Source organism: Streptomyces sp. CMB-StM0423, assembly GCF_002847285.1.
GTDB lineage: Bacteria > Actinomycetota > Actinomycetes > Streptomycetales > Streptomycetaceae > Streptomyces.
Genome location: NZ_CP025407.1, coordinates 2,263,301 through 2,377,978, shown reverse-complemented (window position 1 = coordinate 2,377,978; position 114,678 = coordinate 2,263,301). Strand labels below are relative to the sequence as shown.

118 protein-coding genes, 1 tRNA gene and 5 pseudogenes (2 of these 124 only partly in view) are annotated in these 114,678 nt (G+C 70.6%); 67 read left to right on the top strand and 57 right to left on the bottom strand.

Going from position 1 to position 114,678, the window contains the following annotated elements; translation table 11 throughout:
• The 25 genes and pseudogenes from CXR04_RS10050 to CXR04_RS09940 all read right to left on the bottom strand — a co-directional run.
• Window positions 1–247, bottom strand: the 5' portion of a protein-coding gene (locus CXR04_RS10050) for a hypothetical protein (protein WP_159072295.1). It extends 353 nt beyond the left edge of the window; the window shows 247 of its 600 coding nt (coding positions 1–247); it begins with the start codon at window positions 245–247; its stop codon lies beyond the left edge, outside the window.
• Window positions 248–394: 147 nt separating this feature from the next.
• The gene (locus tag CXR04_RS10045) at window positions 395–955 is read right to left on the bottom strand and encodes a hypothetical protein (protein WP_101421503.1); all 561 of its coding nucleotides are present in this window, start codon (window positions 953–955) and stop codon (window positions 395–397) included.
• A 21-nt stretch (window positions 956–976) separates the two neighbouring features.
• On the bottom strand, window positions 977–1,732 hold the full coding sequence (locus tag CXR04_RS10040; protein ID WP_101421502.1) for a hypothetical protein: 756 nt from the start codon (window positions 1,730–1,732) through the stop codon (window positions 977–979).
• Complete coding sequence (locus tag CXR04_RS10035) at window positions 1,729–2,967, bottom strand: hypothetical protein (RefSeq protein WP_101421501.1); 1,239 nt, start codon at window positions 2,965–2,967, stop codon at window positions 1,729–1,731. Before CXR04_RS10035 ends, CXR04_RS10040 begins: the two co-directional genes overlap by 4 nt.
• A gap of 186 nt (window positions 2,968–3,153) precedes the next feature.
• Window positions 3,154–3,666: a hypothetical protein gene (locus tag CXR04_RS10030; protein ID WP_101421500.1), complete on the bottom strand. Its 513-nt coding sequence runs from the start codon at window positions 3,664–3,666 to the stop codon at window positions 3,154–3,156.
• An 80-nt stretch (window positions 3,667–3,746) separates the two neighbouring features.
• Window positions 3,747–4,667, bottom strand: a complete 921-nt coding sequence (locus CXR04_RS10025; RefSeq protein WP_101421499.1) for a hypothetical protein — start codon at window positions 4,665–4,667, stop codon at window positions 3,747–3,749.
• On the bottom strand, window positions 4,664–5,485 hold the full coding sequence (locus tag CXR04_RS10020) for a hypothetical protein (protein WP_234380144.1): 822 nt from the start codon (window positions 5,483–5,485) through the stop codon (window positions 4,664–4,666). Before CXR04_RS10020 ends, CXR04_RS10025 begins: the two co-directional genes overlap by 4 nt.
• Window positions 5,486–5,597: 112 nt before the next feature.
• Window positions 5,598–5,822, bottom strand: a pseudogene (locus tag CXR04_RS36645) (XF1762 family protein); the annotation flags it as partial.
• A gap of 121 nt (window positions 5,823–5,943) precedes the next feature.
• Window positions 5,944–6,033, bottom strand: a pseudogene (locus CXR04_RS36640) (XF1762 family protein); the annotation flags it as partial.
• 20 nt (window positions 6,034–6,053) lie between these two features.
• A complete protein-coding gene (locus CXR04_RS10010) occupies window positions 6,054–7,850 on the bottom strand; it encodes a type IV secretory system conjugative DNA transfer family protein (RefSeq protein WP_101421498.1) in 1,797 nt (598 codons plus the stop codon).
• A 26-nt stretch (window positions 7,851–7,876) separates the two neighbouring features.
• Window positions 7,877–8,407 (bottom strand): annotated as a pseudogene (locus CXR04_RS35710) (DUF317 domain-containing protein); the annotation flags it as partial.
• A gap of 173 nt (window positions 8,408–8,580) precedes the next feature.
• Window positions 8,581–9,189 carry a hypothetical protein gene (locus CXR04_RS10000; protein ID WP_234380143.1) on the bottom strand — a complete coding sequence of 203 codons (609 nt, stop codon included), beginning with the start codon at window positions 9,187–9,189 and terminating at the stop codon, window positions 8,581–8,583.
• A complete protein-coding gene (locus CXR04_RS09995; protein ID WP_101426289.1) occupies window positions 9,170–10,003 on the bottom strand; it encodes a DUF317 domain-containing protein in 834 nt (277 codons plus the stop codon). The genes CXR04_RS10000 and CXR04_RS09995 overlap by 20 nt, the downstream gene beginning before the upstream one ends.
• Window positions 9,994–10,350: a hypothetical protein gene (locus CXR04_RS09990; protein WP_101421497.1), complete on the bottom strand. Its 357-nt coding sequence runs from the start codon at window positions 10,348–10,350 to the stop codon at window positions 9,994–9,996. The genes CXR04_RS09995 and CXR04_RS09990 overlap by 10 nt, the downstream gene beginning before the upstream one ends.
• Window positions 10,351–10,376: 26 nt before the next feature.
• Window positions 10,377–11,201 carry a DUF317 domain-containing protein gene (locus CXR04_RS09985; protein ID WP_101421496.1) on the bottom strand — a complete coding sequence of 275 codons (825 nt, stop codon included), beginning with the start codon at window positions 11,199–11,201 and terminating at the stop codon, window positions 10,377–10,379.
• Entirely contained in the window at window positions 11,198–11,587 is a 390-nt protein-coding gene (locus CXR04_RS09980) for a hypothetical protein (protein ID WP_101421495.1), read from the bottom strand. The genes CXR04_RS09985 and CXR04_RS09980 overlap by 4 nt, the downstream gene beginning before the upstream one ends.
• Window positions 11,588–11,816: 229 nt before the next feature.
• Window positions 11,817–11,972 carry a hypothetical protein gene (locus tag CXR04_RS34780; RefSeq protein WP_159072294.1) on the bottom strand — a complete coding sequence of 52 codons (156 nt, stop codon included), beginning with the start codon at window positions 11,970–11,972 and terminating at the stop codon, window positions 11,817–11,819.
• A complete protein-coding gene (locus tag CXR04_RS09975; RefSeq protein ID WP_101421494.1) occupies window positions 11,969–12,745 on the bottom strand; it encodes a hypothetical protein in 777 nt (258 codons plus the stop codon). The genes CXR04_RS34780 and CXR04_RS09975 overlap by 4 nt, the downstream gene beginning before the upstream one ends.
• Before the next feature lie 30 nt (window positions 12,746–12,775).
• Window positions 12,776–13,468, bottom strand: a complete 693-nt coding sequence (locus CXR04_RS09970; protein WP_199850431.1) for a hypothetical protein — start codon at window positions 13,466–13,468, stop codon at window positions 12,776–12,778.
• A 13-nt stretch (window positions 13,469–13,481) separates the two neighbouring features.
• Entirely contained in the window at window positions 13,482–14,333 is an 852-nt protein-coding gene (locus CXR04_RS09965; protein ID WP_101421493.1) for a relaxase/mobilization nuclease, read from the bottom strand.
• On the bottom strand, window positions 14,330–14,758 hold the full coding sequence (locus CXR04_RS09960) for a hypothetical protein (RefSeq protein WP_101421492.1): 429 nt from the start codon (window positions 14,756–14,758) through the stop codon (window positions 14,330–14,332). The genes CXR04_RS09965 and CXR04_RS09960 overlap by 4 nt, the downstream gene beginning before the upstream one ends.
• A gap of 99 nt (window positions 14,759–14,857) precedes the next feature.
• The gene (locus tag CXR04_RS09955) at window positions 14,858–15,412 is read right to left on the bottom strand and encodes a hypothetical protein (RefSeq protein ID WP_234380142.1); all 555 of its coding nucleotides are present in this window, start codon (window positions 15,410–15,412) and stop codon (window positions 14,858–14,860) included.
• A gap of 146 nt (window positions 15,413–15,558) precedes the next feature.
• A complete protein-coding gene (locus CXR04_RS09950) occupies window positions 15,559–17,358 on the bottom strand; it encodes a hypothetical protein (protein ID WP_101421490.1) in 1,800 nt (599 codons plus the stop codon).
• Complete coding sequence (locus tag CXR04_RS09945; protein WP_199850618.1) at window positions 17,355–18,497, bottom strand: AAA family ATPase; 1,143 nt, start codon at window positions 18,495–18,497, stop codon at window positions 17,355–17,357. Before CXR04_RS09945 ends, CXR04_RS09950 begins: the two co-directional genes overlap by 4 nt.
• Window positions 18,498–18,682: 185 nt before the next feature.
• The gene (locus CXR04_RS09940; protein WP_101421488.1) at window positions 18,683–18,904 is read right to left on the bottom strand and encodes a hypothetical protein; all 222 of its coding nucleotides are present in this window, start codon (window positions 18,902–18,904) and stop codon (window positions 18,683–18,685) included.
• An 801-nt stretch (window positions 18,905–19,705) separates the two neighbouring features.
• Between CXR04_RS09940 and CXR04_RS09935 the strand changes: the two genes are divergently transcribed.
• The 4 genes from CXR04_RS09935 (at window position 19,706) to CXR04_RS09930 (ending at window position 22,453) form a co-directional block, all read left to right on the top strand.
• On the top strand, window positions 19,706–20,662 hold the full coding sequence (locus CXR04_RS09935) for a NucA/NucB deoxyribonuclease domain-containing protein (RefSeq protein ID WP_101421487.1): 957 nt from the start codon (window positions 19,706–19,708) through the stop codon (window positions 20,660–20,662).
• 9 nt (window positions 20,663–20,671) lie between these two features.
• Complete coding sequence (locus CXR04_RS34775; RefSeq protein ID WP_159072293.1) at window positions 20,672–21,271, top strand: hypothetical protein; 600 nt, start codon at window positions 20,672–20,674, stop codon at window positions 21,269–21,271.
• A 208-nt stretch (window positions 21,272–21,479) separates the two neighbouring features.
• Window positions 21,480–21,887 carry a hypothetical protein gene (locus CXR04_RS34770; RefSeq protein WP_159072292.1) on the top strand — a complete coding sequence of 136 codons (408 nt, stop codon included), beginning with the start codon at window positions 21,480–21,482 and terminating at the stop codon, window positions 21,885–21,887.
• A 104-nt stretch (window positions 21,888–21,991) separates the two neighbouring features.
• Window positions 21,992–22,453, top strand: a complete 462-nt coding sequence (locus tag CXR04_RS09930) for an IPT/TIG domain-containing protein (protein WP_101421486.1) — start codon at window positions 21,992–21,994, stop codon at window positions 22,451–22,453.
• 251 nt (window positions 22,454–22,704) lie between these two features.
• Here CXR04_RS09930 and CXR04_RS09925 read toward each other — a convergent pair whose 3' ends face one another.
• The 16 genes from CXR04_RS09925 to CXR04_RS09850 form a co-directional block, all read right to left on the bottom strand.
• Complete coding sequence (locus CXR04_RS09925) at window positions 22,705–23,961, bottom strand: MFS transporter (protein WP_234380141.1); 1,257 nt, start codon at window positions 23,959–23,961, stop codon at window positions 22,705–22,707.
• 29 nt (window positions 23,962–23,990) lie between these two features.
• The gene (locus tag CXR04_RS09920; RefSeq protein WP_101421484.1) at window positions 23,991–24,317 is read right to left on the bottom strand and encodes a hypothetical protein; all 327 of its coding nucleotides are present in this window, start codon (window positions 24,315–24,317) and stop codon (window positions 23,991–23,993) included.
• A gap of 73 nt (window positions 24,318–24,390) precedes the next feature.
• Window positions 24,391–25,347, bottom strand: a complete 957-nt coding sequence (locus tag CXR04_RS09915) for a hypothetical protein (protein WP_234380140.1) — start codon at window positions 25,345–25,347, stop codon at window positions 24,391–24,393.
• 104 nt (window positions 25,348–25,451) lie between these two features.
• On the bottom strand, window positions 25,452–26,288 hold the full coding sequence (locus tag CXR04_RS09910; RefSeq protein WP_101426287.1) for a glycosyltransferase family 2 protein: 837 nt from the start codon (window positions 26,286–26,288) through the stop codon (window positions 25,452–25,454).
• Between the two features lie 44 nt (window positions 26,289–26,332).
• Window positions 26,333–26,920, bottom strand: a complete 588-nt coding sequence (locus CXR04_RS35155) for a hypothetical protein (protein ID WP_234380138.1) — start codon at window positions 26,918–26,920, stop codon at window positions 26,333–26,335.
• 6 nt (window positions 26,921–26,926) lie between these two features.
• Window positions 26,927–27,472: a hypothetical protein gene (locus CXR04_RS09900; RefSeq protein ID WP_101421482.1), complete on the bottom strand. Its 546-nt coding sequence runs from the start codon at window positions 27,470–27,472 to the stop codon at window positions 26,927–26,929.
• 24 nt (window positions 27,473–27,496) lie between these two features.
• Window positions 27,497–28,048, bottom strand: coding sequence for a hypothetical protein (locus tag CXR04_RS09895; protein WP_101421481.1), 552 nt, complete (start codon window positions 28,046–28,048; stop codon window positions 27,497–27,499).
• On the bottom strand, window positions 28,038–28,811 hold the full coding sequence (locus CXR04_RS09890) for a hypothetical protein (RefSeq protein ID WP_101421480.1): 774 nt from the start codon (window positions 28,809–28,811) through the stop codon (window positions 28,038–28,040). Before CXR04_RS09890 ends, CXR04_RS09895 begins: the two co-directional genes overlap by 11 nt.
• Before the next feature lie 719 nt (window positions 28,812–29,530).
• Complete coding sequence (locus CXR04_RS09885; RefSeq protein WP_234380137.1) at window positions 29,531–30,982, bottom strand: sulfatase family protein; 1,452 nt, start codon at window positions 30,980–30,982, stop codon at window positions 29,531–29,533.
• Between the two features lie 199 nt (window positions 30,983–31,181).
• On the bottom strand, window positions 31,182–32,693 hold the full coding sequence (locus tag CXR04_RS09880; RefSeq protein WP_101421478.1) for an ATP-binding protein: 1,512 nt from the start codon (window positions 32,691–32,693) through the stop codon (window positions 31,182–31,184).
• The gene (locus CXR04_RS09875) at window positions 32,690–33,151 is read right to left on the bottom strand and encodes a DUF6238 family protein (protein ID WP_101421477.1); all 462 of its coding nucleotides are present in this window, start codon (window positions 33,149–33,151) and stop codon (window positions 32,690–32,692) included. Before CXR04_RS09875 ends, CXR04_RS09880 begins: the two co-directional genes overlap by 4 nt.
• A 118-nt stretch (window positions 33,152–33,269) precedes the next feature.
• Window positions 33,270–34,742, bottom strand: coding sequence for an SCO6880 family protein (locus CXR04_RS09870; RefSeq protein ID WP_199850430.1), 1,473 nt, complete (start codon window positions 34,740–34,742; stop codon window positions 33,270–33,272).
• A gap of 82 nt (window positions 34,743–34,824) precedes the next feature.
• Entirely contained in the window at window positions 34,825–36,195 is a 1,371-nt protein-coding gene (locus CXR04_RS09865) for an SCO6881 family protein (RefSeq protein WP_101421476.1), read from the bottom strand.
• Window positions 36,196–36,228: 33 nt separating this feature from the next.
• Window positions 36,229–36,930 (bottom strand): hypothetical protein, encoded by a 702-nt coding sequence (locus tag CXR04_RS09860; protein WP_101421475.1) that lies wholly within the window; start codon window positions 36,928–36,930, stop codon window positions 36,229–36,231.
• Window positions 36,927–37,241, bottom strand: coding sequence for a DUF6112 family protein (locus CXR04_RS09855; protein WP_101421474.1), 315 nt, complete (start codon window positions 37,239–37,241; stop codon window positions 36,927–36,929). Before CXR04_RS09855 ends, CXR04_RS09860 begins: the two co-directional genes overlap by 4 nt.
• A gap of 140 nt (window positions 37,242–37,381) precedes the next feature.
• Entirely contained in the window at window positions 37,382–38,509 is a 1,128-nt protein-coding gene (locus tag CXR04_RS09850) for a C40 family peptidase (protein ID WP_101421473.1), read from the bottom strand.
• A gap of 500 nt (window positions 38,510–39,009) precedes the next feature.
• Between CXR04_RS09850 and CXR04_RS09845 the strand changes: the two genes are divergently transcribed.
• The 16 genes from CXR04_RS09845 to CXR04_RS09770 all read left to right on the top strand — a co-directional run bounded on the left by CXR04_RS09845 (window position 39,010) and on the right by CXR04_RS09770 (window position 50,788).
• Entirely contained in the window at window positions 39,010–39,765 is a 756-nt protein-coding gene (locus tag CXR04_RS09845) for a DNA-methyltransferase (RefSeq protein ID WP_101421472.1), read from the top strand.
• Window positions 39,766–39,927: 162 nt separating this feature from the next.
• Entirely contained in the window at window positions 39,928–40,473 is a 546-nt protein-coding gene (locus CXR04_RS09840; RefSeq protein WP_199850616.1) for a DUF4913 domain-containing protein, read from the top strand.
• Complete coding sequence (locus CXR04_RS09835; protein WP_101421470.1) at window positions 40,470–40,946, top strand: hypothetical protein; 477 nt, start codon at window positions 40,470–40,472, stop codon at window positions 40,944–40,946. The genes CXR04_RS09840 and CXR04_RS09835 overlap by 4 nt, the downstream gene beginning before the upstream one ends.
• Window positions 40,947–40,963: 17 nt before the next feature.
• Window positions 40,964–41,644: a hypothetical protein gene (locus CXR04_RS09830; RefSeq protein ID WP_101421469.1), complete on the top strand. Its 681-nt coding sequence runs from the start codon at window positions 40,964–40,966 to the stop codon at window positions 41,642–41,644.
• Window positions 41,645–41,663: 19 nt separating this feature from the next.
• Window positions 41,664–42,407 (top strand): hypothetical protein, encoded by a 744-nt coding sequence (locus CXR04_RS09825; RefSeq protein ID WP_101421468.1) that lies wholly within the window; start codon window positions 41,664–41,666, stop codon window positions 42,405–42,407.
• Window positions 42,408–42,691: 284 nt separating this feature from the next.
• The gene (locus CXR04_RS09820; RefSeq protein WP_101421467.1) at window positions 42,692–43,150 is read left to right on the top strand and encodes a hypothetical protein; all 459 of its coding nucleotides are present in this window, start codon (window positions 42,692–42,694) and stop codon (window positions 43,148–43,150) included.
• On the top strand, window positions 43,147–43,590 hold the full coding sequence (locus CXR04_RS09815) for a hypothetical protein (protein ID WP_101421466.1): 444 nt from the start codon (window positions 43,147–43,149) through the stop codon (window positions 43,588–43,590). The genes CXR04_RS09820 and CXR04_RS09815 overlap by 4 nt, the downstream gene beginning before the upstream one ends.
• A 10-nt stretch (window positions 43,591–43,600) precedes the next feature.
• On the top strand, window positions 43,601–43,999 hold the full coding sequence (locus CXR04_RS09810; RefSeq protein WP_101421465.1) for a hypothetical protein: 399 nt from the start codon (window positions 43,601–43,603) through the stop codon (window positions 43,997–43,999).
• A gap of 98 nt (window positions 44,000–44,097) precedes the next feature.
• Window positions 44,098–44,868 (top strand): winged helix-turn-helix transcriptional regulator, encoded by a 771-nt coding sequence (locus CXR04_RS09805; protein ID WP_101426285.1) that lies wholly within the window; start codon window positions 44,098–44,100, stop codon window positions 44,866–44,868.
• On the top strand, window positions 44,865–45,368 hold the full coding sequence (locus CXR04_RS09800; RefSeq protein ID WP_101421464.1) for a regulator: 504 nt from the start codon (window positions 44,865–44,867) through the stop codon (window positions 45,366–45,368). The genes CXR04_RS09805 and CXR04_RS09800 overlap by 4 nt, the downstream gene beginning before the upstream one ends.
• Window positions 45,365–46,600: an MFS transporter gene (locus CXR04_RS09795; protein WP_101421463.1), complete on the top strand. Its 1,236-nt coding sequence runs from the start codon at window positions 45,365–45,367 to the stop codon at window positions 46,598–46,600. Before CXR04_RS09800 ends, CXR04_RS09795 begins: the two co-directional genes overlap by 4 nt.
• Before the next feature lie 36 nt (window positions 46,601–46,636).
• Window positions 46,637–46,939 (top strand): hypothetical protein, encoded by a 303-nt coding sequence (locus tag CXR04_RS09790; protein ID WP_101421462.1) that lies wholly within the window; start codon window positions 46,637–46,639, stop codon window positions 46,937–46,939.
• A 60-nt stretch (window positions 46,940–46,999) separates the two neighbouring features.
• Complete coding sequence (locus CXR04_RS09785) at window positions 47,000–48,235, top strand: ATP-grasp domain-containing protein (protein ID WP_234380136.1); 1,236 nt, start codon at window positions 47,000–47,002, stop codon at window positions 48,233–48,235.
• A gap of 42 nt (window positions 48,236–48,277) precedes the next feature.
• Window positions 48,278–49,138: a DUF317 domain-containing protein gene (locus CXR04_RS09780; RefSeq protein ID WP_101421461.1), complete on the top strand. Its 861-nt coding sequence runs from the start codon at window positions 48,278–48,280 to the stop codon at window positions 49,136–49,138.
• 388 nt (window positions 49,139–49,526) lie between these two features.
• On the top strand, window positions 49,527–49,775 hold the full coding sequence (locus tag CXR04_RS09775; protein ID WP_159072291.1) for a hypothetical protein: 249 nt from the start codon (window positions 49,527–49,529) through the stop codon (window positions 49,773–49,775).
• 383 nt (window positions 49,776–50,158) lie between these two features.
• Window positions 50,159–50,788, top strand: coding sequence for an HNH endonuclease family protein (locus tag CXR04_RS09770; RefSeq protein ID WP_234380135.1), 630 nt, complete (start codon window positions 50,159–50,161; stop codon window positions 50,786–50,788).
• A gap of 1,135 nt (window positions 50,789–51,923) precedes the next feature.
• Here the strand turns inward: CXR04_RS09770 and CXR04_RS09765 are convergent.
• On the bottom strand, window positions 51,924–52,739 hold the full coding sequence (locus tag CXR04_RS09765) for an SAM-dependent methyltransferase (RefSeq protein WP_101421459.1): 816 nt from the start codon (window positions 52,737–52,739) through the stop codon (window positions 51,924–51,926).
• Between the two features lie 38 nt (window positions 52,740–52,777).
• Complete coding sequence (gene ltrA, locus CXR04_RS09760) at window positions 52,778–54,217, bottom strand: group II intron reverse transcriptase/maturase (RefSeq protein ID WP_101421458.1); 1,440 nt, start codon at window positions 54,215–54,217, stop codon at window positions 52,778–52,780.
• Window positions 54,218–55,368: 1,151 nt separating this feature from the next.
• Between ltrA and CXR04_RS09755 the strand changes: the two are divergent.
• The 3 genes and pseudogenes from CXR04_RS09755 to CXR04_RS09745 form a co-directional block, all read left to right on the top strand.
• A pseudogene (locus CXR04_RS09755) lies at window positions 55,369–55,620 on the top strand (hypothetical protein); the annotation flags it as partial.
• A 29-nt stretch (window positions 55,621–55,649) separates the two neighbouring features.
• On the top strand, window positions 55,650–56,465 hold the full coding sequence (locus CXR04_RS09750; RefSeq protein WP_101421457.1) for a DUF317 domain-containing protein: 816 nt from the start codon (window positions 55,650–55,652) through the stop codon (window positions 56,463–56,465).
• 148 nt (window positions 56,466–56,613) lie between these two features.
• Window positions 56,614–57,414 carry a DUF6884 domain-containing protein gene (locus CXR04_RS09745; RefSeq protein ID WP_199850429.1) on the top strand — a complete coding sequence of 267 codons (801 nt, stop codon included), beginning with the start codon at window positions 56,614–56,616 and terminating at the stop codon, window positions 57,412–57,414.
• Between the two features lie 108 nt (window positions 57,415–57,522).
• Here CXR04_RS09745 and CXR04_RS09740 read toward each other — a convergent pair whose 3' ends face one another.
• Together CXR04_RS09740 and CXR04_RS09735 are read right to left on the bottom strand one after the other, a co-directional pair.
• Entirely contained in the window at window positions 57,523–61,794 is a 4,272-nt protein-coding gene (locus CXR04_RS09740) for an nSTAND1 domain-containing NTPase (RefSeq protein ID WP_101421456.1), read from the bottom strand.
• A 27-nt stretch (window positions 61,795–61,821) separates the two neighbouring features.
• The gene (locus CXR04_RS09735; protein WP_101421455.1) at window positions 61,822–62,193 is read right to left on the bottom strand and encodes a CU044_2847 family protein; all 372 of its coding nucleotides are present in this window, start codon (window positions 62,191–62,193) and stop codon (window positions 61,822–61,824) included.
• 192 nt (window positions 62,194–62,385) lie between these two features.
• Between CXR04_RS09735 and CXR04_RS09725 the strand changes: the two are divergent.
• Window positions 62,386–63,136: pseudogene (locus tag CXR04_RS09725) on the top strand (transposase family protein).
• A 29-nt stretch (window positions 63,137–63,165) separates the two neighbouring features.
• The gene (locus CXR04_RS09720; protein ID WP_101421454.1) at window positions 63,166–63,387 is read left to right on the top strand and encodes a hypothetical protein; all 222 of its coding nucleotides are present in this window, start codon (window positions 63,166–63,168) and stop codon (window positions 63,385–63,387) included.
• A gap of 85 nt (window positions 63,388–63,472) precedes the next feature.
• On the opposite strand, the gene CXR04_RS09715 is transcribed toward CXR04_RS09720, so the two are convergent.
• The 7 genes from CXR04_RS09715 to CXR04_RS09685 all read right to left on the bottom strand — a co-directional run bounded on the left by CXR04_RS09715 (window position 63,473) and on the right by CXR04_RS09685 (window position 70,124).
• A complete protein-coding gene (locus tag CXR04_RS09715; protein ID WP_101421453.1) occupies window positions 63,473–65,191 on the bottom strand; it encodes a relaxase/mobilization nuclease domain-containing protein in 1,719 nt (572 codons plus the stop codon).
• A complete protein-coding gene (locus CXR04_RS35700; protein ID WP_234380134.1) occupies window positions 65,188–65,814 on the bottom strand; it encodes a hypothetical protein in 627 nt (208 codons plus the stop codon). The genes CXR04_RS09715 and CXR04_RS35700 overlap by 4 nt, the downstream gene beginning before the upstream one ends.
• The gene (locus tag CXR04_RS09705; RefSeq protein WP_442802367.1) at window positions 65,814–66,008 is read right to left on the bottom strand and encodes a hypothetical protein; all 195 of its coding nucleotides are present in this window, start codon (window positions 66,006–66,008) and stop codon (window positions 65,814–65,816) included. The genes CXR04_RS35700 and CXR04_RS09705 overlap by 1 nt, the downstream gene beginning before the upstream one ends.
• Window positions 66,005–67,756: a hypothetical protein gene (locus CXR04_RS09700; protein ID WP_101421452.1), complete on the bottom strand. Its 1,752-nt coding sequence runs from the start codon at window positions 67,754–67,756 to the stop codon at window positions 66,005–66,007. The genes CXR04_RS09705 and CXR04_RS09700 overlap by 4 nt, the downstream gene beginning before the upstream one ends.
• A complete protein-coding gene (locus CXR04_RS09695) occupies window positions 67,753–68,394 on the bottom strand; it encodes a WhiB family transcriptional regulator (protein ID WP_101421451.1) in 642 nt (213 codons plus the stop codon). Before CXR04_RS09695 ends, CXR04_RS09700 begins: the two co-directional genes overlap by 4 nt.
• 132 nt (window positions 68,395–68,526) lie before the next feature.
• On the bottom strand, window positions 68,527–69,225 hold the full coding sequence (locus CXR04_RS09690; protein ID WP_101421450.1) for a zinc finger domain-containing protein: 699 nt from the start codon (window positions 69,223–69,225) through the stop codon (window positions 68,527–68,529).
• A gap of 2 nt (window positions 69,226–69,227) precedes the next feature.
• The gene (locus CXR04_RS09685) at window positions 69,228–70,124 is read right to left on the bottom strand and encodes a helix-turn-helix domain-containing protein (RefSeq protein ID WP_101421449.1); all 897 of its coding nucleotides are present in this window, start codon (window positions 70,122–70,124) and stop codon (window positions 69,228–69,230) included.
• 1,381 nt (window positions 70,125–71,505) lie between these two features.
• On the opposite strand from CXR04_RS09685, the gene CXR04_RS09680 reads away from it, so the two are divergent.
• Both CXR04_RS09680 and CXR04_RS09675 read left to right on the top strand, forming a co-directional pair.
• Window positions 71,506–72,294 (top strand): helix-turn-helix transcriptional regulator, encoded by a 789-nt coding sequence (locus CXR04_RS09680; protein WP_159072290.1) that lies wholly within the window; start codon window positions 71,506–71,508, stop codon window positions 72,292–72,294.
• Window positions 72,295–72,537: 243 nt separating this feature from the next.
• Window positions 72,538–73,332 (top strand): MmyB family transcriptional regulator, encoded by a 795-nt coding sequence (locus tag CXR04_RS09675; protein WP_159072289.1) that lies wholly within the window; start codon window positions 72,538–72,540, stop codon window positions 73,330–73,332.
• Window positions 73,333–73,442: 110 nt separating this feature from the next.
• On the opposite strand, the gene CXR04_RS09670 is transcribed toward CXR04_RS09675, so the two are convergent.
• A complete protein-coding gene (locus tag CXR04_RS09670; protein ID WP_159072288.1) occupies window positions 73,443–73,661 on the bottom strand; it encodes a hypothetical protein in 219 nt (72 codons plus the stop codon).
• A gap of 644 nt (window positions 73,662–74,305) precedes the next feature.
• On the opposite strand from CXR04_RS09670, the gene CXR04_RS09665 reads away from it, so the two are divergent.
• Complete coding sequence (locus CXR04_RS09665; RefSeq protein WP_101421445.1) at window positions 74,306–74,863, top strand: dihydrofolate reductase family protein; 558 nt, start codon at window positions 74,306–74,308, stop codon at window positions 74,861–74,863.
• 104 nt (window positions 74,864–74,967) lie between these two features.
• Here the strand turns inward: CXR04_RS09665 and CXR04_RS09660 are convergent, their stop codons facing one another.
• Window positions 74,968–75,261 (bottom strand): hypothetical protein, encoded by a 294-nt coding sequence (locus CXR04_RS09660; RefSeq protein WP_159072287.1) that lies wholly within the window; start codon window positions 75,259–75,261, stop codon window positions 74,968–74,970.
• A gap of 342 nt (window positions 75,262–75,603) precedes the next feature.
• Here CXR04_RS09660 and CXR04_RS35695 point away from each other — a divergent pair, with 342 nt between their 5' ends.
• The 8 genes from CXR04_RS35695 (at window position 75,604) to CXR04_RS09615 (ending at window position 83,013) form a co-directional block, all read left to right on the top strand.
• Window positions 75,604–76,773: a hypothetical protein gene (locus tag CXR04_RS35695; protein WP_234380133.1), complete on the top strand. Its 1,170-nt coding sequence runs from the start codon at window positions 75,604–75,606 to the stop codon at window positions 76,771–76,773.
• Window positions 76,774–77,399: 626 nt separating this feature from the next.
• On the top strand, window positions 77,400–78,116 hold the full coding sequence (locus CXR04_RS09645; RefSeq protein WP_234380132.1) for an XRE family transcriptional regulator: 717 nt from the start codon (window positions 77,400–77,402) through the stop codon (window positions 78,114–78,116).
• 24 nt (window positions 78,117–78,140) lie between these two features.
• Entirely contained in the window at window positions 78,141–79,313 is a 1,173-nt protein-coding gene (locus CXR04_RS09640) for a M20 family metallopeptidase (RefSeq protein WP_234380131.1), read from the top strand.
• 307 nt (window positions 79,314–79,620) lie between these two features.
• On the top strand, window positions 79,621–80,637 hold the full coding sequence (locus CXR04_RS09635) for a radical SAM protein (RefSeq protein ID WP_101421443.1): 1,017 nt from the start codon (window positions 79,621–79,623) through the stop codon (window positions 80,635–80,637).
• Window positions 80,634–81,269 (top strand): dTMP kinase, encoded by a 636-nt coding sequence (locus tag CXR04_RS09630; protein ID WP_101421442.1) that lies wholly within the window; start codon window positions 80,634–80,636, stop codon window positions 81,267–81,269. Before CXR04_RS09635 ends, CXR04_RS09630 begins: the two co-directional genes overlap by 4 nt.
• The gene (locus CXR04_RS09625; protein WP_101421441.1) at window positions 81,262–81,759 is read left to right on the top strand and encodes a hypothetical protein; all 498 of its coding nucleotides are present in this window, start codon (window positions 81,262–81,264) and stop codon (window positions 81,757–81,759) included. The genes CXR04_RS09630 and CXR04_RS09625 overlap by 8 nt, the downstream gene beginning before the upstream one ends.
• A complete protein-coding gene (locus CXR04_RS09620) occupies window positions 81,756–82,550 on the top strand; it encodes an STM4013/SEN3800 family hydrolase (RefSeq protein WP_101421440.1) in 795 nt (264 codons plus the stop codon). Before CXR04_RS09625 ends, CXR04_RS09620 begins: the two co-directional genes overlap by 4 nt.
• A gap of 19 nt (window positions 82,551–82,569) precedes the next feature.
• On the top strand, window positions 82,570–83,013 hold the full coding sequence (locus tag CXR04_RS09615; protein ID WP_101421439.1) for an NUDIX hydrolase: 444 nt from the start codon (window positions 82,570–82,572) through the stop codon (window positions 83,011–83,013).
• 111 nt (window positions 83,014–83,124) lie between these two features.
• On the opposite strand, the gene CXR04_RS09610 is transcribed toward CXR04_RS09615, so the two are convergent.
• A complete protein-coding gene (locus CXR04_RS09610; protein ID WP_159072286.1) occupies window positions 83,125–83,439 on the bottom strand; it encodes a hypothetical protein in 315 nt (104 codons plus the stop codon).
• A gap of 136 nt (window positions 83,440–83,575) precedes the next feature.
• Entirely contained in the window at window positions 83,576–84,097 is a 522-nt protein-coding gene (locus CXR04_RS09605; RefSeq protein ID WP_159072285.1) for a hypothetical protein, read from the bottom strand.
• Window positions 84,098–84,281: 184 nt separating this feature from the next.
• Here CXR04_RS09605 and CXR04_RS09600 point away from each other — a divergent pair, with 184 nt between their 5' ends.
• The 15 genes from CXR04_RS09600 to CXR04_RS09525 all read left to right on the top strand — a co-directional run bounded on the left by CXR04_RS09600 (window position 84,282) and on the right by CXR04_RS09525 (window position 96,795).
• Complete coding sequence (locus tag CXR04_RS09600) at window positions 84,282–84,923, top strand: HAD family hydrolase (protein ID WP_199850428.1); 642 nt, start codon at window positions 84,282–84,284, stop codon at window positions 84,921–84,923.
• A gap of 100 nt (window positions 84,924–85,023) precedes the next feature.
• Entirely contained in the window at window positions 85,024–86,223 is a 1,200-nt protein-coding gene (locus tag CXR04_RS09595; protein WP_101421436.1) for a helix-turn-helix domain-containing protein, read from the top strand.
• Window positions 86,224–86,315: 92 nt separating this feature from the next.
• Window positions 86,316–86,519 carry a hypothetical protein gene (locus CXR04_RS09590; RefSeq protein WP_101421435.1) on the top strand — a complete coding sequence of 68 codons (204 nt, stop codon included), beginning with the start codon at window positions 86,316–86,318 and terminating at the stop codon, window positions 86,517–86,519.
• Entirely contained in the window at window positions 86,516–86,962 is a 447-nt protein-coding gene (locus CXR04_RS09585) for a hypothetical protein (RefSeq protein WP_159072284.1), read from the top strand. The genes CXR04_RS09590 and CXR04_RS09585 overlap by 4 nt, the downstream gene beginning before the upstream one ends.
• Complete coding sequence (locus CXR04_RS09580) at window positions 86,946–87,368, top strand: recombinase family protein (protein ID WP_101421433.1); 423 nt, start codon at window positions 86,946–86,948, stop codon at window positions 87,366–87,368. Before CXR04_RS09585 ends, CXR04_RS09580 begins: the two co-directional genes overlap by 17 nt.
• A gap of 323 nt (window positions 87,369–87,691) precedes the next feature.
• On the top strand, window positions 87,692–88,309 hold the full coding sequence (locus CXR04_RS09575; RefSeq protein ID WP_101421432.1) for a hypothetical protein: 618 nt from the start codon (window positions 87,692–87,694) through the stop codon (window positions 88,307–88,309).
• Window positions 88,310–88,627: 318 nt separating this feature from the next.
• A complete protein-coding gene (locus CXR04_RS09570) occupies window positions 88,628–89,431 on the top strand; it encodes a class I SAM-dependent methyltransferase (RefSeq protein ID WP_159072283.1) in 804 nt (267 codons plus the stop codon).
• A 791-nt stretch (window positions 89,432–90,222) separates the two neighbouring features.
• A complete protein-coding gene (locus CXR04_RS09560) occupies window positions 90,223–90,462 on the top strand; it encodes a hypothetical protein (RefSeq protein WP_101421429.1) in 240 nt (79 codons plus the stop codon).
• A 46-nt stretch (window positions 90,463–90,508) separates the two neighbouring features.
• On the top strand, window positions 90,509–91,048 hold the full coding sequence (locus CXR04_RS09555; RefSeq protein ID WP_159072282.1) for an MvdC/MvdD family ATP grasp protein: 540 nt from the start codon (window positions 90,509–90,511) through the stop codon (window positions 91,046–91,048).
• Complete coding sequence (locus CXR04_RS09550; protein WP_101421427.1) at window positions 91,045–91,539, top strand: hypothetical protein; 495 nt, start codon at window positions 91,045–91,047, stop codon at window positions 91,537–91,539. The genes CXR04_RS09555 and CXR04_RS09550 overlap by 4 nt, the downstream gene beginning before the upstream one ends.
• 552 nt (window positions 91,540–92,091) lie before the next feature.
• Window positions 92,092–92,781 carry an NUDIX domain-containing protein gene (locus CXR04_RS34765; protein WP_101421426.1) on the top strand — a complete coding sequence of 230 codons (690 nt, stop codon included), beginning with the start codon at window positions 92,092–92,094 and terminating at the stop codon, window positions 92,779–92,781.
• A 410-nt stretch (window positions 92,782–93,191) separates the two neighbouring features.
• Window positions 93,192–93,650, top strand: coding sequence for a LexA family protein (locus CXR04_RS09540; protein ID WP_101421425.1), 459 nt, complete (start codon window positions 93,192–93,194; stop codon window positions 93,648–93,650).
• 88 nt (window positions 93,651–93,738) lie between these two features.
• Window positions 93,739–94,479, top strand: coding sequence for a Crp/Fnr family transcriptional regulator (locus CXR04_RS09535; RefSeq protein ID WP_101421424.1), 741 nt, complete (start codon window positions 93,739–93,741; stop codon window positions 94,477–94,479).
• A gap of 769 nt (window positions 94,480–95,248) precedes the next feature.
• Complete coding sequence (locus tag CXR04_RS35690) at window positions 95,249–95,422, top strand: helix-turn-helix transcriptional regulator (RefSeq protein WP_101426277.1); 174 nt, start codon at window positions 95,249–95,251, stop codon at window positions 95,420–95,422.
• Complete coding sequence (locus tag CXR04_RS09525) at window positions 95,419–96,795, top strand: tyrosine-type recombinase/integrase (RefSeq protein ID WP_101421423.1); 1,377 nt, start codon at window positions 95,419–95,421, stop codon at window positions 96,793–96,795. Before CXR04_RS35690 ends, CXR04_RS09525 begins: the two co-directional genes overlap by 4 nt.
• 212 nt (window positions 96,796–97,007) lie before the next feature.
• Here CXR04_RS09525 and CXR04_RS09520 read toward each other — a convergent pair.
• A tRNA-Arg gene (locus CXR04_RS09520) sits at window positions 97,008–97,079 on the bottom strand.
• A 164-nt stretch (window positions 97,080–97,243) separates the two neighbouring features.
• Here CXR04_RS09520 and CXR04_RS09515 point away from each other — a divergent pair.
• The 16 genes from CXR04_RS09515 to atpB form a co-directional block, all read left to right on the top strand.
• Window positions 97,244–97,696, top strand: coding sequence for a response regulator (locus CXR04_RS09515; protein WP_199850427.1), 453 nt, complete (start codon window positions 97,244–97,246; stop codon window positions 97,694–97,696).
• Between the two features lie 63 nt (window positions 97,697–97,759).
• The gene (locus tag CXR04_RS09510) at window positions 97,760–98,785 is read left to right on the top strand and encodes a DALR anticodon-binding domain-containing protein (RefSeq protein WP_101421422.1); all 1,026 of its coding nucleotides are present in this window, start codon (window positions 97,760–97,762) and stop codon (window positions 98,783–98,785) included.
• 42 nt (window positions 98,786–98,827) lie between these two features.
• The gene (lysA, locus tag CXR04_RS09505) at window positions 98,828–100,216 is read left to right on the top strand and encodes a diaminopimelate decarboxylase (RefSeq protein WP_101421421.1); all 1,389 of its coding nucleotides are present in this window, start codon (window positions 98,828–98,830) and stop codon (window positions 100,214–100,216) included.
• A 145-nt stretch (window positions 100,217–100,361) separates the two neighbouring features.
• Window positions 100,362–101,654, top strand: coding sequence for a homoserine dehydrogenase (locus CXR04_RS09500; RefSeq protein WP_101421420.1), 1,293 nt, complete (start codon window positions 100,362–100,364; stop codon window positions 101,652–101,654).
• 36 nt (window positions 101,655–101,690) lie between these two features.
• Entirely contained in the window at window positions 101,691–102,755 is a 1,065-nt protein-coding gene (gene thrC / locus CXR04_RS09495) for a threonine synthase (RefSeq protein WP_101421419.1), read from the top strand.
• A gap of 409 nt (window positions 102,756–103,164) precedes the next feature.
• Window positions 103,165–104,136 (top strand): homoserine kinase, encoded by a 972-nt coding sequence (thrB, locus tag CXR04_RS09490; RefSeq protein WP_101421418.1) that lies wholly within the window; start codon window positions 103,165–103,167, stop codon window positions 104,134–104,136.
• A gap of 546 nt (window positions 104,137–104,682) precedes the next feature.
• Entirely contained in the window at window positions 104,683–106,665 is a 1,983-nt protein-coding gene (gene rho / locus CXR04_RS09485) for a transcription termination factor Rho (RefSeq protein ID WP_101421417.1), read from the top strand.
• 207 nt (window positions 106,666–106,872) lie between these two features.
• A complete protein-coding gene (locus CXR04_RS09480) occupies window positions 106,873–108,018 on the top strand; it encodes an LCP family protein (RefSeq protein WP_101421416.1) in 1,146 nt (381 codons plus the stop codon).
• Between the two features lie 209 nt (window positions 108,019–108,227).
• The gene (gene rpmE / locus CXR04_RS09475; protein WP_018840095.1) at window positions 108,228–108,449 is read left to right on the top strand and encodes a 50S ribosomal protein L31; all 222 of its coding nucleotides are present in this window, start codon (window positions 108,228–108,230) and stop codon (window positions 108,447–108,449) included.
• Between the two features lie 121 nt (window positions 108,450–108,570).
• On the top strand, window positions 108,571–109,659 hold the full coding sequence (gene prfA, locus CXR04_RS09470; protein WP_101421415.1) for a peptide chain release factor 1: 1,089 nt from the start codon (window positions 108,571–108,573) through the stop codon (window positions 109,657–109,659).
• Between the two features lie 37 nt (window positions 109,660–109,696).
• Complete coding sequence (gene prmC / locus CXR04_RS09465; RefSeq protein WP_101421414.1) at window positions 109,697–110,554, top strand: peptide chain release factor N(5)-glutamine methyltransferase; 858 nt, start codon at window positions 109,697–109,699, stop codon at window positions 110,552–110,554.
• 13 nt (window positions 110,555–110,567) lie between these two features.
• Complete coding sequence (locus tag CXR04_RS09460) at window positions 110,568–111,215, top strand: L-threonylcarbamoyladenylate synthase (RefSeq protein WP_101421413.1); 648 nt, start codon at window positions 110,568–110,570, stop codon at window positions 111,213–111,215.
• Window positions 111,212–111,844: an arsenate reductase/protein-tyrosine-phosphatase family protein gene (locus tag CXR04_RS09455; protein WP_018840091.1), complete on the top strand. Its 633-nt coding sequence runs from the start codon at window positions 111,212–111,214 to the stop codon at window positions 111,842–111,844. Before CXR04_RS09460 ends, CXR04_RS09455 begins: the two co-directional genes overlap by 4 nt.
• Window positions 111,845–111,992: 148 nt before the next feature.
• Complete coding sequence (locus CXR04_RS09450; RefSeq protein WP_101421412.1) at window positions 111,993–113,366, top strand: MraY family glycosyltransferase; 1,374 nt, start codon at window positions 111,993–111,995, stop codon at window positions 113,364–113,366.
• Window positions 113,367–113,623: 257 nt separating this feature from the next.
• Window positions 113,624–114,073 carry a hypothetical protein gene (locus CXR04_RS09445; protein ID WP_101421411.1) on the top strand — a complete coding sequence of 150 codons (450 nt, stop codon included), beginning with the start codon at window positions 113,624–113,626 and terminating at the stop codon, window positions 114,071–114,073.
• 304 nt (window positions 114,074–114,377) lie between these two features.
• On the top strand, window positions 114,378–114,678 hold the 5' portion of the coding sequence (gene atpB, locus CXR04_RS09440; RefSeq protein WP_101421410.1) for a F0F1 ATP synthase subunit A. 410 nt of this gene lie beyond the right edge of the window; only the first 301 of its 711 coding nucleotides appear in the window; its start codon is at window positions 114,378–114,380; its stop codon lies beyond the right edge, outside the window.

Sequence of the window (114,678 nt, the reverse complement as noted above, 5' to 3'; positions counted from 1 at the left end):
AGGAGAAATCGATCAGGTCGTGAGTGTGGGCCAGAAGCCCGTACATGATGGCTCCGGCGCGTTCGTGCGAACTCTGAGCCGTGGCCGGCGGCAGGACATAGAGGGTGCGACCGTGGTGCTCGCGTGCCTGGAACCCGGCCTCGGCCAGCATCCGGTCGGCGTCGGGGATGCGGCGGTTGATGACGACGAAGGTGTGCGCGTCGTCGGTGGATCCGATGAACACGTCGGGGACATACAGAAAAGACACCGTGCTCCAGTGGAATTTTCAGTTTGGGGATGAGAACCAACCCCGGCGGGCGCGTGACCCGCCGGGGTTGGTGCCGAACCGTCGGCGCTGCGGGACGGAGTATCCGGAACCGAGGCGGAGGGTCCCGCTACGGCTGGCGTGTGCGGTTCAGCGCCGCCCCGGGCTGGAGGCACGTTTCTCGGCCGGGATTTGCGGTGTGGGTGTCGCGGTCGGGGCCTGCGCCTCGGCGAGGTGCGATTTCATGGTGCCCGCCACGTACATGCACAGGATTCCGGTCAGGTCCAGCTGGTGTGCGGCGTCGGTCATATGGCCGGACAACTCCTTCGCCGCGGTGGAACGGCGGTGCGCGCGTATGGAGTCCGTCGGTTCCGGGACTCCCGGGGATTCCTGGCCGGTGAAGTCGTTGGCGGCCAGGGCGCTGGTCAGGTCCTGGACGGCGACGGCGGCGGAGGACACGACCGTGGCGATGCCGTGCAGAGCGTCGCGGCTGCCGGCGACCTTGGTGATGGACCCGGCGTCGAGGGCGTTCAGGTGGGTGAGGACGGCGTCGGCGAGCTGGTGGCCCTTGATCACCAGCGGGCTGATGGCGCGCAGCGCATCGGTGCCGGGAGCGCATTCGACTTCCCGGACTTGCGTGCCGAGTTCCGCGAAGTCCCGGGACATAGTGTGCAGTTGGGCCATGTGGTGAGTGAGGTCGGAGGTGGTCACGGAAGCGGTGTTCCTTCCGGGTCAGTGGCTTCGGACGGGAGGTGGGCGCGCGGGCGCGGGTCGCAGAGCCGCCCCCGGTGAAGTCCGCCGTGGAGGTGGGGGTAGTGCGATGACGGAGGCCAGCGCGGTGATGCCTGCGGGGGTGAGGCGGAAACGGTCCTGGGGCGGGCCGCCGATGTAAGTGGCAGGCGCGGAGCCGGGGTCGCGGCCGGTGAGGTGGTGTTTTTCGAGGGCTCGCAGGGTGCTCAGCCGGACACGGTTGTGCCGGCGGGACTGGGCGCGCTCGCGGTCGAAGAGGATGCTGACCGTGACGTGTCCGCGGGCGATCTCCGCAAGTGCGGTGCGCCGCTCGGCGCTCAGCCGGTCATCCGGGGCGGTCGCCATCGCCCCGCGGCGGCGCATCTCGACGGCCAGCGCCGCCGCGCAGCCCACCGAGGCGTCGGCCGCCAGGGCGGTCAGGTCACGTGCGGTGCGGACGTCGTGGCCGGCCGATGCGTGGCTGAGGTAGGCAAGCTGGCCCAGCCGCGCCAGGATCTCGGTCATCTCTGTGCTCGCGTAGAGCCGCTCTGCCCGGATCGCGGTGATCGCGGTACGGGTGTCGTACGCGAGCTGCTGCGCGGAACCTGCGAGCGCGTCGTCGCCGGGCGCGGCGCCCGGGTCCGGCTCGGCCGCCAGGAGGTCGAGCATGTCGTTGTGCCGGGTGTACTGGCCGGCGAGGTGAAGCAGCCGCTCGACCGGCGTCGGCACGTCGAACAGCCGGGTGTCGGCGGCGGTCATGAACGGCGGCGCGTACCCGGGGCGGGCCCTGCGTCCGAGACGGGCCCGGGGGGCGCCGCCGGAGCCGACAGGTGCTGGGCGTTGACGGGGCCGGGATGCTGCCGGTCATCGGCTCGTTGTGGTGGCAGATGCCGGGGCAGGGGGGTGCGGTGCGGGGGCAGCACTGCGTTCGTGTTCATCATCTCGTGGCCGACCTCGTGGAGTTCGCGGTCGAGCGCGTGCAGGCGGCTGCTGAGTCCTTCGAGTCGGGCGGCCAGGTGAGCGCCCTGGCGGGTCTGCGTGGCCGCCGCGTACTCGCCCGCGGTATCCAGCAGCGTGCGCACCGCGGGCAGTGCGGCGTCGTGCGCATCGGTGACCGCGAGCAGTGCGATGCCCGCATCGACCCCGCCTCTGGCCTCGATGACCCACCGCGTCAGATCCGGCACAGTGGTCTGGATCGGCGGGATGGTGTCGGTGCTGGAGACGTCGGGGCGCAGGACGCCTGCCGGCGCTGCCGGTGGGCAGGCGCCGATGGCCTCGTCTTCGTCCTCGAATCGTCCCAGGATCTTCAGCTCAGGGCTGTCGAGGTCCCCGGCCAGTGCGAGGAGCGGATTTCGCCCCTCGATGCGGACCAGGGAGATCAGTCGGCCGGCGGTGTCCCACCAGGTGCGGACGATGTCCAGGCGGCCGTGACTGCGGGCGGCATGCACTTGTTGGGTGAGCTGGCGCTGTTCGGTATCGGACGGCACCGGGGCCGGGGCCACGGGGTGGAGCTGCTTGATCAGGCTGTCCACGAGGTAGCCGTGCTCGGCCCAGGTGGTCACATACGGCCACAGGGCCGCATCCTGAGCACGGTGGGCCTTCTCGTCGCCGGTGACGGGCTCGATGTCCAGGATGCGGCGGCACTCGGTGGCGGCGTGCTCCAGATCGTCGAGCAGCAGGCGCCAGTCGTCCAGGTGGTTGGCCGGGGGCATCATGTCGAGGGCTGTACGGGCCTGGTCGATGAACCCGGCCGTGTGCGGGAGCATCAGCACGCGGAACTCCTCGGCGGCTGCGCGGTTGCGCGAGGCCGTGGCGTCCTGGTGGGCGACCGGGTCGATGGTGACGCCGAACTCGTTGCGCGCCTCGTGAAGGGCCGCGTTGCAGTCCAGACGAAGGTGGTAGTGGAGCTGCCGGAACCGGGCAAGGGTGTCCGTGTTGGCAGGAGGGTGGGGAATCGGTGCCTCCGGGAAGGGGGGTGTTGCAGGGCTCGCCAACCTGGCCACGCGGCGGGGCCGTGCCTCCTGGCGGGCGGCTTCAGTGTCGAAGCGGAGCCAGCCGAATGCTCTGGCACGAGCAGCTCGGTGTACCGGGGCGGGAAGTAGCCCTCCATTTCGAGCAGGGTGGTGGCCAGACCAGGGGGGCGGTGCCGTGGTGAAAGGGGCGCCGCGTGCTGGCGGAGGTCAGCGGCGGTGTCCGGGTGGGGTCGCGGGCGGGCCCGCGGCGTGGCGCGATTGCGGGCCAGGCGACACCTGCGTGGCGGGCGGGCTGCTGAACTCGGGCGCCGCGCGGTCGAGGATCTCGGCTATCCGTTGGGCTTGGCTGCAGGCGTCGCTGAGTTGCGTGGCGATGTCGTCGGGGAGCCGGTCGGCTTGGGCTTGGTACTGGTAGCGCTGGATGATCTCGGCAGCGTTGCCCAGTTGGTCGGCGAGCCGGCGCAGCACCGCTGTCCGCTGCTCGGGGCTCGTTGCGGTGTGCGTGGCCTGCAGGAGTTCGTCCAGGGCGGTGGGCAGCGGGTCGTCGTCGACGGGGAGGCCGTAGAGGGCGGCGTGCAGGGCCTGGGCGAAAACCGTGACGGGGCCGCCGCGGGAGCGGTGGTGGTATTCGGCTGCTGCTTGCCGGCGGACGCCGAAGCTGACGGTCACGTCACGGGGAGCGGCGCCGGGACGGATCTGGTCGGCGAGGGCGCGTGCCACATCATGGGCGGTCGGGGTGTCGGAGGACGTAAGGGGCCTGCCTTCGGTCGTCGCTTACCGGGGCGCAGGAGACCGGGGTTTCACCGTCGCGGGGCTGCGGCCGGTGCGCGGGGTGAGGGCGCGGCTGCCGGCGGGGCGGTCGCTTCGGCGTGCACGCGGTGCTGGGCCAGTGCGCGGCGCCCGTTGGCGGTCACGGTGATGGGCCGCCCCTGGTAGAGCGGTACGGAGGTGTCGAGGTGGACCAGGCCGCGCTTGTCCAGGGCTTGGAACGTGGCGATGGTGATCCGGGTGCGGTCGGGAGTGAGGACGAAGGTCGAACCGCGGCCCTTGGTCTGCATCGTCGCTCCGCCCCTGGCCAGCGCTTGGAGTGCCTTGTGCTGTGTCTGACTGAGCTTGTGGACAGCCTGTCTCGCGCTCGTAGTCGTGTGCTTCGAGGCGGTGTGGTCGAGGGTGCGGGCGATGCTCCCGGCGAGGTAGAGGCATCCGTCCGCGCACACGTCGAGCTGGAGGGCACTGTCGGCGAGGTGGCCTTCGATTGCCGGCACCGCGTCGGCGTGCCGGGCCTCGCGGCTGCCGTTGTCGTCCTGGTCGAGACGGCCGAAGGGGACGCCGTGGAGGGGGTTGGCGGCCACCGCGTGGGCGAGGTTGCAACTGGCCAGGGACGCCTCCAGGACAAGGGCCCGGAGGGCGTTCAGTCCTTGCAGGCTGCCGGCGGCTTCGGCGTACGGGCTGCTTTCGAGGGCGGACAGGCGCAGGAGGGTCTTGCTGACCAGCTCCTGGCTCGTGAGAAGCAGGGGTACGAGTCGACGGAGCGCGTCGGCGCCCGGGATGACGGTGAGGCCGAGGACCGAGTCGTCGAGGGCTTTGAAACCGGCCGCGAGGCGGCGCAGGTGGTGGATCTCTTCGGTGAGGTCGACGGAGGAGGTCAGCGGGCGCTCCGGGGGTGTTGTCCCCTGGGAGGGGAGGAAGGAACGGGGCCAGCGATAGGGGGAGCGGATCACCGGGTCGGCGTGCGTGCCGCTGTGGTGACCGGGCGGCCGGCCGCGCGGGTGGTGGTGGGCTTCGGGGGCCGTTCCCGGCCGAAGGTGGCCGTCAGGCCGCGGCGCCCGTCGGGGGTGAGGTGGATGCGCTCGTCGTGCAGCAGCAGCGGGCAGGGGGCGCGGGCCACCAGGCCGGCGGACTCCAGGGAGCGGATGGTGCTGATGGACAGGCGGATGCCGTCGCGGTGGAGGTGCGGCTTGCCGTTGGCGATCGTCACCTCGCCCTGCGCGACGGCGCGCAGCGCAGCGTGCTGCGTGGGCGACAGCGAGGGCGGCTGATGCAATGGGGGCGCGCCCCAGCGACGCCGGTCGGTGACGAACAACTCGGCGGTGGCCACGGCGTCGGGGGCGCCGAGTGCGGTCAGGTCCCGCACGAGTTCGACGCGGCGGCCGGCCTCACCGAGGACTTCCTTGTGGCTCAGGGGAATCCCGGTGGGGCCGGGGATTCCGGCGCGGGTGTCGTCGATGATGTTCACGGCGTCCAGGAGGTGGTCGGTGGAGTCGCTGACCAGGTAGGCGAGTTGCCACACTCGCGCGTATACGGTGCGGATCGCAGGGCTGAGGTACATCGGCTGCGCCTTGAGGACGTCAACGATGTCCATCGTCGCGTTGGCCAGGCGCTGGGTGACGGCGGCGTGGTCGGTCAGGGCGGTGGCGGGGCTGGAGCCGGACAATCCGTACCGGGCCAGGGTCATCCGGAGGCGGGCCAGGTCGTCGTTGTGCCGGGTGAACTGCATGGCCAGGTCGAGAAGGTGCTCGGCAGGCGCGGTCGGGTTCATCAGGGGACCGAGGGCTCCGTTCTGCTAGGGGGCGTCAGCGGCCTGGCGCGGGGACGTGCCGGCGAGGTCGGTTCGGACAGCAGGTGCGTCGGTCGTCTCCGGGCGTGCGGTTTCAGGGGGCTTGCCACAGGAAGCGGGCGACGTGGTCGTTGCCATGACTGGACCGGGGGCGGGATGCGGTGTGCCATCCGGCCCGGGGCGGGCGGCTGGCGATCAGGTGCCAGCCCGCGCCGCGAAGAGAGGCGCCGCTTTCGCCCGCTTGCGTGTACGTGATCAGACGCCGGTATCCGAGGGCCTTGGCCGCTCTCCAGGCGGCACCGTAGAGCAGGGAGTTGGCGTTGGGCGCGCCGTCGCTGGCGGTCCGGGTGACTTCGAGGGTGGCGCCGTCCGTCCAGGTGCCGTGCCACGGGGCGGCCCACCACGGCCACGGCGCGCAGGGTGCCGGCCTCGTCGGCGGCCCCGACCGAGAAGATCTGCCCGACGGGTGGCCGGTGGTGGCGGTGCCACAGGCGGACGAACTCCTTGGCGTCGCGGGAGCGGACGGGCACCAAGTGCAGACGCTGGTTGCTCACGCGGCGGGTCCGAAGTCGGCTTGCGTGGGCGCGTGCTTCGCGACGGCGCGGGCGGTGATCGCCTTCGACGCGCGGGCGGAGGCCGCCGACAACTCCGCCGCTCCCGGTTCGAGGTACCAGGGGCGCAGGGTGAGCATGGCGGCCCGCATGCCGGTGGCGAAACAGATGGCCATGCCCTTGGGCAGGGCGCGGATGGCGTCCGCGGGCAGGATCCGCTCCTGCCGCATCGAGACGGACGTCGACGTGCCGGACTCCGAGTGCGACGTCGAGGTGGTCTCGACGTCGTGGTCGCCGATCAAGCGGCTGAGCTTGTCCGCGAAGTCCGGGTCGTCGATCCCGCTTCCGATGATCTTGATCGTGGCGGCGCTCCACAAGGCGTCCATGCCCGCGTCGCCCCAGACCTTCTGGCCCTGGCGGTAGGACTGCAGGATCGTGATCGGGATGACCCCGCGGGAGCCCAGGTGGCTGTACAGATCCGGCAGGTCGGAGATCTTGCACACGTTGGCAGCTTCATCAAGGATCGCCAGCAGCGGGGGGTCGAGGCGTCCGCCGGCGCGTTCGGCCTGGGTGGTCGCGGCGCGCATCACGCTGTCCGCGCACGCGGCGATCAGGGCGGAGGCTCCGCCGCCGCCGTCCTTCGACAGCAGATACAGCGAGTCCCGCGAGGTCACGAACCCGGCGGGCTTGAACTCCGGGACGTCTTTCTGGGGGGTGACCCAGGCGGCGATGTTGTGATCGAGGAGGGCAGCGGCGTACTGGCGGGCCGTCTCGTAGATCCCGTCGCGGGTCTCGGGCGGTCCCTCGACGGTGCCCTTGAGCTGGGCGGCGACCGCGATGTGGTCGTGGTCGCGCAGGATGTCCAGCGGGGTGCGATCGCCGGGGAACGCCAGCCACTGCATGACGTCGGTGATGGGGCGTTCGTCGAGCGCGGCGGCGAGGAAGAGCTGGGCGAGGATGTTGGATCCGGCCTTGGACCAGAAGTCGCCCTGCGCGCTCGCATCGACGCTCGCGGCGAGGAAGTGGCCGGCGAGCCTGCCGGCGCCTTCGAGGGTGGTGGCGTCGGCGAGGGGGTTCCACCACATGGCGCGTTCGGCGTGGGCGATCTGCTGCGGGTCCATCGACCAGACCCGCCCGACCGTCGCCCGTGCGGCGAGGGTGGCGGTGTAGGCGTCGCCGGCGGCTTTGTTGCTGGTGAGCATCACCGGACCCGGTGCAGCGAGGATGGCGGGGATGGCCAGTGCGGTGGTCTTCCCCGAGCGGGGCGCCATGATCGCGACGGCCACGTCCTCGTAGCCCATGCGGACTTCGCGCCTGGTGCCTTGCAGGTTGCCGAGCAGGACGCCGGTGTCGTGGGCGTCGATGTGCTTGCGGGTCTTCAGGCTCGGACGCAGGGAGCGGGCCTTGGCGGTGGTGGCCTTGGCCATCAGCGGTTCGATGTCCCGGGCCCCGGCCAGAGCGGGCGTCTTCTTCTTCCGGGAGCTGCTGCGGTTGTGGTGCCGGATCCACAGGACGATCCCGGCGGTCACGAGGGCGAGGAACACCGCGGCGGGCGCGATACGGGCGCCGATCAGCAGGGACGTTTCTCCCGCGTCGGGCCAGACTTGCTCGGGGTGGAGCAGGGCGTCGGTCGGCTGGTACGGCGCCTGCCCGGTGCCGGTGAGGTGGGCGGTGAGGTTGCCGGACAGCCAGGCGAGATGGGACAGCGGGACGACGAGGGCGACGACGCCGAGGATCAGGCGCAGGACGAGGTCGTACCCGTCGGTGGAACCGTTCGGGGAGGAGGAAGGGGGCAAAGGCTGGGTGCTTCCGGGAGGGGCGGTCAGCGGCTGCGGCGGTTCTTCGCCGGCGCGTGCAAGGGGTTCGGGCTCGCGGGCGGGCGGGTGTGGCGGGTAGCGAGGGTGCGGACACGTTCTTCCAGGGCTGCGACGGCGCAGTCGGCGCGTACGGCCTGGGACCGGCGGGTGATGAGTTTCGGGTCGTGGATCGGGAGGGTGCCCCGGTATCCGGTACGCAGGAGGGGCGCGGGATTGGCGAGGGCGATGGTGAACGCGCCGATGAGGTGCGGCGGGGTGTGTTCGCCGAAGCGGGCCTGCCACACCCGCTGGTGCGCGCCGAGCTTGATGGTCACCAGCCAGGCACCTGGGCTGTCCGCCGTCCCCAGGCGCCTGATGTCGGCCGTGCTGTCGGGTGATCGGATGCCGCTGGCGCTGCGGGTCCAGTCGGCGTGCCGGAGGGGTTCGTACGGGTCGCAGGGCGCGTCGGCTGCCGGGGCAGGGGCGGTGAGTGCGTCGGTGACGGCGGCGATGAGTTCGACGGGGGTGCGGGCGCCGAAACTGGCGAACCAAGTCGGCCGCCGCTCCGGCCCCGGGGGCGTGGATCAGGGTCCACCACCGGTTGTCGGGGTCGGGTTCCAGTCGCAGGCGCTGCGCAGGGGGACGGTGACCCAGGAGGGGTCCCCGCCACCGGCCAGATGGCGCGGGGAGGTGAAGTCGACCTCGACGCTCCCGGGAGGCGGCGGGGTGGTCACTTTCGTGCCGGGTTTCGCGCGCCGGGTACGGGGGCGGTGGTGGGCGGCGCGCTTCTGCGGAGGCGGGCGTTTCGTGCGGCTGTGTTGATCTCGCGGAGGGCGTCGCCGTGGGTGGCCCAGGTGTCGAGGTGGCTCCACGCCTCGGCGTGGTACTCGGCCTGGGCGTCGTCGAACGCCGGGGTCCCGGGGGAGGCGTTGGCGGGCAGGCCGTCGCGCGTCTCCAGCCACTGCTCGTGCTGTTCGTCGAGTTGGTCGAGCGCGGTGCGCAGGACGTCTATCTGCCAGCGCCAGCGGCTCTGCACGGTGTCCGCCGGCAGCCGGGCAAGTTGCGTTTCGGCGGTAGCGAGCAGGTGGCGGGCGGCGGCGTGGAGCGGTTCGAACGCCGCGGCGGTGTCGGCGTCGCGCTGTCCGGCGCGTATGCCGTAGGCGTGTTCGTCGTGGGGCCAGCCGTCGAGGTCGGTGTGCTCCTCGGAGTAGGCGTCCCAGTCGGCGAGGATCTTCTCGCTGTCGCGAAGGTAGGCGTCGAGGAGATGCAGCAGAGCGCGGTGTCGGTGATCGGTGGAGATAGTGGGTCGTCCTGTCGGTTCAGCGGCGTGCGGCGGCACGGGCGGTGCCGGTATTCGCCGGGCTGGCCGCGGGGATCTTCTGCTGCCGTCGGGCGGAATGCGCGGCGCGGTGCAGGGACGTGATACGGGTGGCGTGCGCGGCGACGACCTGGTCCGGGGTCAGCGCACTGGGCGTCGACGCGGCGCCGTAGTGGACGGTGCTGTCGAACATGGCGCGGTGCAGCGGGGCGGGGTCGGCGAGCGCGGTGACGAAGGCGGCCACGAGGCGCTCGGGCATGTAGTCGCTGAACCAGGCGTCCCAGATCCGCGGCCCGTCGTAGCGTCCGCTTCGCGGCTCGCGGGTCTCCACGTGCCAGTGCGGCGTGTCGTGGAACTCCTGGTTGCGCAGTTCCACCTGGCACATGCCGTCGGCTGACACGGCGGTCGCCGGGGCCGGGTCGATCACGCGCCAGGCCGCGGACTTAAGGGTCGAGATGATGCCCGGCGGATCCGCGATCGTGGGGCTGACGAGCGTGTCGGTGAGTGAGGCGATGACCTCGGCGGGGACGAGTCCGCTGAGGTTGGCGTGCCAGCCGAAGTCGATGTCGGTGGGGTCGGCTTGCAGGTACCACCACCTGGAGTTGCTGTGTGCTGCCGGGGTGTACTGGAGGCGGTAGCGGTAGTCGGGGCTGCGCAGGGCGACATCTTCGGCGTCCAGCGGGTCGGATTCGGTGCGCCAGCCTGCGGCGGCCAGGCCGTGGGTGACGTGGCGGGGATCGCCGGGGCCGGCGAGGTGGCGTGGGGTGGTGTCGTACGGGATCTGCCAGGCGTGCGTGTCGGCGAACGCGGCGGTAAGCCGTTCGGTCAGCAGCACCAGGCGCACCCCGGCCCGCTTACGAGGCCGTGCTCGTAGAGGTCACGGAGGTCGTCGAGGAGGTAGTGCAGGGCGTGCTGGTCGGCCTGCGCTGACGCGGCAGCGCGCACCTGCGCGATCAGGAGGCCGGCTTCGGTGGTGCGGGGGGTGTCCGGGTGGTCGTGGACGGCGCGGACCAGGGCACGCAGGGTGTCGGCGAACTGGACGGGCAGGCCGGTGTATTCGTCGAGGAGGGGCTCGACGAGGGCGAGGGCTTCGTCGGGGTCGGGGCCGGAGCGCAGGTAGTCGGTCAGGCGTGCCAGCGTCTCGGTGACGGTGCGCAAGTCCTCGGCGGTGGGTTCGGGCATCGGTCTCCTCGGGAAGGGCTGCGGGTTCAGCGGCGGGTTCGTACGCCGCCGGCGGGCGCGTAGGGGCGGGCAGGGGTGGTGCGCGGCCGGATGCGTTGGGCGCTGCTGGTTGCCCAGGCGGCGGCACGGGCAGCGGAGATCCTGGTCTGCTGCCAGGCGCGGAGCTGCGAGGGCAGGACGGATACGGACCAGGTGCGGATCTGCGCGCTGAAGGGAACGCGTCCGCGTGGGCGCATCACCGGGTCGGGGCTGGCGAGTTCGGCCGTGAAGGCTTGCACCAGGTGCATCGGTGTGCTGATCGAGAACTGGCCGGTCCACCCGTTGCCCTGCGCGTCTTTCGCTCCGGTCCACCACATCGCGTCGCCGTCGGACTTGTGGTGGTACTGCATCCAGGCGCTGCTGTCGGGGCTGGTCGCGCTGTAGTGCCGGCCTTCGGCACGCGCGTTCCAGCCCTGCTGCTCCAGGGGCGCCCAGACGTCGGGGGCGTGCGCATCGCGGGGGCGGGTGAGGGCGTCGGTCAGCCCGGCGACGATCTCCACCGGTGTCTGCCGGCCGAGGTGCGCCCACCAGGCGGCATCCTGGCCGTTCGCGTCCGCGTAGATCGCCCAACCTCCGGGCAGCACGTGCGGGTTGTAGGCGAGGCGGACCGTGCGGTCGGGGCTCTCCATGACCAGCGGGCCGCCCGCCTTCGAGGTGTCCTGCCATCCCGAGGCGTGCAGGAAGTGGGAGACGTGCCGCACATCGCCGCCGCCGGCCAGAGCGCGGGGCTGGACGAGGTAGTGCTGCTCGGCCTGCTCACCCGCCCCCCAGCCCGGCACCGGTCCCCGGCCCTTCCACTGCTTGTTCTTCACCGGCGCCGCCGGTCGACGGGCGGTGCAGGAGCGGGCGGCGCCGCTTCCGGCTCGGCGGGCCGGTTGCCGACGTGGCGCAAAACGTCGAGGTGTTCGTCCAGGTCGCGTGCGATGTCGTCGAGGGTGTTTGCGGCTCGGCCCAGGGCCAGCCACACCTCCGGCGGGAGAGTGCCTCGTGCGGTCTGGTTCTTGGCGAACACGCTGCTGACGGCCATGAGGTGGGTGACGGCGCCGAGGAGACCTGTCTCCGGGGCGGAGTCCAGGGTGCGGGCGATGACCTGTGCCGCCTGGTCTGGGGGGAGTTGGGAGAGGTGGTCGGCGAGCAGGGCGATTCGGTGGGTGATGTCGTCGGTCAGCCTCTCGGCGTATCCGGTGGGTCGGGGCATGCGGCTCCAGGGCGGGAGGCGTTCAGTGGTGGTGGCGGTGCCCGATCCTGCGGATTTCGGTGGCGGTGGGGTCGGGGCGCGTGCCGGCCAGCAGGCGGTCGCTGGCGGCGGGGGTGCAGGCGCGGAGGTAGCCGCGGAACAGGGCGGTCGCGAGGCGGGGCTTGAGACGGTGGGTGATCGGCGGGGGAGTGCGGGGTGCTACGGGTCTCTCCGAAAGGTCAGATGCTGGTCAGCGGTGCCCCCGAGGGGCGGCCGGGGGCTGAGCGGGCTGTGCTGCCCGTCGCGGCGGCATGTAGGTTCCGCCGATGGCGACGACCAGCTCGGTGTGGGGGTCCTTGGTGAGGGTGACGTACTCCAGCACATCGAACCCGCATTCCCTCTTCATCGAGACCTGCCGGCCCGCGAAGGACGGGAGCCTTCGGGGGGCGGCGAGGTGGACGGCGCTGGGGAGGGCGCACTCCGGCTCGTGGGGTGCTGCAGTGCGGTGGTGATGCCGAGGTCGTCGAGCTGCGGGCCGATCGCGCGCACCGCGCGCGCCTGGGTCTGGGTGTCGTCCGCGGCGAGGCTGTAGATGCCGGTGTGCGGGTCCTGGACGAACCCGGCCGCCGTCAGGACGGGGCCGGCGGTTTCGCCGACGGGGGCGGTGGCGATGCTGCCGTCCGGCTGCCAGGTCAGCACGAGCCGGTCCGGCTGGGACGGCTGTGTGCCGCCCAGGGCGTTGTGCCGGACTTCGGCGAGCGCGGCGTCGTAGCGGACGAGGAGGTCACCGGTGACCGCCTCGGCGTCCAGGAACGGATCGCCGGCAAGGGCGATGCCGCCTGGCTCGCGTACGGCGCGGTACGCCTCGTCGGGCAGAGCGCGCGGAGCGACCGGGGCGATGAGGAACCCGTCGCCTGCGTCATGCCGGTCGAAGAGGGCGAGTTGGGCGCCGTCCGGGCGGCTGAGGACGGCGGCCTGCTGCAGGGGCTGCTCCGCGAGGGATGCAGCGGCCAGATCCAGGTCCCAGATGCGCTCGGCCAGGTCGGCGAGACCGGCGAGGTAGGAAAGGTCGTCCCTGTTCTTCGTCGGCAGGTGGGTGGTGGTCCAGGTGCCGGGAAGCTGGTCGGCGAGGACGTCGGCGTACGAGGCCAGACGCCCGGTGGTGTCGTGATCGTGCATGGTGTCCTTGACGGAGGGTGGGCGGTGAGGTCAGCGGCGCAGGACCGTGACGATGTCCGGCGGCGCCGGCGGCACGCTGCACGGCGGCGGGCATGCGCACACCGCGGAGCGCTCCGGCTCGCCGGCGGGGACCTGTTCGGTGCAGGTGCTGCGGCCGGGGTGGGCGGCATGGCGGTCGGCGAACGCGTCGCGGGTCCAGGCCAGGTCGGTGCGCACGGCGCGCAAGTGGTGGTCGGCGAGGTAGCGCAGGCGCCGCGCGATGTGCGGGTCGGCAGCGTCGCCGAGGTGGTCGTGGAACTCGGCGGCGGCGAGGAGGACGTCGTCCAGCGCGGCCAGGACGCCGTCGTGCGGGGCGGTCACCTCGGTGAGCACGTGGGCCGCCTCGGCGGTGGTGGTGGCTTTGCGGAGGAGGTCGGCGAGGTGGGCGACGCCGGCGCCCAGCGGGAGGTAACCGGCCGGACGCGCGTCGGTGTCGAAGGCTTCGTCGCATTCGACGCGGTACCCGGCAGTGCGGAGCCGGGCGACGGCTTCGGTGCCCAGGCGGGCCTCGTCGGCTTCGGTCAGGCCGGTGGGGGCGCGGTGGTAGGTCTCGTGGACGCGGACGACGGCGACGAATCCGGTGCGCTGCAGGATGCTGTGCGCGGCCCGGTCGCCGCCGCGGGCGAGGAGTTCACCGGAATGCGGGGCGCGGCGGATGTCCAGGAGTTGTCCGGCGGTGGACAAAGGAACGTTTCTCCTACTGTGATCGGTGTGCGGCCGGCCGGGCAGCAGCCGGTGTGACGGCCGGTGTGGGCTGGGTCATGTCGTGTGCGGTGGCATCCAGGTCCTGCTGGAGGGCGTGGATGCGGCGGGCGATCAGCTCCAGGCGGTGTGCCGTGCCGGTCCCGGCGGCGGTCGGCCGGCGGGTGATCCGCTGGGCGGTGTGTTCCACGAGGCCGCGCACCGCGGCCAGCGGACCGGTCTGTTCGTCGGCGAGCTGGGCCAGGACGGCAGCGAGCTGCGTCTGCGCCGTGGGCACGGGGCGGTTGCCGGACCGGGTTCGGGGGGTGTCGTAGACGGGGATCAGCCGCAGGTCCGCCTCGATACGCCGGGCCTCGTCGGAGACGCGCCGCGCGATATCGGCGGGCGGGTTGTACCAGGCTCCGCCGAGCCGGATGAGGCTGGCGATCAGGTCCAGCCGTCCCGGCCGGGCCTGGAGGGCGACCCACCGGCACTCTCGTGCGTGAGAGCTTCCCGGAATCTGGATCCCGGAGGCCCGGGCCAGGCGGTGGGCAATTTCGGCCCACTCGGGGCCGGTGAGGGTCCGGTCTTCTGGGGCGAGCGTGACGTCGAGGTGGAAGATGGCGTGGCGGTCGCCGTATCGGCTGGCGGCGTACGGGTGGTCCGCGTAGGGGTCTTCGAGGTGCTCGGCCCACTGCGCGGACGTCCACGTCCGCTGCTCGTCGTCCTGCGTGTAGTCGTCGAGGCCCGGCCAGTAGGCGACGACCGTGTGTTCGGTCAGCCCGTCCTCGGGTGATACCGGCCGCCCCAGGGCTTGGGCGAGGGGCTCGACGGCGGTGTGGGTGCGCTGGTGGATGCGGGGGATCACCAGCCGCTCCGCTTGTCCGCGATGTGGATCAGGTAGTTGAGGGCGTTGATCGTGTACCAGCCGCAGTCGATGATCTCGTCGCTGCTGGCGAACTTGGGCAGGAAGGTGTCCTCCATGGCCCGCAGGTGGATCAGGCAGTCGGGGCAGCGGCGTGAGAGGTGCAGCAGGTAGCGGGGGTGGGCGGTGAGATAGGACTGCGCGCCGCCAGTCGCGTTGCGCAGCCGCCAGCCGTTCTCCTCGGTCGGGGTGTGCCACGACGGGGCGACCACCCGCATCGCATCTCCCCACAGCTCGCCGCCGGCCACGCCCTTCAAGACGACGACCGTTTCCCCGGCCCGGAAGTGCTGGGCCGTGATGTCCCGGTGGGGAGTGAGCGGGTCCGGCGTCGGGACGAGCACCGAGGTGGGTGGCGGGGGCACGGGCATGCGGTTCCTTCCACGCGAAGCAGACGGGGCGGGAGGAACAATGGTCCGGAGATTCGCCGGTTTGCCTAACCGGCGATCACCGGCTATGTTCCGGCCCGCTCAGCGGAACGGGTTCTCCGTCCCGCGGTCGTCTTCGCCTGCAGCGTCAAGGAGTTCGGGCAGGTCACAGCCGTCGGCGTCCCGCTGGTCGATCCACCACCCGGCCCGGGTGATCGAGCGCGCCTTGTCCTCCACCTCCGCCCAGTCGGCCTCCTCCCAGGTCCCTTCGACGACCAGCTCGGTGTACGCGGCGGCCATCAGGTGGTGACGGGTGCGCTCACCCCACGCCAGCGTCTTCTCCGGGCCTTCCAGCGGCGGCATGTCGAACCGGCGCGTCCAGTCTTCGGCGGCCTGCTGCTCGGCGGCGCGGCGGGCGGTGAGCCACTCCTGCCGGGAGTCGGAGTCGGTGTCACGGGCTGCTTTCCAGCAGTCGGGGCAGTCCCGCTCGGCGAGCCAGCGGGCGAATCCCGCGCGCCGGTCGGCCGGGCGGTCGGACAGGTCGTGGACGACCTCGTGAGTGCAGGAGTGCTCGACGGTCCAGTGCGTAGGGACCCCCGGGGAATTCCGTTTGATGGGCGTTACATTCGAGGTCGGGCTGCTGGTCTGGGGCTTCAAATCGAGTGCCTTTCGTTGGCGGTTGGGGTGGTGGCCTGCGTCGTTGCGGAGGGGGCGTGCATCAGATGCACGACTCATGCGGCGGACGGAGGTGGTCTGGAGTGCTTGGCGGTGGTCTCGGGGACGCTTCCGCCTTCTGCGTCGTCTCAGCGTGTCCTGCGGATGGCGTCTGTGGCCGCCGTGGCGATGGCGACGGGAGCGCTGGAGGGCTGGGGCAGGTGCAGCAAGGTGGTCCCCGGCAAGTGGCGGGACTTGGCGGTGAGGGTGAGCTGGAGTACGGCGCAGCCGGCGGTCGTGAGCTGCTTGACGCGGGTGACGGCTTGAGCGGTTTCGTCGCTGTCGTACCGGGCGTCGGTGACGATCACGAGGAGGCGGCCGGTGCCGGGGCGGCTGAGTTCGAGGCCGTGGTCGAGTGCGTCGATGGCGTCGCCGAGGTTGTGGTCGCTGCCGTTGGCATCGAACGTTGTCACGCGCTCCGGTGCCCGGTGGGTGGGTCGGGTCAGTGCGGTCAGGTGCGTGTCGTAGGCGATGGTGGCGGTGCGGGAGTCGGGGTCGGTCAGGGCTGCTGCGCGTGCCACGATCCAGGCTGCGGACGCGACGGGCGCGCAGGCGGCACGCATGGAGCCGGAGACGTCAACGGCGATACCCGCACGCAGCGGTGGGGTGGGGGAGTTTCGGCGGCGGGTGTGGGTGAACGGTTCTGCGGTGGGGACCGACCCGGCCGCGCGCTGAGCGTCGCGGGCGAGGGCCGCGCGCATGTTGAGGCGGCCGGGCGGGGTGGGGCTGGTGGTCCGCTCCTCGGTCCGCTCGCGGTAGGCGGCGGCACGCAGGGCGCGGCTCAGGCGCGCGGCGGCACTCTGCTCGGCGGCGGTGGGCCTGCGGGTGCCGGTGACCGGGGTGGCGTAGGGCGCCGGTGTGCCGTCGGGGGTGACGGTGGCGCCGCCGGAGTTGAATACGGAACTCGCGGTGGCGGCGGCCTGGCGTCGCCGACTGGCCTGCTGGGCACGGTCGTTGGCCTGTGCCCTTGACCGGGTGGCTATGGCGTTGGTCGCTGCGGCCTGTGCCGCGAGGTCGGCGGCGTCGGTGGCTGCCGTGCTGTCCATGACGACCCCCACGGCGCCCGACAGTAGATCGGTGAGGTTCTCCGGCACGGGCAGGGCGGGGGCCGAGGTGTCCAGAGCGTCGCACCATTCTTGAGCGTGCGCGAGCATGGTCGTGGCGTCGTGGTCGGCGCACTGGTGGGCTGCGGTCCAGATGCGGGTGAGTGTGGCCAGCAGGTTTGCGCCCAGCACCTTTTCGCACAGATCGGCGACGGCCCGGGTCTCGCCGGCGTCCAGGATGCCGACGTCACGGCGGCCGAGGACCAGGGCCGCCACGGCGGCGGCGTGCTCGATGCCCTGAAGGGTGGGGTGGGCGATGTCGGGCATGATCAGGGTTCGGGCACTGGTGCGCAGGTACGTGCGGTCCGTGGGCCGCGTGATCAGGTGTGCGCCTTCGACACGGCTCTCCTCCAGCAGGAGCGCGGCCTCGACGACACGGGGGTTCGCTCCGGCAGTCTTCGTCCAGACGGAGTGGGCCGCGTGCGCGGCCTCGTGGACGAACACTCCCCAGGCGGCGGGATACCGCTCCTCATCGCCCACGATCCGCGGATGGATCTCGTGGGGCTTAAGCGGGGCGAACAGGCCGGCGTCGAACTCGACCTCGCCCAGAGCGGGGAAGAACGCGGCCGGTGCGCCGCTGCGCGTGCCGGGGCGGCAGGTGACCAGGAGGTCCTGGCGGCCACAGAGGGCGACCAGCCGATCGCCGAGTTCGGCTCCCACGCGCAGCCACGCGTCCGGGGAGGAACGCGGTTGCGCGGGCGGGGCGCCGTCGTCGTCCCATCGCGCGAGGTCGGCGTCCTCGTCCGGCGTGGTGGCGGGGGACTGGACGTGGTGGTGGACGCTCACCGCGAGCGGCCCCGGTGCGCGGAGCCGGCGCTGCCCGGGGGCTGCAGGACGGCCGAGGCGGAGAGCTGCTTGCCGAGAGTGAGGGGCGCAACCTCCTTGACACCGGCAACCTTGATGACGGCAGCGGCGACGGCGTCGCGATCCTCCACAGGAGCGATGCCGACCAGGTTCGCGAGCGCGGCTTTGGTGCCCAGGACGGCCTCCGTCCTCTGGTAGCTGAGCAGTTCCCGCAGTTGGGGGGCCCAGCCCAGCTCGCCGAGTTCGACCTGCTGGGAGAGGTGTCGGGCGACCCGGACCACCCGGGCATCGATCCTCAGCGCCAGGGCGAGGTCATAGTCCGTGCCGATCTGGATTTGCACGCTGAACCGGCTCGCGAGCGCCTCCGTCAACACCGCCCCGTGGACGCCGGGATTGTGGCCCGCCACCACGTAGAAGCCCGGCTCGGCCTTGACGGTCTCGCCCTTGTGGGCCTTGACCTGGATCTGCCTGCGCCCGTCCATCGCGGGATACAGCGCCGCCAGGACCTTCGGTGAGATCAAGGTGGCATCGTCGATCAGCAGGGCGCGGCCCTCGGTCATCGCGGTGACCAGCGGACCGTACTGGAAGACGTAGGCACCCGCGTCGTCCTGTGTGTACTCGCCGATCAAGTCGCCGACCGTGGTGTCGCCGTCACCGGCGACGGTGAGCAGGTCCGCGAACGCCGCCTCGACCAGACTCGTCTTGCCGGTGCCCGGAGGGCCGTAGAGCAGCACCGGCACGTCGGCGTCGCGCAAGCGATTCAACGCCTCGACGTCGGGCAGATCGGCCAGCTCCCGGGGGTGGTAGACCTGGCCCCCCGCGCGGCGGATCGGGCCGGTCTGCCTGGGCGTGGCTGCTGCGGGAATGGTCGTGCGGGCCGCGGCCGCCCGGGCGCGGGGAGAGTGGGTGCCCGGTGGGCTGATCACAGCGGTCTGCGCGGCTGCGGCGGTTTTCGCGTTCGCGCGGAACTCCGGTTGTCCGGTGCCGCCTTGGTCGGCCTCGCCGCGCCGCACCAGGGTGAGGGCGGCGTTGCGGACGGCGCCGTGGGAGTGGCCCAGCTGCCTGGCCATGTCCCCGATGGTGAGCGTGTCCGCCGGCCGGTCGGCCAGCAGTCGGGCCACCTTGGCCCGTAGTTCGCCGCCCTTGGTGCGCGCTGGACGGGCAGGCGTTCCGGGAGTGGTCAAAACGAGGCCCCTTCAACAGGTGCGGGTGCGGGCGATGCGCTGGAGAGGCTGGCCGCTCTCGGAGCGGATCACGGACTGTGCCGACACCGGCGACCGGGCCAACCGCGGCTTACCGTCGGCGCTCACCGGCCGACCCAGGGCTCGGCCCAGGTGCAGGGGATGGCCGGCGACGAGCAGCTCGCCGGCTGCCCAGCAGGCCCGTGCGTCCGCTCCGTACCGGGTTCCGTCGCTCGGCAGGCGCAGCCTGGCGTCTCTTCGAAGCCGGCCTGGAGGAGGATCCGCCGGGCGGCGGCGTTGTAGCCGGTGGTGGTGATCTCGCCGGTGATGGTGTGCCGGATCGTCATGAACGACTCTGCTGGTGCTTCGGGCAAGGCGGATCTCCTATCGGTGGTGGCGGGAAAGCGGTGGGGTGTTGGGCGAAGGCGAGGCGGGCCCGGAGCTTCCAGCACATCAACGGTGCGTGGCTGGACCACGAACGGATGCTCCGGTCGTACCGCAGGGATCAAGGACCGTTACAACCTTCGGTGTCTAAAAGTTCAAGCTGTGCAGCCTGACTGCCGTTTCTGACAATGCGGGATTCGGCCAACATTCATCAATTTCCGCTGTCTTTCTTGCGGCGCCTACCTGCATTTCTTCCGATCCAATGCTCTTGCCACAGCCGCGTTCACTGGCTCAATCCAAGCCATCTGTCGTTGTTTGCTTGCCGAAATGGCTGGTAATGTTGCCGATCTGTACAGGCATGCCCCAATCTCCGTCATCCGCAAGCTCCCGCGATTCGCATTCCACAAGTGAAGGGGATGACCGTGAAACGCAGTTACCTTGTACTGCTCATGGCTGCATTACTGGCGTTACTTTCCGCGCCAGCTCTCCCCGCATTAGCCGACGCGCCTCCCGCATCCCGGGAGGCGCGCGGAGACTCATCGGGAGAGGAGTATAGATCCGTCCGCGAGTTCCCGAGTAAAGCCCTGGGCGGTTCCTCCGTCTCCCAGCAAGATCGCTGTACAGAGGGAACCGACCGCAAAGGACAGAGCGTCGCAGTATGTGAGCGTGTCGATAACACCCCCTCCGCAGCCGACAAGGCTGCGGTAAAAGCCAGGAGTAACGTCTCCACCAAGAGCGCAATCAGGCCGCTACCCCAGTGGTGCTTGGACAACGCGTTCACCGGATGGTGGTACACCCGCACACAGCAGTGCGACATCTCCTCGCGGGTCCTCACCTTCTATACCGACAGAGGCCCCGTCGGCACGCTTCGATTCGTCCAGTACTCCTACACGTACACGGACGACAGCCTGAACGCCTGGGCATACCAGATGGAACTTAGCGCCACCTCTGCGGTCGGCGACACCTCCAACATCTATGTGCAGGGCGCAGCCATCTGCAATGGGCCTTGCACCACTACCGGAGAGGGCTTCTCATCCCAGGTGCTCAGCCTCACGAGTGATGCGACTGCTGAGATGTTCTTCGACTCCACGATCAGCAGTCCTGGGTCCACAGGAACCGCCACCACCCCCTTCACTCGCTTCTTCACCAAGACGGGATTCCCGCCCACCACTCCGGCCGCCTTCACCCCCCCAGCCGAGACCCGGTGTGACAACGCCACTCCCGGCTTGAGTTCTGTCGGCTGCGTCTTCCCCGACTACGAGCCGGTCTTCCAGGTGACGAGCGCGCAAGGCAACCCGGCGTTTGCCCGCCACCTGCGCGATGCCCTGGCCTCCGGACTGCCCGGCGCATACCAGCAGACCCCCCTGACCCGGCTGACCGACACTACGCTCTCCCGCCGGAACGGCAACACCGCCTGCCCACAGGAGGCCGATGGCGGCTACCCCCGCCCAGCCGGCTACAGCTGTGACGAGTACCCGTTCCGTTCCAGCTGGCAGGGCGCCTTCACCTCGACGGCACCCAATCCACCGCACCCGGGCCGTACCTTCGACTGGTGCCAGATCCCGGCTCTCGGCCCAGGCAGCGGCCCGAATGGCTGGAGCGCCTGCATGATCCCTGAGGGGCAGAACAGCTCCGGCGGCGGGTACCTGAGCAGCTTCTACCGGAATAACCGAGTGATCGAGAAAGATCCATTCTTCGTCTGGATCGCGCCCGGTGCGTAGCATGAACGCATGACTGCACCGATCCGAGCAGCGAGCGGACTGGTCCCGGTGAACTACCGGGTGTTCCACTTGGCAGACCCAGGACACTGGGATCAGCCCGCGTTCCGACCCCTGAACGGCCTGATCTTCTCCGAACCGGGCATTGCAGTGATCTGCACGGGTATCAGCAGCGGCGACGTATCCGTCACTGTCGAGATTTACCGAGAATCATTGCCCCAGCCACACACAGACGGCTGGGACGAAGTCATCGACCACAGCATCGAAACGCGCACCGGGCAGATGCGCATCAGCAGCCTGATGGAAGACGCACCCAGCCTGGTAGTCCTCACACCCTTCGGTCCAGGCCCGTACCGAGTGCGCTGCCATGCACGCGGCCGGGACACCGCACCTGACGGCGTCACATTCGAACCGGTAGAGGACTACACGCTCATGGTTGCGCCTGGTCCTGTGCAACCGGACGCCGTGCACAAGCATAGCGACGCGGTAGGCGACAACTGGCGACGAAGCGCACTTAACACGCCTGCGCACAATCAGCAGGACGACACCGATGTGCGTGACAACGACGAAAAGGAGAGCATCAGGCGCGCCCTTCAACGCAGGAAGCAGTGAACCTCGTTCCACCGCGTGTTGGTCGGTTCGGGTAGACCCGGATTCGAAGAACTGCCCGCCGACCTGCGGATGGGAGTTCCTAACTCATGCGGTGGATCGAGGCTGAGGTCTTCTCAACAACGTGACGGCTGCGGTGATACTGAACCTGATCGAGGGATTTCGAGTAATCGCCTGACAGCCGTGCGTTGGGTCCGGTAGGTCTCTGCATGTGAAGTCTTCCGACCAGCATTCCGAGGTCAACGACCAGGCCAACCCCGAGGACGGCGAGCCCACCTCCTTCGCCGAGTCCGTGAGAGACTGGTGCAAGAAGCAGAAGCCGAAGATTCTCGCCGTCGGCGCCATTGGCCTGGCCTTCGCCGGCGTGGTCGCCAGTCTCGCCGAGAGGCGGGATGCCCACGAGGGTTCCGAGCCTGCCTCTCCCCCCGAAGCCACGGCCGGGTCTCGTCAACCCCCCGGTCCCTATGGTGTTGAGGACTTCCGGCGGAAGCTCCCCCCTGGCCAGCGCGCAAGCCCGGCCAAGCGGGCGAAGTACAAGGAGGTGACTGGAGAAGACCTTCCTCCTGGATACACCTTTGTCGATGGGTGGTCTGTCCCCGGACGGACCTGCGCGCGCTGATCATTTGGGGCGTCTTCATGCAGGCGTTCCTCCGCCGCACGCGGGAGGCGACCCAAGTGGCGGGCGTGCTGCATACTGCCCCGCCACGACGAGGAAGGGCACCCATGGGCGTCTTCAGGGAGAACGGGCAGCGGATCACGAAGGCGGCGTTCCCGGCAGCCGCCGTCAGCGACGCTCTCAAGCGCATCACCGAGGACGTCTACCAGAGCGTGCCGTACGGGCCCGGCGACGGCCGACCCGAAGGCTCAATACGGCGCTTGCTGTACGAAGCCGGGACCGTTGTCCTCCAATCCGAGATCGACCGACTCTTCGCCACGGCGACCATCGCATCCGTCAGCCCGGCGACCGGCCCAGCCACCGGCGGCACCACCGTCACCATCAAGGGCACCGAACTAGACGGCACCTCCGCCGTCAACTTCGGCTCTACGGCCGACACCGAGGTGCAGATCGTCTCCGCGCCCGAACTACGGGTGAAGACCCCGGCCGGATCGGCCGGCGCGGTGAACGTCGTCTTGATCGACGACGCCGGGAGCATGACCAGGATCAGCGGCTTCACCTACTCCTGACCGCCAGCAGAGATGTGCGATCGGCGGGGCGCACCCCAACTCCCCGCCGATATCCTTGCCGCCCGAGAACTCAGGGGTGGGCTCGTGACGGCGCAATGCCTGCCGACATGCTCCAGGGCGTGCCTCACCGCCCCGCAGCTACCTGACTCGCCTTTCCGCACGATCTGATAGCCGGGTGTACCAACAACGGCCATCCACGAATCTCCTCAGAGCAGTTCGGAAACATGGGGGCGGGGCACCGGGCCGGGCGGTCACTGGGCCCGGTGCCGGCCCCACGCTGGGCGCCGGTGCCGGCCGCGGCGTGGCCGGTCGACGGGGAGGGCCAGGCGGCGGGCGGTGAGCAGGACGGCCAGCGCGAACGCCGCGCCGGCAGCGGGAAGTGAGGCGCCGGCGAAGGGCTGCTCGGCGAGGCGGCCGGCCAGGGCGGTGCCGGCGGAGGCGCCGGTGCCGATCGACAGCAGCAGCCACGCGTACGCCTCGCTCGTACGGCCCGCGGGGGTGAGCGTGTCGGTCGCACCGAAGGCGCAGGCGATCACGACGGTCAGGAACGCACCGGGCAGCACGACCGCGGCGGTCGCCGCGTACGGACCCGGCAGGGCGAGCAGCGGGAGCCACCCGGCCAGAAATCCCGCGGTGACAGCGGTCAGTCGGATGGTGGTGGTGCCGGGCCAGGTGCGGCGTCCGTAGACGAGGCCGCTGAGGAAGCTGCCGGCCGAGAACGCGGCAGGCAGGGTGCCCGACAGCATGCCCTGCTGGTGGCGCTCGGCCATCGCCAGCGCCCACACGTTCATGGCGCCGATGGCGAACCCGATGCCGGTCAGGGCGACGAACAGCAGCACCAGGCCGGGGTTGGCCAGTCGCCGCGCCGTTTCGGCCGCCGGGCCGGCGGCGGTGGCCGGGCGCCAGCGGCGCGTCGGCGGCGCGGACGCGACGACGACGGCGCCGAGCAGGCCGAGCGCGGCGGTGGCGGTCAGCGCGAGGGCTGGGCTGTGGGTGGTGGTGAGGGCGGCGGCCAGTGGGGGTCCCACGATGTACAGCAGTCCTTGTGAGCCGGTGTCCAGCGCGAGCGCGGCATGCCGCAGACCGGGGTCGGGCAGCACGCTCGGCCACAGGGCCCGCAGTCCTGTTTCCAGGGCGGGTGTGGTCAGGCTGGCGGCCACGACGACCGCCGTGGCGGCGGTCGGCCCGCCGTAGGAGCCGGTCAGGGGTAGGGCTGCCAGGAGCGTGGAGTTGGCCAGCGCGGCCGGCAGGTGCACGGCGGGTTGCCCGTGGCGGTCCATCAGGCGGCCCTTGACCGGCTGGGCCAGTGAGGCCGCCAGCCCGTACACGGCGCTGAGCAGCCCTGCGAAGGCGAGGCTGCCGTCGGCTGCGACCGCCCACCAGAGGATGGCGACCGGCGCCATGCCGTTGGGAAGGCGGCCGACGAGGGTGGCGCCGAGGAGCCGGGCCACGTACGGGCTGCCCAGCACCGCGCCGTAGGTGATGCGCGGTGCAGCGGGTGTGGTCAAGGACAACGGGTGTTCTCTCGGCAGGGGTTCTAGCGGCAGGGTGCGGGCGTGGAGGCAGGTGCCGGTGCGGCGGGGGCGGTGGTCTGCACGGCTGGCCGCTGGCCGAGGTGCGGCTGGGGGGTGCGGTGCGGCGGGAGCACCGCGACGGTGGCGGCGAGGTCCTCGGCTGCCTCGCGGACTTCGCCGGTCAGGAAGCCGAGCTGCCGGCCGGCGGCGGCAAGGCGGGCGGCGATCTCCCGGCCCCGCGCGGTCTGAAGCGCCGCGGCGAACTGGCTCGCGGTAGCCCTCCGTGCGGCTATGCGCGGTCCGTCGGTGCGGAGGCGACGGGCGGGCCGGAGGCATCGGTGCGGGCGCACGTGTAGCCGATCAGGCGGGATGGGGCCGCCTTCGCCGGCACGGTGGCGGCGTCGATGCAGACGAACGTGTAGGTCACGGACGTGCGCGGGATGCCGTGCAGCCAGGCGTTGTCGTCCTTGTCGGGGTTGATCTGAAGCCCGGAGTGCGCGACGGCGTCGGTCTGCCTGTGCGTGTGGGCGAACAGCACCAGTGCGCCGCCGTCGGCGGTCTCCAGCGCGTAGGCGTCCTTGAAACGGTTGGCCCCCGCGGCGAAGGAGGTGGTGCCCGACTCCCCGAATTTGCCGGTCGTTTCGTCGTGGACCTTGATCTGCTGCTTGCTGGCCTTTGTCGGGTGGAAAACCTTGTCGCCGGTGTTCGTCCACCGGTCGCGAAATTGTCGATCACCGCGGTGCGCAGCATGTCGGCGTCGGCCGCGAGGTGCTTGTTGCCGGTGGCGGCGACCGCGAAGGCGTAGCCGTCCTTGTCGAGGGCGACGTCCGGCAGCGTCGTGCTGTTGAGGTCGACGACGGAGACCAGCTCCCACCGCTTGTCCTTCGGCTGCTCGGCGAAGACGGCGATGCGGCTGGGGTCCTTGCCCTTCTCGCCGGAGAGCGCGGCGGCGAACCAGCGGTCCTGGCCGGCGGTGAAGCGCGGGATGTACAGCTTGGCGCTGGAGGTGTCGTACGACCACGGCTTGTACGGTTTGCGGTCGGCCTTGGGCAGGCCCTCGGTCTCGGTGTAGTCGGAGACGGACATCGCGTACATCGGACCGTGTTCGACGGTGTCGAGCAGAGCGCGGTCACGGTGCTCGGTGGCCTCGTTGTTGATCTTCGAGTAGTGGGTGATGACGGCATGGGCCTGCGCGTCACTGAGCGCGGGCACCGGCTTCGGCGCGGCGGGCGTGGTGGGGTTCGTCTTCGCGGTCGGGGCGTCGCCGCCGCTGTTGCAGGCGCTGGCAGCCCCGGAGAGCAACGCGGCACAGACGAGCAGGGGCAGGGCGCGGCGGGCGGTGTGGATGGGTGTACTCCATGGAGACTCGGGCGCGTTCATCGGGTGGGGGCGGTGCGCAAGATGCGCTGCGATTGGTGCGGCAAGCGGTGGCGGGTGGACGACTCCGGCCCCTGATTCGGGTCTGGGGGACGGAGGCGTGGTGCTCAGTTCGGTGCCCGGGGCTGTGGTGCGCCGGCAGTGGGCCGGGAGCGGTGCTGGGGCGGCTGGGTGCGCATCGCGGTCTTCGAGCGGCGGCCGGCGGGCGACCTGGTGGGCGCCGTCTGGCGGGTGTTGACGGCCTTGCTCAGGCTGGCGCCGAGGCGGTGCGCGAATTGCCGGGCGGGCGGCTCCAGCTGGTGATACGAGTCCTGGACGGTCATCTGGCCCGCGTGCTTGCGGTAGCGGTAGACGGGGACGGGCAGCAGGATTCCGTCGGCAAGGCACGTCACCGCCAGCGCGCAATAGTCCTCGCCTTGGACGAGGCCACCCATGGGCGCCGCGCGAACCAGGTCGGTGCGGGCGAGGATGGTGGTCGGGCCGAGCGGGATCGTGTCCGACGGGTCGGGCCAGAACCGCCAGACGTCTCCCGCTTGGTGCCGGCCGGGCGGGGTGGGGCACCGCCACAGCGTGGTGGAGCCGTCCTCGTGGAGGTCTTCGCTGTATCCCGCGCACCAGCCCACCCCGGCGCCCTCCAGGGCGCGCAGCCGTACGGCCATGGCCTCGTCGGTGAACTCGTCGTCGTCATCAGCCCAGTTGACGAACTCGGTGGTGACCTCGTTGAGGGCGAGGTTGCGGGCGCACGCGGCGCCGACATGACGCGGCAGAGGCAGGGGCCGTACACGCGGGTCGGCTGTGAGTGGCTCGGGCAGGCGGGCGGGGTCGGCGCCGTCGAAGGCGATCACGGCTTCCCAGGGCACGCTTTGGCGGGTGAGGCTGGCGTGCATGGCGGTGAGGTAGTCCAGCCGGTCGGGCTGCGCCCGGGTGGCGATGACGACCGTGATCTTGGCGGGGTCGGACGCGGACAGGGTTTCTCCAGAGGACGGCGCTAGGGACGGGAGGTGCGCTGGCCGGCGGGGTGCGGTCCGGCCGGGGTGGTGGCTACCGGGGGCGACGCGGGGCGGGTGCGTACGGCGGGCGGACGGCCGGGCTTCCAGAGCTGGTGGAAGTCGCTGAACGCGGTCCTCGGGTCGGTGCGCCAGTCCACGATCGGCCCGCGGTGCCGGTCTTCCGTGTGCAGGTTGATGACCTCGATGCCGTGCGGGTGCAGGACGTACCCCCAGTCCAGTCCGCCGGTGGTGCTCGGCGTGACCAAGCGGCCTGCCGCTGGCGCACCGCTGGGGTCGATCACGTTGTCGAGCGTGCGGCTGGGGTACTCGTCGCCGCCGGTCAGCGCGTGACGCAGTTCTTCCGGAGCGCCGCGGAGGAGGCCGGCGCCGAGTACATCCCATCCGTAGGCTGAATCCGGCAGGTCGTCGATGAGGTAGCCGGCCAGGGCCTCGACGTCACCGTTGAAGCGGTAGCGGCAGCTAGTGAGGAGAAGCGGCAGGCGTGCGCTGGGGTAGCCGTCGTAGTGGACGTAGACGCCGGCGTATCCGGTGTCGGTGGGGCGGGCGATGAAGGAGCGCGTGGCCACCTGGGTCTACCGTCCACGTGTCTGGCCGCCGGACGGGGCACCCGGCGAAGCCGGAGGGAGCCCCGACGGCCGGCCCGGTGCCGGAGAAGGGGGACGGGGGGCTGGTGCGGGGTCGTACTCGGCGCGCAGCCTGGCGAGGTCGGCTTCGTCCGCGACGGCCAGCACGTCTCGGGCCCGGCTGGCTGCGGCCATCAACAGTTTGGGCGGGGAGCCCGCGGGGGCGTCGCGGTGCCGGTTGCGCCACTGGGCGGCCTCGACCAGGCAGTCACTGACGGCCTGCAGCACGGGTGCGGCAGCATCCAGCAGGTGCTGGGTGACGGCGCTGACCTCGGCCGGGCTCTGGGCTGCTGCCAGTGCCGAGCGGTAGGCGGGCAGGTCGAGTTCCGGCAGGGCGCTGCCGGGGAGCGGGTGGTCGGCCAGGAACGGCGCGGCGTCGGCCTGGGCCCACGTGATCAGGTCGAGACGGGTGGTCGTGTGGTGTTTGGCGGCCTCGATCTGTTCGGTGTCACGGCCGACGTTGTCGTAAGCCTCGAAGTCGGGGTGCGAGAACAAGAAGTCTCCGGGTCGGGGTGGTGGTCAGGGGGAGCGGGCCGGCCCTGGGCGGTGTGGCGCGGGAGGGGCAGCGGCGGCTGGGACCGGCGGGGCTTGCAGGGTGTGCAGGTGGTCCGCGGCCTGGTGGAGGCGGTGGGAGGTGGCCGCGAGGTGGGCGTGGGCGGCCTGGATCCAGTCGAGTTCGACGGGCGTGGCCCGCTTGGTCCGGTTCCCCACGGCGTCGAACGGCGCAGTGTCGTCGATCGCCCGGGCTCCGGCCGGGGCGATCACTTCGCTGAGCGCGGCCAGGGCACGTCCCGTCGAGGCAGCCGCCAGTGTCAGCTCGGTGATCACGAACCGGTCGAGGGCGGTTCGCCTGCCGCCCGCGCCGGTGATGCGGGTCATTTCCGCGTCGTGGACCAGGTAGGTGAGCAGGCGCGCGATGGCGAATGCGCTGTCGTGGAGGTCGCACAGGCGCGGAGGGTGGTAGGGGTCGGGGAAGGGCACCTCATCGGCTGTGTGGTGGGTGCGCTCGGCGAGGGTGCGCAGCTGGTGGACCGCGTTGCGTACGTCGGCCGGAGGGTACTCAGCGGGCACGGCGAGGGTGCGGGCCCCCGCCCGGGGGTGGGGTCGCGGCCGGCTCCGCGGGGTTCCCGCTGCGGCGGAGGTTCACGCCGATGCCCGCTGAGGTCAGCGCGTGGGCGACCGAGCGGAGGCGCCGGGCCTGTTCGTCTGCCGGGTACGCGGCGGACAGGACGAAAGCATCCCGGTGCGGGAAGTAGCAGAAGCCGGCCATGAACAGCGTGGCGCGGACCTCGGGCGGCACGCTCGTGTACGGCGCCCCGAAGGTCCCGTCGGGATACCAGGTCAGGGTCACGGTCTTGCGGACCGGGGACGGCGCCGGCAGCCGGGGCGGGTCGGGCCGTTCGGCGCAGTTGCGCCGCAGAGCCTTCAGGGCTGCGCAGTAGGTGGGCAGGAGCCGCCGGGCGATCAGCGCCGCGGCGCGCACCGGATCGGCGGGCACGGTGATGCCGCTGGGTCCGTCGATGCAGTCGAAGTGGTGCTCCAGGATCGCGTCGTCGTCAGGAGCGAGGGGAGCGATGACGAGTTCGCGAGTCCGCAGGGGCCGGTGGGTGACGTACAACTGCTGTTCACCGGGGCCGTGCATCACCGCATCGTCGACGTGGACGTACTCCTCGATGAGGGATGCGGCATGGCCGGCTTCGTCCCATAGCCGTTGGAGAGTGGCGAAGTACTCCGGGCCGGTTCTGGCGGGGTTGAGCCGGCTGGTCCAGTGGCCGGGAAGCCGGTCGGCCACGGCCCGGGCGAAGGTAGCGAGTTCGGGGCGGTGCGGGGGCATGGGGTACCTGGGCAGGGGGTCGGGGACGGCGCGGTATGGCGGCGGAACGTGAGGCGGCGGAGGTACCGCGGGTCGGCACGGTTGTCTTCGCTGGCGGCCGGTACTGAGGGGTGCCGGCGGTAGTTGTGTGCTGGTAGGTGTGGATCAGGTCTCTGAGGTGCTCGACGGCCTCGGCGCGGCGGGCGGCCAGGATGTCCAGGGTCAGGGCGCTGTTCTGCAGGATGCCCGGCGAGTCGATCTCGACCGCGTCCCTGCGCGACGCGGTCGAGATCGTCGGCGGTGCGCTGCTTGCGTACGTCATCCAGGCGGGCGGGATGCCGTCATCGACTGGTGGGCGAGCATGTCTTCGCCGCTGCCGGGGCGTGGATGTGACGCAACTGCACGGGAGTCGTGGCCAGGCGGGCGACGGTCCCTTGCGCGCCGGGGAGATCGCCCTGGCAGCCTACGGCCGCTCCACCGCGCGAGGGGCGTTCGGGGCGCTGGCGGCGGGCGAGCGGCGGCGGGCTTCGGCTCGCGGCGGGTCTTGCCGCCGAACTCGTACTCGGTGGTTTCCCAGTTGCTGTGGCGGGCCTGGTGCTTTGCCGAGTCCCGCGCTATCTGGCGCGCAGGCTCTGTGCCGATTGGACGCACCGGACGACGCTCCTGTGGCCCAGGCACGGCCGTTCGCCCGCCCGCTTCTGGCACTGCCCCTGCTAGCCGACAAGGTCCGAGTTTCGGCCCTAGCCGAAGTACTCGACCTTGTCCCAGAAGTCGGTCCGTGGGGCGGTGACGCGCGGGTCGTCGGTGCGGAGCATCCAGTTCTGGAGCTGCTTCCGGAGCCGGGTCTTCACCGCGGCCTGCCGCGGATCGTCCGCCAGGTTCTTCAGGCTGTGCGGGTCTGATGCGAGGTCGTAGAGTTCCTCCTTCGGCCGCTTGCCGGTGGCCAGCTCGAATGTCCGCGCGAATTGCGGCCTGTGCCGGTTCTCAAGGAGCTGCGTCTTGGTGGGTCCCGCGTCGATATCGCCGAAGACCCCCTGCAGGCCCTGGTCGAAGTCCGGATCGCCGGCGGGCCAGCGCTCCGGGAAGAAGTTGCGGATGTACAGCCACCTGTCCGTACGTAGTGCGCGGACGGGGTAGGCGAGGTTCCCCTCCCGGGCCCTGGCGTGTCGCTCGCGCTCGACGACGACGAACTCGCGCGGGGCAGCCGTGCCCGAGAGGGCCGGCAGCAGCGACTGCCCGGTCATCGCCGCCGGTACGGGCCGCCCGGCGGCGTGGAGGAAGGTGGGAGCGAGATCGCTCAGCAGCGTCAGGCGATCGATCACCGTGCCGGGGGTGGCCCGGCCCGGCCAGCGGATCGCGAGCGGCACGCGGGTGCCGGCGTCGTAGGTGTTGGCCTTGGCCCGTGGCCAGGGCCAGCCGTGGTCGCCGGTCATCACCACGATGGTGTTCCCAGCGAGTCCGCGCTCGTCCAGGAGCCGCAGGGCATCGCCGACCTCGCGGTCGAAGCGCTGCACTTCGGCCAGGTAGTTGACGATGTCGGCGCGGACCTCCGGCGTGTCCGGGAGATAGGGCGGGACATCCACGGCGGCCGGGTCGATGCCTGACTGCTCGCCCAGCTCGGGGTCGTACGGCCGGTGCGGATCGGAGGAGCCGAGCCAGAAGCAGAACGGCGTCTGCTCCGGCTGCTGGTCGAGGAACTCGCCGAATGACGGGAAGCCCGGGCCCGCCGGGTCGTGCGGCCACTGCGGAAACACGCCGGGGCCGTAGCCCTTGCGCATCCTGCCGACGCGGTAGCCCGCTTGCTGGAGGAGGTCCGGGTACACATCGTACGTGGCCGGGAGTTCGGACCACAGGTTCGCACCTGCCCCCAGGCGGTGCGGCGCCTGGCCGGTGAGGATCGCGTTCCTGGACGGCGTGCACGAGGGGGCGGCGCAGAAGGCGCGTGTGAACAGCGCGCCTTCGTCGGCGAGCCGGTCGAACGTCGGCGTCCTCGCGGCCGGGGAACCGTTGGCGCCGGCGTCCGGGTAGCCCCAGTCGTCCGCGATCGCGAACAGGATGTTGACCGGTCGCTCCGGCCCCTTCCTCGCCGCCCGGGCAGGCGTGCCCAGCGTCAGCGCACCGGTGATTCCGGTGATCCCGGCGAGCATCGTGCGCCTGCGTATGTCAGGTTCGTCAGGGTTCCTGTCGCTCAACGCGGGCCTCCGCTCCATGTCCTCGTCAGTGATGTACAACGTTGAACATCGCCAGTCCCAGCGTGCCCCCAACTGGTCTGAGGAAACGTGCTCGGTCAGGCCGTGCCTCGTGGAGGCGACGGGATAGCCCATTCATCGGGACACCATCCTTGGGTTCAGGGGAATGAGGGCGTGATAGGCGCGAACCGACGGGGTTTTTTCAGTGCATGCGGGCGTCGGTGTCGAACAGCGCCAGTTCGTGGGGGTGCAGGAGGTGCTGCACGATGAAGCTGCGGCCGGCGACTTTCCACAGGCCCCGGCCGCGGCCCAGGTGGGAGACGGCGTCGGTTTCGACGGATGTCATGCCCAGGAGGGTGGCGGCGGTGAGCAGTTGGTCGGTTTCCTGGCGGTAGATGATGCGGGTGGAGCAGTCGGCGAGGAGGCCCTCCGCGAGGGCACGGCCCTGGGAGCCGGTGTCGCCGGCGGTGAGCAGGTCGGACAGCCGGTGGATGATCAGCATGTTGGCGATGCCGAGGCCGCGGCTGAGTTTCCACTGTGCCTGCATGCGCTGGAGCAGGCCGACGTGCCGCATCAGGCGCCAGGCTTCGTCGTAGATGATCCAGCGCCGGCCGCCGTGCGGGTCGGCCAGGGCTGCTTCCATCCAGGCGGAGGCGCAGGTCATCGCCAGGACGAGGGCGGTGTCGTCGCCGGTGCCGCCGAGCCGGGACAGGTCGATCGTCAGCATCGGCGCGGCGGCGTCGAAGGCGACGGTGGAGGGGGCGTCGAACATGCCGGCCAGGTCCCCGTGGACCAGGCGGCGCATGGCGTGGGCGAGGTCACGGGCCGCTTCTGCGAGGTGCCCCGACCCGGTCTCGGGTTCGTCGAGTGCGCCGGGGTTGGTCAGGGCGGCGGCGATGTCGCCGAGGAGCGGTGGCCGGCGGGTGCCGGCGGCGTGGGCGACGGTGTGGTCGAGGGCGATGTCCAGGGCGGTGTGTTCCATGGGCATCAGGTCCCGGCCCAGGACGGTGCGGGCCAGGGAGCCCAGCAGGAGCAGCCGCCGTTTGCGGATCTCGCCGGCCCAGTCCGCCTCGGAGACGCCGTCGGGCCGCGGAGCGGCGTCCAGGGGGTTGAGCCTGCCGGGCAGCCCCGGCCCCAGCGCGACGGTCCGGCCGCCCAAAGCGGTGGCGACGGCAGTCCATTCGCCTTTCGGGTCGCAGGGGACGTAGACGCGGTATCCGAAGGCGACGGAGCGCAGCGCGATGCTTTTGGCCAGCGCGCTCTTTCCCTGGCCGATCACCCCGGCCAGCATGAGGTTCGGATTCGTGAAGCCAGCGATCTTGCCGTACAGCTCGAAGGGGTCGAAAACGAAGCTGGCCTCGGCGTGGACATCGCGTCCGATGTAGATGCCGTCGGCGCCCAGGCCCCCCTCGGCGAGGAAGGGGTACGCACCTGCGGCCACGGCCGTGGTCATGCGGTGGGCGGGCAGCTTCAGCCGGTTGTTGCGGGCAGAGGCGGGCCCGGGGCGCCCACTTGGAGGGTAGAGCGCGACCGCCGCCTCGCTCCCGGCCGACGCGGGTTCCGTCTGCTGGATGCCGGCCTGGGCACGTACCTCGGCCGTGGCTTCGGCGAGACGGCGGCGGGCTGCCTTGCGGCCGGCACGGTCGGTCCCGTGGGGAGTGAACAGCGGTGAGGCGGAGGCGCGGACGGCGCGCCGGGCGGGCCGGTGGTTCATCGCGTGCAGCTGGTGGTGCGGGGCTGCCGGTGGTCGGCGGGGGTGGTCTTGCGGCGGATGCTGTGCCCGGCGGCGAGGTGCCGCTGGCAGATCGTGAGCACCGGCGGCCCTTCGGGCAGCCGTTCCGGACGGCACGTGCGGGCCTCGGTGTCGTCTGCCGCGGTGTGGCTGGGCAGCAGGTGGAAGGCGTCGTGGAGTTCGGCGGCGGCTTGCCACAGGCGGGTGTGCGCGGCGGCCAGACGGCGGCCGGCCGCCGGGTGCCCGGGCCGGGTGGTCTCGGCGAGGTGGTCCAGGAGCTGGTGCACGGTGGTCAGGTGGGCGTGCAGCACGTCAAGGTGCGGACGGCCCGCTGGCGGTGCCGGGTCGGTGTGTTTCTGGGCGCGGGTGTGGTGGCGGATTCCGGCGCTCGCGGCGCGCAGGTAGGGGTACGCATCGTCGGGAGGCGGGCGCAGGGTCAATGATGGTCCTTCCTGCCCGAGCCCAGGGGGCGCGGGTAGAAGTCGCCCCCCCCGGGGGGCGGTGGCGGAAGCAGTGCTCCTGGCGGGCTCTGGCGGAAGCGCCGGGGAACGCCGGCGATCACAGGGCGGTGCGGGCCAGCGGCAGCGCGGTGATGGTGAAGGCGTCGGGCTGTTGGTAGTTCAGGCGCCGCAGGTCTACGCCGGCGGTGACGGCGTGGGTTTCGATCTGGGCGCAGGCGGTGTCCAGGAGGGCGTCGGTGGCGGCGGTGACGGTGACCAGCCCGGTCAGGGCCACGTCCGCGTGCCCGGCGAGGAGCTGGCGTTCGCGGGTTTTGACGTCGGCGTACTCGACGGAGTCTTCCTCGCTGTCGACCTGCCCGCGGCGGGCGCGCTCGTTGGCGTCGGCGATGATCGCGGCCTTCTTCCTTTGGACGTCCCGGAGCGCGGCTTGCAGGCCCTGCGGGATGTAGATCAGTGACAGGGTGCGCCGCACGCCGGGGGTGAACATCAGCCCGTGCAGGAATCCGGCGTTCGACTCGGTGCGGGGCCAGTTCTCCACCCAGTAGGTGGTGTGCCGTGCGCTGTCGGTGGCCAGGCGGTCGTACTCCTCGACCTGCACGACGGGCCCGGCCGCGGCGGGCTCGGCTTCGGCGCGGCCGGTGCTCGACCACTGCTGGAGAGCGGCCAGCGCGTTCGGGTCGTAGGCGGTGCGGATGACCGCGGCGATCTCCCGTGCGGTCAGCCAGCCGGTGGCCAGCAGTCCCGCGTTGCGGGCGGCCTGGGCGACGGACGTGGTGGTCTGCGCCATGACGGTGAACGCGCCGGTCAGCCCTCCGCCGGCCTGCGCGATGAGACGGCGGGCGGCTTTGAGGTCGAGGGAGACGGCGAGGTAGGTCTCGTGAGGGGCGGCGGCGGGGCCGGCGGAGGTGAGGAGTTCGGAGTAGATCTGCCCGGCAACCGGTGCTTGCGCCTGTCCGTTGCGGGTGAAGTGGCGGGCGAGGCCGTCGCCGCTGTCCGCGACGGTGCGCTCCAGCACCTGCACGGCGGCGATGTGCCCGCTCCGGGCGATCCCGGCCAGGGCGCGTCCCCAGCCGGTCACGTGCTGGTTCTGCGTGGCGGGGTCGAGGAGGACGAACGCGGGGCCGGTGACGCGGGCGATGGCGGTCAACGTGTGCCGGTGCGGATCGTGCACGGCCGCGGCACCGTTGGCGGAGTCGCCGGGGGTGACCACCGCCAGGGCGGCGGCGGCCCCGGGCAGGTGCAGGATGCCGTCGCGCCGGGGCCGGGTGACGGGCCGGGCAAGCCACAGGGTCTGCCCGGTATGGCGGCGGTGTGCGTAGCGGGCGACGATCGGCGCCCAGTCGATCAGGGAGCGGCCGTGCCGGCGCACCGCGACCAGCGCAGCGGAGGCCGCCCACAGCGGGGCCAGGACGATGGCGCCGAGGAGCCCGGTGGTCACCACCGCCATCAGCAGCAGCGCCAGCGTGCTGGAGACGAGGACGAGTTGGGGCAGCGAGAGCCCCAGGAGGATGCCGCGGCGGGACCGGTGCGGAAACTTCACCGTCACCGGCGCGGCGGAAGGATCAGTCAACGAGGCAGGTCCTGGGTTCGCGGGTGGACCCCGGGGGCGGCAGACGGCGTACGTCTCCCGCCCCCGGCGGTTGGGCGGAGGGTCACGGGCCGGCAGGCGGTGGCGGTTCGGCCGCCCCGCCGGCCGGGGCGTGGCGTGCACCGGTCGCCGGGGTGCGCTGCGGCGGCGGGCTGGTCGTCGGCGGCGCGGACTGCCAGCTGCTCCCGGGCCCGGAGCCGCTGCTCGACGGGGGAGTGGCGGGCCCGGGGCTGCCGCCCACCTGGCTGCTGGTGTCGTCGGACACGCTCATCGGAGCGGGCTGGAGCGCCTTGTCCAGACTCGGCTTGCCGGCCCCGCCCGAAGACGGGCTGCCTGCGTTCCGGCCGGGCTGGGCTTCCTTGCCGGTTCCGCCGGTGGGGTTGGCGGCGATGTCGCCGGGAAACCCGCCTGCGCCGGCGGTTTCACCGCCGGGCGATGCGGCTCCGGTCTGGCTTCCGGCTGCTGCGCCGCCTCCGGCGCCGGCGGTGGCCGCTGCGGCGGCCTTGCGGGCTGCCTTCTCGCCGTGGGCCCGGGCGATCTGGGCTCCGGTGCCGCCGGCCCGGTGCAGGGACTCGCCGTCGGTGTCGGCTGCCCAGTGCACGAACTTGAACACCGCGTACGGGCACAGCAGCACCATCGCCATGATGACGATGCCGGCCATGACGTCGGCGAGCGCGGCGGCACCGTCCTTCGCGTCGGACCTGCCCATGGCAGAGACCCCGAGTACGAAGATCACCGTCATCAGCAGTTTGCTGACGACGAGGGTGGCGGTGGCTTCGATCCAGCCCTTGCGCCAGCGGCGCGCGACTTCCCAGCCGCCGCCGGCGGCGGCGAAGATCGCCAGGGTGACCATGACGAGGATGCCGACCTTGCGGACCATCATCACGCCCCAGTAAAAGAGGGCGCCGACCGCGGCGCCGAGTCCGGCGACGACCGAGACGAGCCAGCCCAGCGGGGAAACCGACGCGATCATCTGGACTTTGACGGTGCGGCGGACGGCGGATTCGATGCTCATGTCCGCGCTCTTCAGCAGGCCGGCGGACAGGGCGTCGACCACTTCGACGGCCACCGTGGTCACGGCGATGGCGCAGAACGCGAACAGGACACCGGCGGCGGTGCCGGTGAACGCCTGGGTGAGGGCCTGTCCGTCGCGCCGGATGGCGGCGCGGACGAGCTGCGCGCAGAACGTCGCGACGAGCAGCACCAAGCCGAGCGGCAGGAGAGTCTCGTAGTTGTCGCGGAACCAGCCGGCGTTCAGGTCGACCTTCGTGGTGGTGTCGACGCCCTCGGCGGCCAGGTCGACCGCGGCAACGGCGAGTTCGCCCGCGGATTCGGCCATCCAGTCGCCGATGGCCTTGCCCGGGTCGGCCACGAAACCGGCCGCGTCGTCAACGTCGCAGAGCCTGCCCGCTACCGGGATGTCACAGAACGCCACGCGGTACTGCTCCCTTCTCGCGCGGGGTGCGGGTCACGGCGCGACGCTCGGGGCGATGGCGGCCAGGGAGCAGGCGCGGCCCGGACGGCACTGCACGGCCAGCGTCACCGCCCGCGCCTCGGCCCCGCCGCCGCGCTTGTTCCAGGCGATCTTCTGCTTGCCGGTGACGGTGACGGCGTAGACGTACGCCTCGGTGATCGCCGTGGGATCCTCAGCCAGAGCCTGGGTGAACGCGGCGGGGAAATGGCCTTCGGCGATGGTGGCGGTGGCGCGCTGGCCTTGGTCGGCCATCCGCGACCACAGCAGCGGATCGGGCACCAGGCCGGCCACCGACGCCCAGTCCGCGTACCGGCTCTCGCTGGTCATCCAGGCGCGCATGCCGTCGAGTTGCTGGGTGCGGCTGGTGGTGCGGGTGTCGTAGGACCACAGCATCTTCGCCGCCGCCTTCGCGAAGGCGACCGGCTCGCCGGTCTGTGGAGGCCCGGGCACGGACCCGGACTCCGACGCCGGGACCGACGGCTGGGCCGGTTCGGTAGACGGCGCGCTGCTCGACGGCGAAGGGACTGCGCGCTTGGTGGCCGAGTCGCCGTCTTGGCTGCCGGACAGCAAGGCGACGGCGGCGGTGATGGCGAGCAGGGCGGCGATGACCACGGCGGCGACCGCGGCGCGTCGGCCGCCCGGGTTCCCGGTCCGGTGGGAGGGCAAGGCGTGGGTGGGGAATCGTTTCTGCCTCATTGGACCTGCGATCCGAGGTTGGAGAAGAACGACACGATGCCGTTGGCGGCGCCGAGTCCGAGGGCGGCGCCGGTGGCGACGACGGCGCCCTTCTTGCCGTTGGCCTCGGCCTGGTGGCCGCCGGTGTGGTGGCCCCAGGCCCACACGCCGAGCGAGACGGCCAGGGCACCGACGACGGCCACGATGCCGAAGAGGTTGATCGAGTTGACGACGTTCTTCAGCACGGAAAGGCCGGGCAGTCCGCCGCCCTTGGGCGAGATTCCGGGGTCGTAGGCGAGGTGGATCAAGCGGTCTGGGAGGGGGAGGGGCATGGGGGCAGCGGGGCTCCTCGTATACGCGGGCAGGTGAAAGCGGCGGCGGGAAAGGGGGGAGAGGCCGTACGGAAGGCGCGCTTGGGGCGCAGGAGGGGGCCGCGGCGATCCGTCCGGGGCGGTGGCCGGGCGGCAGGGTGTTACAGGACGCGGCGTACCGCGAGGACGGTCCAGTCGGCGAGAGGGGTGATCCGCACGGGCTTGCCGGTGCGCGGTGCCTCGATGACCAGGCCCCGGCCCATGTACATCCCGACGTGGTCGGGGCGGGCCGCGGTGCCGCGGCTGAAGATCAGGTCACCGGGCCGGAGCCGGCCGGGCGGGTGGTGCGGGACCGGCTTGCCTTCGTTGATCTGCGTGTAGGTGGTGCGGGTGAGTGGAATGCCGGCGTGCGCGTACGCCTGCTGCATCAGGCTGGAGCAGTCGCAGCGCCCCATCGGGTCGGGGCCGTGCGCGTCGGTGCAGGAGCCGCCCCACTGGTAGAGCGTGCCGAGCTGCCGCATCGCCCACCCGATCGCGGTGCGCGCCTTCGGATCGGCGTCCCGGGGGATCCGGTATCCCTTCGGGACGCTGCCCTCGGGGATGGGGCCGAAGCCGGAACCGTCCGGCTCCCCGGCGCAGCCGGTGCCGCCGGCGGAGGAGTCCGGATCCGCGGACCGCTCGTCGTCGCCGGTGGGGAAGGTTGCGGTGACGGCCGCTTGCAGGGCGGTGGCCAGGCCCTCCCACTGCGCGTAGGCGTCGGGGTAGGCGGACTTCTGGACGGCCTGCGCTGCCTGGGCGATGGTCATCTGCTGCCAGCCGTCCACGGTGAGCAAGCGCTGGTAGAACTGCTCGCTGGCGTAGACAGGGTCGCGGATCTGCTGCGCGGTGCCCCAGCCCTGGGACGGACGCTGCTGGAACAAACCCAGGCTGTCGCGGTCGCCGTAGGTGAGGTTGCGCAGCCGCGATTCCTGCAGCGCCGTCGCGAGCGCGATGACTTGCCCCTTCGCGGGGACGTTCAGCGAGCGGCCGGTGGCCACGATCGTCGCCGCGTGCGGGACCTGCTCTTCGGGCAGATCCAGCCCTTCGATGCGGATGTCCTTGCCGGGCGTCCCGTCGAGGATCCGGGCGACCTGATCGGTGATCTCGGCGCTGTCGGCATCGGTCAGGCAACTGCCGGCGGACTCGGCGCTCACTGCGGCGTCGCTGGAGGAAGCCAGCATCATGCCGGCGCCGGCGATGAGGAACGGGGAAAGGAAGACGACGCCGAGGACGGCGGCCAGCGCCTTCAACCCGGGCGAACCGCACGCACATCAGCGCAAGTCGGCATGGGCGGATAGCAAGACGTCATGGGGAGGTGCCCTTCGGGGAGGGGATGTGCGTGCCCGGCGTCCCGTATCGCCTGCCGGCGATCGAGGAAGGGACCGCGGCGTGTTGCAGCGCGCCCGGGTGATCAGGCCGTGACCGGGGCGCCGCCGAGGGGGCGGTCGCGGTGCGGCGTGATGGGGGAAGCGGCAAGCGGCGTGGGGGCGCCGGGCGGTCTAAAAACTGTAGACGCAGATCTGCGGTTGACCAAATAGTCGGCGCTGAGGTGCCGGAAACCGGCACCTCAGCAGCGGACTTTTTGGCCGTCGCCGTTTTCGCGGATACAGTTTTTGGACTCCCCTTCGCTCTCCGCGCCTTCCTCGCCTCACGTGGCCCCTGGGTTTCTGCAACGCCTAGATCTGGCCCGCGAGGACGCGCATGCGAGAGGGAGTCACTTTGGTGCTTCCACCCGAATCGGGGTCTGTCTTTGCCTTTTTCCCTCCACCAGGGCGACGCTCTCACCGTTCTTTCCGGTCTGCCGGACGACTGCGTCGACTCCGTCATCACCGACCCGCCCTACAACTCCGGCGGGCGGACAGCGAAAGAGCGTACGACACGCTCCGCGAAGCAGAAGTACACCTCAGCCGACGCCAAGAACACCCTCCCCGACTTCACAGGCGAGAACATGGACCAGCGCAGCTACGGCTTCTGGTTGACGCAGATCATGACCGAAGCCCACCGCCTCACCCGTGACGGCGGAACCGGGCTGCTGTTCACCGACTGGCGCCAACTGCCCATCACCACGGACGCGATCCAGGCCGCCGGGTGGCTGTGGCGCGGGGTACTGGCCTGGCACAAGCCGAAAGCCCGCCCGCAGAAGGGTCGGTTCACCCAGAACGTGGAGTTCATCGTCTGGGCGTCGAAGGGGGCGATCGACGGCTCCCGCAACCCCGTCTACCTGGACGGCATGTACTCCGGGTCGCAGCCTTCCGGGGCGGGGCGCCGGCACATCACCCAGAAGCCGGTGTCCGTGATGCGCGAGCTGGTCAAGATCTCCCCGCCCGGCGGCACGGTCCTCGACTTCTGCGCCGGCTCCGGCTCCACCGGCGTCGCCGCCCTCCTGGAGGGCCGCGACTTCATCGGGGTGGAGAAGTCAGCGCACTACGCGTCGATCGCATCCGACCGCCTCACTGAAACGCTCCAGGAGACCCTCACCCAGGACGACGTGGTGCTCACCGCCTGAGCCCTCCACCCGCCGGCCAGTGAAGATCCCGCACTCCCTCTTCTTCCCGCCTCGTAGGAGGTCTGCCCCCTCATGCCCGAATCCGAATCCACCGACGGGGTGGAGCCCGTTCGCGTACCGGACCCTCAGTTGGAGGGGGTCGAGGCGAGCGTGCGCCGGCTGATGCAGCAGTCGCAGCAGCAGGCCCAGCAGCTCGACCGCCTCGCATCCGCGCCCCAACCGGGCGCCTCGCCGTTCGCGGCGTTCGGTATGCCGGGGCTCGGCGGACCTCCCGCGACGCCGCCGGAGCCCCGCCCGATCCTGGAACTCGACGGACAGGAGCACGAGGACGAACTCGACGCCTTGTCGGACTGGGTCGATGACTTCCTCCTCCCCGTCTACGGAGCGGAGGTCACCACCGCCGCACCGTGGTGCCTGCAGTGGCAGGAGCACGACGACGTCGTCGCCTGGCTCCACGCCCTGTGGCTCGCCTACCAGCAGCACAAGGAACCCGACGCCGGGCTCGCGGGCCTGTTCGTGTGGCACCGGGACTTCCTCACCCACGCCGTCGCGGCGATCCGGTCACCGGGCGGCCCGCTGTCGGCCTGCATGACCTCACCCGACCGGCCCGCACACCGCATCCTGCCCGGCCCCGCGCCGTCCGCGCGTACGGCAGCGAATGCGGCGGACAGCGCCCGGCCCCCCAGAGCGGACGGGGCCGGGTCGTGAGCAGGAACCGGCAGACCTTCGGCCTGAGCTTCGATCCCCGTGCTCTGACCGATCTGCTGCAGGCGCCCGGCGACATCCGCGACTTCACCTTGTCCTACCTGGAAGACATCGTGAACGCACGGGCCTTCGGGGAACGTCTCGACGGCGACCTCGCGGGCTACCGCAAGGTCGCCATGGACCGCAAAGACTGGCGCATCATCTACGGCTTCCGCCCGGCACCGCCGGACTCGCCGCACCGGCAGGAGATCCACGTCATCGCCGTCAGGCCCCGTGCCGGCAACGACGTCTACGACACCGTCGGCCACCGTCTGGGCATGGCCCGACGGCCGCTGAGCGCCCGCACCCACGCCGCACGCTCCCGCTCCCCGCAGCTCACCCGACCCGGGCCCGTGCCCCGGCCCGGACCACCGCCCCACACGCTGCCAGCGCCACGGCCTGCCACCCCTGCCGCCCCGCGGCCACACACCCGTTGACGCACGGAGCCTCACCCATGCCTGGCAACCCTGGATCCGGCCGGGAAGCGGAATCGCCACTGGCTGATCGCATCGAAGCCGTCACCGGCCACGGCCCTGCCGCACTGCGGGCCTACCGCAACCGCGGCCTCCTCGACGAGCCGCATGCCCGCCTGGTCGACGAGCACGATGCGCTGGCCAGGGCGGGGGCCGGTGTGGACCTCTACCTCCGCGTTCTGCACCGCCTCGCCGACGGCGCGCTGCCCGTCGATGACGCCCTTCTCACGCGGATCGACCGCACTGTCGCGGCCCTGAAGAACGCCGCTGCCGCCCGTGATGGCGCCGCCCGGCGGGTGACGGCAGCCCTGGAGCCCATCGAGGCCACCGCCACCAGCACGACGCCCGGCCCACGACACCTCTCCGAGGCGGAACAGCACGCCCTGCTCGCCATCGCCGGAGGAGCCAAGCTCTACCAGCACCTGCTCAGCGGCCAGGTGTCCGTCACCGCAGCCTCCGGCACCCGCATCCCCTACGCCGAACTGCAACGGCTGGAGGGCGCCGGCCTGGTCGCCCGGGACACCAGCCGCCCCCTGAACGCCGGCCAGCCCATCACCTTGACCGACACCGGCCGCGCCGCGCTGCTCGCCGCCCGACGGCCGCCCACCACCTCGCCGCCCAAGCCCGGTCCCTGGCCCTCATCTGCTGCGCACCGGCGCTGACTCCCGCGAAAGGCCCTCGTTGCCTCCCACCCAACCCGAGCCGGACCGCAAGGAACCTTCCGAAGTCGACTTCGGCGTGGACCAGCTCGACGCCGACGAGAAGGTCTCCCGCGCCTTCCATGTCCTGGTCGGCCTCCATGCCGGCAGCCTGCTCTCTCTCGCCGAACACCACACCGCCGACGGCCGCAGTTACTACGTCCTGTTCGACTCCAGCGCGACCTGGGGCCATCCCGGCGAGGCCCCGTACGTCGGCGTGTACCTGAAGCGGGATCCGGACTCGCGGACCTTCGATTTCAACCACGACGTGCTGCCGCTGCCCGCGATGGTGCAGTCCTGGCTGATCCACCGCGGCTGCCCTCCCGACGCCATCACCCTGGATCCCGGACTGGGCCCTCAGCCCGCGGACGAGGCGACGCGGGCACTGGGCCGACGCCTGATGTTCGAAGGCGACCACTACGGGATCGGTTTCTCCTACACCCGGGACGACCCGGACGACTTCGTCACCGTCGTGGCCATGGGCGCCGTGGACGAGCAGGCCGTGCCGCCGTTTCGCGTCGTGGTCGAGGAAGTCGACACCGATGCGCAGACGTACACACTGCGGGAGGGCGGCTTCGCCACCCCGCAGGAGGCTCTGGGATGGTGCTGGGACCGGCTCGCTGGCGACGCCGGCCCCCTGCCGCCGATGCGTCCGGCGGCAGCGAATCCACGCCCGCCCGGGCTGCCCGGGTCCCCTGCCCGGCGCCCGTCCGGCCCTTCGCGCTGAGCGCTGAGACCGCCGGGCCGGGCGGAACATAGCCGACGATCGCCGGTTAGGCAAACCGGCGATTCTGTGGACCCTTATACCGCCCCGGAAAACCAGGGCCCCTTTCCACGCAGTCTTCCTGCCCTGCACGGAGGTCATACCGGCATGCGCTCCACCCGGAATTCCCCTTCCCGCGGCGATGCGCGGGGCGCCCGGTGTGCCGGTACTTCCGTCACCGCGAGCACAGCCTCAACTGTCCGAACGGCCAGGCGCTGTCTCCTGTTTCCCCGCTGAATGGAGTTCCTTTGTCCGACGACATACCCGAGAACGCTGACCACGTCGTGAGCGTGCTCACCGAACGGATCGAAGCCCAATTCGACATGGGCATGGGCAAGTTGAAGGCCGCGGTCGCCGCCCGGCCGGACGCGAATCCCCAAGCCACCTCCGTCGTGAAATGGCACGGTCTCCTCATCGAATCCCAGGAGGTGCTCGACCGCGCGGAGGACGACCTCCTGGCTGCGCTGGGCACCCAGCCCGGCGAGGTCGACGACCAGACGACGGATCTCGCCCAGTTCGTCAACGCCGCGGTGACCGCGCGAGACGGCCGGGCCCTGGTCGTGCGCTACCTCCTCGACCCCGACGCACCGGGGAAACAGACCACCCCGCGACGCAAGGGACCGGCGGTGCAGACCACCGCCCCGGCCCGCCCCGCTTCGGCGCCGGCGCCGACGGCCCTGCGGGCGGCGGGGAGGGCCCGTTCGTGAGCGCGGACGTCCGGCCCAGCAGCGTCGACGACGAGCTGCAGAGACTCTTCGGCGCCCCACTCGATGCGCTGCACACGAGCGCGACCGGGTCTGACGCCGCTCCTGCGCTGGTCCGCGCCCTGGAGCTGCGCGCGTTCCTCGCCCTGACGGAGGAGCAGGTCGCCAGGGTCCGCGACCGGGTGCACGCCGACACCCGGCCTCAACGGGACATGGGCGAGCTGTCCGCGGACAAGCTCCGCGTCGACGCGCAGTGGCTGCAGGCGGCGCTCGATGCCCGTGACGGCTACCGCGCCGCGCTCGGCGAACTGCTGCGCACCATGCCCGCACCCGCCGTCTCCCGCCCCGTCCGCATGACCCAGCACAGGGCCGTCACCACGCTGCCGCCGGCTGCCGCGCCCGCGATCACGCGTACCGGATCGGCTGCTGGTCCGGGGCGGTGAGGGCGCCGGCTTGGCGGACCTGACCGCCGCCGGGATAGCGGGGCGGATCGAGGACCTGTACGGCGAGCCGCTTGCCGACCTCAAAGCCCATCCCGAGGCCCGGCGGCCCGGGATGCTCGCCGCCCTGCTCGGCATGCACCAAGCCCTCGCCGACGCCGAGCACAGCATCACCTTTCACCGCGACTACCTCACCCGCCTCCTCCAGCCCGGCCGGCGGCTCGGTCCGCACGAGGTCTCCCACCTCCTCGACGGTACTCGCCGGCTCGCCGAAGCCGTCGCCGTCCACGACGTCCAGGCCGCCTCCGCCGCCGCCGTCCTGCAGAGCCTGACCCGCGTAGCTGCCTCCCCACCGACGAGGGAGCCTCCTTCGCCGCCGCCCCGCTCGACAGCAGTAGCCCGCAGCCGCTGAGCCGCAGGCGCCCCCTGCTCTCATCACCCAGGAGTTCTCCTTTGGGCCTCTCTTCCGAAACCGACGCGGACATTGCCCGGGTCACCGAGGCACTCGCCATGATCACGCCGCGGTGGAACGTACGGATCCTGCTGGCGCTGGCCGCCGAGCCGCTGCGCTACCACGAACTGGCCGCCCGCCTGCCCTGGCTGAAGGACAGCCAGTTCCACCCGAAGACCCGCACCCTGTGCGACGCCGGCCTCGTCGAACGTACCGAGCACACGACACGGCACGTCACGTACGGCCTCACCGACCGCGGCGCCGCTCTTCTCCCGGTCCTGCCGGTGATCGTCACCTGGGCCGAGGCACACCTCGAAGAAGCCGCCCAACCGCCCTCCGCGATCGACCAGATCGAGGACAGCCTGACCCTGCTGACCCGGCGCCACGCCGCGGGCATCCTGTGGGCGCTGAGGGTCCGCGGGGAGACCAGCGGCCGGGCTCTTTTCCAGCTCGTCATGCCCCACAGCGCCTGGAGCAACATCTATCCCCCGCTGCGCCAGCTCACCGTCGACGGCCTGGTCGACACCGACGGCCCCGGACAGCCCTACCGGCTGTCCGCCGCCGGCGAAGCCCTGGGCCCGGTCCTCGGTGCCCTGTCCGCCTGGGCCGCCGGCAAGCCCCTCAACCACGCCGCCCACCACCCCGTCTGGGGCCACACACAGCCCCTGTCCGCGCCGAAGCCGCGGTCCGGCCAACCCACGCGGCCGACCACCACGCCCCCCGCGGCGCCACGGCCCGGCGGCGCCCGGCCCTCGTACAGCGATCTGTTCTCGCACGCCACCCCTGCCGGCCCGCCGGCGCCGCTCACGGCAGGAGGCCCGAACCGATGACCACCACTCTGGGACCCGCTGAACTGCGCGCCGCCGCCCGGGTGCTGGCCTCGCCGGCGCTGATCCGGCTGATCACCGAAATCGACGACAACGGGTCGATAGCGCCGAGGATGCTGACCGCCACCCTGTCCGACCTGCCCGCGGGCCGCGCCCGCCGCGCCGTCCACATGGCCCGTGCTCACGGGCTCGTGCAGGCGGGACCCGTGGGCGGCCTCGACCTGACCGATTCCGGCTTCCACCTGGCCGCCTTCTACGACGCGACCGCCCGCTGGGCCCGCCACCACGCCTACCCGACCCCGGTCAGCACCTTCACCACCCGCATCCAGCACACCCTCGACCTCCTCGTCCACACCCTCGCCACCCAGAGCGCCGAAGGCTCGGGTGCGGACTTGCCCGGCGCCGAGGCCGCCGGAGAGGACCTGCCCGGTCATCTGATCCGGTGGCTGACGGCCAACCCGCAACTCACCCAGCCCGTCACCGAGTACGAGCCGGCCGCGTGAGCACCGCGCTCTCCCCCCGGCACGCCCGTCACCCCGCCGGGCTGGCCCGCGGCATCTACCTGCCGCGCACCGCGGACGCCGCGGCGTTCGCCATGTCCACCTACGGCATCCCCCTGCTGGTCCTGCACACCACCGGCTCCGCCGCCCTGACCGGACTTGCGTTCGCCCTGGAGTGGATCCCCCGCCTGGCTGCGTTCGGCTGGGCTGGATCGGTCGTCGACCGGCGCGGGGCATCCGTTGTTTTCTGCCTGGCCTCCCTCGGCCGCGCCCTGGCCCTGGCCGCCGGCGCGCTCCTCCTTAGCATCCATCCGTCCGGAACGGTGGCGAGTACGACGGTGATGGCGCTGGCCGCGTCGACCGGTGTGCTCACCGAGTTCAGCTATATCGCGGCCGAGACCGCCGGCGGCGCCGCCGGCCGCCGGGCCGGCCCGCGGGCCCACCGCGTCCAGTCCGTCCTCCTCGGCATCGACCAGACCGCCACCCTGGCCGGCCCCGCTGCCGCGGGGGTGCTCCTGCTCGCCGGACCGCCGCAGATGCTCGCGGTGGTCGCGGCGATCTCCCTGCTCGCCGCGCTCCTCGCCCTGCACACCCCGCCCTCACCCGTCACTCCCGCCCGGGCGCCGAAGGACCGCGCGGGCGCAGGGCTGGTGACGGGATGGCGCACCATCCGCTCCCTTCCCGCACTCGGCTGGCTCGTCACCGGCCTGACCCTGTCCAACCTGGCCATCGGCTTCCTCCAAGCCGCAGCCCCCGTGATCGTCGTCAAGCACTTCGGGCAGTCCACCACCGCGGTCGGCCTGCTCTGGTCCACCGCCGCAGCCGCCACCCTGGCCAGCGTCGCGCTCTGCCGCTTCGCAATCGACCGCCTGGGCCTGTGGACGGTCGGCGCCGCCTGCGCCGCACTCGCTTCGCTCGCCTGCCTGGCCGCCGCCCACGCACCCACCTACCGCTCCTACCTGATCCTCATCGCCATCCTCATGGCCGCCGAAGGCGGCATGACCGTCGTCCTGCGCACGCTTCGCGCCCGCCTCATCCCCACGGCCGTCTTCGGCAGCACGCTGGCGGCGACCATCCTCATCCTCCTGCTGCCCTTCCCCCTAGCCGGCGTGCTCACCGCGCTGACGCCGCCCGCCGACCTCGGCCACGTCATCACCGCCTGCGCCGCCGTCCAGGCCCTCGGACTCCTCCTCGCCTTCACCCGCCTGCGCACCGACCCCGCCCTGCACACCTGACCCCGCCCACGCTCCCGCAGCCCGAGGAGGACCGCCATGTCACCAACCCGCCCCGAGGCGCCCTGCGCCGGCGGTTGGACCATCACCGAACGGTTCCACGCCTTCGACGCACAGAACCCGCACATCTACCGCGCACTCGAACGCCGGGCCGCCCGGCACCTGGCCGCCGGCCTCACGCGCATCAGCCTCAAGGACCTCTTCGAGGACCTGCGCCGCCAACTCCCGCACGGCGCCGGCGGGCTGAACAACAACTACACCGCCCTCTACGCCCGGAAGCTGATCGCCGAGCACCCGCACTGGGCGGGGGCCTTCGAACTGCGCCAACGCCGCGCACCCTGACCCCACCGGCCCCGGGGCCGCCCGCTCGTCCTCCTGTGCCGTCTGCTGATCGGAGCCTTGTTGACCGCCCGTCCCGTCCTGCTGATCGTTGCCGCCTCCGACCTGGAAGCGCAGGCGTACCGCGGCTGGTGCCTGGAGAACATCGCCGCCCACTACGACGTCGTCCTCGCCTGCGAGAAGGAGCCGACGTGGCAGCGCCCATGGATCATCGACGCCGAAGTCGCCGACCCGGCCGACGAAGAGGCGCTGCTGGCCGCCGGGCGTGCGCTGGCCCGGCGGCACCCGGTGGCCGGGGTGATGACGTGGACCGAGTGGTACCTCGTGCCCGTCGCCCGCCTGGCCCGCAGCCTCTCCCTGCCCACCACCCCTGTCTCCGCGCTGCGCAGGTGCCGTGACAAGGCCGCGGCCCGGGCCGCGTTCGCCCGCGGACAGGTGCCTTCAGCCGTCTCCGTCAGCATCCGCAGCGAGACCGAGGCACGTGAGGCGGCCCAGCGCGTCGGCTACCCCGTCGTACTCAAACCGGCCGCGCTCGCCGCGAGCATGGGCGTCACCCGCGCCGACAACGACGACGAACTGCCCTTCGCCTACCACCACGCCGCCCGGGCCGCGGGCCGCCAGGTGGAAAGCCCCCGGGTCCTGGTCGAGGAGTACCTCGACGGGCCGGAGATCAGCGTGGAGTGCGTCACCCACAAGGGCCGGAGTTCCGCGGTCGCCGTCACCCGCAAGACCGTCGGCATGCCCCCGTACTTCGAGGAACTGGCGCACGTCGTCGACGCCGCCGATCCAGTGCTGCCGCGGGTTGCCCCGGCCGCCACGGCGGCGCTGGAGGCCCTCGGCGTCACCGACGGCGTCAGCCACGTCGAGATGCGCCTGGTCGACGGCCGCCCGCGGCTGATCGAGGTCAATGCCCGCCTGGCCGGCGACCTGATCGGCCACCTCGTCCAATCCGCCACCGGCATCGACCTGGCCCGCGCCGCCGCCGACATCGCCTGCGGCCACACCCCCGACCTCGCCCCCACCCGAAACCGGGCCGCGGCGATCCGCATGATCTACCCCGCCTACTCCGGCACCCTCACCACCCGCGAGATCGACACCGACTTCGCCGACGGCGCCGGCTGGCTCGACCAGGCCACCTTCACACGCGAGGTCGGCGACCGCCTCGTCCTGCCCCCGCAAGGCGACATGTTCACCGCCCGCATCGGCTTCGTGATCACCACCGGTGCCACCGGCGCCGAAGCGCAGGCCCGAGCCACCGAGGCGTACCGGAACCTGACCGTCGAGATCGCTCCCGCGTAGCCCCGCGCGGCTGCCACGGCACGCCGCGCACCCCATATCCGGATGGATCATTTGAACGACCCTGACATCGACGGGGACGTGTACGTCTCCCCCCGGTACCTCGCCGGTACTACGGGGATCGGCGACCCTGCCCTCGCCCCGCTTCTCGGCCTCGGCTGGGACCTGCGCCACGATGACCTCGGCAACGTCTACACCAACTCGCCGAACCGGCGGGTGCGTCTGGGCTACCTCCCCGAAGGCGAGGACGACGGCCTCTGGCGCATCAACGCCTACCGCGACCCCTTCGGCCCGCCGGCGTGGGGCGTCTGCTTCAACAAAGCCACCCCCACCGAGTTCGTGACCGCCTTCACCACTGCACTGGCCACCGCCTACGAGGCCAGGGACGCCTATCTGGCCAGGCCGTTTCCCGGGATCGCCGAGCGCGACCCCATTCGCATCGTCGACCCTCTGCTGCAGCAGGGCTGGACACTGGACCGCCCCTACTTGGGGGTCTACCTGGTCGATGCTCCGGACCGGCACGCTGGCCTGGAGTACACCGGCGGCAACCTCGACCCGGAAGGCGAGTTGACCACGCGGGACGCCCGCTGGCAGCTCTGGGCGGGCCGGTCCATCGACAAGCCGGCCTGGTACGCAACGGCCAGCACCTATACTCCCGTCGCACTGCTCGCCGCCGTCACCCGGTGCGTCGCCGACCCCGCCCCGCTGCCCCGATGGCGCGAAGACACCTTCAGCTACGTCGCGGGCATGGCCCAGCTCACTCCCGTCCGGGCGCCGCTGCCGCCGGCACCCTCGCCCCTCGATGTCCGGCGGGCCGCCGCCCGCCGCCCGGCCGCACTACCGCCGGCCAGCGTCCCGCGCTGGAGCACCAGCACCAGGCCGGCCCTGCCCCGCCCGCGCCGCTGACGCCGGCCGCCTCGAAACGAGAGTTCCATCGTGCTCTTGCATGCCCGCGAGATCTTTCGCCGAGATGTGCCTCCCCTTCCACGATGCGGCCCGGTGATCGCCGTCGGACGCGGTCACGGATCCGTTTCGACTCCCCGACAGTCTGCGTCACATGATGCCCGCGTGATCCCGTCGATGCCGAACGTGCCCGGCGGCGCAGCCGCGCACTCCTGCAGGTGTTCGCGCTGCTCGCGGGCGGCCGACGAGCACGAGGCAGTGCGCCGTGCGGCATCCGGCGCGATGTCTCGAACGGGTCCGCTGGTACCTGCACTTGGGCGATTCGGCGGACGAGCGTGCGCGCATGCTGCACGATGCACCTGACACGACACGTCCAGGGGGGACCATGCGCATGCGTACCGTGGCTGCGGTCGTCGGTCTGTTTCTGACTCTCGGCGCCTGCTCCGGCGACGGCGGGGGCTCCGGCGAAGCACAGACCGCCTGCAAGGAGGCAACCGCCGAGAACCTCGGCATCGCCGCGAACGCCGAGACCGCCCGCAAGCTCGTCGACCAGACGGTGCTGCCGCCGACGTGCGAGGGCATCGACACCGAGACCATCCGGGACATCGTCGACGACGTCATTGAGGAAGAGTTCGACTAGATCGCGGCCGAGTGGGCCCTCGACCGCGGCGCCGCGGTGCCGGACCGCCGCGACGGCGAGCAGTCGCTCGCCCGTGGGCTGCCTCACACGCGGTGTTCTGATTCTCGCTCAGTGGGGACCAGGTCGCCCACGCCGTGCCTGTGCTGGGCCCTCTTCGGGCGGCCGGGGGCTTTTGCCGGATGCGGCGCCATCGTGGACTGACCGGCACTCCCGAAGGAGTGAAGGGCGGCGCGGCGCGTCGGCCGGGGCTCGTGCTGGCGCTATGCAGGGTTCATGAAATCGATCATGAGGCGGTTCGTCCGTGGGATGGTCGGCGCGCTCGCCCTTGTCCTCGCGCTGTTGCTGCTACTGCCAGCTCCGCGGCGGCAGCACAGGGCGAGGTGGTGACGGCTCGGCTGTCGGAGTTGATCTCCGCTCTGCCTGTTGAGGACGAGGGCCCCTGCGCCGGCTACCACCGTCGTGAGTTCAAGCACTGGGCCGATTCGGATCGCGACGGCTGCGACACGCGGGCCGAGGTGCTGCTCAGAGACGCCGTCACGGCCCCGCAGATCACCGGCCGGTGCACGATCGCGAAGGACACCGGTACCTGGTACTCCTGGTACGACGACACCACGCAGACCAGCAAGCTCGACGTCGATATCGACCATATCGTGGCGTTGGGTGAAGCCTCGGACTCCGGTGCACGTGCGTGGACTGCGGCCGAGCGGGAGGCTTACGCCAACGATCTTGACGACCCGCGTGCCCTCCTCGCGGTCCACGACAAGTCGAATCAGTCGAAGGCGGACCGCGACCCTTCGGAGTGGATGCCACCTGCCGTAGCGGCGTCCTGCCGTTACATCACGGACTGGGTCGTGGTGAAGGTCCGCTGGGGCTTGTCTGCAGATGGCCGGGAGCACGCTGCTATTCAGCGTATCGCCGCGGGCTGCGACGACCCAGTAGTCACTGTCGTCCTCGCTCGGTCGACACGTGTCGAGCCGTCACCACGCCAGTGGGGTTCGAGCCTGGCGGCATAGCCGCTGCCGATACACCCCGTCGTCTGGCCTTCGGGCAGGGCGGCGGGGTTTTTCGCTGTGCATGCCCGCGAGTTCGCGGCGCGGCCAGCCGGGCGACGGGACTGCCGAGCGGGCGCCCCGGAAGCGTGATCCGCTCTGTATGAGAGGTGGCCCGGCCACGGCCGGAGGGCCCGCGTCCGGCCTTGGTGGGTCCGAGCCAGCCAAGAGCGCACGAGAAGACTGCGCCCGCTGATGTAGGCAAGCACCTGGGCCGATCTGCTCCACGTCGTGCTGGCCGATCCCTCCTGGATCATGGACCCGCCTGACCTGCCTCAGAACCTGCGCCTGCGGGCCCGAGCCGCGGTAACCCACCGGCCGGGCGACTACCCGTAGGACCACACCTCCCGCTGGGTCGCCGACGAGGCGATCGGCCTGATCGCTTCCGGTGCCTCCCGGAACGGAGGACGATTCGGCTATGGCCAGCAACGTCGACGCCGGTACGCCACCCAACGACTCTGCCGACGAGGAGTTGACGGCCTTCGTGCGCCTGGGCGCCGAAGTGGCCGGCGCCGTTGGCCGGGTGGGCTGGGCCCACCCCACGCAGTTTCATCTCCTGCTGGCGCACGGTCGCCTCTTCACGTACCAACCTCGGCCGGCCGAGGTCCGGAAGCTGCCCGATCGGGAGTGCTACTACAACGCCGCGAGGACCGCCCGTGCTCACCGCGGGCCGCGGCCTGATCTACGCCGAGGGATTCGCCACGACGCATGGCTTTCCTCTTCCCCGCGCCTGGTGTGTGGGCCCCGACGGGGGCGTCGTAGATCCCACCTGGGACCAGCCTGATCCGACGACGGCCTATCTGGGCGTCGCCCTGGCCGATGCCGAGTTGTGGCCGCGAGAGGGCGAAGCCGTCCTCGGCGATCCCAGCTGCTTCCTTCCCCTCCGTCGGGAGGGACTGCCAGGGTCTGCGCGCTCGGATGCAGGTCGCCCACTGACATTCGCCAGTACCGATGAACTGGTGTAGTCCAACGGCGGCTTGGGGTTCGACGACGATCGGCCGCCTGGAGAACCATGGGCCAAGAACCGCCCGCTGGATGTGCCTCCTGCTCGCGCTGCCAGCCGCTCGGCCTGCCACCGCGGTTGCACAGCCGGCGTGGATCAGCGTTTGGCCGCGACCGCGCAGAAGGCGTTGACGGCGTCGGGCATCGCCCAGCGGCTCTCTTCGGGGCGCCAGTGCGATACCGACACCAGCCCGGGTTCCAGCACCTCCAGGCCGGTGAGGAACCGGGTCATCTGCTCGCGGTCGCGCAGCCGGTAGGGGTCTCCGCCCTCGGCCCGCGTCTTCTCGGCGGCGTCCGCGGCTTCGCGGTTGATCGCGTTGGTGCCGTCCTCGAAGACCAGGTAACTGCCCGGTGCCAGCGCCGCGACCAGCCGGTCCCGGATGGCGTACGCCTCCTCGTCGTCCCAGATGGACCCCAGGATGCCCAGCATCATCAGCCCGACAGGCCGCGTAAAGTCCAGCGTGCGGGAGGCTGCGGCGAGGATCGCCTCCGGGTCGCGGGCGTCGCAGTCGACGTACGCGCACGCCCCTTCGGGCGTGGAGGCGAGCAGGGCGCGGGCGTGCGCGAGGACGAGGGGGTCGTTGTCGACGTAGACGATCCGGCAGGCCGGCTCGATGCTCTGGGCGACCTCGTGGGTGTTGTTCGCGGTGGGCAGGCCGGTGCCGATGTCGAGGAACTGGCGTAATCCGGCCTCCTGCACCAGCAGTCGCACCGCCCGGCCGAGGAAGGCCCTGGAGTGCCGCGCGACGTCGACTATCGCCGGATAGACCTGGCGGACCTGGTCACCGACAACGCGGTCCGCCTCGTAATTGTCCTTGCCGCCGTGAAGTCGGCCCGGGGCGCGGTTCCGGTCTTTCGACCGGCCCGTTTCCCCGAACCGCTTCCCGAACCCGCCGTGCGCGTCTCCGCGCAACGGGCTCTCCGCAAGTCCCGTTTGGGAACGATGATGCGTTACGCGGCCGCCGCCCACGGAGACGGAATCTTGGTTCCCCTGTACCGGTACCGAGTGGTGCTGATGGTTCCGGTGTGGAGGAGTTTGATTTGTCCGTCACGTGGTTGCCATCCTCCGGCGCAGTAGCGGCGCCGGAGTTCCTTCCAAGTGATCCCCCGGTGTTTGCGTCGAATCCAGGCGATGACCTGATACCAGGCGACCTTCGCCAGGTACCCGAACGCCTTGCTCGACACCCCGGGCCGGAAGTAGGCGCACCAGCCCCGCAGTACCGGGTTGAGCTGATACAGCAGGGTGGAAAGCGGTTGGTTCGTGCTCGTATTACGGCAGATGCGCTTCACCTTCCTGCAGATGACGCGCAGCGCCTTCCTTGCAGGGTAGGTGTACACGTACTCCCGTTTCTCGCTCGCTTTAACATGACGCTGGATGCGCCACCCAAGAAAGTCGAGACCCTCGTCAATGTGGGTAATCAAGGTCTTCGCGTCGGCCAGGCGTAGCCCCATCGTCGCAAGAACCTCAGCCACTTCCTCCTTGAGGGCTTCCGCCCCTTCCCGTGTGCCTCTGACCATCAGGCACCAGTCATCCGCATATCGAATGAGTCGAAAATTGGGGAGCCCCTGACGACGACGAACGCGCCGTTGCCATTCACTACTGGACGGTCCTCCGGGAGCCTGTTCGATGTACTCGTCCAGAACCGAGAGAGCCACATTGCTCAGTAGCGGAGAAAGGATCGACCCTTGAGGGGTTCCGGTGTTCGTTTCCGTCAGGGATCCATCCTCGGAGAGGATGCCCGACTTCAGGAACGCCTTCACCAGTGCCAGCACTCGCTTGTCTCCAACACGCATCCGCACCCGATCCATTAGCGCGGAGTGCGAAATCTCGTCGAAGCAGGCTTTGATGTCGCCCTCGACCACCCATTCGTACTGACGTGGGCGAGACGAGTAGTAACGGATCTCGGCCACGGCGTCGTGGGCCCTCCTGTTCGGCCGGAACCCGTATGAACACGGGAGAAAATCCGCCTCGAAGATGGGCTCCAGCACCAGCTTCAGGGACGCCTGTACCACTCGGTCACACACGGTCGCAATACCTAGACGGCGCTTCTTCCCGTCCGATTTGGGAATCATGCGCTCCCGTGCCGGTAACGGGCTGAAGCTCCGATCCTTCAACTGCGACCGTAATCCACCGAGGAATTCTTCCACCCCGGCAGACTCGATCGAGAAGGCTGACCGGCCGTCAATCCCGGCCGACCGAGCACCCCTGTTGCTCCTCACGCGATCCCATGCGACCAGAAGGAAGTCAGGATCGCAGACAAGGTTATACAAGTCATCAAACCGGCGGTGACCATTCTCGTTTGACCAACGGTGTAGCTTGGCCTGAATCTCCAGTACCCGGCGCTCGACCCTGAACGGGACATACGATCGCTCCGGATCATCGATGTTCACCAATGCGCTCCTGGCATTTCAGTTCCGCCCTACAGACTTGCTGGCCCCCTTCCCCATGTACACGCCTTTCGCGTGCTCGGAGTACTACGGGGCCTCCGCCCTGCTCATGGCCATCAGTCGGCAACGGACCTGCCCTGACATGCCGCAGGCTGCAGCAGGCTTTGGGCGGTCACGAGCAGTTCCCACGTTCACCGCATGACCGATCGGACAGTTAGGCACCCGGCTGTACTCCGGCAGCTTCGCCACGGCTACGCCGCAGACTTTCACCATGGCCCCTGCTGGCAGCTGACTGAAACTCCCAGCAAGGATGGACACCTCTGACTCACAGGCGCCCAACTACTGCACATCGGCCCATATCTGCCAGATTTGAGCCGACGGAACTCTTACGGAGCGTCTGCCACCGATTCGCTTTCACTGTACCTTCTGTCCTCGATTGCCGAACCCGACCCATCTGACAGTTCTGAGCCGTTCCGGCGTTGTCGGGGCTGCTTGCCGTCCTCGCCGGCGTTCCCCGGGTCGGACTGCCCCCATCTTCGGTCAGGCCACTGCGACGGCCCTACGGCGGAGGTCTTTCACCTCCGCTCGGTCATACGGCGCCTCGTGGCGCAACAGCCAGTAGTTCCACATCCGGGCCGAATGCGCCACAGTCGGATCGATCTTCATCACAGCATCACTACGGTCTTCCACGAGGGCCATCCTTGGTGTGTGGGGAACGGGTCAGCCGACAACGTAGCCGCAGCCGTTCCCCCGCTCCAGCGAGGGCCCAGTAGATGCCCTTCACACACCGCAGCGTCCCGGCCCAAGGCCCCTCGAAGGTGTAGAGCCCACCGCCCAGTCCCCACCGCGAGGGCCGTGCCGATGGACACAGCGCGAACCGAGGCTCCGTCCCTTATCGCGGACTTGCTCAGCACCCCGGTTCTCCCCGGTGAAGACTCGCGGGTAGGTGGACGGGCACTCGGAGCCGGTAGTTCGCCGGCGGCAGACAAGAAAGATCGCGAACCGACTGGCTAAGCGGGGCGAGAGCATGTCAACATCGACGACCTTGTGTGGAACTCCCAGGTCAGAGAGGATGATTTCTCGTGACCGCGGCTCCCATGCGCAACGGTCGCTCCACCGGCTTCCGGGCCGGGCGGCAGCGAGGGTACCCGGAGATGACCGTCGGTGATCTCATCACGCTGCTGTCCGCCTGCGACCGGGACGCCCCGGTCCGTCAGGCGATGAACCCGTTCTCCCCGATGGCCCATCGCCTCGCGCAGGTGGTGCCGTTCGTGGACGAGACCGGCTGGCCCGTCGTCTACCTCGCCGAAGGGCGGGACGAGGACAGCCAACTCGGGCACTTGCCGCCCGACGTAGCGGTGGCCCTGGCCTGGCAGGACCTCGCTCAGCCGTCCCCGCCGCCCCGCTGGCAGTTGAATCACAGCCGACCCCCCTTCTGGAGGCGCCTCTGTATTCCGGCTTCCCGTTCGACCCGTCCGATTCGACCGGTGCGCAGCGCGCGTACTGGGTCGGTCCCCGTCATCTGGCCGGTGACGACGGCCGCCTCTACGACACCGTCGCCGATGTGCTCGGCGGCTTGGGCTGGACGAGTCTGACGATCGTCCGGGGGCGGCAGGAGCCGGACGAGGAGCCGGAGGACCGCCAGGTCATTCGCAGCACCGTCCTGCACATCAGCCCGGACTCCCTGTGCTGGGCCCAGTGGATGCTGGCCGACGAGCCGTTCCATCTGGGGGACCTGCCGATCGCCTGGCAGGTCTCCGCCCGTACGGACACCAGCGGCCCGGCCGAGTGGGCGGTCTACTTCACGCCCGACGTGCCCGGCGAGGCGGTGGCCGACTTCCTCGTCGCGCTCGACGCCCGTCCCCACCCCGCGGTGCCGCACGTTCGTCCCGAGCTGGTCCTCGACGCCGTCACCGCCCACGGGTGGCTCCGCGACGTCGACCAGTCGGCGGGGGCGACGGATCCCACGTTCATCTCGCACGTCAGCCTGGGTGAGGTACCGCCTCTCATCCAGGACGCCGACCCGCGCGCTCTGACCGCCGGATCCGGCGAGCCGGGGCCCGACGGATGGCAGGCATGGGCCCAGCCCGCGCCCGGCGCCCCGTGCCTGTGGGCGGTGTCGTTCTCCGCGTCCGTCCCGCACGATCTCGTGGCTGCGTTCGCCGCGTCCCTCAGCTCGACCGCGGCGGTCCTGCGCCGGGTAGTGCCCGAGGCGACCCGCGAACGACTCCTGTGGACACCTGCCGGCTAGCGACCACACTCCTAAGCGCCCTCATCACCCGCCGTCCGCGCCCGAAGCCGACGCCGCGACGACCCTTTCCCCGGCTACGACCCCAGGACGCCAGCGCGATGAGCCCCCGTCCACCTGGCCGTACCCGGCCACTGGAGGCGATGAAGCAATGACTCCCATCCCAGACAGCGGCCCGCCGTCCCTCCCGCCGAAGCTGCCCGCCAAGCAGCACGAGGCGGTGCTCACCGCCGCGCAGCGCCCCGACCAGCTCGTCGCCGGGCGCGACGACCGCGCGTACTGGAAAGGCGAGCCGTGGTACAACGACCGTACCCTGGCCGCGCTCTACACCGCCGGGTACGCCGGGCCTTTCCCGCAGCCGTGGCACCACGGCGATACCGACTGGGGGGAGACCATCGGCGGCTCGTTGTACCTGACCCCCGCGGGCCGCGAGTACGCCCGGCTGCGAGGGAACATCGATGTGCACCGCCGCAAAGTGGTGATCATCGCCTGCGGGGACAAGAAGCGCCCGATACCCGACGGGCAGCGTCACGGCTGGCTCGCCGGCGAGCTGTACACCGGGCACTACCACCGCTCACTCCGGCGCGCCGCCGACACGCTGACCCACCCGGACCTGATCCGCATAGCCTCCGCGCTCCACGGGCTCGTCCCCCTCGACCGCCCGCTGCACCCGTACAACGTCACCCTCGGCCACAAACGGGCGATCACCGCGGAGAAGATGACCGGACACACCCGCGGCTACGGCCTGTTCGACGCCGACGTGATCTTCCTCGGCGGCAAGGACTACGCCGAGCTGCTGCGGCCGTCCGTCCCCCACCTCCTGGCCCCGCTCACCGGGCCGATGGGCGAGCACCGCAGGCTGTGCCGCCAGGCCCGGGAGAACCCGGCGCTGCGCGAGATGTGGTGGGAGCAGGCCGCCGCGTTGTCCGACGAACACCGGCCGGCACCCTGACCGCCCGTGGCGGCCCCACCGCCTGGAGCTGCAACGCTGAAGAGGCTCACTGATCTGGACCACTGTGACAAGGCGACCGAGCCTTGCGCGTTGCCACGGGCGCGACTGTCAGGAAGGGCAGATGTCGGTGGGCACGTTGATGATGAGTCCGCGGCGCTCGTCCGCGGTGAGTTCCCGGCCGAGGGCCTTGCACACATGGCGCTTCCAGAGGGCGGGGTCGAGGCGGAGCAGGTCGTAGGGCTCAAGGTTCATGGGGTCGCGAAGTATCGCCTTGCCGTCGCTGGTCGCTGCCGGGAAGGCTTGTTCTTCGCCGAATTCGTAGATGTCCTGGTAGCCGGGTTCGTCGGCCTTGAGGAAGTGGATGGAGCCCTTATAAGCGAGGAAGAATCCGGCTCCCCCGGTAGGGCGCAGCGACCACTCCTTTGACCACTCTTTGTCGGTGAGTGGCCCGAACGGGCCCACTACTCTCCTTGCCGGGCGCCCAGGGTGGACCGACCAGAGCTCAGCCATCTGGGCCGTGGTCAGGACGGTTACGTACTCCGGGTCATCCAAGAAGGAGGCCGAAAAAAGGTCATCGGCGAGACGTACGCGGAGCTTTTCCTCGGGTTCCCCTGTGCGCAGGTCGACGGCGTGCATGTACGGCTCACCGGCCACCGTTACGCTCACAAACCCCGGCTTGGGATGGTCTCGCACAGTGAAGGTGGAAGGGTCCTTCTTGGTCAGGCTTATATCGTGCAGATCAATGGGCTGCGATAGACGTCGACCACTGCGGGCGTCCCAACTCTCCACGACAGAACCGGACGTCGTGACGATCCGGTTGTCGCCGTGGAAGCTGAGAAACACCGCTGACTGTTCCCGTGGTTCCGGAGCGGGGGGCTTCGCGGTGCGAAACTCCGCTACCGGACGTAGAGAAGGAAGCGCACGGACCACGATTCGATTCCTTTCCAAGACGTCCGCCACCAGTGTTCCGGGCCCGTTTACTTCGAGGGACACGTATGGTTCTAGAACGGCGCTGGACTTGACCTCGGAGAGAATCCGTCCTTCGCCTTCTGTCTCCACGACCCGCAGCAGACCGGTGTCTTCCTCCCTTGCCCTGATGACCATCCTGCTGCCGTCGCCGAGCAGCTGCGGCTCCGGGTCCGTACTGTCGTCGTACAGTATTCGCGCCCACCCTTTGAGCGCGTTTCCTTCGTTAGTCACCAAGGTTGGTGTATCAGGAGTCCCGACAAGGAAGGGGGGAGCGTCGACCGTCGCGGAGTACTCGGCGCGGTTGGAGTAACTCAGCGGATCGGGGCCGAGGAAATATGTCCGCGGCGCGATACCGGGGTGAGTACCGACAAGGTCCCAGCGGTTGGACGAATTGTTCACGACCGCGAAGTAGTCGCCGGTGCCGTCGACGGCGACGTCGGAAGACGTGCAGTCATACTTGTATTCGTCCATGCTGACGGTTCTCAGCACCTGTCCGTCCGATACACGAACAACGCGAAACTGTGTCTCCGGACCCGTGCAGGAGACCGCCACGCCGGCGTTTCCCGAAATCGCGACCGCGGCTCCACGGGACACCTCGCGTATGGCGCCCGTAGCGATGTCGACCTTCACCAGAGAGGGGCGAGGAAGGAGTCGCTTGGCCACAACCGTGTTCTCGTCGGGCCCGAACCACACGCTGTCCAAGCCACGGATTCGCTTGGGCAAGGTCCGAGGCCGCCCGGTCGTCAGGTCCCACAGTTGCAAGGACTCTGTCGACCTAGACGCGCCGACCAGGAAACGGGAGTCCGGAGAGAAGTCCATCCCGTTACGGCGGTCCACGTCAGGTAGCGATTCGGGCCCCAAGAGCGCGCCTCGGAGGATGCGCATTGGTCCCGCCAGTCGCTCTCCCATGGGTGTCACGTCGTGCCAGACCACCACGCCGTCCGCGCCGCGCACGTAGGCAATCCGGCTGCCGTCAGAACTGACCACAGGGGACAGGACGTCGTCCACGAAACGGAGCTGCGTATGCCGGACCCTGCCGTCGGCCATACGGACGAACAGGGTCGCTCGGCCCGTCACGCTCGTCACAAGGGCCACCGTTCCCTCATCGCTGACGTCCGCCTCCACTATCTTTCCTTGAGCCCCTGCCAGCACCCACGCCGCGCCCTTCAGCTCCGCGTACCGCCGCATCAGCGCGCTGCGGGCCTCCTGCGTGGGTGCGATGTCGTACGCCGCAAGCGCTGCCAGACCTGCCTGAGCGGGGTTGCTGTCCGTCAGTTCGTCCGACTGAATCGCAAGAGACCTTGACTGGCCCTCCGCCGCCCGTTCGGCGCTCACGCGCGACTCTTGCGCGAGGAATGTGCTGAGCCCCGCGATCAGCACGAGGGCCGACCCCACCACGATCCAGCCCACGCGCACCCGGGCGCGCCGCGCCTGCCGGCGCCTGCGGGCCAGCGTGAGGAAGTCCCGTTGCTCTTCGGTAAGGTCTTTCTCACGGCCTCGTAATCTTCCTTCCAGCGCCGCGAGTTGAAGGGCGCCGGGTAGCAGATCCGCCGGGCTGTCCGCCTTCCGCCACCGCTCAAGGTCGTGCTGCACCTCCGCCCGGCTGGCGAGGAAGTCGGCATCGGCCCGGACCAGTTCGGACAGCGTCGGCCACGCGGTGATCAGTGCCTCGTGTGCCAACTCGACGCTCTCAGGGCGACCTTCGCCCCCGTACAGGACCAGCAGGCGTCGCTCGGCCAGCGACTGTGCGAGGCGCCAGCGGCTTTCTCCGGCTTCGTCGCGGGTCAGCCGGCGCCGCAGTGGAGCCTCGCCACCGGGCAGCACCCGGACCAGCCCGGTCAGCAGTGCCAGCGCCTCAGCCTCGTCCCCAGATGGGACGCACTGCCGCCACGCTGTCTCCGCGTGGCGGCGCAGAGCGCCGGACACCCCGCCGATGTCCTCGTACGTCGTGGCCAGAAGACGGCCGGCCACCTGGTGCTCCCACAGCTGCTCCAAGACGAAGCCGAGCAGCGGGAGTACGCCTGGTTCGCCGCCCGTGTCGTTCAGTACGCGCCCGGCCAGCCCCGGGTCGTATTCCACCGCCGGTACCGTCTCGACCGGTTTGGTGATCACCTCTCGGAGCTGGTCGCGGGACATCGGCGTGAGCGGCAGCGTGGTACCACCACGCAGGACAGCTCCGAGGCGCGGGTGTTCGAGGGCAGCATTCATGAAGTCCGCGCGGAGGGTGAGCAGCACCCGTCCCACGGTGGCGGGCAGACGGTCGTGGAAGAGCAGTTCCACGAGTTCGCCGAGTTCGGCGTCCGTGCGGTCGACGAGTGCCTCTGCCTGGTCGAGGACGATCAGCGTTCTGCCGGTGGCCGTGCCGCGGAGCCGGTGGAGCGTGTCGGTGAGCCCCCTGTCCGCGAGCCAGGTCTCCACCTGGTCCACGCTCTCCACCGGCCTTGGTCCGAAACGGCCTGTACGGACAGCCTCATGGAGTTCGGTGGCGAGCGCGGAGCGCAGGGACGAGACCTGCCCGGCGTTCACCACGAACACCTCGTACCCGGCCTGCCGCATCCGCGGAGCAACCCCGGCCAGCGCCAGTGACGACTTCCCGCAGCCCGACGGCCCGTACAAGGTGACAGCGGTGTCGGCGCCACACAGCGCGGTGACAACGCGCTCTACGTCGCCGTCACGGCCGAAGTAGACGTCCGCATCCTGCTCCTGGAAGGGCGCCAAGCCGCGGAAGGGCGTGGGCGGGCTCACAACGGCGGCGAGCGAGGGAACCTCCCGCAACACGCTTCTGGTCCGCAGCACGTACGCCTGCTGCGCATCCTGCTGCGGCTGTGCGGCCACGAGTAGACCGACCACCGCACCCAGTTCGTTGTCCCAGACCGGACTGCCGCTGAACCCGCGCTGGACGTGTACGGTCTGCCCATCGGCCCGGGAGAGCTGGAGCCAGCCCTCGCTGGTGGCACCGCTGAGCTTTCCGCGGAACCAGGTCTCCCCCGGCTCGCCACCCGTGAACCCCACCGCACGCGCTCCGTGATTCCATACGCTCGCAGCGTCGACCATCGGCAGGGGATGGGCAAAGGGGATCGCCTCCCGAAGCCGCAGGACCGCGATGTCGCCCGCGTGGCCGGCCCTGATCGGCACCCAATGTTCGACCTCGGCCGACCACACGCCGGGCCCGACTCCGTCCCGACGCTCGGCCAACGGCAGCTCGACGTTGACCACCTTCCCGGTCGGCACCGTCTCGTGACGGGGCTGGTCCAACGCGTCCGACACCACGTGGGCGCAGGTCAATACCAGATCCGCGGCGACGAGGAAACCCGCTCCGCTCAGCGCCCCGTTCTGCCCGGTGACCCGGACGACCGATGAGGCCAGCGCATCGTCCGGACTCGATGGCGTCCTGTACGCGGTACCTGACATCGTGCCCCCTGCCTGGATGCCCCTCGGTCAACCTGTTTGAGAATCTTCCTCAGTTGGGTCCTCGAAGTCACGGCGGCTCCAGCTCAGACTTACTGTGAAATTGGCCGTGGTCGCCGAGCTGGCGATGACGACGTCCGCCCCCGCAGACAGCGAAATCCCGAACTCCAGGGTCATCTCGTCAGGCGGCATGGCGAGTTCCCGGATCCTCCCGACGAAGTTCTCTGCCACAGGGCGTACGGTGTCCAGCATCTGGCCGAGAGACCGCCCCGCGCGGGCGGCCGAGCCACCGCGGCCCACCCGGACCACCGACTCGTCCACTTCACGGATCTGAACCCGGATGACCTCCTCACTTCCCTCGTCCAACGGCACTTCGACCGTGTGCACGAGACGGTCAGTCACGGCAACCTCCAGCAGATAGAGCGGCTAAGAATTGTAGCGAAAGATAACGTCCTTCCAGATGCCCGTCGTTGATTAGTGAGCTTCTTCGAGGTGGCCACCGATCAGGTGACGGTTCGCGAGCCGCAACGAGCGAGGCCCCCGGGCCGTTGATCGAGATGTCTTACGTCTCAATCACCGTGCTCGGGGGCCTCGTTGGTCATCCATCCTGCCGCACTCGACCTGCCGCATGCGCTCGTGGAGTGGGTCACCATGCTGCTTGTCACTCGTGAGGGCGACCGGCGCTGCAAGCTCCGCTCGTTTTCATCGCGCGATGGTGGCGCTGGTGTACCTGCGCGAGCACACCACTCTGGCGAAGATCGCTGCCGGTTTCGGCATCAGCGAGTCCACCGCACACGCTTACACCAGCACGGTCGTCGACCTTCTCGCCGCACGTGCACCGGGCCTGCTGAAGACGCTACGCGACCATGATCCTGACTTCGTCCTCCTGGACGGGACCCTTGCCGAGTGCGACCGGGTCGGCGACGGCCGGGCCGACTACTCCCACAAGCACCGGCGCCACGGCGTGAACGTCCAGGTGGTCACCGATCCGGGCGGCCGGCTGCTGTGGCTCTCGCCCGCACCGCCGGGCCGTACCCACGGCCTGACCGCCGCCCGCACCCACCGGATCATCCGGATCTGCGAGCGCCAGGGCGTTCCCATCGTGGCCGACCTCGCATACCAGGGCGGCGGCTCCTGGCTCACCACGGGCATCAAACGTAAGCCCCTGCAGGAACTCACCCCCACCGAGAGAACCCGCAACCGGGCCCGGGCCGCGGCACGGGCACCCGTCGAACGCGGCGTTGCCCGCCTGAAGTCATGGCGGATCTTCCGCAGATCCCGATGCAGCCCCACCCGCATGACGTCAATCGCCAAGGCCGTTCTCACCTTGGAGCTGCAACGCTGAAGTGGCTCAGTCACCGAGGAGCCGACCCGATGGACGAGCCCACTGACCAGCGGTGCCCCCGCTGCCCCGGCCTGCCCGAGCCGTTCGTCTGCCTCGGCCACCCCGCTGGAAACACACCCGCCGGCGACCTGCCCGCCGCGCTCATTGCCCTTGACACGGAGCGCGGCCTCGCCGAAGACGCCCGCCGCCGCGCCGCCGGCACCGGGCTCACCGACGCCCAGACTGCCGCTATGCTGCGCGCCCTGTCGTGAACCGAGCCAGCGGGTCTCCGGCTCGAAGGTCTGCAGTCCGCGGGGGCGCTGCCGGTGGCCGTCGAGCCTTCGCTTCGGCGGCTGCTCACTGCGACCTGGTGGTTCGGCTGTCGGAGCGTGCCGACGGCCGTGGTGCGAGTGGCAAGTTCTGCGTGGCGGTCGCGGCGCGCTCTGGCGTTTCGAGGAGCAGGTGTGCCGTGCGGCGCAGCCGCCATACGAGCACGTCGCTGACGGACTCTGCGGTGCCCAGTTCCCGGCGTCGGGAGGCTCGGGCCAGCAGTGCGGTCGGGTCGTGGCCGGCGCGTTGGGCGTCGGCGAGTGTCCCCGCGAGGGCGTACCAGCCCGGTTCGCCGAGAATGCGCTCGGCCAGTTCCGGCAGGGCCTCGCGAAGCTGGGCGGCATGGTGATCCTGCTGCGGCAGTGGAAGGCGCCGGCCGCGCTCTGCCAGAGCCGCCAGCGGTGCGGGGGCGGCTGCCCGGTAGGCGGAGCGCAGGTGGGCGGCGGTCTGGCGTGCGGCGGCGGCCTGCTGGGCGTGGCCCTTCTTCGCGTGCCAGTGCGCTGCGGCGGTGATGAGGAAGAACAGCATGTCGATGGCCATCGCGGTCGTTGCGCCGCCTTCACCGTAGCCGAGGACGGGACCGCCGTGGACGAGGTCGCGGGCCGCCTGGCGCAGCGCGCGGTCGTGTCCGCGTACGGCGCGGATGTGGGAGCGCGAGGCGCGTTCGTAGACGATGGCTGCATCCCGGAGTTCGCGGCGGGTGTGGGCGGCGGACGTCTTCGCGAGCGCGTCGAGGACTTCGCCGGCTGCGGCGATGTGGGCGGCGGCGACCGCGCCCGGCCCTCTTTCGATGACGAGAAGGGCGTGCCACGCGGCTGACGCGGCGTGCCGTCGGGCGGTCGCCGGAGCGCCCGGCCCGGTGCGGTCCTCCTCTTGCGGCCGAGGGCTCTGGCTGCCCTGGTGTGGGGCGTGGCCGGTCCAGCGTTCCCGGATGCGGGGGAGCGAGAGGTCGGGAGCGAGGCGTGCGCCGGGGTAGAACACCGGCTCGCCCTGGGCGTTGCGGTCGTCGGGCAGGGCGACCTTGTATCCGAGGAGGTCGCCGAACGGTGCGGCGCGCTTGCGGATGAGGAGGCCGGCGTCGGCGAGCCGGTCGAAGAACTCGTCTTCGCTGGTCACGCCGGCCACCGCCTGCCGTACCGTCTCGCGCAGTTCTTCGCGGGCGGTGCGCTCGCGGCTCTGCCGCTTCGCCTTGTGGCGTTCGGCGCTGGTGGGCCGCTGTGCGGCGGTGCCGTCGCCGGGGGCGACTTGGTGGAGGCCGAGTTCCTTTTCGATGAGGCGGGCTTCGGCCTGTGCTCGTGTGCCGGAGCGGTAGTCGTCGGGGCGGTGGCCGTCTTCGGTGACGAGGGTGGCGACGATGTGGATGTGGTCGTCCGCGTGCCGTATGGCGGCCCAGCGGCAGCCGGGCTGTCCGCTGCCGGGGTCGATGCCGGTGGCGGCGACGATGCGGCGGGCGATGTCGGTCCATTCCTCGTCGGACAGGGTCCGGTCCCTGGGGTCGGCGCGTACGGAGGTGTGCCACACGTGCTTGGCCGGGCGGGCGTGTGAGGCGAGGGCCATGACGGGCTGGTCGAGGAGTTGCTGGAGGTCTTTGAGGGTGGCGTTCGGGTCGCGGCCGGGGTCGGGGGACATGCCGTCGAACGATGCGACGAGGTGCGGGTCGGTGTGCTCCTCGGCCTTGCCGGGGCCGTAGAGGTAGGCGAGGAGTCCGATGGTCCGCGAACCGGACGCGTTGACGCTGGGGATCACGAGCTGCGGGACTCGATGAGCCGTGCAGCGGCTTCGCGCGTCGTGTCGGCCGCTCGCCGTACGGCGGCGACCGCTGCTTCCAGATAGGGGGCGTCTGCTCCGGAGTTGAGTGCCTTGACGGCTTGGTTGAGGTTGCTGCCGGCCCAGCCGAGGCGGCGTCGGCAGTCGAACAGGGCGGTGATCACTTCGCGTTCGTCGGCGATCTCGGCGCTGGTGCGGTCGAGGTCGCGGGCGGCGGCGAGCGCGGAGCGGGCGAGGAACCCGGCGACGGACAGATGGCACTGGGCGGCGGCGGCTTTGATCAGGGTGATCTCGTCGTCGTTGAAGCGGGTGTTGGGCTGGTGCAGGCGCTTCTTCTCGCGCGGCTGACGGGGGCGCTGACGTGCACGGGGGGCGCGCTGTCGGCGGGCGCGGCGGTCGGTGGGCTTCTCCTGTTGTCCCGGCTTCGATCCGCCCTCGGTCGAAGCCTGCTGGACCTGCGCCCCCCGGTGCAGGTCCTGGCCCGCCCCCTCGGGGGCGGGTTCGGCGGAAGCGTAGCTTCCGCCCCAACTTGCTCGCCCCGGGACCGAGTTGATGTCGGCTGCAGGTTGGGGGGTGTTCCCGTTCGGGGCCGGGGTCGTCATCAGCCGCATTCCGGGCAGCGGGCGAGGTGGCCGTTGAGGGCGCGGGCCATCCGTGCCTTCGTCGACGCGGCCTGTGTCGCGCTGCATCTGGCCGCCGGGCGGCCCTGGTGCCGGGCGGAGTGGGCGGTCAGGTAGCGGATTTCCCGCTCGTACACCGCTTGGAGGGCGGTGAAGCCGGCGCAGGTCCTGATCATGTGGTGGTGCCCTTCGTCGTCGTGGCGTGGTCGTCGCTGCGTAGTTCGCGCAGGACGAGGCTGAGTTGGGAGTTCCGGCCGCCTTGGAGTCCTTCGCGGCGGAGGATTTCGCGGAGCTGGACGCGGGTGATCGCAGCGTTGCCGTCGCGGGCGAGCACGGCGGGGACGTGGGGTCGCACCTGCTGGACAAGCTGGTCCACCGGCAGCGGCGGGTCCTGCTGCCCAGGGGTGCGGGACCGGCTGCTGCGCTTGCCCTTGTTCTTCTTCGCGTTCGCCTTCTTGCGCCGCACGTTCCCCGGTCCCCGGTCCCGGCCCGCTCCCCGGAGGGAGGCGAGCTCGGTCCCCGGGTGGTCTTCCGTGGGTGCGGGGACCGGTCCCCGATCCGGCATGATCGCGGTCCCCGGTTCGCGGTCTGCTGGTTCGGTGTCGGTCCCCGGGTGGTGTTGTGCGTGGGCGGGGACCGGTCCCCGTGGCGGGTTCGGTCCCCGGTCCCCAGTGCCGACCGGAGCGCGGGGACCGGGCGCGGGGACCGGCAAGCTGGAGACCGCCAGCGGGTTGACCTGGTCATCCACAGAGGCGGGGACCGGTCCCCGGTTCGGCGTCTTCGCGGTCCCCGGTTCACGGTCTTCTCGTTCCGTGCCGGTCCCCAGACGGTGGTGCGTGGGTGCGGGGACCGGTCCCCGCGGCGGATTCAGTCCCCGGTCCCCAGCCTCGCCCGGACCGGGGGGACCAGGCGCGGGGACAGACCGGGTCGGCGGGTTGATCCGGGTATCCATGGGTGCGGGGACCGGTCCCCGTGGCGGGTTCGGTCCCCGGTCCCCGGCGGCGGGGACCGCCTGCTCGGGGACCGACTGGTCGGGGACCGTCGGTGCGGGGACCGCGATGTCGAGGGTACCGGCGGTGGGTGGGGACCAGGGGGAGGGGAGGGCGATGGTGGCGAGGGCGAGTGCGTGGCGGCGGGCGGCGAGGTGGTTGAGCAGGCGTGCGCGCTGGTGGGGGTCGGTGCCGACGGCGGCTTTGCCGAGTGCTTTCGACAGTCGGCGGGTCAGGCGCCGCCCGCGGCGGCTGTGCTGCTGCTCGGGTGTCTGTTCGGCGAGGCGGGCGGCCAGGGCGACGGCTCGGTCGGTGGCCCTGTCCCGGGTGATCTGTGCGGCGTCGCGGTCGCGGGCGGCGATGCCCAGGCGGGACAGGAGGCGTTCGCGGGCTTCGCGCCCGAGGGTGGCGATCAGGGAGCGGGAGGCGGCGCCGGGGGTGCGCAGGCGTAGTTCGATGCCCATGGCCAGGTGCCACAGCACGGCGGCCATGATGGGGCCGACGAAGGCGCGGACGGTGCCGCCGACCGGGCCGCTTTCGGCGTAGGCGGGGATGACCTGGACTCCGGTGATGATCCAGACCAGGGTGCCGGGCAGGCCGGGTGCGCCCTGGGTGGTCAGGTTCTGGCGGGCCATCAGCGCGGTCGCGAAGAGCGCCAGCTCGGCCGCGGCGAACATGCCGGCGCGTTCGGCGGTGCCGGCCATGTCGAGGTAGTCGGCGGCGAACCGCCAGGAGGTGTCGGCGCTGTAGGCGGTGCAGCCCAGGGCGGCTACTGCAGCGACCGTGACCGCCGCACTGCCGCGATGCTCCGGTGGCCGGGCGCTGCGCCGCTGGAGGGCCCGGACGGCGAGCACGATGGCGAAGGCGGCGAGCAGTGCGGTGGCCACGAGGAGATCAGGTTCCGGAGGGAAAGCGGGGGACAGGGCCGCGGTCATATGGCCTTTCCATCAGGGGTGGATGCGGTGGTCGACGCGGCTGTGCGGGGCATCGGCTGCCGTGTTCGGGGCCTGCTCGGGGCGGGAGCGTCCGGGGACGGACTGGTCGTCCTTCGCTTTCTTTTCGGCTGGGGCACGCCGTAGGTGCGGTCGCGGTCGAAGACCTTCAAGGCGGCTTGGCGGAGCAGGTCTCGGGCGTGCCGGTGGCTGATCTGCAGGGCGGCGGCGAGCCGGTCTGGCCGCCAGCTGCGGAGGTAGGCGTGGTCGATGACGAGTTGCCGCTCGGCTTCGGTGAGGTGGACGTCGCGTCCGTCGAAGAACGCGCGCACGCGCCGATAGTCCAGACGGTGAGGAAGCCCGTCGTGCCATGGGCGCCGCTCGGCTTCGGTCAGCCCGCCCCAGATGCCTTCCTTGAGGCCGTTCTCCACCGCGTAGTTCAGGCAGTCGGTGCGCACCGGGCACAGGGCGCACAGCTCTTTCGCCTCGGCGATGGCGATGTGGTCCCGCGGGGGCGGGAAGAACACCTCGTCGGCATCGGCCGGGTGAAGGCCGTAGCAGGCGCCGCGGTTGTGCCAGCTGGTGTCGGCGATGCCGCGCAGGCCGCTGGCCGGCGCCTCGTGGGTGGTGATGTATCGCAAGTCAACGGTCTCCGAAGGGCTGCGCGCTGGGCGGACGCGATGTCGGGCACCGCTGCGGAACCACCAGGGGCACCGCAGCAGAGGTGAGGGGAATATCCGGTCGGCCGAGGCCGCCAGGGTCTGCGTGGTCGGTCAGGACGCCGCGCGTTGGGCGGGGTGCTGTTCGGCGGCGAGGTCGAGACGCCCGGGATGGGGGGTGGCGCGCGGGGCGGTGCCGCGGGTAGAGCCGTCGGGGCCGATCCGCCGGCGACGACACGGCTCCCCGACCTGGGCCCGGCACCACTCGCACCGCACGCTCAGGGCATCGGGCAGGCCCTCGGCGACGGCCTCCTCGCGGGCCGCGCGGGCGGGCCGGTACGGCGCGAGAGCGGCCCGAGCGGCTGGCGGGATGCAGGAGCCGACCTCCCGCAGCCGCGCCTTCAGCTCCGGGTCGAGCCGATCGCGACCGCTGCTGATCGCCCGGTACGGGGTGGGCTGGGCATTGCCGAGGGCGACGGCTTGGCGGGCGCGGGCCAGCTCGGCGGTCCAGGCGGGCTGGTCGTCGGGGTCGGCGGCCGGGGTGGGGTCGGTGTGGCGGAGCATGCGCTCGCGCCGGTGGCTCTCCCACGGGCGGGCGACATCGGCCGGCACGATCGGATACGGCGAAACGCGGATGTGCCGGCGGGCGGCGGCAAGAGCGTCCCAGCCGTACGCGGTGGCCATCGGCACGTCGCCGAGCAGCTCGTGCCACTGGGCGAGCTGGTCGCCGGCCTCGTTCGGATCGGTGCGGATGGTGCGGGGGTCGAGGCGGCCGATGTAGGCGAGCAGGGCGGCGGTTTCACGGCGATCCACGGCTACTCCGTTCCGGTCGGCTCGTCGAGGGCGGCCAGCAGGGCGGCGGTGTGGGCCTGGGCCCGGGTCATCCCGCCGGGACGGGCGGGGGAGTTGGCGGGTACGGCGTAGAGCCCGCGGCGGCTGGGGGAGTGCTCCCGGGTGATCCAGGAGCGCCAGTCGGCAGCCCACGCCCCGGCCGGGCGGGGCGCGGAGTCGGCGCGGTGGGCGCGCCACTTCGCATCGGCCGTCTGCAGGCCCTGCTCGCCGAGGCGGTCGAGGTGACCCTGCTCGCGGACCCAGGCCAGGGCGGCTGGGTCGGGCCGCCACCGGGCAGCCGACGTGACGGCACCACCGGCACCACTGCTGCTACTACCGTTCCTTTCAGGTTCACTACTGTTCTGGGTGCCGGATTCCGGCACCTCGGGGTATCGGTTCCCGGCACCTCGGGGTATCGGTTTACTGCGGGAGGTGCCGGTTTCCGGTACTGCCGGTTTCCGGCACCCCGCTGTGCCGGTTTTCGGCACCTCACGCGGGCGGATTCCGTACCGCCCGAGCGCCGAGAGCCGCAACACGGGCCGGCCCCGGGAATCCTCGCCGGGTGCCGTCTCATCGCCGTCCTGCCGCTGTCGCAGAGCCTGTGCGATCGCCCGGGCGGCAAGCGGAAGGCGGTAGACGGTGCTGCGCTGCGGGCCGGTCAGGTCATCGAGCTGCTCCAGCTCACCGGCCTCGATGAGCCAGCCGATGGCCTTACGGACGGTCGAGAGGGAGGCGTTCGTGCGGACGGCCAGGCTGGACAGAGAGGCCCAGGACACGCACTGCTCGTCGGCTATCCGATCCGCGATCGACAGCAGCACCAGCCGCGCCGTCCCACGGCTGGAACTGTTCTCCCACACCCACTCACGGGCATCGGCACTCACCGGCCGCTCCCCGCCCCGGCACGGGGAACTCCTGCCTTCGCGACCGAGGCGGTGTGCTCTGACCCGGGCCGGGAAAGGGGTGCGGCTCCGGCCGCGCGCATGCGTCTTTTGCACAGGGCGCAAGGCATGCAAGAATCTCCTCTTCAGTGTTGCCACGCTGACGTGCCCGGTGGAATGGGATCAGCACGGTGATGGTGGGCAAACTCCGCCCCTGGTAGGGCGGGTTATGCCGTGGGCGTTGGCGTCCGAGAGTTCCCGCTCTCGGACGCCCACGCTGCATTCCGCCCCTAGCGCCGACGGTGATGTTCCTCTGTTATGTTGGGGCTCTGGGCGCAGGCTGCCCCTGGGGACGATGAACATACGCACAGCTGCGTGCACAGATCCAGAGTTGGCTCTAAAACTCTGTACTAGTCGCAGACAGTGACACCGCGCGGCACCCAAGCCGCAGCCCGGAAACATCATCGAGAGCTGGGTGATTCCGCCCGAGTTGCCGGACAATCAGGCTGTCACTCGCGGCGGATACTGCGGTCGTCCGGACCGGTGTGGGGCGGCACCTGGTCATCCCGCCCACCGGACCAGGGGGGGACAAGCCGTGCGCGCGAAGGGCGTTCGTTGGCCTACCTGCTCATGGCCCGGGGCGCTAACTTCGCCGCCGGCATGTCTGACAGGCCGCCTCGGCGCGGATGCATCGGAATGCCCAGAGAAGGCTCGGTGGCGAGAGGAGGATTCTCCTCGCGAAATCCGTGGGCAGTGCTCACCGTTACCCCTCACCTCCAGGTCACCGGCCCGTGTCGGCGTCGGCTGTCCAGCGACCCTAGAAGCCCTCCACCAGCACGTCAATGCACATCCAGGCCACTCAGGAGTGGAATTCCACCAGCACGGCTACGCCACCATCCGCGGCCCGCCATGATCGTGGATGAGGAAGCAACTCGGCACATCGAGACGCGACTTGAAACGGCGGGAACGTGCGTCACCCATCTCCTGATCCTGGCTGACGCGGCCTGAACACCACTGCTTCGTCTCACATAGTGGACGGTTTTCAGGGGGATGCGTCAGCGCTGGCGCATTTCCCGTCCCACTAGAGGGATCTCGATTCCATAACGCCTATGAGAAGGGGCGAGATCCAGCGTGTCGCGGGAGTGCTTGCCCCGCCGGGGCGCGTGACCTTGCCCTGCCGCTTGCCGCCGGCGGGTGGGCTGGGCCCTCGCTCTGCGCGGGCGCAGGATCTCTTATCCGCTGCTTCGAGGAGAGATCGCCGTTCGTGCTGATGCGGGCCACTGGCGGCAGGGGAGCCCGGAGAGAGGGTTGGAGCCGACAGGGGCAGGTGCCGCGTCCGGCGTGTCATCGCGGCATGTGCCGGAATGGTGTTGATCATGCTGGTGTGAGCGACGATGCGCGCGTCTCCCAGCCCCGGCTGGGAGAGCTGCTGAAGGAATGGCGCAAGCGTGCCCAGTACCGCTTCGGCAGCGGGAGCCGGATCACGCAGAAATACCTGGCCGACCGCACGGGGATCGGATGGCGTACGTACCAGGCGCTGGAAGCCGGCGAGCCTCGCCGCCGGCTCTCACCTGCGACGACGGACGCACTGGCGAGGGAACTCGGCCTGGCCGCGGACGAGCGTGACCTGCTCTTCGTACTTGCCGCCCGGGTCATGCCAGGCCCGGGCGATGCCGCTGACCCCGACGCGGCCGTGATGGACGACCTGCGCCTCGTCCTGGACAGCGCCGAGCCGACGCCGGCTGTCGTCCTCGACGCCATGTGGAACGTGCAGATGCACAACCGGGCAATAGGGATCTGGTTCCCCTACGTTCGCGAACCCCGCGCCAACGTCATCAGATGGTCCCTGAGCCACCCCGACGCCAGAACCCAGATCGTCGGCTGGGACCACTACGTCCACCAATGGCTCGGCATACTGCGCAAACACCTGACGGACCGTGGGGCCAGGCCCGACGTACAGGAACTCGTCACTCTCATCGAAGCCGACCCGGTACTGCGGGCCATCTGGGAGGAGAGCCGCGATATCCGGACAGACGTCGGTGGGGAGCGCTCCACCCTGCGCCTGCCATGCCACGGTGGGCGACCGGTGGAGATCGTCATGCACGTGCTGTCCCCGGGCGCCGCCCCCCACTACAAAGTCGGAATCCTGACACCGATCACGCCCACGACGTGAGCGTCGAAACCCGCCTGCGTCCCATCGGGGAAGACGAGGTGACGGCACCGGCACGGCTCCGGCAGGGCAAACGGTGAGAGGCTAATTCCCCTGAGGGGCCGTCATGATCAATCCCCATTCAGTGCTCTGATCCTGGAAACCAGCCCACCGGATTCACGTACTCCGTCTGCCGGAACCTGCTGAATTCCAGGGCAACGGCGCGCCGCAACGCTTATATCAGCCTCAATGAATGATCATGCCGGTATGCAGGACCATTCCCTCCGCGTCTCACAACCCGAACTGGGGGAACTCCTCAAATCCTGGCGGAGGAGGGCTCACCGCCGCCGCGGCCTGGCCCGGCGCCTCACGCAGCAGGAGATGGCCGAGAGCGCCGGCATCGGGCGGCGCAAATACCAGGACCTGGAAGCCGGCCGCAGCCGTCCCCTCCTGGCCCCCGGACAGGCGGAGCGTCTGACCGCAGTGCTTGGACTGTCCGACGACGAGCGCACCACCCTCTTCCTTCTCGCCACGCAAGGAATGCCCCGCTCCAGCGGAACCCCTCAGGCGACGCCCCTTTCGGATTCACAGCTCCTGATGGCCAGCTTCGAGCCGACACCCGCCGTCGTACTCGACTCCGTCTGGAACGTACGGGCGTACAACGCTGCCATGGCGAGCTGGTTCCCGTTCGTCACCCACCCGCGGGCCAACATTCTTCTGTGGTGCGTAAGTCATCCAGACGCCAGGACCCAGATCGCCGACTGGAGCCAGCACACGAGAAGCTGGCTCGGCATACTGCGCCAGGCCCAGGCGATGCACGGCAGTAGCCCGGACGTAGAAGCGATCGTGGAACACGTTATTGCCGACCCGGCCTTGAGCGCCATGTGGACAGACCGCGCCGATACTCAACAGGACATCGGAGGCGAGCGGTTCACGCTGCAACTCCCCGTCCATGACGGCAAGCGCATCGACATCGCCATCCAGGTGCTGTATCCCTCGGACGGCCGACACCACCAAGTCGGCATCCTCACCCCGATCTCCGCCACCTGTAGGCCGCACTGACTCGAAGCGGCTTGGTCGAAGTGAACAGTTGATCCGGTGACGCAGCGGTGCAGCGCCACGGAGGCGGGTCCCTTGCGAGTTGCCGTAGATCTGTTGGCCGTCGCGCACGTTCAGAAGCACACCAGGTTCTCTATCCGTACCGGCCTGCCCGGCGGCAGCGGAGGCTCCAGGGCCTGGTCCAGGGAGCCGTCCGACCAGTCGAATCGGAAGGGGCCCTCCTTCGGCTCGGATGGGATCCAGCTCAGCAGGTCGAATGTGACGACCGGATGCCCGGGGCGGTGCACTTGCAGTTCCAGCTTGATGGAGCTGTCGAGGTCCACGCGTGTCAAGTCCCCGGTTTCGCGCAGCCGGCTTCGGCGGCGTCCCGCGCGGCGGCGAATGTTCTGCACACGTGGACGATGTCAATCCAGTCGGAGTTGCTGACCCTCAGCTTCTCCCGCAGCAGGGCGAATGCATACGAACGTGGGCTCGTCTTCAGGACAGGGGCAGACCGGTCTCGACCTCAAGCAAGGCGAGGCAGGTGTCCGCTTGTCGCGGTCGCCGAGCCAGGCAAGCGCGTGGCCAAGGTGGACCGGCACGAGCGGATCTCCAGGGTCAGCATCCATCGCCGTCCGCGCGGCCTCAACAGCGCGAGCGGCGACCGGGCAGCTCACACCCTCCCAGTCGTCTTCCTCCACGCCGTTGAGCGGCGGGCCTTCCCAGTCGTAGAGCCAGCCGGAGTTAAGGTCATTCTCGACGTCAATACAAAGGCGCAGTTCGAACCCGCGATGAGGGAGCGGCCTATCGCTACCGCCGCGACATCGGCGTGCTCCGCGGCGTCGTAGCAGGGGCTTGGTGCTGCGGAGCGGCGAGCAGCGGCAAGGGTCAGCGTCGAGATGGTGGCTGGTCAGTCGATCGATGAGTTCTGAGTCGTGCCGGGGTCAGACGTGCAGGAGCGCTCACAGACTGACGCTCCAGTACCCGGAGGAGACCCATGGGAAAGCTGATCTATTCGATGATCACCTCGCTCGACGGCTACGCCGAGGCGGCGGAGGGCGGCCTCGGCACCGGCGCCGAGGATCCGGAGGTGCATACCTTCATCAACGACCTCTTCCGCCCCGTCGGCACGTACCTCTACGGCCGGCGGATGTACCAGACGATGGTCTACTGGGAGACCGCGCACACCGAGCCCGACCACCCGCCGCACATCCTGCAGTACGCCCGCGACTGGCAGGCCGCGGAGAAGATCGTCTACTCCACGACGCTTGAGTCGGTGTCCAGCGCGAAGACCAGGATCGAGCGGACCTTCGACCCGGACGCGGTGCGCAAGCTCAAGGCCGAGTCCGAGGCCGATCTCACCGTCGACGGCCCGAACCTCGCGGCGCAGGCGATCGCGGCCGGCCTGGTGGACGAGTACCACCTGTTCGTCACCACGAGCGTGGTCGGCGGCGGCAAGCGGTTCTTCCCCGAGGGCGTACGCCTCGATCTCGACTTGGTAGAGGAGCGTTCCTTCGACAGCGGACTGATCTACGCGCGCTACCGGACCCGCTGAACCGCGTCGGCTCACCTGCCGGCGGCCGAGGGCGGGTGAGACCATCGCCGGGCGGCCCCAGCCGTAGCAGCCCCCCGGAACCGGTTGTCAGGTGCGTGTGTTGGTCAGATGGCGTGCTGTAGCCAGGCGGCCAGCACGGCGAGGAACTGGATGTTCCCGGCGAAGTGTTTCGCTTTGCCGGAGTACCACAGGTCGTTGCCGTTCTCGGTGGTCCCGGCGACCCGGTCACAGGAGATCAGGGTGCCGTCCAGGATCACATGGCTCATGCCGTGTGCGCGGCAGTCGGCAAGGACTTCGTGCAGGTTGGGGGCACGCTCGGCCAGGACGCCGATGGCTTCGTGGAGGTAGCGGTAGCCGGTGGCCTGTGAGATGCCCGCGTCGCGGGCCAGGCAGTGCACACAAGCCGCCTCGCAAACCAGCGCAGCACGAACACGGCCTGGCGGAACGGGCCCAGTACCCGCGAGCCCTTCGGGGTGCCGATCCGGCGTCGGTGGGCGGCCAGTAAGCGGGCGGTGTACTCCACCACGTGGCGCGGAACATCGAGCATGGCAGCATAGGGAACCAACGTGAAGCCTCTGGTGACATGGACAGTCTTGTGGTGAGAACCGTCCTACCAGGGGCTTCACGTCTACCCGCACCCGGGGCACCACTGGACGACCCACCCCGCGACACCCACATCAACCCGCCACTGGCTACGCCGCCAACCCGAAGGCCACCACCGCGACAACGATCTCCCCACCTTGCGCCGGGCCTGGCGCCGCCACTACCTCACCGCCTGGGCAAGCCGGTGGGCCACCCGCGCCCACGCGGCCGCGGCCGGACAGGACCAGCCCTACCGCGCTGGCGAACCGCGGCAGGACCAGGCCGTCTACCCCGCCGACGTCGCCGCCCGCCAGGACGCCGACGACCTGTGGCGCCAGCTGCAGCGCGACAGCGACCGCGACCGGCTCGCCGCCCGCATCACCGAGCAGACCGAGAAGGACACCGCCGCCCTCGGCCGCCGACCCGACACCCCGACCGACACGACCGGGCCCATCGCCGCCCCCGGCATCCTCCAACCCTCCGCCGCGCCCGGGCCCGTCGACCACGGCCGCCGCACCCGCTACCTCCGCCGACTGCACACCACCCCGCCCGGCCGGCAGCTCCCGCTGTGGGAGCCGCCTGCCCACCTCCTGCCCGTGCCGCCCGTCCCCGCCCCCCGGCCGCGGCCCCAGACCCCGCCGGGCCGCCCGCTGCTGGAGGTGCTCCTCGATGAGACGGCTCACGAGAATCCCCGACGAGAAGGGAAGGACCACCGCGTGATCCCCGCCGGACGACGCGTCGTCGACGACTACGAAGCCGCCGCCATGATGGGCATCGCCCGCGGCACCCTCCGCAACACCCAAGCCTGGAAACCGCTAGCGGCCGCGGTCGTCTCCCGCGGCCGCACCCGCCTCTACGACCACCGCCGCCTGCGCCAACTCCTCGCCGGCGAGACCCCCGAACCGCTGCCCACCACCGAAGACGAGAAGGACCTCCTCGACGTCGAAGAAGCCCGCCAACAGATCCCCACCGACCGGCTGCTGGCCGCGTCAACCTGGCGCAGCTACATCTGCGACGGCACCGGCCCGCCCCCCGACACCACCATCGCCGGCGTCCCCTTCTGGTACCGCGCCACCCTCCCCGCCTGGCTCGCCAACCGCTCCGGCCGCGGCACCGGCGGCGGCCGCCCCGCCGGCACCCCCGACACCCGCCCCCGCACCCTTACCGCCGACCGCCACCAGCTCGCCAACCAACGCCGCGTCCGCGTACGCGACTACCTGACCACCCGCCCCCGCCCCACCAGCGCCGACCTCACCGAACTCGCCGCCGAACTCGGCATCAGCCCCCGGCACGCCCGACGCCTGGCCGCCGAAGCCCGAGACGGCTGACATCAGGGATGAGGAGGTGCCGTTGCCCGTGGCAGGCCCTCGCCCAAGGGTCTGCCGGATTCGTGGCAACCGGCGTCGGCGGGGCTGCGTCATCGAGGTTGTGGCTACCACCGATCCGACTGAACCGCCTCGGTATCCGTACTGCGGTCGAGGTGCCGACCCGGGCGGCGGGGACCACCGCCCGAGCACCTGATCAGGGATCTGTTGCCCGCTTACCTCACGCTGGGGAATCCACTGGTAGGAGACGAGGACGTCATCGCGGGTGTAGTCAGGCCCTGCGGCGCTTTGGCTCATGTGCGCGTTCCTTTCGCGGTTGAGGGACATTCAGCCGTCGCGGCCGTCGAGGATCTCGTGGGCGTTGTCCCTCAGCACCGAGGCGAGGCCGCGCAGTCCGGCCAGCCCGGCGTATTCATCGCGGGCGCCGGCGTCGGGCACGTAGGCGTCGGCGATTGGCCGGAGCGCCCGCCAGTCAACACTGCCGCGTTGGGGGTGAGTCTGCCGGACGAACTTCACACCGGCGGGGGAGACTTGGGGGCACACATCAGCGTGATGGGTAGGCGGTGATGCGCGTGACCGCTACAGGTGGTCAGGACTCAGCACTCAAGCGGGCCCGCGCGGCACGGAACATGACACTGGAGGAGGCCGCCGACGCGCTGAACGCGATCACGGGCGGAGCGACGGACGCGAGCCTGATGAGTGCGTGGGAGTCCGGGCGGCGCCGTACGGGAAAGCGGAATCGGGCCGGGCTGTGTGCCTTGTACCGGGAGCGTCCGGAGGCGCTGTTCGCTCACCAGGACGGCGCGGCCACCAGCGTGCTGGAGACGACTGGCACCGCCGTGGTCGTCCGAGTCCTCACCCGCTGGACCGATCTGGTCGAGGCGATGGTCGACGTCGTGGCCGGCGCTCGTGAGCAGCTCGTCGTCACCGGCTCCCGCTCGCGGGAGAAGGCGTATCTCGCGGCGATCGAGACCGTAGTCGTCCAGCAGCCGGACCTGGTCCATCACCGTGTTCTGTACGGCCCTCCGCGGCATCGGGCGCTGGCCGACCACTTGGTGCGGCTGCTTCAGGTGCGGGATCCTTCCACGCGTCGCAACGGGGTCAAGACGCTGCATATAGGGATGGTGGAGCCGGTCCAGGCGCTGGAGCGGTTCTTCGTAGCCTCGGAGACTGCCGCGGTGGTGCCGCTGCCGTCCTTCCATGGGGCAGAGGCGTTCGACTGCGGTGTGTTACTCGGCCGTGAGGCGGCGGTGGGTCTGGTTCACCATGGGCGTGAGGCGTGCGCTTCGGCGCGGCCGGTGGAGACGGTCGACGCCGTCCGGGCGCTGCCGGTTCAGCACAACTAGGGGCAGGGAAGAGTGGTCGAGGACATGTCGCAGCGGGCTCGTACGGCGTCTGTGGTCGAGCTGGCGCAGGAGCTGATCAGGCGGCCGAGCCGGGCGGGGATCGACGACTACGGGCCGGTCCTGACGGTGCTTGAGGACTGGCTCGCCGCCCGCGAGCTGCCGCACCGGCGTCTGGACGACGACTCTGGGACTCTGGTGGGGCTGCTCGTGGAGATTGCCGGTGGGCGTCCGGGTGCGTGGTGGACGCTGGATGCCTGTGTGGACACCGCCCCGTACGGCGACGAGGCGACCTGGTCCTTCCCACCGACCGCCGGGGAAGTGGTGGACGGCTGGCTGCGCGGCAGGGGAGCGGCGGACTCCAAGCTCGCCGCCGCGCTGTTCTGCCACATCGCGGCCGACCTCGCGCATCGGGCCGCGGACTGGGCCGGAGGGCTCGCTGTGCTCCTGGACGTCGACGAGCACACAGGAGTCTTCGGCGGTGCCCGCGCCTACCTCGCCGACGAAGCAGCACACCGTCCTGCCGGGGTGATGATCGGCTACCCGGGCTTCGACGAGGTCGTGGTCGGCGGCCGCGGACTGTGGCGGGCCCAGGTGACCGTGCACGCGCCCTCCGGGCACTCCGGGTCCAGCAAGACCGTGGTCAGTGCGATCTCGCGGGCAGCGCGTCTCGTGCAACTCCTTGACGCTGACGCCCTGCCCGGTGTGGTCGACGCCTCGGGGTTCCCGCTGGCGCCGAAGCTGACGATCACGGCGATTCACGGGGGCCAGGGCTTCTCGGTAACCCCCGACCGGGTAGACCTCAACGTCGACGTGCGCACCACCCCGGGCTTCGACGCACACGACGCGGAGACCGTTGTCCGCAAGGCAACCGTGGAACTCGATGCAGAGCTGCCCGCGCCTGCGCCCACAGACATCGCCCCGGTCGCTACGTGGCCGCCGTTCCGCTTGGCCGACGACGAGGAGCCAGCTGCTGCCCTGTTGAACGCCGCCACGGCTGCCGGGCTGCAGGTGCGTACGAAGACCGCGGGCCCGTCGAACATCGGAAACCTGCTCGCTGGCGAGGGAATCCCGGCCACCGCCGGGTTCGGGTTGCCGTACGAAGGGCTGCACGGCATCGACGAGCGCGCGCACCTCGCGGAACTCCCTACGGTGTACGCCGTCTACAAGGGGGCCGTCCTCGGCCTGCTCGGTGGCTGAGTCCCAGGCCGACCCCAGTTTTCTCCCAGTTCCATTCCTAGCAAGTCCCCAACTCCGTCTCTGGGAACGGGCTCTTGTCCGCGGTGACATAAAAGCGGCACCACTTCAACACCCGTGAGTCAAAAGGAGTCCGGCCGTGGCCGACTTCGCGGTGACTGTGGACAGCCGCGCTGAGTCCGGCGAGCTGCACACCTGCCGCCGCGTCGACCGCGGTGCGCCTTAGAACGCTTCGGGCGGGGACGCTCCTGCCTCCCCTGCGCCTGCCTCCCCCGAAGCGCACCACCTCGCGTGACGGAAGGAGCAGGTCATGACCATGCCGGTCCCGACAACAGCGGTGGACTGGACCGCGCTACGCAACTTCGCCGCTCTACGCGGCCAGTTACGGGTCTCGCTGACCCCCGTGTGCAACCTGAAGTGCTGGTTCTGCCACAACGAGGGCGATGTGCCCCCGCCCTTCGCCCACCTGAACCGCGACGCCAAGCCGCGTGCCCGCGAACTCGCCGCTGACGACTACGTCAGCGTCCTGCGCGAGCTGATCGGCGCAGGGCTGAAGCGGGTGTACTTCACCGGGGGCGAGCCGCTCGCATCGACGATGGCACGGCCCGTGCTCACCCGGCTCCCGGTGCGCGCGCCGGACGTGTCCTACACGCTCATCACCAACGGGATGCTCGTCCGCCGCCACCAGGACTGGCTTGCGACCGCCGGCCTGGACAAGGTGAAGGTGTCCCTGCATTACTTCTCCGACGATTCCTTCCGGGCCATCGCCCAGACCCGATCCCCCCTCGCGACCGTCCTGGACGGCATCGAAGCGGCCCGCGAGGTGTGCGAGCGGGTGGAGCTGAACACGCTGATGCAGCGCGAGAACGCCCACGAACTGCACGACATCCTCGCCTTCGCGCTGGAGCGCCGTCTGCCGGTGCAGTTCATCGAGCTGGTCGACACCGACTTCAACGCCGACCGCAGCTCCTCCGCCATCGGCGCCCAGGGCATCATCGACCACCTGCGCACCCTGACCCGCGACGAGGACATCGAGGTCTCCGGGGTCGGCCAGGGGCGGCGGATCTTCCGCGTCGACGGCATCGAGATCGACGTCATCCACCGCGAACTCGGACGTCACCACGTCGGCCAGTGCGGCACCTGCCCCGTCCGGGCCAAGTGCATCGAAGGCTTCTGGGCCCTGCGCCTGGACCACGCCGGCGGCATCCAGCCCTGCCTGCTGCGCGAAGACCTACGCATGGACGTCCGCCCGCTCCTGACCGACCCCGCGAACATCCCCTCGGCCGTGGCCGGGCGCGTCTCCGCGTTCACCGAGGGCACCCTGTGACCGCGCCGCGCGCACCGTACGGGCCCGAGGAAGCCGGGCGCCGGGGCCCGTTCGTCGTCCTGGAGGGCGTCTCCGGGGTCGGGAAGTCGACGCTGGCCCGGCTGCTGGCTGTACGGCTCGGCGGCTCGTCCGTGCACACCCTCACCGATCCGCACACCGGCTGTTCCGAGGTGATCAACAAGCAGCTTCGGCCGCTGCCGCAGTTCGCCTTCTACCTCTCCGGCCTCCTGCACGTCTCCGACGTCGTCCGCCGCGCCCTGAGCGAAGGTCCGGTGGTCGCCGACCGGTACGCCTCCTCGGTCGTCGCCTGCCACGCCGCCGTCAACCGCGTCCCCCTGGGCCAAGTGCAGGAGCTGATCACCCCATTCCGGGGCTACCTCGCCGCGCCGGACGCCACGTTCTACCTGACCGTCTCCGACAACTCGCTGAAGGCCCGGATGGGCACCAAGTCGGACGTCAAGCAGCACGACAGCGACCTGTTCGACGTCCCCGGCCGCCTCGACCGCCTGCGGGATAACTTCCGTGCCGTCGCCGGCGAGGACCCGAGCGCCGTCGTGCTCCCCACCGACGACCGAAGCCCGGAGGAACTGGCGGACCTCATCGTCAAGCACCTGGAGGGCGATCGTGCTTAACCCCATCGACACCGCCGCCGTCATCCGGGACGGCCGCGCCGCCGGCTCGTTCCCGGGCGAGATCCACGAGGGCGTGGCCTGGTGGATCGCCGCCTGCTACGTCGTGGTCAGCAGGGCCGGGCAGATGGCCGTGGCCCACGACGGCCACCCCACGACGGCCGCGTTCCACGACAGGTTCTGCCGCGGGGCCATCAACGCCCAGCACTACCGCTGCCAGGTCTGCGACCTCGGCCCCGCCGACGAAGCCCAGCTCCTGCACGCCATGCGGACCCTCGGAGGCGTGCCCGGTGCCCGGCTGACCACGGCGGACGAGGGCGGGCGGCAGGCCGTCACCATCCGCCTGTACGACGCCGGCGGCCAGCCGGTCACGGAGGAATCCGGCTGGGCCGCGGTGCGGAGCAAGATCGCCCGGGGCCAGGTGCCCATCCCCGTCAACGACCACGCCAAGGGCCGCATCACCGAATGCCGCGACCTGCTGGAGGCACCGTGATCGACACATCCGCCGTCATCCGCAGCGGCACCAGCATCCTGTTCATCACCCTCGACTCCCTGCGCTACGACGTCGCCCGCGCCGCCCTGCACGCCGGCCAGACCCCGCGCCTGGCCGAGATCCTCCCGGGCGGGGCATGGGAGGAACGACGCACCCCGGGCACCTTCACCCTGCCCGCGCACATGGCGTTCTTCTCCGGCTTCCTGCCCAAGCTCCCGCAGCCCGTGCAACCGCCGCGGCTGTGGGAGTGCCGGCCCCCGGCGTTCAAGACCGTCGACGCGGGCACGTTCGTCTTCGACGCGCCGAACCTCCTGACCGGGCTCGCGCAGCACGGCTACCGCACCGTGTGCATCGGCGGCACGACGTACTTCTCGCGCGAGACCCCGCTCGGGTCGGTCCTGCCCGACCTGTTCCACGAGGACCACTGGCGACGGGAGTTCAGCTCCCCGGAGCCGGACTCCACACGCCACCAGGTCGACCACGCCCTCACCGTCGCCGAGCAGTACGCCCGCCGGCCGCTGTTCCTCTTCGTCAACGTCTCCGCCGCCCACGTCCCCCACGGCCACTACACCGGCGACAGCGAAGACTCCTGGCAGTCCCAGGCCGCCGCCCTCGCCTACACCGACGGCCACCTCGGCCGCCTCATCGGCGGCCTCACCGGCAACCAGAGATGGCTGATCATCATGTGCGCCGACCACGGCGAAGCCTTCGGCGAGGACGGCTACCACGGCCGCGGCATCGCCCACCCCACCGTGCTCAACGTGCCGTTCGCCGCCTTTCTGTCCCCGTAGGCGGCTACGCTCCCGGGCCATGACCACAGCACCCGGCCCGGGGGCACGGCGCGATGCCTCCGTCATCGTGGCCCGAGACACCAACGGCGAGATCGCAGTGCTGACCTCGCGTTTCCCTCAGCATGGCGGCGAGTTCCTGTTCCTGCCGGGAGGACGGAGGGAGGACGGGGAGACGGCAGAGGAGTGCGCGCGGCGCGAGCTGCGCGAGGAGGCCGGCGTCACCGCGAACACCTGGCGGCACCTCGGCTCATACGCCATCACCCTCGCCGAGCCGGCCCGTCTCCATCTCTTCCTCGCCGAAGGACTCACCCGCGGCCCGCAGCAGCTCACCCCCAGCGAGGTGGACTTCAAGCTGATGTGGTGGCCCATGGCCGCCGCCCTCCGGGCCGTCCGCGACGGGCGATTCCTGCTCCAGGGCGGCCCGCTGGCGCTCCTGCTCGCCGAGCAGGCCACCGCCGGATGAGCCGCCGCCCCGGCGCTGAGGCCGGGCCCGACGTGACCGTCACGCTGGAGCCCACCGCCTGAACCGACACGACGCCCCCTCGTACGGGAGGGGGCGTCGTGCTGTGCCGGGTCAGTCGGAAACCCGCATCGCGGCGGAATCCCACAGATACGTGCGGCAGTGCGCCCCGAGCTGGCCGTCAAGGTCCGCGACGGGCAGCCGGATCGTCGTCTGCACCGCGATCATCCCGGACGGCCAGTCATGCCGCGCCATCACCGAACAGTCGCGCCATGTGCCGTCCACGCGGACCCGGGGCCGCGGGGCGCCGCGGGCCGGGTACGTGGTCACCCGCGGCGGCTGGCCCATGTCCGGGCTCCACGGCGGCACCTCCTCGGCGTCGCGCGGACTCGCGTCAGCCGGGGCGGCGGAGTCTCGGGTATCGGGCACGCGTTCGAGTGTAGGGTCAGGCGGCGTCGTCGCCCCGGCGCTTGCGTGCTGACCGTGACAGCGAAGATAGACTCTTTGCCATCAAATCTTGAACGGTTCCGGTGGCCCCTCGCTGCCAGCGCTCCCTGGGCGCGATTCACAAGGGAGTGACTGGAGGTTGGTCGGGAGGGTACCCGAGCGGCACGAACAAAAGTTTAGGTATGCCCAGCTCTTTTCGCATTGCGTCGGATGTCGCTTGCACGGCGCGGAAGTATTCCAACTGAGCGGAGCGGAAGGCATCATCGCTGGTCTCTGTTCCTGATGCCAAAAGGTCCCGGACGGCTCGACACTTTCGGAAGGAATGGACGGCCAGCTCCACCACGTGGGTGGGGGCAAGCATGGTCAGGCGAAATCGTTCCTCATAGACGTTGGCCTCGGTGAACGCGGCTAAGATCGCCAACCGCCGCTCGTCCGGGGAAGAGTGAACACCCTCAGATACCTGCCGCATGCTCTCGTGGGCTCGCGCCGTATGAGTGAGGTAGGAGACGAACGTTTCACGCAGGATCTGCTTGGCCTCGCGTTGATGGTCCCGCTGCCAGCGCCACTGCTCCACAAGGAGCGTCACGCCGCTGCCGATGATCACGCCGACGATCGTGAACAGAGGAGACATCCAGTTCACACAACCCCCCTGGTGTGCCGGTTGCTGGAACCCGTCCACGTCAGTGAAGCCAGCCCAGTGTAGGGCGATTGGCCGTGCACGTGGACGGGTCGAGGGTGTCGGCGGCGAGGAAGCCCGCTTGGCGGGTACACGCGCGTTGGGGCCGAGCACCCGCCGGCCCTGTGTTGGAGCCTAGGCTGCGCCTGTGATTGAGACGATCGTCCTCGACGTCGGGGAGACCCTGGTCCGTGACGACCGCTACTGGGCGGGGTGGGCCGACTGGCTCGGCGTCCCGCGGCACACCGTTTCTGCGCTCGTCGGCGCGGCGGTCGTCGCCGGCCGGGACAACGCCGACGCGCTGCGCCTGCTGCGCCCCGGCATTGACGTCGATGCCGAGCGCGTTGCCCGCGAGGAAGCCGGCCGCGGCGAGCAGTTGGCGGAGGAGGATCTGTATCCGGACGTCCGCGGGGCACTCAGGGGGCTGCGCAAGCTCGGCGTGCGGGTGATCGTTGCCGGGAACCAGACGATCCGCGCGGGCGAGCTGCTGCGGGCGCTCGACCTGCCGGCGGATCTCGTCGTCACCTCCGGGGAGTGGGGGGTGGCCAAGCCCGGGGCCGCGTTCTTCGCCCGCGTGCTGGAGGTGGCGCAGACGGAGCCGGGGGAGACTGTGTACGTCGGTGACCACCCGGCCAACGACCTGTTTCCGGCGAAGAGGGCGGGCATGCGGGCCGCTCACCTTCGGCGCGGCCCGTGGGGCCACTGGTGGGCGGACGACCCCGAAGTGGTGCAGGCCGCGGACTGGCGCATCGACACCCTCACCGAGCTTACGGCGATCATCGCCGACTGAGGGTGCCAACGGCCCGCCGGTCACCCGGGCGGGCTGTTTCGCGCATCGGCTCGTATCCGCGCGGGTAGCGTTCGCTGCGGTAGCGCGAACGGAGTTCACAATGCCCGTGTCGACGGCGCGCGCGGTAGGCGGCAGGGTGAAGACCGCCCGCCAGGTGCGCAAGATGACCCAACGCGACCTGTCCGCGGTCTCCGGGGTGTCCTTCAGCATGGTCCGCGCGATCGAACGCGGCGGCCGCATGCCCAGTGACGCGGTCGTCGAGGCGCTCGCAGCGGCGCTGGGCGTAGACCCCATGCGGCTGCTCCAGGATCCCGGCCGCGCCGCGGCCCGCATCCACGAATCCCTGGGCGCCGTGTCCGATGTCATCGCGTCCTTCGACTGCCCCGACGACGGGGCAACCCGGCCGCTGGACCAGCTTCACCAGGACGTCGACGAGCTGGCCAACTGGCGCCTTGGGGCACAGTACCTGCGCATCGTCCGCAGCGCGCCGCAGCTCCTGGAGGAACTGGCCCGCGCCCTGGACTGCTCCACCAGCGAGGAGAAGCGAGCGCAGGCCGCCGCTCTGCTCGCCTCCGCATACCGCTCCGCGGACGCCGTCGCCTACAAACACGGCGCGAAAGACTTGTCCGCCCGCCTGGTCGAACTCATGCGGTGGGCGGCCGAGCGGGCCGATGACGACCTGCAACGCGCCGCCGCCGCGTATGTCCGCACCGAGACGTTCTTCTCCGCCGGCGCGCACCGCGCCGGGCTGCGCGCGCTGGAACGCGCCATCGACGCCTCTCCCGCGCCCGACGGGAACAACGCCACCGCCGCCCGCGGCGCCCTGCACATGCGGGCCGCCGTCATCGCCGGACGCGACGGAAACGCGGCCGCCGCCGGCCAGCACATGGCGGAGGCCACCACGCTTGCCGACCGCATCCCCGAAGGCGTCTACCTGGGCACGGCGTTCGGCCCGTCGAGCGTGCGCGTGCACGCGGTGTCCGTGGCGGTCAGCCTCGGCAACGAGCATCTGCAAGACGCCCTGGACATCGGCATGACCTGGAAGCCGCCGGCGAAGGGCCGGGACGCGCTGCCCGCGGAACGCCGCTCGGGCTTCTACATCGAACTCGCCCGCGCGCAGTTGTGGTCCGGCCGCCGCGACGCGGCCTACGAGTCGCTGAAGGTCGCCCGCCGGATCGCGCCGCAGGCGACCCGCGAGCATCCGTGGGTTCGCGAGGACATCGCCACCCTGCGTCGTCTGCGGCGCGCAGACAACGAGGATCTCTCCGCGTTCGCTGCCTGGTGCGGCTCGATCGGGTGATCCGAGGTGCCACAAGCTGTGGCACTTAAGGGCTTTCCGAGGGTCCATCATCTCCGTGTCCGCGACGCCGCCGACACGAGGAGAACGGACGTATGGCTATCGCCGCGCCGGCCGCCGAGAACGTCGTCCACTGTGACGTGAGCATCGTGCGCCTCCACGGGGAGGCGTGCTTCCACTGCGGGTCCGTACGCAGGCCCCTGCGGCCGGCGGGCTCGGTGACGGTGCCGACGCCCGGCGGCGGAACCAAGGCGTGGCGTGTCGTCACCTGCGGCTGCTACCAGCCGGCGGGGCGGTGACCGCGACCATGGTCGGACTGGAGTGGATGCCGCCCCCGGGCACCGTCTGGGCGGTCGAGGCAGGAGAGTACTGGGACGCCGTCCGCGTCGACCGAAGCCTCGGCTTGCTGGCCCTCAAGGAGCTGGGGGACAGCGCGGGCCCCGTCATCCAGGACCCGTGGGGCAAGATCCTCTACTTCCTCGTGCCCCCGGGCTCGACCCGTGACTGGGACGTGGAGCACACCGTGCCCTGCGGCCCCAGCCACTACGTCGGCGTCCCCCCGCTCGAAGCGGAAGAGCACTCGCTGCACTGGGTGATCCCCCCCGGCCGCGGCCGGGGGTGCACGAGACCAGCGGACCTGCGCCGCGAGCTGCTGTGCGTGATTCGACCGCGCGCTGTCGTCCCCGGCGGGCCGACCGGGACCCGTGCGCACGAGGGAGGCAGCCTTGAGCGAGCGCACTGAGGTCGCGGGCAGGCCCGTCCTAGTGTTCATCTACGACCGGAGCGCGACGCTACCCGACGCTTTCCTCGCGGAACGCCTGGCGCGGTGCCGGCAGTACGCGGCCGAGCGCGGCTGGGCCGTGGCCGGAGAGTGGGTGGACCGCGGGGACCACGCGCTGTGTGACGACCTGAGGCCGCAGTGGCGTCGGATGGTCGGCGCGATGCGGCAGGCCGCGGCGTCCCCGGTGTGCCTCGTCGATTCGTGGGACCGCATCAGCCGGGACCAGGCCGGCGGCGGCGCCCTGCGCCGAATCGTCCATCAGGCCGGCGGGTACTGCGCCACCACCGCGGGCGAGGACGACGCCGACGACGGGCACGGACGGCCGACGGCGGCCACCGCCCCGCTTTCGCTGCGGGGCGGGTCGTGAGCGCCGCCGAGCGGCCGGCGCCGCCTCCCAAGCTCCCTCCGGTACCCCGGAAACGGAAGCCGCCGGAGCCGTTCAACCCGAGGCCGGCGCTGGCGAGCCTTGGGGAAGCGCCGGACTGGTACGGCTACCCGTCCGACGCAGCTCCCCCTGAACCTCCCTGCCCTCCCGCTGCCGGGTGACTACACGCCCCCCCCCGGGGGGCGGGCCTGGCCCGACCGCTCGGGCCCGTGGCCGGCGCGTGCGAGCGCATGGGGTATCTCACGCGCCGGCCACCCCACCACCAACGCCAACGCCAACGCCAACGCCAACATGAGGAGGTAGCCGTGGCTGTCGCCCGGCCTCCGGTGCCGTACGTGGCTCGCTGGACCGGCGAGGACCGCCTTTCCGAGCCCCTGGTGATCCACAACTTCCGTCGCATCGCCTACGCCTACGAGCACGACCTCGACAGGGACTCCATGGGCGTGCTCTGGGCACGTCGGCCGTTGCGCCGCGGCGTCGGCCGCCCGCAACTCGGTCACATCCACCCCCAGCGGCAGCGCCGCGCGATGCTCAGGCTGCTGTGCCAGGTGTGCGCCGTCCCGGCACACGAGGACGAGTCCGGCGTGCTGTGGCTGCTGGAAGACCACAGCGAAGTGCCCGGATGGCCGGAGAACGAGGTGACCGTCCACCCCCCGGTCTGCGCCCCGTGCGCCGAGAAGTCCCCGGTGTGGTGCCGCCACCTGCGCGAGGGAGGTGCAGCGCTGGTCCGGGTGCGGCACCCCGACATCGACGGTGTCTACGGCCTGAGCTACCGCCCGGATGGCGAGCACGCGGTGCCGGCCGGCGAGGTCACGGTGGCGTACGACGACCCCGCGGCGGCGTGGGTGCTGGCCTCCCAGATGACGCGCGCGCTGCGCGGCTGCACCGTCATCGAGTTGATTCCCGGCCGGCGCAGACACTGACTCCCGCCCCCTGGCCGTGTCTGGACAGCCGGCCAGGGGGCGGGTCAAGGCGCCCCGCCCGCCGTGAGGCCGGCTCCGGTGGGCGGGGTCCCGAAGACGTCCGCCGCCGGCACAGCGGACGTTCCCCATCAGCCCCGGCCGCGACCCTCCCCCGGCGCGGCCGGGGTGCCCCGAGCGTGTCCGCTTGCAGCGGACGCGGCCCCGCCCCACGCGGGGCGCCGGGGCGTCGGCTCAGCGATCTCCGACGCCCTGGCAACAGAGGTCAGCAGACCATCAATCAGTAGCAGAGCGAACAACTGCTAAGAAATGGGAGATGTCGTGTCGTTATATGTCGATCCAGGTGGGATCTTTGCCGGTACCGCCGCCTTCTACCGCGCCCGGGCGGGCTACCCGGACGAGCTGCTGGACCACGTTGCCGGATTAGCCGGTGGGGGGCCCGGCGCCCGGGTGCTCGACCTCGGCACCGGCACCGGCGTCGTCGCACGTGCGTTGGCCGCTCACGGCCTAGACGTGCTCGCGGTGGACCCCTGCCAGGAGATGCTGGAGGAGGGCCGCCGCTTGGCGGCGGCCGAGGGCCACGCCATCGAGTGGCACGAGGGCACCGTGGAGGACCTCCCGAACAGCCTGGGGCCGTTCTCACTGGCCGTCATCGGGGATGCTTTCCACTGGATGGACCGCGGCCGGGTGCTGCGCGTACTGCACGAACTCATCGCGCCGGGCGGGTGCGTGGCGCTGCTGTCGCACCGCTGGCCCGGTTACCCCAAGCCGTCCTGGACGCCCATCCTGGAAAAGGTTCGCAGCCGGCACCTGGGCCTGAACCGGATTGCGGGACCGACCGGAGAATTCACCCGGCCGCAGACTGATCACGAGGGCTTTTTCCGTCACTCGGACTTCGGACACCTAACTCGGATCACGACCGACTACCTCATCGATGTCGAACTCGACGACCTCGTTCGCTGGCAGTGGTCCCAGGCCCATTCCTCCGTAACGCTGCTGGGCGAGGGGCAGGCGGCGTATGAGGCCGACCTTCGAGCCTTGCTGCGCGCCTGGGAACCGACCGAGCGGTTCCGCGAAGTCAGCCAGGCCCATCTGCTGATCGGGCAGCGCGGAGGCGACCGGTGAGCCTGTGGCCGTTCGTCTGGCTCGCCGTTGCCGTGATCGCCATCTGCCTTTTCGTACTGGCAAGCGCAGCACCCGGAAGCTAGTCCCCGCGCCGAACCCGACAGGCGGGGGAGCACGAAGGCGTTCGCTGCCAGCCGTCTACTGGACCGGCGGCGGGCACCAATGCGTGGGGGCGACCCATGACCGAGTCGAGGGGACCGCCGGAGTGCCCTGCTGAAAAGACGGTTCTCATCTCACATCTACAAACCTGTTCCATCCGACGCAAGGAGACCTTGTGTCAACAGCGCTCCGCATTCCCCTCGTCCTGCACAGGTTCACCCGCCTGGCAGATGTCCCGGCGTATGTCGCCGCACCCGGCGAACGCTTCGACTCCAAGCTCCAGGTGACCGTCCGAGCGGACGGCACCCCGCGATCCGCTGATACTTACCAGCGAAGCAACACCTGTGGCGGTGAAGCTACCGCCACTGAATACGAGATGATGGACGTCTTCCCCGCGGGGGAAGGCCAGTGCTAACTGCGCCCACCGCGAGGTGGCCGAACGATCACACCGGCCGGGCGGCGCTGTCGGCGATTCGATCGCTCTCAGTGCCCCCCCCATTCCACACCGACGGCGCGCGGCGGACAGCCCGCGGTTCGCGAGCTATCCGCAGGGTCGCTCCGCAGCCGCCGCCCTGCGCTCTTCACCAGCGGCCCCGGTCCTGTGGGGCGCATCTCCAGCACCGCGTAGCCCTGCCCCGGGAAGCGGCAGGCTGCTTCATCCCAACCCGGTCCATTCCATTGGAGGATTCTTCGTGTACCTGACCACACCGCCGAATGCGCCCCTGGCGCTCCAGCTCTGTGTCACCAAGCAACCGACCGCCACCCGGCAAGCGCACGGAGTGGGCGGCGCGTACGACCCGGCGCGTCAGGTCAGCGTTTTGCCCGACGGCAGCCCACAGGCCGATTCCACCTGCTCCGCCACTATCACCTGCCGGGGTGGAAACGATGATCTCGGCGTGCCCAACGAGTCGGAGACCGAGGACCTGTGCTGACCGCCACTCTCGCGTGCCAGGCCGGCCGGTTGGAAACGGGCATCTGGTGACACAGAGCAACATCACGCAGACCGGACACCGTCCGGTCTGCGTGATCGCCACCCAAGGCGACGTGACGGCTGACCGGGTCATCCTTCAGCTAGCCGAGATGAAGGTGCCAGTAGTCCGCTTCGACCTGGCCGACTTCCCCCAACACGTCCATCTTGACGCCACGCTCGACCGCACCGGCTGGCACGGCACTCTGCAAGCGCACGGGCGCGAGGTCCGGCTTGTGGAGATCGGGGCGATCTACTGGTGGCACCCGCAGCCCGCCGGTGCCCCTGACGGTCTCCAGCGCGCGGATGCCGACTGGATCAGCCGCGAATCGACCGTCGCGCTCACCGGAGTGCTCGGCTCGCTGGACTGCCTGCACGTCAACCATCTACGCGACACCCGGGCCGCGCAGAACAAGCCCCAGGCGCTGACCGTGGCCCGGCGCTGTGGCCTGGCGGTCCCACCCACCTGGATCGGCAACCACCCCACCGGCGCAACGTACTTCGCCGAGAACTCTGCGGGGTGTCACTCAAGGCGCTGGAAACCCCGATGATCACCCACGCAGACGGCACACGCCGACTGCTGCTCACCACTCCCATCGAAGCATCCCGGCTAGATGACTCCCTCGCTCTGGCCGCACATCAGCTACAGCACACCATCACCAAAGCATTCGAGGTTCGACTCGTCGTCGTCGGTCACCAGATGCACGCGGCCCGCATCGATGCGCACAGCCCGGCCTCGCGCGCCGACTTCCGCGCCGACTACGACGCCTTGACCTACAGCTACACCGAAGTGCCCGAGGCGGTGCGGTCAGGCGTGCGTGCACTGATGGACCATTACCACCTCGTCTACGCCGCTTTGGATCTCCTCGTCGACAGGGCCGGTTGCTGGTGGCTGGTGGACCTGAATCCGGCCGGCCAGCACGACTGGCTCCAGTGCGAACTGCCACGGCTGACCATCGCCACTTCACTCGCCCGCACGCTGGCCGCCGGGCGCACCGAGCCTACGCCGGCTGCGGCGCATTCCTGCGGAACACCCGCCTGACCCATCCATCCGCGTGAAAGGAACCCCGACCGCCCCGTTCCCTCCCCGGATGAGGCCGGGGCGCCCCGAGCGCGTCCCGCTTGGTCAGCGGACGCGGCCCCGCCCGGCGGGGCGCCGGGGGCGCCGGCTCAGCGATCTTCATCGCTGGCGCCCCGGCACCAACGGATACGAACTCCCGCTCCCGGACAGCGACCTGGCCCGGGAGCGGGCGACCCACCTGCCGGACGGATGGCAGGGCGGGCATCGGCCGGCGCGTCCAATCGCGCTTGCACGCGCCGGGCGTACAAGCCTTGCGGCCCGCTCCCGCGGGCGCCTGAGCCCACAGCACCGACACCAAGGAGGCTTCGACCATGCCCGATGACGAAGGACCCGGCGGCACCCCCGCACGCACCGAGCGCCCGGCCCCGGGCCCGGACGACGTGCGGCCCGGCTGGGAGGAGCTGGGTCGCGCGCTGATCGACGCCCGTGTGATGACGCCCGACTGGGGGCCGGTGTGGGCTGCGGTCGACCCCGTCGTGCTTTCCCATGCCCGCGCCCTGATGGTCGGCACGGATGAGGGCTGCACCGAGTTTATTGCGAGAAGGCCCTCGGCGCGCCCGCAGCCAGTTCTCGCCCCCGCCCGTGCGAACTGGTTCCGGGGCAGCCGCTGTCGAACCAGCCAGCGTCCGACGGCTCTTCGTACACCGACCCGTCGCGTCCGGCACCGACGTCGGCCGATGCTTCACCTGCCTGAGGGGGGCTATGCCTGAGTCGTTGGTCCGCCCTTCCTGTGGACCCGGCCGTCGGTGGCCTCGGTGTGCGATAGGTGCGCTGGCCCTGCTGTGTGATGCCGGTGGTCAGCGGGTGGCGATGGTCGAACCCACTTACCACACCCGCGGTCTGATTCTGATCGGTGGCGCCGTCGAGGAGGACGAGGACCCTCCAGCCGCCCTCTCGCGGGAGGTTCATGAGGAGACCCGCCTGCGGCGCACGGCGGTGCGGTTGCTGGTGACCGAATGGGTCAGCGCCGATCCCGACCGGGACAAACCCGCCGGCGTGAACTTCGTATTCGATGTCGAACCGCTCCGCACGGGTGAATGGGACAGCATCGTACTGCCTCCCGGCGAGCTGAAGAGTAAACACCTGATCCCGCTGGCGGACGCTCCGAACTGCACTACCGATCGCCTGCTGTCCCGCCGTATCACGACAGCGATTCAAGCCCGGAACTCCGGGACCCATGAATTCTTACTCCCGCCCGAGTAGCCGCTGAGCGTGAGGAAAGCGGGAGGCGCTGCCCCTCGGAATCATGTGCACCGTAAGGAGGGAAATGTCGAAGTCCTCGATCGAGGCAATCGCCATCGACTACTATCATTGTCCTGCGCCACGGCGTGGATCTCCGCGACATGGAGCGGCTGACCGACGAGATCTGGCCCCGCGTAGGACCACCCGCCTGACAACAAAGCCACGCAAGCGGCCCAGCGTCTTTGCCAGCTTGGGTGGCCGCTGGTCCTTGCCGACACATTTCCGTGATTTCCCGTGTACGGTTTTTGCATTCGTGCTCAGCTAATTCGAAAACCGCGCCAAAATTAAAAATGACCAACCCGTCGCGAAACGGCTCACGAGCCATCCTCCCACCGTGACGACATCAATTGCACAAGTAAGGCCCAATTCAAATGACACGCCCGACCGAACGGCGCGGCAACAAAACTGACCACAAGCTCACCCCGATTCAACAGAACATCCTCGACTACTTCCGTACAGCCCAGGAGCGCGGAAACTGGCCCACCCACCGTGAGGTCGGCGACGCCGTCGGACTCAAGTCGACATCCTCAGTGGCCTACCATCTCCAACGACTGCACGATCTCGGGTACCTTCATCGAACTCGCAGCACACCCCGCTCCTACGGCCTTACCGACAACCGAACGGGCGAAATGCAGCGGCTGCCGTCGCTCGATCAACCCGCCGTTGCGCTCAAGGAATTGATCGAATTTAGCCGGGCCTGCGCAGACCTCGGCGCCACCCCGGAGGCCGTAGAGGAATTCGAGCAAGCCAGCCGTGGCCTCATGAAGTCCGTATTCAGCAGCCTTGCCGCGCAGGCGGACGCATCTGCCCAGGGGTTTACCGATGCCTGACCCCTGGGGCCCTGCCCCGGCGCCCGCCGAACCCGTCTTCGCCCACTCTGTGCTGGCGAAGACTGCCGCGAAGGCGAGGGCAAGACCGGTGAACGCCGCCATGAAGGACTGCGGCCTCCACCCCGCGCAGGTGCTCACCGGACGTCGGCCCTGGCCGGTCGGGAGCTTCCTGCAGTACCTCCCGCGACGGCTGTGGCTGACGCTGGTGCAGGAATGGGGCCGCGACGCCCGCACCTTCCAGCACGGCGAACGCCTGGCGCTCGGCCCGGCCCGGCGAACGTGCTTCATCGTCCTGGGCGGCTTGGCCCGGGAAGAGCGTTACCCGATGGGCCCTGGAGGGGGTGTGATCGCACGGTTCCGCGGTCCGGGACAGTTCCTCGGTGAGGCCAACCTGATCGACGCCTGGTCGTCGATGTGGGTGTCCTGCGTGGGCACCACCTGGGTCATGCCCTGCCCCGCGGGCAGCGTGAACGAAGTGCTGTGCGTGTGCCCGCAGATGCAGATCGCACTGCTGCGGAGCCTGGAGGACCGCAACCGTACAGACGAGAAGCTCTACCTCATGACCAGCCGACCACCACTCGCCCGCGTGGCCATGCTGCTGACACACCTGGTCGACACCGCCGGCATCAAGACCCCCGCTGACCCCGACCGGATCACGATCAACGGACTCCGGCAGAGCGAGATCGGCCACACCCTGCAGCTCGGTAAATCCACCGTCGAAAACGCCCTGCACCAGCTGCGCGTCGACCACAAGGCGATCGACAGCCGGTACCGGCAACTCGTGGTCACCGACCCCCGTGCCCTGGAACACATCTCCCGCACCGCGTAACCCACCCGGACAGTGACCCACGCCGATGCTACTGAAACCGCGGCCTGTACCACGCTGTTGCAGCAGCCGGCAGCTCGAATCTCCCGGGCGGGCGGCCTTCTGTGGGGGACAGCCCCCAGGGCACTGGCGGGGTTGATCACCGAGAACAGGACACACGCCCGGTGATCCATCCTGCTTCCCGGCCCGGCCGATCTGGGCGGGCCGGTTCGCCGAAGGCAGACAGAATGATGGCGTAGAAGACTGGAACGGCGCGGCGAAGCAAGCAAACCTAGAACGGTTCAAAGTAGCGCGCTGAGACGCTGGCCGTCCTGAATCTGCGCGGTGGACGTCGTGGCGCACGGCAACATAGGCGACGATCGCCGGTTAGGCAAACCGGCGATCGTCGGGACCATTGAGGGATGTTCGCGCTTGCTGCGCTCGCGACGCAGCAGTAGCGGGCATGGCAAACCTTCAGGTCAACAGGAGGTATCGAGATGCTCTGCCGCGGCGCCCTCGCTGTGGGCAGCCCATACCGACTGCACGCGGTGGGCGTTACGCATAGCGCACGGCGTGTTGGGGCTGTCCCTCTGCCGCTACCACTGCCTCAGCAAGGAGATTTCCGTCTCCCGCCGGTGGAACCGCGTGTTCGAAGGGAGGCGCCGCAACGCCCGCCGTCGCCTCCTGTATGTGTATCTGCATTCCAAGCGTCCGCGCAGCTCGGTCTCTCGTTGCCGAAGAAACCGAAGGCGGCTTCAGAGGGGTGAGCGGAGGCGAGCATGGCGACGAGTTGATGACTGTTCCAGAGGTTCTTGCGGAACTGAAAGGGACATCTCGACGAACCTTCTACCGGTGGCGTGAATTGGGTACAGGACCTGCAGTTTTGAAGCTCCCCAACGGCGAACTGCGTGTCTGGCGCAGCGCTTTCATGAAATGGTTGCATGAACGAGAGGAATCCGCGCGTTGAAAACGACTGACGTTCGAATATGGGGCGTCAGGAAGAAGACCCGAAAGGGGAAGGACACCTACGAGGTGCGCTGGATCGTAGCAGGGCGCGAAATCTCGCGCTCACGGCGCACCGTTACGCTCGCCGCAAAGCTGCACGCCAAACTCCTCATGGCCCAGGAGAACGGTGAGCAGTTCGACACCGAGACCGGCTTCCCACCCTCGATGGAGGAGGCAGCACCGGCCACTACATGGTGGGACTTCGCCTTGAAGTATCTCCGGATGAAGTGGCCCCATGCCGCGCCCAACTACCGAGACGAGATCAATGAGGCCCTGACCAACGTCACGAAGCTCCTTGCACCGCAGAGACCGGGACGGCCGACGGACCTTGCAATGCAGCGCGCCCTACGAGACTGGGTATTTGTGCTGCCTGGCCCGGATGAGCGGCAGACCCCACCGGAAGTCAGAGTCGTCATCGACTGGCTGGCAGAAAACTCTCCCAGACTGGCGAACCTAACTAATCCGTCCGTGATGCGCGAGGTTCTGGAAGGGCTGAAACTCAAGCTAGACGGCACCGCCGCTTCTAGCGAAACATATCGACGGAAACGCAAAGTCCTGGTAAATGCGATGAACTACGCCCGCGAGATGGGCGAGTTCGACGCCAACCCGGTACACGCAGTATCCGTGCAGAAGCCGTCGAGGATCGTCCCCGTTGACCCACGAGTAGTTGCCAACCCGAAGCAGGCGGCCGGGCTGCTTGATTCGGTTTCCTACGTAGGCGGCTACCGACGCGCACGAGGTAGGCGGCTCATCGGCATGTTCGGCAGCATCTATTACGCGGGGATGCGGCCGGCAGAAGCGGTCGCCCTGACAGTCAACGCCTGTCACCTCCCCCGTCAGGGTTGGGGGGTGGCCAATCTGCAAAGAACTCGGCCCACAGCAGGGAAGAAGTGGACCCGGACCGGTGACGTCCATGACGACCGAGGTCTGAAGAACAGGGATCCCGAAGAGGTCCGACCGACGCCCCTCCCGCCGATCCTGGTGCAGATGCTGCGCTCCAGCATCGACACGTTCGGCGTCGCCGATGACGGAAGGATCTTCTTCAACGAGCGCGGCGGCCTGGTGGGATCCACCACGTACTGGCGCGTCTGGGCAGAGGCTCGTGAGTTCGGGCTACCTCCCGAACTTGTCAACAGCCCGCTCGCGGCACGCCCTTACGACCTACGTCACTCGGCTCTCTCGACGTGGCTCAATGCGCGAGTCGATCCCACGGAAGTTGCGGCGCGTGCGGGCAACACGGTCGAGGTCCTGTTGACCCGCTACGCGAAGTGCATCCATGGCCGCCATGTTGTGGCCAACCAGCGGATCGAGGAGTTCCTGGCGGAATACCTGTGACGACTGTCACAGCAGACGCCCCGAGGTAATCACCTCGGGGCGTCTGCTGTATGGCGATTTGATGCAGCTTCTGCTGGGATGTCCGATCCCGCGTATGTCCCGCGGAAGCTGTCCTAGAGCTGCCTTTGGTGGCACCTGACTGCCTAAGACTGCAGTGCCTCCGACTTGCCGTCTTGCCTGGTCGGAGGACTTTTTTGGCACCTAGCCTGCGGTGCCCCCGGCAGGATTCGAACCTGCGCACACGGCTCCGGAGGCCGTTGCTCTATCCCCTGAGCTACGGGGGCGTGTCCGCCGCGTGGTGGTGCGGTGACGGGTAGAACCCTACCAGCTTCGTGGGGGTGGTCGGGTACTGGGTTTTGGGGGGCGGGGGCGGGGTGTGTGTGCAGGTCAGGGGCGGAAGTGTCCAAAAGCCGGACGTAGGGGGGCGGGCGCGCCTACCCTTTCCCATGTGCCTGGCTTGTCCGGTCGGGTCCTTGTCGTCGATGACAACAAGGTGATCCGGCAGTTGATCAGGGTCAATCTCGAACTTGAAGGTTTCGAGGTCGTGACCGCGGCCGATGGTGCCGAGTGTCTGGAAGCCGTCCATCGGGTGCGTCCCGATGTGGTCACGCTCGACATCGTCATGCCCCGGCTCGACGGGCTGCGGACCGCGGCCCGGTTGCGGGCCGATCCGCGGACGCGGGGGCTGCCGATAGCGGTGGTCAGCGGGTGCACCGAGCTTGAGGCCGAGGCGGGGCGGGTGGCTGGGGTGGATGCGTTCGTGGCCAAGCCCTTCGAGCCCGTCGATCTCGTACGGGTCGTGCGGCGGCTCGCCGCGCGGCGGGCCTCGCAGCGGGTCGGCGGCGCCGTCGCCGGGGATGCCGCCGACGACGCGGAGCCCGCCGGGTCTCCGGTGTGCTGAGCCGGGGACGAGTCCGGTAAAAGGGTTCGCCTTCCCACCCCGTCCCTCTCGTACGCTGGTCCCGTGGACCCCGCAGAGCTCACCGGCACCGTGTTGCGTACGGTGCGATCCGCCGCGGTGGGTGAGTTCGGCGCACCCGTGCCGGCGCGCGTCGTCGTCGAGCGCCCGCGGCCCGGGGGCTGCGGCGACTACGCCACCAACGCCGCGCTGCAGCTCGCCCACGCCGCTGGCCGCGATCCCCTCGACGTCGCCGCCCTGCTGCGCGACCGGCTCGCCGCCCAGCCCGGCATCGCCGCCGTGACCGTCACCGGGCCCGGGTTCCTCAACATCACCCTTCGGCCCGAAGGCGATTCCGTCGAGGACGCCCTCGCCGCCGGGGAGCTCTTCGGGCACGGGGACTTCCTCCGCGGGCAGTCCTTCCGCCTCGTCGCCGACGAGCACCCCCGCGCCCTCGTCCTCGCCGACTCCCTCCGGCGGCTCCTCCTCGCCGCCGGTGCGTCCGTCGGCGAGCAAGGGGATCTCGTACGGGTACCGGCCGTGGCCCCGCCGCCCGGTCCCGGTCCCGGTCGCGGTCCCGGCCCCAGAGAGCTTCCCCCCGACGTGCTGCGGTGGGCCTTCCTGCGTGCCCCCGCCCACCAACGGCCCCGCCTCGCACCCGAGCTGCTGCTCCGCCGCGAGCCCAACCCCCTCTTCCGTATCCAGTACGCCCACTCCCGCACCGCCGCCCTCGCCCGCGCCGCCGCCGCGCTCCGGATCGGCGGCACCGGCGCCGACGGGCCACCCGCCGCGCCGCCCACCGGCCCCGTACGGCACACTCGCTCCGGCGGCGCCCTCCGCGCCGCCATCGGCGAGCTCCCCGCCGTCGTGGAGACCGCCGCCCGCCGCCGCGCGCCCGACCGGCTCGCCCGGCACCTCGACGTCCTGGCCGGCGCCTTCCTCGGCGCCGAGGCGGCCCACCCCGCCCTGCCCAGCGGCGACGAGGAGACCACCGCCGTGCACCGGGCCCGGTTGCGCCAGGCCGCCGCCGCCGGCGTCGCCCTCCGCAACGGCCTCGGCCTGCTCGGCATACAGGCGCCCGAGTACGTGTGAGCCACCCGTGAGAACCCCGCACCACCGAAGGAGTACCCCGCCGTGAGCCGATCCGCCCACCCCGCCGGCCCCCGGCACGGCGACGTGCTGCCCGAAGGGCACTACGCCGCACCGCCCGCCGACCTCAACGAGCTCGACTCCCGTGTCTGGGCCCGTACCGTCGCCCGCGGCGCCGACGGCGTCGTCACCGTCGGCGGGCTGCCCGTGACCCGGCTCGCCGAGGAGTTCGGCACCCCCGCCTACTTCCTCGACGAGGACGACTTCCGCGCCCGCTGCCGCGCCTGGACCGACGCCTTCGAGGACGCCGACGTCTTCTACGCCGGCAAGGCGTTCCTCTCCCGCGCCGTCGTCCGCTGGCTGCGCGAGGAGGGGCTGAACCTCGACGTGTGCTCCGGCGGCGAGCTGGCGACCGCGCTGGCCGCCGGGATGCCCGCCGAGCGGATCGCGATGCACGGCAACAACAAGAGCCCGGCCGAGATCGAGCGGGCCGTCGGGGCCGGCGTCGGGCGGATCGTGCTCGACTCGTACCAGGAGATCGTCCGCGTCGCGCACCTCGCCGAGCGGCTCGGCAAGCGTCAGCGGGTGCAGATCCGGGTGACCGTCGGCGTCGAGGCGCACACGCACGAGTTCATCGCCACCGCCCACGAGGACCAGAAGTTCGGCCTCGCGCTCGCCGACGGACAGGCGGCCGAGGCGGTACGGCGGGTGCTGAAGCTCGACTCCCTGGAGCTGGTCGGCATCCACAGCCACATCGGCTCGCAGATCTTCGACATGGCCGGCTTCGAGGTCTCCGCCCGCCGCGTCGTCGGGCTGCTCACCGAGATCCGCGACGAGCACGGGGTGGAGCTGCCCGAGATCGACCTCGGCGGCGGCCTCGGCATCGCGTACACCCCCGAGGACGACCCGCGCGAGCCGCACGAGATCGCCAAGGCCCTGCGCGACATCGTCTCCCGCGAGTGCACCGCCGCCGGGCTGGCCATGCCGCGGCTGTCCGTCGAGCCGGGCCGCGCGATCGTCGGCCCCACGGCGTTCACGCTGTACGAGGTCGGCACGGTCAAGGAGCTGGAGGGGCTGCGCACGTACGTGAGCGTGGACGGCGGCATGTCCGACAACATCCGCACCGCGCTCTACGACGCCGAGTACTCGGTGGCGCTGGCCTCCCGCGCGTCCACCGCCGAGCCGATGCTCGCCCGCGTCGTCGGCAAGCACTGCGAGTCCGGCGACATCGTCGTACGCGACGCCTACCTCCCGGCGGACCTCGCGGTCGGCGACCTGCTCGCGGTGCCGGCCACCGGGGCGTACTGCCGCGCGATGGCGAGCAACTACAACCACGTGCTGCGCCCGCCCGTGGTGGCCGTGGCGGACGGCGCGGCGCGGGAGATCGTGCGCCGCGAAACGGAGGAGGACCTGCTGCGGCTCGACGTGGGCTGAGCTGCAGCCCGGTCATATCTCAGGGATATCTCAGGACGTAAACGGTACGTCTCGGCATCCGGACAGGGCGTCGCAATCGCCTGCCGCTGCGTGAGACTGGAATCGCCCCCCATCGGTGCACGTGAGGAACGAGGAACGAGGTCGTATGAGCGAGAGGCGTCCGCTGAAGGTGGCGCTCCTGGGCTGCGGGTCCGTCGGCTCCGAGGTCGCGCGCATCATGACGGCGAACGCCGCCGACCTCGCCGCCCGGATCGGCGCCCCGGCCGAGCTGGCGGGCGTCGCGGTGCGGCGCGCGGGGGTACCGCGGCCGGGGATCCCGGACGAGCTGGTCACCACGGACGCCACGGCGCTGGTCAAACGCGGCGACATCGACATCGTCATCGAACTGATCGGCGGCCTGGAGCCGGCCCGTACGCTCATCACCACCGCCTTCGAGCACGGCGCCAGCGTCGTCACCGGCAACAAGGCGCTCCTCGCCGAGGACGGCCCCAGCCTGCACGCCGCCGCCGCCCGGCACGGCGTCGACCTCTACTACGAGGCCGCCGTCGCCGGCGCCATCCCGCTGGTCCGCCCGCTGCGCGAGTCGCTCGCCGGCGACAAGGTCAACCGCGTGCTCGGCATCCTCAACGGCACCACCAACTTCATCCTCGACCGCATGGACACCTCCGGCGCCGGCTACACCGAGGCGCTGGAGGAGGCCACCGCGCTCGGCTACGCCGAGGCCGACCCCACCGCCGACGTCGAGGGCTACGACGCCGCCGCCAAGGCCGCGATCCTCGCCGGCATCGCCTTCCACACCCGGGTCCGCCTCGACGACGTGCACCGCCAGGGCATCACCGAGATCACCGCCGCCGACATGGCGTCCGCGACCCGCATGGGCTGTACGGTCAAGCTGCTCGCCATCTGCGAGCGCACGCCCGACGGCTCGTCCGTCACCGCGCGGGTGCACCCTGCGATGATCCCCAGGACCCACCCGCTGGCCTCCGTGCGCGAGGCGTACAACGCCGTCTTCGTCGAGGCCAGCGCCGCCGGGCAGCTCATGTTCTACGGCCCGGGCGCCGGCGGTGCGCCGACCGCGAGCGCCGTGCTCGGCGACCTGGTCGCGGTCGGCCGGCACCGGCTCAGCGGCGGCAGCGGTCCCGGGGAGAGCGCGTACGCGCAACTGCCGGTGGCACCGCCCGACGGCGTCGTGACGCGGTACCACATCAGCCTGGACGTGGCCGACCGGGCGGGCGTGCTCGCCCACGTGGCGGCGGTCTTCGCCGAGCACGACGTGTCCATCGACACGGTCAGGCAGCAGGGCAAGGACGGCGAGGCGTCGCTCGTGGTGGTCACGCACCGGGCGACGGACGCCGCGCTGGCCGCGACGGTCGAGGCGCTGAGGCAACTGGAGACCGTCCGCGGCGTGGCGAGCACCATGCGGGTCGAAGGGGAGTGACGTAAGGAAATGGACGCAGTGATCGACGAACCGCGAATGTCCGGCACCCGCCAGTGGCGGGGCGTCATCGAGGAGTACCGCGACCGGCTGCCGGTCACGGCGGAGACTCCGGTGGTGACGCTCCGGGAGGGCGGGACCCCGCTGGTGCCGGCCCAGGTGCTCTCCGCACGCACGGGGTGCGACGTCCACCTGAAGGTGGAGGGCGCCAACCCCACCGGGTCCTTCAAGGACCGCGGCATGACGATGGCGATCTCCGTGGCGAAGCAGTCCGGCGCCCAGGCCGTCATCTGCGCCTCGACCGGCAACACCTCGGCCTCCGCGGCCGCTTATGCGGTACGGGCCGGGCTGACCTGCGCCGTGCTGGTGCCGCAGGGCAAGATCGCGCTGGGCAAGATGGGCCAGGCGCTCGTGCACGGCGCGCGCATCCTCCAGGTCGACGGCAACTTCGACGACTGCCTGACGCTGGCCCGAGCGCTCAGCGAGAAGTACCCGGTGGCGCTGGTGAACTCCGTCAACCCGGTGCGTATCGAGGGCCAGAAGACCGCCGCCTTCGAGGTCGTGGACGCGCTCGGGGACGCCCCCGACATCCACGTCCTGCCCGTCGGCAACGCCGGCAACATCACCTCGTACTGGAAGGGCTACCGCGAGTACCACGTGGACGGCCTTGCCACCCACACCCCCCGGATGTGGGGCTACCAGGCGGCCGGCGCGGCGCCGATCGTGCGCGGCGAGCCCGTGAAGGACCCGAGCACGCTGGCCACCGCCATCCGCATCGGCAACCCTGCCTCGTGGGAGCTGGCCGAGCGGGCGCGCGACGAGTCCGGCGGGCACATCGAGGCGGTCACGGACCGGCAGATCCTGCGGGCGTACAAGCTGCTGGCCGCGCAGGAGGGCGTCTTCGTCGAGCCCGCCTCGGCGGCGAGCGTCGCGGGGCTGCTGCAGGCCGCCGAGCAGGGCCGGGTCGACCCGGGTCAGCGGATCGTCTGCACGGTCACGGGCAACGGCCTGAAGGACCCCGACTGGGCGGTCGCCGGCGCCCCGCAGCCCGTCGCCGTGCCGGTCGACGCCGACGCGGCGGCGGAGCGGCTGGGGCTGGCCTGACCGGGGCGCACCCGCGGCCGGCGCACGGGCCCTGCATACCCGCGTACGGCACGGGCGCACCGGCGTACAGCACCGGTGGCAGCCCGTCCGGCCTGGGCAGACGGCCGTACGACGAGGTCCTGGGGCGCGCGCCGTACCGGTGCGTCCGCCGTGCGCCGGGGACGTGCGCGGGCCGCGCATCGAGCGCCTCCTGTGCGCCCTATGTCGCAGGGGAACCCACCTTCGATAAGCTGGCGTTGAGCCCGCCGGTCGAGTGTCCCGGGCACCCCCTTCCGCATGTCGTCCGCACCGCCCCTCCGCGCGCGCACGGCGTGCCGCGGGGGCGCCGGTCGGGCACAGTCGTAACCGAGCTGATTTCCCCCACCGCCCGGGAGACCGGGTGAGAGTCACAAGGAGAGTCACGCAAGCGATGGCCGGTCCAGCCTTCCGCGCCGCGCCCGTACGCATCCGTGTGCCGGCGACCAGCGCCAACCTCGGCCCCGGCTTCGACACGTTCGGCCTCGCCCTCGGGCTGTACGACGACGTGGTCGTCCGGGTCGCCGAGTCCGGGCTGCACGTCGACATCGCCGGCGAGGGCGCGGAGAACCTGCCGCGGGACGAGTCCCACCTGCTCGTACGGGCCATGCGCAGCGCCTTCGAGGCGCTGGGCGGGCAGCCGCGGGGCCTCGAAGTGGTGTGCGCCAACCGCATTCCACACGGCCGCGGGCTCGGTTCCTCCGCCGCGGCGATCTGCGCCGGCATCATCGCGGCGCGGGCGGTGACGATAGGCGGCGCCGAGCGGTCGGGTGTCCTGGACGCCCCGGAGCGGGCGGCGCTCCTGGAGCTGGCGACGGAGCTGGAGGGCCACCCCGACAACGTCGCGGCGTGCCTGCTCGGCGGGTTCACGCTGGCCTGGACGGACGACGGCACGGGCGGCGCGGGCACGGCCCCCGGGGACGCCCCCGCGGCGGTACGGGCCATCCGGCTGGAGCCGGCCGGGGGCGTGGTGCCGGTGGTGTTCGTGCCCGGCAACCCGCTGTCCACCGCGGAGGCCCGCGGCCTGCTGCCCCGTACGGTGCCGCACGCCGACGCGGCGCTGACCGCCGCCCGCGCGGCGCTCTTCGTCGAGGCACTGACCAGGCGCCCCGAGTTGCTGCTCACCGCCACCGAGGACCGGCTGCACCAGGACTACCGGGCGCCCGCGATGCCGGAGAGCACGGCGCTGGTGGCCCGGCTGCGCGCGGACGGCGTGCCCGCGGTGATCTCCGGCGCGGGGCCGACGGTGCTGGCGTTCGCCGAGGACGGCGCGGCCGAGAAGGTCGCCCGTTCGGCGGGCGAGGGCTGGGCGGCCAACAGGCTGGCCCTCGACCGGGAGGGGGCGAGCGTGCTGCCGCTGGCCTGACGGACCGCGGCGGCCGTGCCACACGCCTTACGCGGGCACCACGCGCAGGTCAGCGGGCCCGCGCGGACCGCCCGCACACGACGCCGCACCACCGGCCGCACAACACGGAACCGGCCCTCGGCGCCGGGAGAGGGGGAATGTCTGCAGGATCCGATAGTGTTAACCTCAAGGCAGCACCAGCGCACTCCAGTCGTAGGTTCCACACGGCCGTGCTGTGTGCTGGGGTCTCTCCGGGCCGCAGGGCCCGGGGGCAGGTCCCACAAGGGGAATTCCCCAGCGGGGCAGCCTTTCTTCCGGGAGCCTTCCACATTGCCTGAGCAGCCTGCCGGTGCAGTGACGCTCCCGAATCGGCACCGCTGTCGTGCGTGACACCCACCCGAGTGCCTCGCGCCCTCAGCATGCCGACCCTGCACAGTCTTCACCGCCGTACGGCGGACCACCGCACCGACGCGGACCCGCGGACGCTAACGCACGGGCCGCAGCCGGAGAGCACGACCGGTCGCCGAGCCAGACAGGCCGACGCACCGCTCCAGGGAAGGACCCTTCGTGAGCGACACCACCGATCTGATGGGCGTCAACGCAGAGAACGCCGCCAGCCCAGCTTCTGGGGGTGCCTCCCAGCAGGAGACTGGGGCAGCTCCCGCAACCACCGCCGGTTCGACCAGGCGCCGTCGCGGCGCCGGCCTGGAGGGCATGGTCCTGGCGGAGCTCCAGCAGATCGCATCCGGCCTCGGGATCCGGGGCACTGCTCGGATGCGCAAGAGCCAGCTCATCGAGGTGATCAAGGAGAGGCAGGGCGCCGACGGCGGCAAGCCCGCCGAGGCCAAGGCCGAGAAGGCCGCCGACAAGGCGGGCAAGGACGCCCAGGCCGACGGCGGCGCGGCGCGGCCGAAGCGCCGGGCCACCTCCCGGGCCCGTACCGACGCGGCCGAGCAGGCCGAGGGCGACGGCCGCAAGGACGACGGCGACTCGCGGATCGACATTCCCGGCCAGCCCGTCAAGGTGCAGGACACCGGCGCCGAGCAGAACGGCGGCGAGAAGGCCGACCGGGCCGACAAGGCGGAGAAGGCCGAGAAGGCCGACAAGTCCGAGAAGGGCGGCGACGCCAAGCAGTCCGGCGACGGCGGCCGGCAGAAGGGCGACCGCCAGGGCGGCGGCGACCGGCAGGGCGGGCGCCGCGACCGGCAGAACCGCCGCAACAAGGGCGACGACGGCGGCGGCCAGGGCGGTGGCGGCGGCCAGCAGAGCCAGGGCGGCGGCCGGCAGCAGCAGCAACAGCAGCAGGACGACGACTTCGACGGCGGCCGGCGCGGCCGCAGGGGCCGCTACCGCGACCGGCGCGGGCGCCGCGGCGGCCGCGAGGACTACAGCGAGCCGCAGATCGCCGAGGACGACGTCCTGATCCCGGTCGCGGGCATCCTCGACATCCTCGACAACTACGCCTTCGTCCGCACCTCCGGCTACCTGCCGGGCCCCAATGACGTGTACGTCTCGCTGGCCCAGGTGCGCAAGAACGGCCTGCGCAAGGGCGACCACGTCACGGGCGCGGTGCGCCAGCCGCGCGACGGCGAGCGCCGGGAGAAGTTCAACGCGCTCGTCCGGCTCGACTCGGTCAACGGCGAGGGTCCTGAACAGAGCCGCGGCCGGGAGGAGTTCGGCAAGCTCACCCCGCTCTACCCGCAGGACAGGCTGCGCCTGGAGAGCGACCCGGGCGCGCTGACGCCGCGGATCATCGACCTGGTCTCGCCCATCGGCAAGGGGCAGCGCGGGCTGATCGTGGCGCCGCCGAAGACCGGCAAGACGATGATCCTGCAGTCGATCGCCAACGCGATCACCACGAACAACCCCGAGTGCCACCTCATGGTCGTCCTCGTCGACGAGCGGCCCGAGGAGGTCACCGACATGCAGCGGTCGGTGAAGGGCGAGGTCATCTCCTCGACCTTCGACCGCCCGGCGGAGGACCACACCACGGTCGCCGAGCTGTCCATCGAGCGGGCCAAGCGGCTCGTCGAGCTGGGCCACGACGTCGTCGTGCTGCTCGACTCGATCACCCGTCTCGGCCGCGCGTACAACCTGGCGGCGCCCGCCTCCGGCCGGATCCTGTCCGGCGGCGTGGACTCCACGGCGCTCTACCCGCCGAAGAAGTTCTTCGGCGCCGCGCGCAACATCGAGGACGGCGGCTCGCTGACCATCCTGGCCACCGCGCTGGTCGAGACCGGCTCGCGGATGGACGAGGTGATCTTCGAGGAGTTCAAGGGCACCGGCAACATGGAGCTGCGGCTCGACCGCAAGCTCTCGGACAAGCGCATCTTCCCCGCGGTCGACGTGGACGCCTCCGGTACCCGCAAGGAGGAGATCCTGATGGGCAGCGACGAGCTGGCCATCGTCTGGAAGCTCCGCCGGGTGCTCCACGCGCTGGACCAGCAGCAGGCCATGGAGCTGCTGCTGGACAAGATGAAGCAGACCAAGAGCAACGCGGAGTTCCTGCTCCAGATCCAGAAGACCACGCCCACGCCCAACGGCGACTGACGCGCAACCCGGCGCCGGTTCCACGCGAACCGGTGCAGGTCGGGCAGTTTTCGTAGGCAAAAGCCTCCCCTTGGAACGAGGGGAGGCTTTTGCGCGTTCAGCAGTACGTGTGTAACCCTTTTAGGTGATCCCTGTCGGGGAATGTGGGGAAAAGTTCGGATTGACCCGCGGTGAACCAGGGACCTGACCGGCTGAGGTGAGGAGCCGATGACGGAACCGTACGACGTCGGGGATCCCGGCCACCGGCCGCGCAGCCGCCGCCGCAAGGCGGTCCTCGTGGCGGTCTGGACGCTCGTCGGGGTGATGGTCCTCGGCGGGGCCGGCTTCACGTACCTCTACTTCCGTTTCAACGGAAATCTGTCCAGCGTCGACCTCGACGCCAAGCTCGGCGGCGACCGGCCGGAGGACCTGCCGAACGGCTCCACGGACATCCTCGTCCTCGGCTCCGACTCCCGGGCCGGCGACAATGCCAAATACGGCCGCGGCGGCGGCGCCCGCTCCGACACCGCGATGATCGTGCACGTCTACGAGGACCGGAAGCGCGCCAGCGTCGTCAGCATCCCCCGCGACACCCTCGTCGACCGCCCCGAGTGCAGCCGCGACGACGGCGACACCGCCCCCGCCGCGAAGCGCGCGATGTTCAACGAGTCGTACTCCGTCGGCGGCCCGGCCTGCACGGTCAAGACCGTGGAGAAGATGACCGGGGTGCGCATGGACCACTTCGTCGAGGTCGACTTCAGCGGCTTCAAGCGGCTCATCAACCAGCTCGGCGGGGTGGAGATCACCACCCGCCAGGACATCGACGACCCCGACAGCCACCTCGACCTCAAGGCCGGCACCCACACCCTGGACGGCGAGCAGGCGCTCGGGCTGGTCCGTACCCGCAAGGGCGTCGGCGACGGCAGCGACCTGGGCCGGATAGAGCTGCAGCAGGTGTTCGTCAAGGCGCTGGTGCAGCAGGTCGACCAGGTCGACCTGCTGACCAGCCCCGCGAAGCTCATCGGGCTGGCCGACACCGCCACCAAGTCGATCACCACGGACGACGGTCTCGGCACGGTGAACAAGCTGCGCCGGCTGGCCGAGAGCCTGGGCGACATAGGCCCGAACGACATGAAGATGGTGACCCTGCCGGTGACGGCCGACAAGCAGGACAGCAACCGCGTGGTGCCGATGGAGAAGGAGTCCGCGCAGGTCTGGAAGGCGCTGCGGGAGGACCGGCCGATACCGAAGTCCGCGCAGAAGGGGAACGCGGGCGGGCAGGGCGAGCGTGACGTGGTCGCCGCCCCGCCGGCCGGCGGCGACGGCCTGGAGGAGGTCGCGCCCGGCGGCGGTGCACAGGCCGCGGCGGACTGACCCCGGAGCGTGAGCGCCCGCGGACCCGTTCCCGCGCCCTCCGCGAAGCCGGCGGGCCGCCACCCCCGCGGCGCGGGGCGTGGAATAAAGCAGGCCCGGGACCCGTTTTGGCGAGCACGACCGGTCCTCGTAGACTGGTACGTCGGCCCCGGTTCACGTGACGCATCCCGCCGATCGACCCGGAGCCCTCCCGAACCTAGGAGAATCCCTTGAAGCGCGACATCCACCCGGAGTACGTGGAGACCCAGGTGAGCTGCACCTGTGGTAACTCCTTCACCACCCGGAGCACCGTCACCTCCGGCACCATCCGCGCGGACATCTGCTCCGCGTGCCACCCGTTCTACACGGGCAAGCAGAAGATCCTCGACACCGGTGGCCGCGTGGCCCGCTTCGAGGCCCGCTTCGGCAAGCAGGCCGCGGCGAAGAAGTAGCCCGTCCGCGTGCGCCGGGCCGGCCGCCCCGAAGAGGGGCGGACCGGGCCGGCGCACGTTTTTCGTCCCGTCCGGCCGCCCGCCCCCGGTCCTGCTACTTCCCCCTACGGAGCGCCCCACGATGTTCGAGGTCGTCAAGGATCTCATCGGCGAGCACGCCACCCTTGAGGAGCAGCTCGCCGACCCCGGCGTGCACGCCGACCAGCGCCGCGCCACCAGGCTCAACAAGCGCTACGCCGAGCTGACCCCGATCATCGCCGCCTACCGCGCCTGGGAGCGGGCCGGCGAGGACGCCACCGCCGCCCGCGAGCTGGCCGCGGAGGACGCGGACTTCGCCGCCGAGGCCAAGAGCCTGGAGCGGGAGCGCGAGGAGCTCACGGAGCGGCTGCGGCTGCTGCTCGTACCGCGCGATCCCAGCGACGACAAGAACGTCATCCTGGAGGTCAAGGCGGGCGAGGGCGGCGAGGAGTCCGCGCTGTTCGCCGGGGACCTGCTGCGGATGTACCTCCGCTACGCCGAGCGGCAGGGCTGGAAGACGGAGCTGCTGGACGCCAACGAGTCCGACCTCGGCGGCTACAAGGACGTCTCCGTCTCGGTGAAGCTCAAGGGAAGCGCCGGTCAAGGGGCCGCCGAGCCCGGCCAGGGCGTGTGGGCGCGGCTGAAGTACGAGGGCGGCGTGCACCGCGTGCAGCGGGTGCCGGCCACCGAGTCGCAGGGCCGGATCCACACCTCCGCCGCCGGCGTGCTGGTGCTGCCCGAGGCCGAGGACGTCGACGAGGTCGAGATCGGCCCCAACGACCTCCGCATCGACGTCTACCGCTCCTCGGGCCCCGGCGGCCAGTCCGTCAACACGACGGACTCCGCGGTACGCATCACGCATCTGCCCACCGGCATCGTGGTCTCCTGCCAGAACGAGAAGAGCCAGCTTCAGAACAGGGAGCAGGCGATGCGTATCCTGCGGGCGAGGCTGCTCGCCGAGGCGCAGGAGGAGGCGGAGAAGGAGGCGGCGGACGCGCGCCGCAGCCAGGTGCGTACCGTGGACCGGTCGGAGCGCATCCGCACGTACAACTTCCCGGAGAACCGGATCTCCGACCACCGGGTCGGGTTCAAGGCGTACAACCTGGACCAGGTGCTCGACGGGGAGCTGGACGCGGTGATCCAGGCATGCGTGGACGCGGACGCCGCGGCCAAGCTCGCGAACGCGGGCTGAGCACCGCACGGGATACGGCCGAGGGACCGGAGGGAACGTGAACCTGCTGCTCGTCGAAGTGGCACAGGCCACGCGGCGGCTCGCCGACGCCGGCGTGCCCTCCCCGCGGTTCGACGCGGAGGAGCTGGCGGCGTACGTGCACGGCGTGCCCCGCGGCGAGCTGCACCGCGTCGCCGACGCCGACTTCGACGCCCGCTACTGGGAGGCCGTCGCCCGCCGCGAGGCCCGCGAGCCGCTGCAGCACATCACCGGCGTCGCCTACTTCCGCTATCTGGAACTCCAGGTCGGCCCCGGCGTCTTCGTGCCCCGGCCGGAGACCGAGTCCGTGGTGGACTGGGCCATAGCGGCCGTCCGCGCCATGGACGTCGTCGAGCCGCTGATCGTCGACCTGTGCACCGGGTCCGGCGCCATCGCGCTGGCCATGGCGCAGGAGGTGCCGCGGGCCGCCGTGCACGCGGTCGAGCTGGAGGAGACGGCGCTCAACTGGGCGCGCAAGAACGCCGCGCACAACGACGGCGGCGCCCGGGTCGTGCTGCACCATGGAGACGCGCGCACCGCGCTGCCGGAGCTGAACGGCCAGGTCGACCTGGTCATCAGCAACCCGCCCTACATCCCGCTGACCGAGTGGGAGCAAGTCGCCCCCGAAGCCCGCGACCACGACCCGCAGGCCGCGCTCTTCTCGGGCGAGGACGGCCTCGACCTCATCCGCGGTCTGGAGGTCGCGGCCCGGCGGCTGCTGCGCCCCGGCGGGGTGCTGGTCGTCGAGCACGCCGACACCCAGGGCGGCCAGGTGCCGTGGCTCTTCACCGAGGAACGCGGCTGGGCGGACGCCGCCGACCACCCCGACCTCAACAACCGGCCTCGATTCGCGACCGCCCGCAGGGTCCGTACCTGAGAAGGAGATTGACATGGCACGGCGCTACGACTGCAGCGATGCGGCCGATCGCAGGACCGGGCTGCGCGAGGCCGCGTCCGCAGTCCGCCGCGGCGAGCTGGTCGTCCTGCCCACCGACACGGTCTACGGCATCGGCGCCGACGCCTTCGCCGACGAGGCGGTGGCGGCGCTGCTGGACGCCAAGGGCCGCGGGCGCAGCATGCCCACCCCGGTGCTCATCGGCTCGCCGAACACGCTGCACGGGCTCGTCAAGGACCTCAGCGAGGAGGCATGGGAGCTGATCGACGCCTTCTGGCCGGGCGCGTTGACCGTCGTCGCCAAGCACCAGCCGTCGCTCACCTGGGACCTGGGCGAGACCCGCGGGACGGTGGCGGTGCGGATGCCGCTGCACCCGGTGGCGCTCGAACTGCTCAAGGAGGTCGGCCCGATGGCCGTCTCCAGCGCCAACCTCACCGGCCACCCCGCCCCGCAGGACTGCGACGCCGCCCAGGAGATGCTGGGGGAGTCGGTCTCGGTCTATCTCGACGGCGGCCCGACGCCGGCCGCGGTGCCGTCCTCGATCGTGGACATCACCGGCCGCACGCCGGTGCTGCTGCGCGAGGGCGCGGTGACCGCGGAGCAACTGCGCGAGGTCGCAGGCGGGCTCGAGGTCGCCAGTTGACCCCGCCCGAAGGGCGCACGGGGGACATACAGGGATTCCGGATCCTCCACGTCAGCACCGGCAACGTCTGCCGCTCGCCGATCACCGAGCGGCTGACGCGGCATGCCCTCGACGTGCGCCTCGGCCCGCGGCCCGCGGCGGGCATCGCGGTGGAGAGCGCGGGCACCTGGGGGCACGAGGGCGCGCCGATGGAGGCGCACGCGGCGACGGTGCTGCGGGAGTCGGGGGCGGACCCGGACGGGTTCGCGGCCCGGGAGCTGCGCGACGAGCACGTGATCCGGGCGGATCTGGTGCTGACCGCCACCCGGGACCACCGGGCGCAGGTGATCTCCATGGGCCACTCCGCGGGGCTGCGCACGTTCACGCTCAAGGAATTCGCCCGGCTGGTACGCGCCATAGATTCCGCCACGCTGCCGCCGGCCCGCGAGGGGGCGGTGGCGCGCGCGCACGCGCTGGTCCAGGCCGCGGCGGCGCTGCGCGGCTGGCTGCTGGCGCCCAGCCCGGCGGCGGACGAGGTGTACGACCCGTACGGGGCGCCCGTGCCGTACTTCCGCCGCATCGGCGAGGAGATCGGGCAGGCGCTGGACCCGGTGGTGACGGCGCTCACAGGGGTGCCGGCAGCCGCCTGACGATGGCCGGATGCAACCGGTCGGGCACCTGCGGGGTCTATTTCTGTACGGGCCCGGACGGGCCTTGCGTCCGTACCCGGAGAACGGAGGGCCGGGAGCGGGCTAATGTGTGTGGCTGAACGGAACAGCGAAACCTCTGGGGCAGCTTGTGCGTGAATACCTGCTGACGCTGTGCATCGCAGCCGCTGTCACGTATCTGCTGACCGGCCCGGTGCGGAAGTTCGCGATCGCGGCCGGCGCGATGCCGGAAATCCGGGACCGTGACGTGCACAGCGAGCCGACGCCGAGACTCGGCGGCATCGCCATGTTCGGCGGGATGTGCGCTGCGCTGCTGGTCGCGTCGCAGTTGCAAGCCTTCGAGCGGGTCTTCGAGCTCAACGAGCCCAAGGCGCTGCTGTCCGGCGCCGCGCTGATCTGGCTGATCGGCGTGCTGGACGACAAATGGGGCGTGGACGCCCTGCTCAAGCTCGGCGCGCAGATGATCGCCGCGGGCGTCATGGTGCTCCAGGGCCTCACGATCCTGTGGATCCCGGTCCCGGGCGTGGGCACGGTGGTGCTGACGCCGATGCAGGGCACGCTGCTGACGGTCGCGCTCGTCGTCATCTCGATCAACGCCGTCAACTTCGTGGACGGCCTCGACGGTCTTGCCGCCGGCATGGTGGGCATCGCCTCGGCGGCGTTCTTCATCTACGCGTACCGCATCTGGTTCGGCTACGGGATCGAGGCCGCCGCCCCCGCAGCGCTCTTCTCCGCCGTGCTGCTGGGCATGTGCGTCGGCTTCCTGCCGCACAACGTGCACCCGGCGCGGATCTTCATGGGCGACTCGGGATCGATGCTGCTGGGTCTGGTGCTGGCCGCCGGGGCGATCTCCATCACCGGTCAGGTGGACCCGGACGCGCTGAAGGTCTTCGCGGGCAGCGAGAAGGAGGCGGTGCGCTCGACGGTGCCGGTGTTCATCCCGCTGGTGCTGCCGCTGACGATCCTGGCGATCCCGATGCTTGACCTGGTGCTGGCCGTCGTCCGGCGCACGTGGCGCGGCCAGTCGCCGTTCGCGGCCGACCGGGGGCACCTGCACCACCGGCTGCTGGAGATGGGCCACTCGCACATGCGGGCCGTGCTGCTCATGTACTTCTTCTCGGCGCTGGTCGCGTTCGGGATGGTGGCGTTCTCGGTGCAGGCCGACAACGTGTGGGTGGTGCTGGTGGCCGTCGGGTTGAGCGCCGCGGGTCTGGTGCTGTTGCTGCTGCCGCGGTTCGCCCCGAAGACGCCGTCCTGGGCCAACAGGCTCGTACCGCCGCGCTACCGGCGCCCCGGGGACACCGGCAACGGCCCCGGCGGCGAGGGCCCGGGCGACGGTACGGGTCCGCAGGGCGACCCGGCGCCGGCGGGCGGAGCTGCGGCGAACGGGACGAACGGGACGAATGGTGCGCCGAATTCACAGGAGCACGAACTCGTGCCGGCGGGCATCAGCGGTTCCACGGCCGTGGGGGAGCGCTCGCGCTGGCGCCGGGCCGGACATTGACCCCCGTAGCAGGCATATCTCCAGGTGGGCGGAGCGACGTGGCCGACGTAGCCCCTTCGTGTGACGGGCAGCACACTTCCTGAGTAAAGCTCGGGTCAAGATGCTTGTGATACCGTTCACGAGAACCCGGTGCAGAGCCGAAGGACCGTAGTGCGACGGTTCTCTGGCGCGATGCCCCTCGATGCGGTGCACCCGCCCCGGGGACACGCTCGTCACCGTCGACCAGTTGCTCCCGACTCCCGCCGGAGACTCCTCTTATGCAGGTCAACGACGCCCGGATCCTCCGTGGCGCCGCGATCCCGACCGCCCTCGCCGGCGTCGTCGCAGTGATCATCAGTTCACTCGCGGCCGGTGTGAAGGGCGGTGTGGGAGCCGCCGCAGCCACCGTGGTGGTCCTAGCCTTCTTCGGTCTCGGCCTCTTCGCACTCCAGCACTTCTCGCGCAAGAACCCCGAGCTGTTCCTCGGGATCGCGCTGATCACCTACACCTCGCAGGTGTTGCTGCTCGCCGTCGTCATGGGCCTGTTCAGGGACACGACGCTCTTCAACACCAAGGCGTTCGGCTTCACGGTGCTCGTCGCGGCACTGGTGTTCACCGCCGCCATGGGCCGTACCCACTTCCGGCTGAAGTTGCCGTACGTGGAACCGGAGCGAGAAACCGGAGCGGGTGAACAGCGCTCCGGTACAGCCACCGAGGCCGGGCGATGAGACCCGCTGGCCGAGCAGTGATCCGCGACTGCTATGGTCCCCCTGCCGCGCCGGTGCGTGCGTGCGCAGTGGGCCGCAGGGCCGCACCGCACCCCGCCGGCCGTATCCCGTCCTGTCACGTACCGCTCTCCAGCGGTGCACAACACCGACACATTGAGGTTGCCGTAGCCATGCGTCACGCCGAAGGAGCTCGCCGGTGAGTGCTGCTGATACGACGCTCGCTTTCGACGCGAGTTGCAAGATCTTCGTTGAAGGTGGTTGCGGCTTCCAGTCCCCCGGCCTGCACTCGTTCGTCTTCAAGCCGATGTTCACGATCGGCGGCTTCGAGTTCAACAAGCCGATCCTGCTGGCGCTGGTGACGACGCTGGTGCTCTGCGTCTTCTTCTGGAAGGCATTCGCCAGCCCCAAGGTCGTCCCGGGCAAGCTGCAGATGGTCGCCGAGTCGGGCTACGACTTCGTCCGCCGCGGCATCGTCTACGAGACCATCGGCAAGAAGGAAGGCGAGAAGTGGGTGCCGCTGCTGGTCTCCCTCTTCTTCTTCATCTGGCTGATGAATCTCTGGTCGGTCATCCCGCTCGCGCAGTTCCCGGTGACCTCGATCATCG

Excerpts from the sequence above, each read along its gene's own strand:
- CXR04_RS09550 (WP_101421427.1), top strand. The coding sequence starts at position 91,045 with ATGATCACCCACGCAGACGGCACACGCCGACTGCTGCTCACCACTCCC.
- prfA (WP_101421415.1), top strand. The coding sequence starts at position 108,571 with ATGTTCGAGGTCGTCAAGGATCTCATCGGCGAGCACGCCACCCTTGAG.
- thrB (WP_101421418.1), top strand. The coding sequence starts at position 103,165 with ATGGCCGGTCCAGCCTTCCGCGCCGCGCCCGTACGCATCCGTGTGCCG.
- CXR04_RS09940 (WP_101421488.1), bottom strand. The coding sequence starts at position 18,904 with ATGACGATCCGGCACACCATCACCGGCGAGATCACCACCACCGGCTAC.
- CXR04_RS09445 (WP_101421411.1), top strand. The coding sequence starts at position 113,624 with ATGCAGGTCAACGACGCCCGGATCCTCCGTGGCGCCGCGATCCCGACC.
- CXR04_RS09890 (WP_101421480.1), bottom strand. The coding sequence starts at position 28,811 with ATGCCCCCGCACCGCCCCGAACTCGCTACCTTCGCCCGGGCCGTGGCC.
- CXR04_RS09880 (WP_101421478.1), bottom strand. The coding sequence starts at position 32,693 with ATGAACCACCGGCCCGCCCGGCGCGCCGTCCGCGCCTCCGCCTCACCG.
- CXR04_RS09460 (WP_101421413.1), top strand. The coding sequence starts at position 110,568 with ATGGCACGGCGCTACGACTGCAGCGATGCGGCCGATCGCAGGACCGGG.
- CXR04_RS10020 (WP_234380144.1), bottom strand. The coding sequence starts at position 5,485 with ATGAACCCGACCGCGCCTGCCGAGCACCTTCTCGACCTGGCCATGCAG.
- CXR04_RS09740 (WP_101421456.1), bottom strand. The coding sequence starts at position 61,794 with ATGTCAGGTACCGCGTACAGGACGCCATCGAGTCCGGACGATGCGCTG.
- CXR04_RS09990 (WP_101421497.1), bottom strand. The coding sequence starts at position 10,350 with ATGCCCGAACCCACCGCCGAGGACTTGCGCACCGTCACCGAGACGCTG.
- CXR04_RS09790 (WP_101421462.1), top strand. The coding sequence starts at position 46,637 with ATGTCACCAACCCGCCCCGAGGCGCCCTGCGCCGGCGGTTGGACCATC.
- CXR04_RS09915 (WP_234380140.1), bottom strand. The coding sequence starts at position 25,347 with ATGAACGCGCCCGAGTCTCCATGGAGTACACCCATCCACACCGCCCGC.
- CXR04_RS09645 (WP_234380132.1), top strand. The coding sequence starts at position 77,400 with ATGACACTGGAGGAGGCCGCCGACGCGCTGAACGCGATCACGGGCGGA.
- CXR04_RS09930 (WP_101421486.1), top strand. The coding sequence starts at position 21,992 with ATGGGCGTCTTCAGGGAGAACGGGCAGCGGATCACGAAGGCGGCGTTC.
- CXR04_RS09855 (WP_101421474.1), bottom strand. The coding sequence starts at position 37,241 with ATGCCCCTCCCCCTCCCAGACCGCTTGATCCACCTCGCCTACGACCCC.
- CXR04_RS09720 (WP_101421454.1), top strand. The coding sequence starts at position 63,166 with ATGGACGAGCCCACTGACCAGCGGTGCCCCCGCTGCCCCGGCCTGCCC.
- CXR04_RS09665 (WP_101421445.1), top strand. The coding sequence starts at position 74,306 with ATGGGAAAGCTGATCTATTCGATGATCACCTCGCTCGACGGCTACGCC.
- CXR04_RS09840 (WP_199850616.1), top strand. The coding sequence starts at position 39,928 with ATGCAGCAGTCGCAGCAGCAGGCCCAGCAGCTCGACCGCCTCGCATCC.
- CXR04_RS09675 (WP_159072289.1), top strand. The coding sequence starts at position 72,538 with ATGCAGGACCATTCCCTCCGCGTCTCACAACCCGAACTGGGGGAACTC.
- CXR04_RS09800 (WP_101421464.1), top strand. The coding sequence starts at position 44,865 with ATGACCACCACTCTGGGACCCGCTGAACTGCGCGCCGCCGCCCGGGTG.
- CXR04_RS09540 (WP_101421425.1), top strand. The coding sequence starts at position 93,192 with ATGACACGCCCGACCGAACGGCGCGGCAACAAAACTGACCACAAGCTC.
- CXR04_RS34780 (WP_159072294.1), bottom strand. The coding sequence starts at position 11,972 with ATGAAGAGGGAATGCGGGTTCGATGTGCTGGAGTACGTCACCCTCACC.
- CXR04_RS09980 (WP_101421495.1), bottom strand. The coding sequence starts at position 11,587 with ATGCCCCGACCCACCGGATACGCCGAGAGGCTGACCGACGACATCACC.
- CXR04_RS09975 (WP_101421494.1), bottom strand. The coding sequence starts at position 12,745 with ATGCACGATCACGACACCACCGGGCGTCTGGCCTCGTACGCCGACGTC.
- CXR04_RS09700 (WP_101421452.1), bottom strand. The coding sequence starts at position 67,756 with ATGACCGCGGCCCTGTCCCCCGCTTTCCCTCCGGAACCTGATCTCCTC.
- CXR04_RS35690 (WP_101426277.1), top strand. The coding sequence starts at position 95,249 with ATGACTGTTCCAGAGGTTCTTGCGGAACTGAAAGGGACATCTCGACGA.
- CXR04_RS34775 (WP_159072293.1), top strand. The coding sequence starts at position 20,672 with ATGACTGCACCGATCCGAGCAGCGAGCGGACTGGTCCCGGTGAACTAC.
- CXR04_RS10040 (WP_101421502.1), bottom strand. The coding sequence starts at position 1,732 with ATGACCGCCGCCGACACCCGGCTGTTCGACGTGCCGACGCCGGTCGAG.
- CXR04_RS09635 (WP_101421443.1), top strand. The coding sequence starts at position 79,621 with ATGACCATGCCGGTCCCGACAACAGCGGTGGACTGGACCGCGCTACGC.
- CXR04_RS09780 (WP_101421461.1), top strand. The coding sequence starts at position 48,278 with ATGGATCATTTGAACGACCCTGACATCGACGGGGACGTGTACGTCTCC.
- CXR04_RS09590 (WP_101421435.1), top strand. The coding sequence starts at position 86,316 with ATGGCTATCGCCGCGCCGGCCGCCGAGAACGTCGTCCACTGTGACGTG.
- CXR04_RS09830 (WP_101421469.1), top strand. The coding sequence starts at position 40,964 with ATGCCTGGCAACCCTGGATCCGGCCGGGAAGCGGAATCGCCACTGGCT.
- CXR04_RS09640 (WP_234380131.1), top strand. The coding sequence starts at position 78,141 with ATGTCGCAGCGGGCTCGTACGGCGTCTGTGGTCGAGCTGGCGCAGGAG.
- thrC (WP_101421419.1), top strand. The coding sequence starts at position 101,691 with ATGTCCGGCACCCGCCAGTGGCGGGGCGTCATCGAGGAGTACCGCGAC.
- CXR04_RS09705 (WP_442802367.1), bottom strand. The coding sequence starts at position 66,008 with ATGATCAGGACCTGCGCCGGCTTCACCGCCCTCCAAGCGGTGTACGAG.
- CXR04_RS09860 (WP_101421475.1), bottom strand. The coding sequence starts at position 36,930 with ATGAGGCAGAAACGATTCCCCACCCACGCCTTGCCCTCCCACCGGACC.
- CXR04_RS09960 (WP_101421492.1), bottom strand. The coding sequence starts at position 14,758 with ATGCCCGTGCCCCCGCCACCCACCTCGGTGCTCGTCCCGACGCCGGAC.
- CXR04_RS09805 (WP_101426285.1), top strand. The coding sequence starts at position 44,098 with ATGATCACGCCGCGGTGGAACGTACGGATCCTGCTGGCGCTGGCCGCC.
- CXR04_RS09480 (WP_101421416.1), top strand. The coding sequence starts at position 106,873 with ATGACGGAACCGTACGACGTCGGGGATCCCGGCCACCGGCCGCGCAGC.
- CXR04_RS09775 (WP_159072291.1), top strand. The coding sequence starts at position 49,527 with ATGCGTACCGTGGCTGCGGTCGTCGGTCTGTTTCTGACTCTCGGCGCC.
- CXR04_RS09500 (WP_101421420.1), top strand. The coding sequence starts at position 100,362 with ATGAGCGAGAGGCGTCCGCTGAAGGTGGCGCTCCTGGGCTGCGGGTCC.
- CXR04_RS09745 (WP_199850429.1), top strand. The coding sequence starts at position 56,614 with ATGACTCCCATCCCAGACAGCGGCCCGCCGTCCCTCCCGCCGAAGCTG.
- CXR04_RS09595 (WP_101421436.1), top strand. The coding sequence starts at position 85,024 with ATGCCCGTGTCGACGGCGCGCGCGGTAGGCGGCAGGGTGAAGACCGCC.
- CXR04_RS35700 (WP_234380134.1), bottom strand. The coding sequence starts at position 65,814 with ATGACGACCCCGGCCCCGAACGGGAACACCCCCCAACCTGCAGCCGAC.
- CXR04_RS34765 (WP_101421426.1), top strand. The coding sequence starts at position 92,092 with ATGAGGGCTGCACCGAGTTTATTGCGAGAAGGCCCTCGGCGCGCCCGC.
- CXR04_RS09615 (WP_101421439.1), top strand. The coding sequence starts at position 82,570 with ATGACCACAGCACCCGGCCCGGGGGCACGGCGCGATGCCTCCGTCATC.